The 115,343-nt window shown below is 40.1% G+C and carries 87 protein-coding genes and 1 other RNA gene (2 of these 88 only partly in view); 47 read left to right on the top strand and 41 right to left on the bottom strand.

Going from position 1 to position 115,343, the window contains the following annotated elements; genetic code table 11:
- The 3 genes in view from pfkA to gap are tightly spaced (at most 6 nt apart) and all read left to right on the top strand, a layout consistent with a single transcriptional unit that may run on beyond the window.
- A protein-coding gene (pfkA, locus tag ACYVJ6_RS10010; RefSeq protein WP_460693919.1) for a 6-phosphofructokinase crosses the window boundary here: on the top strand, positions 1-800 show its 3' portion. It extends 187 nt beyond the left edge of the window; the window shows 800 of its 987 coding nt (coding positions 188-987); its start codon lies beyond the left edge, outside the window; it ends in the stop codon at positions 798-800.
- Positions 801-1,649 (top strand): hypothetical protein, encoded by an 849-nt coding sequence (locus ACYVJ6_RS10005; RefSeq protein WP_460693918.1) that lies wholly within the window; start codon positions 801-803, stop codon positions 1,647-1,649.
- A gap of 6 nt (positions 1,650-1,655) precedes the next feature.
- Complete coding sequence (gene gap / locus ACYVJ6_RS10000) at positions 1,656-2,651, top strand: type I glyceraldehyde-3-phosphate dehydrogenase (protein ID WP_460693917.1); 996 nt, start codon at positions 1,656-1,658, stop codon at positions 2,649-2,651.
- 254 nt (positions 2,652-2,905) lie between these two features.
- Here gap and ACYVJ6_RS09995 read toward each other — a convergent pair whose 3' ends face one another.
- Complete coding sequence (locus ACYVJ6_RS09995; protein ID WP_460693916.1) at positions 2,906-4,318, bottom strand: phosphohexomutase domain-containing protein; 1,413 nt, start codon at positions 4,316-4,318, stop codon at positions 2,906-2,908.
- A gap of 89 nt (positions 4,319-4,407) precedes the next feature.
- Between ACYVJ6_RS09995 and ACYVJ6_RS09990 the strand changes: the two genes are divergently transcribed.
- The 5 genes from ACYVJ6_RS09990 to araA all read left to right on the top strand — a co-directional run bounded on the left by ACYVJ6_RS09990 (position 4,408) and on the right by araA (position 11,171).
- A complete protein-coding gene (locus ACYVJ6_RS09990; RefSeq protein ID WP_460693915.1) occupies positions 4,408-5,718 on the top strand; it encodes an aspartate kinase in 1,311 nt (436 codons plus the stop codon).
- A gap of 159 nt (positions 5,719-5,877) precedes the next feature.
- Positions 5,878-7,029, top strand: a complete 1,152-nt coding sequence (gene lysA, locus ACYVJ6_RS09985) for a diaminopimelate decarboxylase (RefSeq protein ID WP_460693914.1) — start codon at positions 5,878-5,880, stop codon at positions 7,027-7,029.
- 227 nt (positions 7,030-7,256) lie between these two features.
- Positions 7,257-8,906 (top strand): ribulokinase, encoded by a 1,650-nt coding sequence (locus ACYVJ6_RS09980; protein ID WP_460693913.1) that lies wholly within the window; start codon positions 7,257-7,259, stop codon positions 8,904-8,906.
- The gene (locus tag ACYVJ6_RS09975) at positions 8,906-9,604 is read left to right on the top strand and encodes an L-ribulose-5-phosphate 4-epimerase (protein ID WP_460693912.1); all 699 of its coding nucleotides are present in this window, start codon (positions 8,906-8,908) and stop codon (positions 9,602-9,604) included. The genes ACYVJ6_RS09980 and ACYVJ6_RS09975 overlap by 1 nt, the downstream gene beginning before the upstream one ends.
- 76 nt (positions 9,605-9,680) lie before the next feature.
- Positions 9,681-11,171, top strand: coding sequence for an L-arabinose isomerase (gene araA / locus ACYVJ6_RS09970; RefSeq protein WP_460693911.1), 1,491 nt, complete (start codon positions 9,681-9,683; stop codon positions 11,169-11,171).
- Positions 11,172-11,365: 194 nt separating this feature from the next.
- Here the strand turns inward: araA and ACYVJ6_RS09965 are convergent, their stop codons facing one another.
- Positions 11,366-12,019, bottom strand: a complete 654-nt coding sequence (locus ACYVJ6_RS09965; protein ID WP_460693910.1) for an HAD family hydrolase — start codon at positions 12,017-12,019, stop codon at positions 11,366-11,368.
- 246 nt (positions 12,020-12,265) lie between these two features.
- Here ACYVJ6_RS09965 and ACYVJ6_RS09960 point away from each other — a divergent pair, with 246 nt between their 5' ends.
- Positions 12,266-12,457: a cold-shock protein gene (locus ACYVJ6_RS09960; RefSeq protein WP_460693909.1), complete on the top strand. Its 192-nt coding sequence runs from the start codon at positions 12,266-12,268 to the stop codon at positions 12,455-12,457.
- Positions 12,458-12,582: 125 nt separating this feature from the next.
- Complete coding sequence (locus tag ACYVJ6_RS09955) at positions 12,583-12,936, top strand: YtxH domain-containing protein (RefSeq protein WP_460693908.1); 354 nt, start codon at positions 12,583-12,585, stop codon at positions 12,934-12,936.
- A 170-nt stretch (positions 12,937-13,106) separates the two neighbouring features.
- Here ACYVJ6_RS09955 and ACYVJ6_RS09950 read toward each other — a convergent pair whose 3' ends face one another.
- The 5 genes from ACYVJ6_RS09950 to ACYVJ6_RS09930 all read right to left on the bottom strand — a co-directional run bounded on the left by ACYVJ6_RS09950 (position 13,107) and on the right by ACYVJ6_RS09930 (position 19,087).
- Complete coding sequence (locus ACYVJ6_RS09950) at positions 13,107-13,598, bottom strand: DUF892 family protein (protein ID WP_460693907.1); 492 nt, start codon at positions 13,596-13,598, stop codon at positions 13,107-13,109.
- Positions 13,599-13,657: 59 nt separating this feature from the next.
- Positions 13,658-14,656: a glycosyltransferase family protein gene (locus tag ACYVJ6_RS09945; RefSeq protein ID WP_460693906.1), complete on the bottom strand. Its 999-nt coding sequence runs from the start codon at positions 14,654-14,656 to the stop codon at positions 13,658-13,660.
- A gap of 88 nt (positions 14,657-14,744) precedes the next feature.
- Positions 14,745-15,767: an LLM class flavin-dependent oxidoreductase gene (locus ACYVJ6_RS09940; protein WP_460693905.1), complete on the bottom strand. Its 1,023-nt coding sequence runs from the start codon at positions 15,765-15,767 to the stop codon at positions 14,745-14,747.
- A gap of 9 nt (positions 15,768-15,776) precedes the next feature.
- Positions 15,777-15,986 (bottom strand): hypothetical protein, encoded by a 210-nt coding sequence (locus tag ACYVJ6_RS09935; protein WP_460693904.1) that lies wholly within the window; start codon positions 15,984-15,986, stop codon positions 15,777-15,779.
- A gap of 131 nt (positions 15,987-16,117) precedes the next feature.
- Positions 16,118-19,087 carry a KAP family P-loop NTPase fold protein gene (locus ACYVJ6_RS09930; protein WP_460693903.1) on the bottom strand — a complete coding sequence of 990 codons (2,970 nt, stop codon included), beginning with the start codon at positions 19,085-19,087 and terminating at the stop codon, positions 16,118-16,120.
- Between the two features lie 582 nt (positions 19,088-19,669).
- Here ACYVJ6_RS09930 and ACYVJ6_RS09925 point away from each other — a divergent pair.
- Positions 19,670-20,557: a helix-turn-helix domain-containing protein gene (locus ACYVJ6_RS09925; RefSeq protein ID WP_460693902.1), complete on the top strand. Its 888-nt coding sequence runs from the start codon at positions 19,670-19,672 to the stop codon at positions 20,555-20,557.
- Between the two features lie 126 nt (positions 20,558-20,683).
- Positions 20,684-24,433, top strand: a complete 3,750-nt coding sequence (locus ACYVJ6_RS09920) for a beta-galactosidase small subunit-related protein (RefSeq protein ID WP_460693901.1) — start codon at positions 20,684-20,686, stop codon at positions 24,431-24,433.
- A gap of 272 nt (positions 24,434-24,705) precedes the next feature.
- On the opposite strand, the gene ACYVJ6_RS09915 is transcribed toward ACYVJ6_RS09920, so the two are convergent.
- Positions 24,706-26,508 (bottom strand): S9 family peptidase, encoded by a 1,803-nt coding sequence (locus ACYVJ6_RS09915; protein ID WP_460693900.1) that lies wholly within the window; start codon positions 26,506-26,508, stop codon positions 24,706-24,708.
- A gap of 107 nt (positions 26,509-26,615) precedes the next feature.
- Here ACYVJ6_RS09915 and ACYVJ6_RS09910 point away from each other — a divergent pair, with 107 nt between their 5' ends.
- Together ACYVJ6_RS09910 and ACYVJ6_RS09905 are read left to right on the top strand one after the other, a co-directional pair.
- On the top strand, positions 26,616-28,103 hold the full coding sequence (locus ACYVJ6_RS09910; RefSeq protein ID WP_460693899.1) for a sensor histidine kinase: 1,488 nt from the start codon (positions 26,616-26,618) through the stop codon (positions 28,101-28,103).
- Complete coding sequence (locus ACYVJ6_RS09905; RefSeq protein ID WP_460693898.1) at positions 28,100-28,789, top strand: response regulator transcription factor; 690 nt, start codon at positions 28,100-28,102, stop codon at positions 28,787-28,789. The genes ACYVJ6_RS09910 and ACYVJ6_RS09905 overlap by 4 nt, the downstream gene beginning before the upstream one ends.
- A 364-nt stretch (positions 28,790-29,153) precedes the next feature.
- Here ACYVJ6_RS09905 and ACYVJ6_RS09900 read toward each other — a convergent pair whose 3' ends face one another.
- From ACYVJ6_RS09900 to ACYVJ6_RS09880, 5 genes are all read right to left on the bottom strand, one after another.
- On the bottom strand, positions 29,154-30,443 hold the full coding sequence (locus tag ACYVJ6_RS09900; protein ID WP_460693897.1) for an SGNH/GDSL hydrolase family protein: 1,290 nt from the start codon (positions 30,441-30,443) through the stop codon (positions 29,154-29,156).
- 243 nt (positions 30,444-30,686) lie between these two features.
- Positions 30,687-31,361, bottom strand: coding sequence for a winged helix-turn-helix transcriptional regulator (locus ACYVJ6_RS09895; protein WP_460693896.1), 675 nt, complete (start codon positions 31,359-31,361; stop codon positions 30,687-30,689).
- A gap of 266 nt (positions 31,362-31,627) precedes the next feature.
- Positions 31,628-31,996, bottom strand: a transfer-messenger RNA (tmRNA) gene (gene ssrA, locus ACYVJ6_RS09890).
- A 43-nt stretch (positions 31,997-32,039) separates the two neighbouring features.
- Positions 32,040-33,272, bottom strand: a complete 1,233-nt coding sequence (locus ACYVJ6_RS09885; RefSeq protein ID WP_460693895.1) for a pyridoxal phosphate-dependent aminotransferase — start codon at positions 33,270-33,272, stop codon at positions 32,040-32,042.
- 136 nt (positions 33,273-33,408) lie between these two features.
- Positions 33,409-33,819, bottom strand: a complete 411-nt coding sequence (locus tag ACYVJ6_RS09880) for a DUF1573 domain-containing protein (protein ID WP_460693894.1) — start codon at positions 33,817-33,819, stop codon at positions 33,409-33,411.
- Positions 33,820-34,034: 215 nt separating this feature from the next.
- Between ACYVJ6_RS09880 and ACYVJ6_RS09875 the strand changes: the two genes are divergently transcribed.
- Both ACYVJ6_RS09875 and ACYVJ6_RS09870 read left to right on the top strand, forming a co-directional pair.
- Positions 34,035-36,467, top strand: a complete 2,433-nt coding sequence (locus tag ACYVJ6_RS09875) for an alpha-ketoacid dehydrogenase subunit alpha/beta (protein ID WP_460693893.1) — start codon at positions 34,035-34,037, stop codon at positions 36,465-36,467.
- Positions 36,468-36,479: 12 nt separating this feature from the next.
- Positions 36,480-37,244, top strand: a complete 765-nt coding sequence (locus tag ACYVJ6_RS09870) for a hypothetical protein (protein ID WP_460693892.1) — start codon at positions 36,480-36,482, stop codon at positions 37,242-37,244.
- Between the two features lie 49 nt (positions 37,245-37,293).
- Here ACYVJ6_RS09870 and murA read toward each other — a convergent pair whose 3' ends face one another.
- Positions 37,294-38,598, bottom strand: coding sequence for a UDP-N-acetylglucosamine 1-carboxyvinyltransferase (gene murA / locus ACYVJ6_RS09865; protein WP_460694624.1), 1,305 nt, complete (start codon positions 38,596-38,598; stop codon positions 37,294-37,296).
- A gap of 119 nt (positions 38,599-38,717) precedes the next feature.
- Positions 38,718-39,431 carry a DUF4290 domain-containing protein gene (locus ACYVJ6_RS09860; protein WP_460693891.1) on the bottom strand — a complete coding sequence of 238 codons (714 nt, stop codon included), beginning with the start codon at positions 39,429-39,431 and terminating at the stop codon, positions 38,718-38,720.
- Between the two features lie 258 nt (positions 39,432-39,689).
- Here ACYVJ6_RS09860 and ACYVJ6_RS09855 point away from each other — a divergent pair, with 258 nt between their 5' ends.
- Entirely contained in the window at positions 39,690-40,745 is a 1,056-nt protein-coding gene (locus ACYVJ6_RS09855) for a mandelate racemase/muconate lactonizing enzyme family protein (RefSeq protein WP_460693890.1), read from the top strand.
- A 71-nt stretch (positions 40,746-40,816) separates the two neighbouring features.
- Here ACYVJ6_RS09855 and ACYVJ6_RS09850 read toward each other — a convergent pair whose 3' ends face one another.
- Positions 40,817-42,190 carry a dipeptidase gene (locus ACYVJ6_RS09850; RefSeq protein WP_460693889.1) on the bottom strand — a complete coding sequence of 458 codons (1,374 nt, stop codon included), beginning with the start codon at positions 42,188-42,190 and terminating at the stop codon, positions 40,817-40,819.
- Between the two features lie 139 nt (positions 42,191-42,329).
- Here ACYVJ6_RS09850 and ACYVJ6_RS09845 point away from each other — a divergent pair, with 139 nt between their 5' ends.
- On the top strand, positions 42,330-42,854 hold the full coding sequence (locus ACYVJ6_RS09845; RefSeq protein ID WP_460693888.1) for an ATP-binding protein: 525 nt from the start codon (positions 42,330-42,332) through the stop codon (positions 42,852-42,854).
- Here the strand turns inward: ACYVJ6_RS09845 and ACYVJ6_RS09840 are convergent, their stop codons facing one another.
- The 3 genes from ACYVJ6_RS09840 to ACYVJ6_RS09830 form a co-directional block, all read right to left on the bottom strand.
- Positions 42,855-43,139 (bottom strand): hypothetical protein, encoded by a 285-nt coding sequence (locus ACYVJ6_RS09840; protein WP_460693887.1) that lies wholly within the window; start codon positions 43,137-43,139, stop codon positions 42,855-42,857. It lies immediately after the preceding gene.
- Positions 43,140-43,337: 198 nt separating this feature from the next.
- Entirely contained in the window at positions 43,338-43,697 is a 360-nt protein-coding gene (locus ACYVJ6_RS09835) for a helix-turn-helix domain-containing protein (protein WP_460693886.1), read from the bottom strand.
- 149 nt (positions 43,698-43,846) lie between these two features.
- Positions 43,847-46,117, bottom strand: a complete 2,271-nt coding sequence (locus tag ACYVJ6_RS09830; protein WP_460693885.1) for an ATP-dependent helicase — start codon at positions 46,115-46,117, stop codon at positions 43,847-43,849.
- 192 nt (positions 46,118-46,309) lie between these two features.
- Between ACYVJ6_RS09830 and ACYVJ6_RS09825 the strand changes: the two genes are divergently transcribed.
- A complete protein-coding gene (locus ACYVJ6_RS09825) occupies positions 46,310-47,743 on the top strand; it encodes a L,D-transpeptidase scaffold domain-containing protein (RefSeq protein WP_460693884.1) in 1,434 nt (477 codons plus the stop codon).
- A gap of 12 nt (positions 47,744-47,755) precedes the next feature.
- On the opposite strand, the gene ACYVJ6_RS09820 is transcribed toward ACYVJ6_RS09825, so the two are convergent.
- Positions 47,756-48,208 (bottom strand): pyridoxamine 5'-phosphate oxidase family protein, encoded by a 453-nt coding sequence (locus tag ACYVJ6_RS09820; RefSeq protein ID WP_460693883.1) that lies wholly within the window; start codon positions 48,206-48,208, stop codon positions 47,756-47,758.
- A 296-nt stretch (positions 48,209-48,504) separates the two neighbouring features.
- On the opposite strand from ACYVJ6_RS09820, the gene ACYVJ6_RS09815 reads away from it, so the two are divergent.
- The 9 genes from ACYVJ6_RS09815 to ACYVJ6_RS09775 all read left to right on the top strand — a co-directional run bounded on the left by ACYVJ6_RS09815 (position 48,505) and on the right by ACYVJ6_RS09775 (position 62,948).
- Positions 48,505-49,953, top strand: a complete 1,449-nt coding sequence (locus ACYVJ6_RS09815) for an MBL fold metallo-hydrolase RNA specificity domain-containing protein (protein WP_460693882.1) — start codon at positions 48,505-48,507, stop codon at positions 49,951-49,953.
- A gap of 80 nt (positions 49,954-50,033) precedes the next feature.
- Positions 50,034-50,975: a 1-phosphofructokinase family hexose kinase gene (locus ACYVJ6_RS09810; protein WP_460693881.1), complete on the top strand. Its 942-nt coding sequence runs from the start codon at positions 50,034-50,036 to the stop codon at positions 50,973-50,975.
- A 551-nt stretch (positions 50,976-51,526) separates the two neighbouring features.
- Positions 51,527-54,808 carry a SusC/RagA family TonB-linked outer membrane protein gene (locus ACYVJ6_RS09805; RefSeq protein WP_460693880.1) on the top strand — a complete coding sequence of 1,094 codons (3,282 nt, stop codon included), beginning with the start codon at positions 51,527-51,529 and terminating at the stop codon, positions 54,806-54,808.
- Between the two features lie 11 nt (positions 54,809-54,819).
- Positions 54,820-56,898, top strand: coding sequence for a RagB/SusD family nutrient uptake outer membrane protein (locus ACYVJ6_RS09800; protein ID WP_460693879.1), 2,079 nt, complete (start codon positions 54,820-54,822; stop codon positions 56,896-56,898).
- Positions 56,899-56,919: 21 nt separating this feature from the next.
- Positions 56,920-57,726 (top strand): DUF3823 domain-containing protein, encoded by an 807-nt coding sequence (locus ACYVJ6_RS09795; protein WP_460693878.1) that lies wholly within the window; start codon positions 56,920-56,922, stop codon positions 57,724-57,726.
- Positions 57,727-57,973: 247 nt separating this feature from the next.
- Entirely contained in the window at positions 57,974-60,379 is a 2,406-nt protein-coding gene (locus tag ACYVJ6_RS09790) for a glycoside hydrolase family 31 protein (RefSeq protein ID WP_460693877.1), read from the top strand.
- A gap of 26 nt (positions 60,380-60,405) precedes the next feature.
- The gene (locus tag ACYVJ6_RS09785) at positions 60,406-61,212 is read left to right on the top strand and encodes a 3-keto-disaccharide hydrolase (RefSeq protein ID WP_460693876.1); all 807 of its coding nucleotides are present in this window, start codon (positions 60,406-60,408) and stop codon (positions 61,210-61,212) included.
- Positions 61,213-61,318: 106 nt separating this feature from the next.
- A complete protein-coding gene (locus ACYVJ6_RS09780) occupies positions 61,319-62,083 on the top strand; it encodes an SDR family NAD(P)-dependent oxidoreductase (protein WP_460693875.1) in 765 nt (254 codons plus the stop codon).
- A gap of 16 nt (positions 62,084-62,099) precedes the next feature.
- A complete protein-coding gene (locus ACYVJ6_RS09775; RefSeq protein WP_460693874.1) occupies positions 62,100-62,948 on the top strand; it encodes a fumarylacetoacetate hydrolase family protein in 849 nt (282 codons plus the stop codon).
- A gap of 69 nt (positions 62,949-63,017) precedes the next feature.
- On the opposite strand, the gene ACYVJ6_RS09770 is transcribed toward ACYVJ6_RS09775, so the two are convergent.
- Both ACYVJ6_RS09770 and ACYVJ6_RS09765 read right to left on the bottom strand, forming a co-directional pair.
- Complete coding sequence (locus ACYVJ6_RS09770) at positions 63,018-63,845, bottom strand: alpha/beta hydrolase (RefSeq protein ID WP_460693873.1); 828 nt, start codon at positions 63,843-63,845, stop codon at positions 63,018-63,020.
- A gap of 68 nt (positions 63,846-63,913) precedes the next feature.
- Positions 63,914-64,267, bottom strand: a complete 354-nt coding sequence (locus ACYVJ6_RS09765) for a hypothetical protein (protein WP_460693872.1) — start codon at positions 64,265-64,267, stop codon at positions 63,914-63,916.
- Between the two features lie 132 nt (positions 64,268-64,399).
- Between ACYVJ6_RS09765 and ACYVJ6_RS09760 the strand changes: the two genes are divergently transcribed.
- Both ACYVJ6_RS09760 and ACYVJ6_RS09755 read left to right on the top strand, forming a co-directional pair.
- Positions 64,400-65,716, top strand: coding sequence for a paraquat-inducible protein A (locus ACYVJ6_RS09760; protein WP_460693871.1), 1,317 nt, complete (start codon positions 64,400-64,402; stop codon positions 65,714-65,716).
- Complete coding sequence (locus tag ACYVJ6_RS09755; RefSeq protein ID WP_460693870.1) at positions 65,703-67,010, top strand: paraquat-inducible protein A; 1,308 nt, start codon at positions 65,703-65,705, stop codon at positions 67,008-67,010. The genes ACYVJ6_RS09760 and ACYVJ6_RS09755 overlap by 14 nt, the downstream gene beginning before the upstream one ends.
- A 71-nt stretch (positions 67,011-67,081) precedes the next feature.
- Here ACYVJ6_RS09755 and ACYVJ6_RS09750 read toward each other — a convergent pair whose 3' ends face one another.
- Positions 67,082-68,599: a choice-of-anchor I family protein gene (locus ACYVJ6_RS09750; RefSeq protein ID WP_460693869.1), complete on the bottom strand. Its 1,518-nt coding sequence runs from the start codon at positions 68,597-68,599 to the stop codon at positions 67,082-67,084.
- A gap of 414 nt (positions 68,600-69,013) precedes the next feature.
- Between ACYVJ6_RS09750 and ACYVJ6_RS09745 the strand changes: the two genes are divergently transcribed.
- Together ACYVJ6_RS09745 and ACYVJ6_RS09740 are read left to right on the top strand one after the other, a co-directional pair.
- Positions 69,014-69,196, top strand: coding sequence for a hypothetical protein (locus ACYVJ6_RS09745; protein ID WP_460693868.1), 183 nt, complete (start codon positions 69,014-69,016; stop codon positions 69,194-69,196).
- Between the two features lie 102 nt (positions 69,197-69,298).
- Entirely contained in the window at positions 69,299-69,814 is a 516-nt protein-coding gene (locus tag ACYVJ6_RS09740) for a DinB family protein (RefSeq protein ID WP_460693867.1), read from the top strand.
- Here ACYVJ6_RS09740 and ACYVJ6_RS09735 read toward each other — a convergent pair.
- The 9 genes from ACYVJ6_RS09735 to ACYVJ6_RS09695 all read right to left on the bottom strand — a co-directional run bounded on the left by ACYVJ6_RS09735 (position 69,808) and on the right by ACYVJ6_RS09695 (position 79,230).
- Positions 69,808-70,395, bottom strand: a complete 588-nt coding sequence (locus tag ACYVJ6_RS09735) for a C40 family peptidase (protein ID WP_460693866.1) — start codon at positions 70,393-70,395, stop codon at positions 69,808-69,810. The two genes, ACYVJ6_RS09740 and ACYVJ6_RS09735, sit on opposite strands and share 7 nt — an antisense overlap.
- 44 nt (positions 70,396-70,439) lie before the next feature.
- Positions 70,440-71,216, bottom strand: coding sequence for a DUF418 domain-containing protein (locus ACYVJ6_RS09730; protein ID WP_460694623.1), 777 nt, complete (start codon positions 71,214-71,216; stop codon positions 70,440-70,442).
- A gap of 490 nt (positions 71,217-71,706) precedes the next feature.
- A complete protein-coding gene (locus ACYVJ6_RS09725; RefSeq protein WP_460693865.1) occupies positions 71,707-72,141 on the bottom strand; it encodes a hypothetical protein in 435 nt (144 codons plus the stop codon).
- 50 nt (positions 72,142-72,191) lie between these two features.
- Positions 72,192-72,638, bottom strand: coding sequence for a hypothetical protein (locus ACYVJ6_RS09720; protein WP_460693864.1), 447 nt, complete (start codon positions 72,636-72,638; stop codon positions 72,192-72,194).
- On the bottom strand, positions 72,635-73,249 hold the full coding sequence (locus ACYVJ6_RS09715) for an RNA polymerase sigma factor (RefSeq protein ID WP_460693863.1): 615 nt from the start codon (positions 73,247-73,249) through the stop codon (positions 72,635-72,637). Before ACYVJ6_RS09715 ends, ACYVJ6_RS09720 begins: the two co-directional genes overlap by 4 nt.
- A 141-nt stretch (positions 73,250-73,390) precedes the next feature.
- Positions 73,391-74,590: a PQQ-dependent sugar dehydrogenase gene (locus tag ACYVJ6_RS09710; protein WP_460693862.1), complete on the bottom strand. Its 1,200-nt coding sequence runs from the start codon at positions 74,588-74,590 to the stop codon at positions 73,391-73,393.
- A gap of 121 nt (positions 74,591-74,711) precedes the next feature.
- Complete coding sequence (locus ACYVJ6_RS09705) at positions 74,712-77,174, bottom strand: glycoside hydrolase family 95 protein (protein WP_460693861.1); 2,463 nt, start codon at positions 77,172-77,174, stop codon at positions 74,712-74,714.
- A 122-nt stretch (positions 77,175-77,296) separates the two neighbouring features.
- Positions 77,297-78,193, bottom strand: a complete 897-nt coding sequence (locus ACYVJ6_RS09700) for a poly(ethylene terephthalate) hydrolase family protein (RefSeq protein WP_460693860.1) — start codon at positions 78,191-78,193, stop codon at positions 77,297-77,299.
- 29 nt (positions 78,194-78,222) lie between these two features.
- Positions 78,223-79,230 carry an SMP-30/gluconolactonase/LRE family protein gene (locus ACYVJ6_RS09695; protein ID WP_460693859.1) on the bottom strand — a complete coding sequence of 336 codons (1,008 nt, stop codon included), beginning with the start codon at positions 79,228-79,230 and terminating at the stop codon, positions 78,223-78,225.
- Between the two features lie 482 nt (positions 79,231-79,712).
- On the opposite strand from ACYVJ6_RS09695, the gene ACYVJ6_RS09690 reads away from it, so the two are divergent.
- The 6 genes from ACYVJ6_RS09690 (at position 79,713) to ACYVJ6_RS09665 (ending at position 89,389) form a co-directional block, all read left to right on the top strand.
- A complete protein-coding gene (locus tag ACYVJ6_RS09690) occupies positions 79,713-82,061 on the top strand; it encodes an outer membrane protein assembly factor BamB family protein (RefSeq protein WP_460693858.1) in 2,349 nt (782 codons plus the stop codon).
- 32 nt (positions 82,062-82,093) lie between these two features.
- The gene (locus tag ACYVJ6_RS09685; protein WP_460693857.1) at positions 82,094-84,049 is read left to right on the top strand and encodes an FG-GAP-like repeat-containing protein; all 1,956 of its coding nucleotides are present in this window, start codon (positions 82,094-82,096) and stop codon (positions 84,047-84,049) included.
- A 178-nt stretch (positions 84,050-84,227) separates the two neighbouring features.
- Positions 84,228-85,565: an MFS transporter gene (locus ACYVJ6_RS09680; protein ID WP_460693856.1), complete on the top strand. Its 1,338-nt coding sequence runs from the start codon at positions 84,228-84,230 to the stop codon at positions 85,563-85,565.
- A 75-nt stretch (positions 85,566-85,640) separates the two neighbouring features.
- Entirely contained in the window at positions 85,641-85,982 is a 342-nt protein-coding gene (locus ACYVJ6_RS09675; protein WP_460693855.1) for a hypothetical protein, read from the top strand.
- 70 nt (positions 85,983-86,052) lie between these two features.
- Positions 86,053-86,928, top strand: a complete 876-nt coding sequence (locus tag ACYVJ6_RS09670; RefSeq protein WP_460693854.1) for a YitT family protein — start codon at positions 86,053-86,055, stop codon at positions 86,926-86,928.
- 97 nt (positions 86,929-87,025) lie between these two features.
- The gene (locus ACYVJ6_RS09665) at positions 87,026-89,389 is read left to right on the top strand and encodes a hybrid sensor histidine kinase/response regulator (RefSeq protein ID WP_460693853.1); all 2,364 of its coding nucleotides are present in this window, start codon (positions 87,026-87,028) and stop codon (positions 89,387-89,389) included.
- 41 nt (positions 89,390-89,430) lie between these two features.
- Here the strand turns inward: ACYVJ6_RS09665 and ACYVJ6_RS09660 are convergent, their stop codons facing one another.
- Positions 89,431-89,814, bottom strand: a complete 384-nt coding sequence (locus ACYVJ6_RS09660; protein WP_460693852.1) for a hypothetical protein — start codon at positions 89,812-89,814, stop codon at positions 89,431-89,433.
- 105 nt (positions 89,815-89,919) lie between these two features.
- Between ACYVJ6_RS09660 and ACYVJ6_RS09655 the strand changes: the two genes are divergently transcribed.
- The 7 genes from ACYVJ6_RS09655 (at position 89,920) to ACYVJ6_RS09625 (ending at position 100,721) form a co-directional block, all read left to right on the top strand.
- Positions 89,920-90,576: a sigma-70 family RNA polymerase sigma factor gene (locus ACYVJ6_RS09655; protein WP_460693851.1), complete on the top strand. Its 657-nt coding sequence runs from the start codon at positions 89,920-89,922 to the stop codon at positions 90,574-90,576.
- 178 nt (positions 90,577-90,754) lie between these two features.
- Positions 90,755-92,656, top strand: a complete 1,902-nt coding sequence (gene acs / locus ACYVJ6_RS09650) for an acetate--CoA ligase (protein ID WP_460693850.1) — start codon at positions 90,755-90,757, stop codon at positions 92,654-92,656.
- A gap of 138 nt (positions 92,657-92,794) precedes the next feature.
- Entirely contained in the window at positions 92,795-93,370 is a 576-nt protein-coding gene (locus tag ACYVJ6_RS09645; RefSeq protein WP_460693849.1) for an acetate uptake transporter, read from the top strand.
- Positions 93,371-93,465: 95 nt separating this feature from the next.
- Positions 93,466-94,056, top strand: coding sequence for an RNA polymerase sigma factor (locus tag ACYVJ6_RS09640; protein ID WP_460693848.1), 591 nt, complete (start codon positions 93,466-93,468; stop codon positions 94,054-94,056).
- A 94-nt stretch (positions 94,057-94,150) separates the two neighbouring features.
- The gene (locus ACYVJ6_RS09635; RefSeq protein WP_460693847.1) at positions 94,151-95,140 is read left to right on the top strand and encodes a FecR family protein; all 990 of its coding nucleotides are present in this window, start codon (positions 94,151-94,153) and stop codon (positions 95,138-95,140) included.
- A 204-nt stretch (positions 95,141-95,344) separates the two neighbouring features.
- Positions 95,345-98,872 (top strand): TonB-dependent receptor, encoded by a 3,528-nt coding sequence (locus ACYVJ6_RS09630; RefSeq protein WP_460693846.1) that lies wholly within the window; start codon positions 95,345-95,347, stop codon positions 98,870-98,872.
- Positions 98,873-98,897: 25 nt separating this feature from the next.
- Entirely contained in the window at positions 98,898-100,721 is a 1,824-nt protein-coding gene (locus tag ACYVJ6_RS09625) for a RagB/SusD family nutrient uptake outer membrane protein (RefSeq protein WP_460693845.1), read from the top strand.
- Positions 100,722-100,814: 93 nt separating this feature from the next.
- On the opposite strand, the gene ACYVJ6_RS09620 is transcribed toward ACYVJ6_RS09625, so the two are convergent.
- From ACYVJ6_RS09620 to lepA, 5 genes are all read right to left on the bottom strand, one after another.
- Entirely contained in the window at positions 100,815-103,181 is a 2,367-nt protein-coding gene (locus ACYVJ6_RS09620; protein ID WP_460693844.1) for a beta-L-arabinofuranosidase domain-containing protein, read from the bottom strand.
- 10 nt (positions 103,182-103,191) lie between these two features.
- Positions 103,192-104,541 (bottom strand): glycoside hydrolase family 27 protein, encoded by a 1,350-nt coding sequence (locus tag ACYVJ6_RS09615; protein ID WP_460693843.1) that lies wholly within the window; start codon positions 104,539-104,541, stop codon positions 103,192-103,194.
- 111 nt (positions 104,542-104,652) lie between these two features.
- Positions 104,653-106,752: an alpha-L-arabinofuranosidase C-terminal domain-containing protein gene (locus tag ACYVJ6_RS09610; protein WP_460693842.1), complete on the bottom strand. Its 2,100-nt coding sequence runs from the start codon at positions 106,750-106,752 to the stop codon at positions 104,653-104,655.
- 243 nt (positions 106,753-106,995) lie between these two features.
- Positions 106,996-107,877: a bifunctional 5,10-methylenetetrahydrofolate dehydrogenase/5,10-methenyltetrahydrofolate cyclohydrolase gene (locus ACYVJ6_RS09605; protein WP_460693841.1), complete on the bottom strand. Its 882-nt coding sequence runs from the start codon at positions 107,875-107,877 to the stop codon at positions 106,996-106,998.
- Between the two features lie 124 nt (positions 107,878-108,001).
- Complete coding sequence (gene lepA, locus ACYVJ6_RS09600; protein ID WP_460693840.1) at positions 108,002-109,789, bottom strand: translation elongation factor 4; 1,788 nt, start codon at positions 109,787-109,789, stop codon at positions 108,002-108,004.
- 135 nt (positions 109,790-109,924) lie between these two features.
- Here lepA and ACYVJ6_RS09595 point away from each other — a divergent pair, with 135 nt between their 5' ends.
- A complete protein-coding gene (locus tag ACYVJ6_RS09595; protein WP_460693839.1) occupies positions 109,925-110,476 on the top strand; it encodes a cupin domain-containing protein in 552 nt (183 codons plus the stop codon).
- Between the two features lie 18 nt (positions 110,477-110,494).
- Here the strand turns inward: ACYVJ6_RS09595 and ACYVJ6_RS09590 are convergent, their stop codons facing one another.
- The 3 genes from ACYVJ6_RS09590 to ACYVJ6_RS09580 form a co-directional block, all read right to left on the bottom strand.
- Positions 110,495-111,778, bottom strand: a complete 1,284-nt coding sequence (locus ACYVJ6_RS09590) for a DNA polymerase Y family protein (protein WP_460693838.1) — start codon at positions 111,776-111,778, stop codon at positions 110,495-110,497.
- A gap of 183 nt (positions 111,779-111,961) precedes the next feature.
- The gene (locus tag ACYVJ6_RS09585) at positions 111,962-112,480 is read right to left on the bottom strand and encodes a DinB family protein (RefSeq protein WP_460693837.1); all 519 of its coding nucleotides are present in this window, start codon (positions 112,478-112,480) and stop codon (positions 111,962-111,964) included.
- A 130-nt stretch (positions 112,481-112,610) separates the two neighbouring features.
- The gene (locus ACYVJ6_RS09580) at positions 112,611-113,987 is read right to left on the bottom strand and encodes a sigma-54-dependent transcriptional regulator (RefSeq protein WP_460693836.1); all 1,377 of its coding nucleotides are present in this window, start codon (positions 113,985-113,987) and stop codon (positions 112,611-112,613) included.
- A 197-nt stretch (positions 113,988-114,184) separates the two neighbouring features.
- Between ACYVJ6_RS09580 and ACYVJ6_RS09575 the strand changes: the two genes are divergently transcribed.
- Positions 114,185-115,343 carry the 5' portion of a TonB-dependent receptor gene (locus ACYVJ6_RS09575; RefSeq protein WP_460693835.1) on the top strand. It continues 1,007 nt past the right edge of the window, so the window shows 1,159 of its 2,166 coding nt (coding positions 1-1,159); it begins with the start codon at positions 114,185-114,187; the stop codon falls past the right edge of the window.

Below are 115,343 nucleotides of genomic sequence, written 5' to 3'. Positions count from 1 at the left end.
TACTTAATTTAGGGGGAACCATATTAAAAACGGCACGTTGCCTGGAATTTCATACTGATGAGGGCATGGAAACTGCCTATAAAAATATAAAAGCGCATGGAATTGATGCATTAGTAGTAATAGGGGGAGACGGTACGTTTACAGGTGCCTTACGTTTCTCGCAAAAGTATCCGGATATCCGTATTATGGGGATCCCCGGTACTATTGATAACGACCTTTACGGATCAACCTATACCTTAGGATTTGACACGGCTACTAATACCGTTATAGAAGCTATTGACAAAATACGTGATACGGCCGACTCGCACGACCGTTTGTTTTTTATAGAAGTTATGGGCCGCGATTCGGGAGCGATTGCTTTGCGCGCCGGAATTTCATGCGGCGCCGAAGCCATACTGCTTCCCGAAAAATCAACTGCTATTGATGATCTGATCGCAAATTTAAAAAGTGGTCAATCCAACAAAAAATCATCAAGTATTGTAATTGTTGCCGAAGGCGATAAAAGCGGTAGTATTTATGACCTTGCGAAGGTAGTTGAAAAGGAAGTTAAAGGATACGATGTTAAAGTTACCATATTGGGCCACCTGCAAAGAGGAGGTAGCCCAAGTAGTTTTGACCGTATTTTGGGCAGCAGGTTGGGTTATGCCGCGGTTAATGCATTAATAGCCGGGCACACTCAAAAGATGGTAGGTTTAAAAGCTAACTATATTAAAATAACCACTTTAGAAGAAGCACTTAACCAGCACGAGTTTAAGCTGGAAGAAGACCTTTTACAAATGGTTGATATATTATCTATATAAATGATTGCAGTAATATATAGCGGTTCAAATCATGCAGACTGGCGCTTAGCTGATAAAGGAAAAACAATTGCTTCTTTTAAAACAGCAGGCATCAATCCGTATTTTGATGACGAGAAACATATATTACAATTGCTGCATAAAAATATTAACCTTATTCATCACGCCGAAGCGATTAAGCGTATTTATTTTTTCGGGGCAGGCTCTTCCTCTGATCAGCTAAAGGAAGCCGTTTACAATGCGTTTTCCTCGTTTTTTAAATTTGCAAAGGTTACTGTGGCGCATGATATTGAAGGGGCGGCTATTGCCTGCTGTAAAGGCGAACCCGGCATAATAGCTATTTGTGGTAGCGGGTCAAACGCGGCATGGTTTGATGGTAAAAAGGTAAAGCCTAATAATTACGGCTTGGGTTATATATTGGGTGATGAGGGTTCAGGTAACTGGCTGGGTAAACAGGTGATAAAATGTTTTATGAACGAAACGCTTCCTGAATCCATTCGCAAAAAATTTACCAAACGTTATGAAGCCGACCGCACAAATTTATTGGAGAAAGTTTATCGCCAAAAACAACCGGCTTTATTTTTAAGCTCATTTACCGACTTTTTTATAGAGAACCAGGAAGACCCATATCTTAAAAACGTCATAAAAAGCGGTTTCAATAAACTTATTGCCACATACTTGTTACCTTTGCACCGGCAATACCCGCAGGCGCCTTTGCATTTTGTAGGTTCGGTAGCTTTTACCTTTCAGGACTATCTACGTGAGGCCGCGGCAGATGTGGAATTAGAAATAAATCATATTATTAAAGAACCTATAAATAACTTATTAACGTACTATTCAAATAAAAATTAGAAAATCATGAAAATAGGAATTAACGGTTTCGGCCGTATTGGCCGTTTGGCTTTTAGGGCTGCAATCGATAGACCAGGTGTAGAAATAGTTGGTATTAATGACCTTGTTGAGCCTGATTATATGGCTTATATGTTAAAATACGATTCAACTCATGGCCAGTTTAAAGGTACTATAGCCGTTGAAGGCGGACATTTAGTAGTTAATGGTAAAACTATCCGCGTAACTGCCGAGAAAGACCCGGCTAACTTAAAATGGAACGAAGTAGGTGCTGAAGTTATCATTGAATCAACCGGTTTGTTTTTAACTATCGAAAGCGCTCAAAAGCATATTGATGCGGGTGCCAAAAAAGTAGTAATGTCGGCTCCGGCAAAAGATGATACCCCTACGTTTGTAATGGGTGTTAACCATAAAGAATTAAAAGCTGATCAAACTATTGTATCCAACGCTTCATGTACCACTAACTGTTTAGCACCTATTGCTAAAGTATTGGATGATAAATTTGGTATCGAAGAAGGTTTGATGAGTACAATACACGCGGTAACCGCTACCCAAAAAACAGTTGACGGCCCATCGGCTAAAGACTGGAGAGGTGGCCGCGGTGCTTACCAAAACATCATCCCTTCATCAACAGGTGCTGCTAAAGCGGTAGGTTTAGTATTGCCTCAGTTAAAAGGTAAATTAACCGGTATGTCTTTCCGTGTTCCGGTTGCTGACGTATCAGTTGTTGATTTAACTGTACGCTTAAAAAATCCTGCTACTTATGAGGATATAAAAGCAGCCATGAAAGAAGCATCAGAAGGTGAGTTAAAAGGTATTTTGGGTTATACCGAAGACGAAGTTGTATCTGAAGATTTTAAAGGTGATGCACGCACATCAATATTTGATGCCAAAGCAGGTATCGCTTTAAACAACAACTTTGTTAAAGTAGTATCATGGTATGATAACGAGTGGGGTTACTCAAACAAACTGATTGACTTGGTACAGGAAATAGGTAAATTATAATCCTGTTAATAAATAAAAAATCCCGGTGAATTTCACCGGGATTTTTTTTGTTATAAACTACCGTCATTGCGAGGAACGATCCCCAATTAAATTGGGGACTGCACTTGCAAATCAAAACCGTAGTATTCATTATTTAACGGCATTTATCTGCCTGATTGTCCTTTGTAGAGATTGCTTCGTTCCTCGCAATGACGCTTGGAAATGGAAAAGGCTTACCAACGGGTAAGCCTTTTAATATTATAAAGGGATCAAACCTATCCTAATAACACAGCCTTCACCTTATCCAATATTTTAAAGGAATCGGCAGAGGTTGGTGCCTCGGCATACACCCGCAACACAGGCTCGGTGCCTGATGGGCGTATCATTACCCAGCTTTCATCTTCAAAGAAGAATTTAAAGCCGTCTTTATCATCCATGTTAACAACCTTTAAATCGCCAAAGCTGCTGTATTTGCCTTCTTTGCAGTTGCTGATGATGGTTTGCTTTAAATCTTCGGTTACATGTAAATCGTAACGCTCAACGGCAAATTTACCTACCAGGTCATAAATTTCTTGTACCAGGTCGCTTAAACTGCGGCCGGTTTTGGCCATAAACTCCCAGATAATTAAACCTATCCAAATACCATCACGTTCAGGGATGTGGCCCTTAGCCGCAATACCGCCTGACTCTTCGCCACCCACTAAAAACGGTTTGCCCGAGTTTACGATCAGGTCGCAAATGTATTTGAAACCTATTTTGGTAACGGTGTTATTTAAGCCGTATATATCACACAGTTTTTGAATTTTGCTGGTGCATGAGAAGGTAGAATAAACTTCGCCATCTTCTTTTTTAACTTTATACATATAGTGTATAAGTAATAAAAGTAGATGGTGTGAATCTACAAACGTTCCCTTCTCGTCATATAAACCAATACGGTCAGCATCGCCGTCAGTTACTAAACCCGATGCAATTTCGCCTTCAGAAATTTTAATGATATCCTCAAATTCCTGCAGGTTACGCTGTATAGGCTCAGGTGCCTGGCCGTCAAAACCAGGGTTAGCATCGCAATGTAAAAAGGTAATATCCGGAAATAAGCGGCGCATTACATTTTGGCCCGCGCCATACATAGCGTCGTAAGCCCAGCCTAAACCACTGGTACGTATAGCATTCAGGTCGAAGTTATTCTCCACATGTGCCACATACATATCTTCCAGGTTCACAAATTCTATCAGTCCGTCTTTTTGATAATCGGCAATAGATTTTAGTTCCAGTTCAATAGTATCGGGTATAGCTTTTTCAACCAGATCAATATCATCCGGTGTAGCCGGGCCGCCGTAGCTGGCTTTAATTTTATAACCATTGTAGTTTGGCGGGTTATGGCTTGCGGTAATAATTATTCCTGCCGAAGCATTTTTACGCACTGTACCTAATGATATCATAGGGGTTGACACAAATGTATCTTCGGCGCGAAATACCTTAACACCCTGTGAAGCAAGCACTGCCGCTGTGGTATCAGCAAACAAAGGCCCGGCAAAGCGCGGATCGCAGCCTACTACAGCCGTAGGGTTTTCAAAATTGTCTTTAAGCCATATGGCGGTAGCATAGGCAACGCGTTTTACGTTCGCAACAGTAAAGTCATCTGCGATAATAGCTCTCCAGCCATCTGTACCGAATTTTATTTTAGTCATTGTAGATATTTAGTGGTTAAAAATCTTAATTTTAGCGCCTTAAAATTGATACAAGGATATCAATCATTTGTGGTAAACAAAAACAAAAAATGAAAGTTTTAAAATTTGGCGGAACATCTGTAGGAAGCCCCGCCCGTATGAAAAATTTGCTGGACATTGTTGATGCGTCAGAAAGGCAAATTGTAGTGTTGTCGGCCGTATCGGGTACAACCAATAGTTTAGTGGAAATAGGCCAGGCTTATGCAGCCGGAGATAAAAATAAGGCGGCAGAATTAATAACCGCTTTAAAGGATAAGTACGAAGTTTTTATAAAAGAACTGCTTGAAAAGCCGGAGTTTTACAAGCAGGGTAAAGAAGTTATAGATTATCATTTTAGTTTGTTAAGTAACCTGGCTAATGATTTGTTTACTTCGGTAGAAGAAAAGATCATTTTGGCACAAGGTGAATTATTGTCAACCACCTTATACCATGTTTATTTAAAAGAGATAGGCGTACCATCGGTATTGTTGCCTGCGTTGGAGTTTATGAAAATAGACGAGGATAACGAACCTGTTGTTGATCATATCACCACGCACTTAACACCGTTATTGGAGGCTCATCCTGATAATAATTTATTTATAACCCAGGGATATATTTGCCGCAATGCCTTTGGCGAAATTGACAACCTGCGCCGTGGCGGCAGCGATTACACCGCGTCATTAATTGGTGCCGGTATCAGTAGCGAAGAGGTGCAAATATGGACCGATATTGACGGTATGCATAATAATGACCCGCGCATTGTACAAGGTACCAAGCCTATCGCGCAGCTATCATTTGATGAGGCTGCAGAGTTGGCGTACTTTGGTGCCAAAATATTACACCCGCAAAGTGTTTTCCCGGCACAACGTTATAAAATACCTGTTCGGCTGTTAAATACGATGGATCCGCAGGCTAAAGGAACTTTGATCACCAATGATAGCGAGAAAGATAAAATCAAATCTATTGCGGCTAAGGATGGTATCACAGCTATCAAAATAAACTCGAGCCGCATGCTGTTGGCTTATGGTTTTTTACGCCGTGTGTTTGAAGTGTTTGAGCGTTATAAAACTTCTATAGATATGATCACCACCTCAGAGGTAGCTGTATCTTTAACTATAGATGATACCACCTATCTGAATGAAATTTTAGAAGAATTAAAAGCCTTTGGTGCAGTAGAGGTAGACCGCGACCAAACGATTATTTGTGTAGTAGGCGATTTCTCTGCCGAAAAGCAAGGCTACGGCTCACGCGTATTGGAAACTTTAAAAGAGATACCGGTTAGGATGATATCATACGGAGGCAGCAAGCACAACTTATCTGTCCTGGTTAAATCCGAGCACAAAGTTGAGGCTTTACGTAGCTTACATAAAGGGCTTTTTTAATAAGATAACAATAAAAAACAGAACGTCATTGCGAGGAACGAAGCAATCTCTACATAGGACATTCAAGCAGATAGATGCTGCTTCAAAACGTGATTGTGGATTTGATTTGCATGTGCAGGGATTGCTTCGTTCCTCGCAATGACGGGTAAAAAAAATATAATGTTCAACACCGATACTATTACCCGTTTCCAATCATTAGAAACACCATTTTATTATTATGATATGGATGTGCTGCGCAATACTTTGGAGGCTTGCCGCGCAGCATCAGCCAAATATGGTTTTCATGTGCACTATGCCATGAAGGCTAATTTTAACCCCGAAGTGTTAAAGGCCGTGCAGTCAGTTGGTTTTGGTGCCGATTGTGTGAGCGGTAACGAAGTAAAAGCGGCTATTGAGTATGGCTTTGGCAGCAAGAATATAGTTTTTGCCGGAGTAGGTAAATCAGATAAAGAAATTAATGCCGCCTTAGACGCGGATATTTTTTGTTTTAATGTAGAGTCGGTACAGGAGCTTGAAATTATAAACGATCTGGCGAAAGCCAAAAACAAAAAAGCTAACGTAGCTATCCGTATCAACCCCAATGTTGATGCGCATACACATCACTTTATTACTACAGGATTAGACGAAAATAAATTTGGTATCAATACCTGGCAACTGGATGATGTGGTTACTACTTTGCGTAATTGCACCAATTTGCAATTTTTAGGCATACATTTTCATATCGGCTCACAAATTACTGATATGGAAGTTTACCGCAGCCTTTGTATACGTGTTAACGAGATACAGGAATGGTTTGAGGATCATAACTTCACCGTTAAGGTATTAAATGTTGGCGGCGGTTTGGGTATTGACTACCATAACCCTGATACCAACATTGCCGATTTTGAAGCTTATTTTAAAGTATTTAAAGATTTTTTAAATGTAAAAGCCGGGCAGGAGGTGCATTTTGAACTGGGGCGTGCCCTGGTTGGCCAAAGCGCGTCATTAATATCGCGGGTGTTGTATGTAAAAAATGGCCAGAAAAAGAACTTTTTGGTGTTAGACGCAGGTATGACCGAGTTAATACGCCCAATGCTTTATCAAGCTTATCACGTAATTGAGAATATAACTCAAAACTCAAAACCCGTAACTCATAACTACGACATTGTTGGCCCGATATGCGAAAGCACAGATTGTTTCCAAAAAGATGTGGAGTTTCCGCAATCATACCGTGGCGACCTGATAGCCGTGCGCAGTGCCGGTGCTTATGGCGAAGTTATGGCATCGGGCTATAACCTGCGCGATAGGGTAGAGAGTGTGTATTCGGAGTAATAAAATAAGTGCGTTGTCATGCTGAGCCCCGTCGAAGCATATGTGCGAGGGCCTTTCCCCACATCCTTCGACGAAGCTCAGGATGACACCCTTTGGTTAACTTATACTTTTAATAATATATTTTCCAAATTATTCTAAATTGCATAAGTTTGTTAAGGATTAAATGTCTATTTAACATTTAATTTCTTATTCAGATGTTTCTACAATTTAGCCAATTATAAATATTCATGAGTGATGATCAATTAGTGATAGGTGTTGATTATGGCACCGATTCCGTACGTTCAATTCTGGTAAACGCTAAAACCGGTAAGGAATTAGCTTCTTCTATTTTCCCTTATCCACGCTGGGCTAAAGGGTTATACTGCAATGCGGCTCAAAACCAATTCAGGCAGCACCCTTTAGATTATGTAGAAGGCTTGGAGCATACCATTAAAAGCTGTATCAAACAAGCCGGTGGCGATGCTATCGCTAAAAATGTAAAAGCCATAGCGGTAGACACTACAGGCTCGACCCCGGTTGCGGTAAACGCGCAGGGAGTTCCATTAGCATTAACCCCGGGTTATGAAGAGAACCCGGATGCTATGTTTGTTTTATGGAAAGATCATACCTCGGTAAAAGAGGCTGCCGAAATAAACGAGCACGCTACAAAATTTGATACCAATTATCTGCAATATGTAGGTGGTATTTATTCGTCTGAATGGTTTTGGGCAAAGTTATTACGTACCTTACGCGTTAATGAGCCTATCCGCAAAGATGTATATTCATGGGTGGAACATTGCGACTGGATTCCGTTTTTATTAACCGGCGGTACCGATGTTAAAGAAATGAAACGCGGCCGTTGCTCTGCGGGCCATAAAGGTTTATGGGCGGCAGAATATGGCGGCTTACCTCCTGATGAATTTTTCAGCTCGCTTGATCCGTTGTTGAAAGGATACACCGTGCGTTTATATAAAGATACTTATACCTCAGATGAATCAGCCGGAACGTTGAGTTCGGAATGGGCGTCACGTTTAGGTTTACAAACTGATGTGGTTATTGGCGTAGGTGCATTTGATGCGCACATGGGTGCTGTTGGTGGCCAAATTGAGCCTTACCATTTAAGCAAGGTGATGGGTACCTCAACTTGCGATATATTGGTTGCTCCTAATAAAGATATGGATGGCAAACTGGTTGCAGGTATCTGCGGACAGGTAGATGGGTCAGTAATACCGGGTATGGCCGGATTGGAGGCAGGCCAATCTGCTTTTGGTGATTCATACGCCTGGTTTAAAAACCTGATCGCATGGCCGCTACAATTTGTTGAGAACGAAGAAGAAAAGAAACGCATTGAAAACAGAATAATAGTTGAGCTAAGCAAAAAAGCTGCGGAGCTTCCATTAGACGAGAATGCAGAATTATCTGTTGATTGGTTAAACGGTCGCCGTACGCCTGATGCTAATCAACTATTAAAAAGTGCCGTAACCGGTTTAAGTTTAGGTAGCGATGCACCGCGTGTTTTCCGTGCAATAGCCGAGAGTACCTGTTTTGGTGCAAAAGCTATTGTTGAGCGTTTTAATAACGAAGGTGTACCGGTTAAGGGAATTATTGGTATTGGTGGTGTGGCTAAAAAATCGGCTTACATTATGCAAATGATGGCTGATGTGTTGCAAATGCCTATCCGTATACACCAGTTTGAGCATACCTGTGCTTTAGGCGCGGCCATGTTTGCGGCAACCGCGGCAGGTATCTATCCAAAGGTAGAAGATGCGATGGCAGCAATGGGTGGTGGTTTTGATGCCACTTATACCCCTGACCCAAGTCGTATTGGTTTATACGAGAAACGTTATAAAAAATATAAGGACCTGGCTGGTTTTATCGAATATCAAACTGCTAAGTAATGAGTAAATATCAGCATATAAAAGAACAGGCATACATTGCCAACATGCAGCTGCCTAAGTTAAACCTGGTAGTTTTTACCTTCGGTAACGTAAGCGCAGCCGACAGGAGTGAAGGCGTATTTGCTATTAAGCCAAGCGGCGTACCTTACGAGGATCTGTCCGCAGATAAAATGGTAATTGTAGATTTTGATGGTAAAACGGTTGAGGGTACTTTGCGTCCATCATCAGATACTAAAACCCACGCTGTTTTATACAAGCATTGTGAAGGAATAGGTGGCGTTTGCCATACACATTCAACCTATGCAACAGCCTGGGCACAATCGCACCGTGATATACCTATTTATGGTACTACCCATGCGGATCATAATACCGTTGATATACCATGCGCCCCACCTATGAGCGACGAAATGATACAAGGGGATTACGAGTATCAAACCGGTTTCCAGATATTGAATTGCCTGCGCGAAAGAGGTCTAAGCTATAGCGATATCGAAATGATATTAATTGGCAACCACGCACCATTTACCTGGGGTAAAAATGCCGATAAAGCGGTTTATAACAGCGCGGTGTTAGAGTCTGTTGCGCAAATGGCTTTGTTAACCGAGCAGATAAGTCCAAAGGTAGGGCGCTTAAAAGATGCCTTGATCAAAAAGCATTTTGAACGTAAACACGGGCCGGATTCTTATTATGGGCAGTAGTCATTGGTCAATAGTCATTAGTCATTATGCCATTGGGTCATTAAGTCATTAAAATAATCATCAATAATTAACATATATGTTAGATCTTAAAAAATTGGAAGTTTGGTTTGTAACCGGCAGCCAGCACTTATACGGCGAAGAAACTTTAAAGCAAGTTGCAGTACATTCGCAGCAAATTGCCAAATCATTAAATGATGCGGCTCAAATACCGGTACAGGTTATTTTTAAACCTACCGTAAAATCAAGCGAAGAAATTCAGGCTACTTTATTGGAAGCCAACAACACTAAAAACTGTATCGGTGTTATTGCCTGGATGCACACTTTCTCGCCAGCCAAAATGTGGATAGGCGGATTGAAAATATTGCAAAAACCTTTATTGCACTTACACACCCAGTTTAACCGCGATATCCCTTGGGCCGATATTGATATGGACTTTATGAACCTTAACCAAAGTGCCCATGGCGACAGGGAGTTTGGTTTTATGGTATCGCGTATGCGTATCAACCGCAAGGTAGTTGTAGGTCACTGGCAGGATGCTGCCGTGTTGGAGCAAATAAACGGCTGGGCACGTGTTGCTGCCGGTTGGTTTGACTGGCAAGGTGCTAAGTTCGTTCGCTTTGGCGATAATATGCGCTATGTAGCTGTTACGGATGGTGATAAAGTAGAGGCCGAAATGAAATTTGGTTTCTCGGTAAACACCCATGGTATTGGCGATCTGGTAAAAGTTATTAATGCCATTAGCGATGCCGAAGTTGACCGTTTAACCGCCGAGTACGAAGCTAAATATGCGGTTGTAGAAAGCCTGCGTAAAGGTGGTAGCCAATACAATTCGTTACGTGAGGCTGCTAAAATTGAATTAGGTCTTGAGGCTTTCTTGAAAGACGGAAACTTTAAAGGCTTTACGGATACGTTTGAAGACTTACATGGTATGGTACAATTACCGGGTATATCTGCACAGCGTTTAATGGGTAAAGGTTACGGTTTTGCAGGCGAGGGTGACTGGAAAACAGCCGCACTGGTACGTGCCATGAAAGTTATGGGTAGCGGCCTAAAAGGAGGTAACGCCTTTATGGAAGATTACACTTACCACTTCGACCCAAGCAACCCGATGGTATTAGGATCGCATATGTTAGAGATATGCGAGTCGATTGCTAACGGACAGCCTAAATGCGAGATACATCCATTAGGTATTGGCGGCAAAGCCGACCCGGTACGTTTGGTATTTAACGTGGCTGGCGGTCCGGCATTGAACGCTTCATTAATTGATATGGGTAACCGTTTCAGGTTATTGGTAAATACTGTCGACGCTGTAGAGCCTCAGCATGACCTGCCTAAATTGCCTGTTGCGCGTGTATTATGGAAACCACATCCTGACATGAACACCGGTTGTGCCGCGTGGATATTAGCCGGAGGCGCGCACCATACCTGCTATAGCCAAAATTTATCTGCCGTTAACATGGAAGATTTTGCCGATATAGCCGGAATTGAGTATGTGCTAATTGATCAAGACACCAAGCTTCGCCAACTTAAAAACGAGTTGAGGTGGAGCGAGGTTTATTATAGGTAAGAAGTGTTCGCTTTTATAATGCTAAAAAAAGGCTTGCCGTCGGCAAGCCTTTTTTATTTTTAACCGTCATTGCGAGGAACGAAGCAATCTCTGCACTTGCAAATCAAAACCGTAATGTTCGTTACTAAACAACATCTATCTGCCTGACTGTCCTTTGTAGAGATTGCTTCGTTCCTCGCAATGACGCTTTATTATTATCCTACCAAACCCTCAAAAAACTCACCCTTAAAATCATCACTAAAGTGTATCACATTAGTAAGGGCAGTAAATTCATGCTGCTGGTGGGTAGTAGTTAATACTACGCATTGCATCCCGGCGTTGGCAGCAGCTTCGGCACCTTTGGGTACATCCTCAAATACCAGGCAATCGGCAGGCGTGATATTTAGTTGTTCAGCTACTTTTAAATAAGTTTCGGGATGTGGTTTGCTTAGCTCTACATCATCCGCGCTTACAATAGCTTTAAAATAATGCCTTATGTTCAAATTATCCAGCACAAAATCAATATTAAAAGGTATAGCCGCCGAGCCAATGGCCATAGGTATGCCTTGTTGATAAGCCTTTTCTAAAAGATCATTTAACCCCGGTAAAAGTTGTAGTTGCGATAAATAAGCCTCCTGGTAGCGTTTTTCTTTCTCCAGCGATAAAGTATTCATCTCATCCAAAGTAAATCGTTTCGGGCCAAACATTCGTACCAATACCTCGGGGTTTTTGCCATACATCTGCTGCTTTACTTCGTCCCAGGTAAAAGTGCCGCCCAGTTCGTCATTTAATAAATTCATCCAGGCTTTGGTATGGTACTCCATGTCGTTGATCATGGTACCGTTAAGGTCGAAAATAAAGGCTTTCATCTGTATTAAATTATAAGCGGCAAACTTAAAATTAACTGGGGTAAAAACACAGGCAACCATCAATAAAAAATTAGCGTATATGTATATACTTGGTTAGAATATGTCCTCGACAGACATTTTTTGGTAAGCCCTTAACATGATGTTAAGGGCTTTTGTATTCAATACTGTATTAAAAGTCATTATTTGATAAATCATGCAGTGGCTCAATATATTATGCTTACCTTGCGCCTTTTAATAAATAAAATAATGAAACAAGGAACAGTAAAATTTTTTAATGAATCAAAAGGGTTCGGATTTATCACACCAGGTGCTGGTGGTCAGGACGTATTTGTTCATTCATCAGGTCTGATTGATGAGATCCGTGAAAACGACAACGTTGAGTTTGAAGTTGAGAACGGCAGAAAAGGCCTAAATGCGGTAAATGTAAAGGTTATATAAGTATATATAAGTCATTTAAAACGTTTAAAAGCGTCCCGATACAATCGGGACGCTTTTTTTATGAATAATAATTATGCTTGGCACTGTTGTTGTGTTAATTATACAACTACAAAAAGAAAAACATTATGAAAGATCAATCAAAAATTATAGCAGCCCTTTTAGTGGGTGCGGCAGCAGGCGCGGCATTAGGATTATTATTGGCCCCAAACAAAGGTGAAGATTTAAGGGGTGATATTGCCGATTATGTAAATGACCTGGTATCATCAGCTAAAAATAAGGCACAAAACACGGCCGATAGTGTAAAGGAATATGGCAGCAATGTTATTAACCAGGCAAAATCAAAATTTAATGGTGAGGCCGATAGGGTAAACAACTTTAGCGACGAAGTGCGCGATACGGCTAACGATGGTGTCAATACCGCGAAATCAAAAGTTAAGGAAACCGCAAGTGACCTGAATCAATCTATACAACAAGCTTAATTTTTATACTATTATATATAAAAACCTACTTTTCGTAGGTTTTTTTTGTAACAATATAAAAATAGGTTGCTGGTTTAAAATAAATTATAGTAATTTTACTGTAGGTTATTTTAATAGGGGTATTAAATAGCTATAATTAGCCATCCGATTTTTCGGATGGCTTTTATTTTTTAATCGATATATTCTTTACTGACCAAAACAAACAACTGGTCATCATCTACCGATTCATCAAAGCATTCAGTTAATAGCTGCTCCACTTTTTTATTATTCAATGTAGGTGCTGTCATCTTCATCAGGCGGTAAGCAGTTATATTGATATGTTCCAATATCTGTACATATAGTATAATATCCATATCATTTATGATGGCCGATTCGCCGGATGTTTTTAAACAAAACTCATCCTTAATTAATGTTTTTAGCGGGTTATTACTTTCGTTGGCAGGCTTTTCATTGATCAGGCCATATATGTCGCTCATGCGGTTTATCTGGTTGATCACATCCTGGTGCATTTCCTTTAGGGCCAGCTTTAAGGCTTTAGATGATGCCGATTCAATCAATGGGCTCATTTTTTGGCTTAAAAGCAGTTTGCCAAAATACATGCGGTTTAGGTTGTGTGCAAAGGCTTGGCGAAGTTCGGTGGGGTTTAATTTTTTTGTAGCCATGTTATCATAAGTAATTACCTTACATAACATCAAAAAAGCAGTTAAGTTCTATAGTTTTATCAGTGCGGCATCAGTTTCAGATCCTCAAAAACTAGAGCTAATATTTGTTGGGTATTATCCGGGTAATCAACCTTAATGGGTTGGCCTTTAATTAACCATTCCCATATCGTATCGTTATGTTTAGGCTTTAAACTTTTTATAACCGGTACGCCCATTTGTTTTAGTGCAGCGGCATTTAACTGCTGTTCGTACTGGTTTTTCATGGGGATAACCAGTAGCTTCTTTTTCATGAACAACGCTTCGGCAGGGGTTTCAAATCCGCCACCGCAAAGCACACCCGCACTTTGTGCCATGCTTTTTATAAAAGTTTCGTTATTGATGGGTTGAATAGTAATGTTTTTATGTTTGGTAGTTTTTTTGTTGTGTTTGGAGAAAACATCCCACTGTATATCCTTAAATTCAGACAGGCGCTTTATTAAACGTTTATCATCATAAGCAGGCAGGTAAACCGTGTAGTGCCCTTTGTTGGTAATTACCTGTTCGCGTACCTGCTGGCGTATTACCGGGGTAAACATCCTGTCGCCAAAGGCGTTAAAATGAAAGCCATAATTGGCCGTAACCGGGGCGTAGTGTTTGAGTATCAGTTTACCAATAGCATCGGTTTCATCTGGCTTGGGGGCCATTTCATGTAACACTGCCGCCTGGTGGCTTAACCCAATGCAGGGTTTGTTTTTCATATAACATGCCCAGGCAGACACCGGTTCAAAATCGTTGATCACTACATCATAATCCTCAACCGGAAGATCGTTGATCTCTTTCAGGAATTTACGGAAACGCGATTTTAAAAACGATTTCCACAGGTCAACACCGCCCGATTTGCCAAACACAAAACCAAAGCCATGCAGGTTATATTTAACCGGGAAAGGCAATTTCAGGTCGCCTTGGGTGCCGCTTATCAGTACATCAACCTTACCCATTTTTTGCAACAGGGGCACAATATCCATCGACCGGCTCAGGTGGCCGTTACCGGTGCCTTGTATAGCGTATAGTATTTTCATCTATTCAATTAAATACCCAAAAGTAAGGTTGAGGTATTAACTGAATGTTACGCTAAAGTTAGCAGTTGCTACAGTGGTTAATATTGCCTTATCGCCAGCCTAACGCGGGGGCAATATGCCGTAATATAGCTTCTAATATGTGTGCATTATAATCAACGCCCAAAGTATTGGGGATGGTTAGCAATATGGTATCTGCCTCTTGCAGGGCCTCGTCCTGCGCTAACTCTTTTACCAATTGATCCGGTTCGGCGGCGTAGCTTTTGCCAAAAACGGCGCGTTTTTCGGGCTCGATATAACCAAAACTATCGCTTGATTTACCTTGCTGCCCAAAGTACATCCTGTCCTGGTCATTAACCAAGGCAAATATCGAGCGGCTGACAGATACCCGCGCCTCGCGCTGATGCCCCGCCTTTTTCCAGGCATCTTTATATAGCCTTATCTGTTCGGCTTGTTGTATGTGGAACGGTTTGCCGCTTTCGTCAAATTTTAGGGTGGAGCTTTGCAGGTGCATGCCTTGCTCGGCGGCCCAAACAGCCGTAGCGTTTGATGCCGCTCCCCACCATATACGCTCGCGCAAACCTTCCGAATGTGGCTCTAACCGTAACAAACCCGGCGGATTGGGGAACATTGGGTTGGGGTTAGGCTCGGCAAAACCTTCGCCGTCCAGTCGTTTTAAAAATTCCAACGCTTTCTTTCGGCCCATGTCGGCATCCGTTTCTCCTTGCTCCGGTGCGTAGCCAAATTGGCGCCAGCCCTCTATCACCTGCTCGGGCGACCCACGGCTGATGCCCAGTTGCAAGCGCCCGCCGGCTATCAGGTCGGCAGCGCCGGCATCTTCAACCATGTATAGCGGGTTTTCGTAACGCATATCAATTACCCCGGTACCTATCTCAATTTTACTGGTTTTGGCACCAATGGCAGCCAATAACGGAAAAGGCGATGCCAACTGCCGCGCAAAATGATGCACCCGGTAGTACGCGCCATCAATACCCAATTCTTCAGCCGCTACGGCCAGGTCAATAGATTGTAAAAGCGTATCGCCCGCTGTACGGGTTTGATAAGCCGGATGATCGGCCCAATGCCCAAATGATAGAAAGCCTATTTTCTTCATAACCCAAAGTTAAGCATCAATAGTACAAGCTACTATCATCGTATTGTATAATTTGTATGTTGTAACATTTATTTGGGCGTTGCCTGCGGCTCGCGCTATCCGCTCATACTGCGCAGGCCTTAGCCACGAGGGCGGGTATCCGCTGCTATCGCTAACGCGGCTTAGCAGTTGAGATTTGTTTATAGCTGCCATGTACGAGTTCGAATCTCGTTCGGGCATTATTTTTCGTCGTTGCTGGCGCAAGTATGCAGCGAACGGAAGAGGGCCGGGTACTTGTGACTTGCTTATATAGTTAAGGCACAAGAACTCCACGCAATGGCATACCCTGCATTCTTGCGCCAGCTTGGGGATTAATCTTTTACCTCATTTAAATGTTTAAGAACTTTTTCAGTTTCCTTTTTAAATCCCATATCTGCTATTTTATTTGTTTGGATATAAGAAGCCAAATCAGATGCATCACCTTTTCCGATATTTGATATAGCTGTAATCAATTGTAAGGTTTGTTCAGTATGTTCTTGGTCAATTAAATTCGATTTTATTGTATTTATTAAACCTTTGATATGTTTTTTATTACCGTTCTGAGCAATCGTGTTCAAAAGTTCAAAATTGGTTTTGTAACGACTGATGTTCGCTTTATCTGTCATCAAATCAAAAGCGGCACTCTGAATAGGTATGGATAATTTTTTAAACTCTTCTACTGGGCTTTCTATTAAAAGATCGGCAATAATTTTCTGCCCCCGTTTATGATTTAAGTGAGCAAGTAAAAGATCGTCATTGGATGGATCAGCTTTAACTTTTTCGAGTATACGAGAAAGATGAACTTTAATTTCTTCATCTGTATAATCATTTCCGTCTTGCTCACGGTACAGTGCATTAAGAAGTATATTGTTCGTATTAGCTGAAACTTCGACAAACCCATTAATTAACTGCTTCAACGGAACAATGGTCAGGTCGGGATAAGATGTAATCATTGTAAATAGGTCGGCTTTAATAATGTTTTCACTAGCGACACTGACCAATTGCGTGATCCAAGTAACTGTATCGTGAGATCCATATGTGGCACGATAACTTTCAATTAAATATGAGGCAGTTGTTTGATGGTTTTCCGCGGACATTTGCTGTAAATACTGTCGGACGGTTCCATTAGGTAGACGCGTTAAACCAAATAAAGATGTATTTATACTAGCAAGGGTACTGATGAGAATGTCATCGGAACTTATGTTCTTTGAAGTTTTTAAAATATTACCAAGAACCTGAATTAGTAATTCATTGCCATTAACGTTATTGTTTAATGCACGCGATGCTTCAACAGTGATGGGTCTGAGTAATTGATTTTGTTCGGGCAATTTATCAGCGAGAAATAACCATCGGCTTATATTTTCTTGATCATTCCAGAATTCCACAGCCGTATTGATAAGATAAGTTCCTATAATCGACTCTGTGTATAATGTTTCCAATTTTTTGCTATCTATTGTTCGGTCAAGTTTGTCTTCAAGTTTAGTATTGTTTAAATATTTCGGAAATCCTTTTGCAGCAATATTAAGCTGATTTTCATTAGCGTTCTGATAATAATCGCGGTAAAGCTCAAACAATGGACTATCATAAAACTTATCATCTTCCTGTTCAAAATTGGAAAAGTATTTAATTATTGCATCATTCATAAATGACACTCCTTTTTTAAGGGCGTAATTGCTGAATTTAACCAAGTTTAAAGTGCTTTTTGCATTGCCGATATGGGTATTGATATTTTTCCTTATTTCGCTTTCTAAACGCCCAAAATAACTATTGTCTATATCTTGTAAATTGGTCAGAACAAGATATATATGATCAAGTGTATCTGGAACTTCAGTTTTGAACAATTTGCTTTTGACGGATTTTTTAAGGTGGAATAGAAAAAAATCTATTACTCGAGTTTTGGAATAACCTGCATTTTCTAAAACCTCATCGAAATCACCAAAATCAGCGAGTTTTACCTTGGTAAGAATTGTATCCGGTAGTACGTCATAATTATCACTATTGATTAGTATTTTTTGCAGTTCGTCATAAGTAATATCTCTCGTGCTTATATAAGTAGACTCAAGAAATGACGCATAACCATCTGTGTCCGTTTCTTTTAAAGCTTGGTAATCATCGCTAAAGTAGAGATCAGGACTTTCACAAAGCATCATGTAGTGCTTATGCCATTCTTCCCGTATAATTAGAAATTTACAAATTGCAATTTCATTTTTTTCAACAAAGCTTTTACCATATTTATCTGCTAACAGAGTAACTTCTATTTGTAAATTATTATAAAATTGAATTATCCTTCTTGGATTAGATGCATACTCCTTTGCGATAATGTTAACAGTGTCGGGTTTAAATCCTAACCTATTTTCTTCGTTAATATTTGCTGCAAAATCAAATATTTCGGTGACTTTATAAGGTTTGATTCGAACCGTAACATTAAAATACTTTCTAAGAAATTCTTCACTTTCTTTCGAACCTTCTGCCTGTCCTTGAAAGATATGTTTTTTTAATGCGTTGTCATCTACTGGAATCAAAAAAACAACATCTAATCTCGTATCTATAAAGTTTTTAGTGTTAGTCAAAAGCTCATATGCTGTTTCGCGATGACATCTGTCAATGTTATCAATAACAATAATTAATTTGTCAATATCTCCGTCTTCTTTACCTGTTATATAATTTGATATTTTTTCTAAGCCGGTAGATTTTTTTAAAGCTTTACTGACAATCTCATTGAAGCATTCTTCGAATTGTTCAGGAGCAAAAAGATAGGGTTCCTGGGTCGTTATTTTATATTCATTAAATGCTTTTGAAAAAACATTGGCTAAAAAGCCAAGTATTGACAAAATTATTGCAAGTGTAATAGTTTCTGTAGGGTGGGGTGAGATAATTGAATATGCCAATAGGCACATTAAAAGCGCCACTGTTATTAATGTCAAAAAAGGTAAATTGAACTTTCTTTTAATATCAACCTCTGTATTTTTGTTAATATAAAAGGAAGACATTTTAGACGTTTGATCTAATCCTAAAGCATTTTGAACTTTTAATAAAAACATTCGACGAAAGGAATCGTTTGCATATTTCCAAGCATCATAAACGACAAATTTTACTCGCAATTTTTTAGAGTCTTTTAAGTCGGTTGTTAGCGTTTTAATTATTGAAGATTTTCCAGAGCCCCACTCACCAAACAAACCAATGGTCATTGGTGTATTTGAAGGAGCATTTAAAATAAGTTCTTTTAGTGACTTCGCATAAGATCTTGTATTTAATAAATCTTTTTGGTTAAGATCTAATTCTTTGTCTATCAATATATTCATTAAGTGTATCGAGGTTTAGCTAAATAATAAGCTAATATACTATTTCATATTAAGAAATAATCCTATTTCATATGCCTCCGACTTCCGCCCTTGTTGGTGTTACCCCTGTTGGTCCGGATTTATAATCCTGGACCACACTTTATAGCGGATTTAAAATCCGCCCAAGCTGGCGCAAGAATGCAGCAAGGGAAAGTGCAAGGAGTTTTTGTGCCTTATTAAACTACCTGGGGTTTTTTAAACTATCCAGGTCTTTTTAATTATCCGGTCACAAGTACCCTCCATAGGAGTCCTACGGACTAACCCGCCAGCTTAACGCTGCATACTTGCGCCAGCAACCGGGAAAAACGAAACGGTTGCGTTAGGGATAGCAGTCCCCACAGCTGTGGGGAGCCATAGCGCCTAAGGCCTGTGCAGTATGAGCGGATAGCCTGGGCCGCCTCTATCGGTGGCAACGCCCAAAGTACACACCCCAAAAGTATTTTAGTCAATAAAAGTCTGTTATTGTATATTGCGTATAAATCCTTTACATTAAATTTGAAAAGGTAGAACCGATATTGATAAAATGATAATAGCATTTGCCCCATGTTAGTGCGCAGAGTTTTAAGGCATAGCTTCTCGCTTTTAAACGTGGACTATGTAAAACTAAATAGTAAATGGAATTATCGGGGCGTTATCAGTCCCTATCATCGCATATATTATATAGACGATGGCGAAGGAGAGTTGTCTGATTCGGAAAAGAAATTCAAATTAGAGGCGGGGTATTTGTACATCATACCAAGTTACACCTTATGTGATCTGGTATGTACCAATTTTTTAAGCCAGTACTTTGTGCAGTTTTTTGAAGAGTCATTGGAGGGAGAGTCCTTGTTCCCCGCAAACCCATCTATATTAAAAGTGAAGGCCAATGAGGTTGATGTGATCAATTTTAGGCGATTGATCGAGATAAACCCCGGCAGGGGGATCAATCGCTCTGACAACCCCCAGGTATATGAAAAGCACATTTATTATAATGAGTATCAGCAGTTAAATAATCAGCAAAGTTTATCTGTTTTTTTGGAAACGCAGGGAATTTTATTGCAGTTTCTATCGCGCTTTACCTTACCTGAAATATTTAAACAAAAGGGCCAACAGTTTATTCCCGAGAAAATTTTGGATGCCATGCGGTTTGTACAAGCTAACCTGCATTTACCTTTAACGGTTACCTCATTAGCCGAAAGGGCCAATCAAAATGCCGAATACTTTTCGAGGACGTTTGAGGCCCATACCGGCACCCGCCCACTGGCCTATATTACCGAAAAAAGAGTGGAGCGTGCCCAGCATATGATAGGCGCAAGCAGGCTTGCTTATGAATCGATAGCTGAGTTGACCGGTTTTAAAAGTTTATCCAACTTTTCAAGAACATTTAAAAGAGTTACCGGGCTTTCGCCAAGCGCTTACAAACATCGTATAAACAGTTCATACTCCGATTAAACAACCAATAGTCGGGTTTAGCGCAAAAAATAGTCTGTTTCTGTCAAATTTTTGGTTTAATGAAAGTCTAATTTTGAATAAGACAAACCTCAACGTCTTAAAACCAATTATTATAAAGATCCTAAAATGAAAAAGTTATTTTACCTGTTTATGCTGGTGAGTTTTGCAGCGTCGGCACAGCAACCGAAATTTGCTAACGTTTATTCGTTCATTGAAAATATAAACGTATTTGAAACGAACCAGATAGAAGGCCACACGGTTAGTATTCCCTTCAGATCGGTTAGTGAAGCATTAAACGCTCAGCAATCGAAGTCAGCTAACGTGCTTTCGTTGAATGGAAAGTGGAAGTTCCATTTTGCCAATACGCCCGAAGGTACACCCAATAACTTTTTTGCATCAAATTTTAATGATCAGGCATGGGCTCAAATTACCGTTCCCTCCAACTGGGAAATGCAGGGTTTTGGCGATCCTTTTTTCCGCAATGTTGCACACCCGTTTCGTTCCAATCCGCCCTTCGTCCCCCGCGAATACAACCCGACCGGCTCGTATAGAAAAACATTTACCTTACCGGCGAATTGGAAAGGCAAACGCGTTTTTTTGCGCATGGAGAAAACCGCTTCGGCATCGTTTGTGTGGATAAACGGACAGGAAGTGGGCTACAACGAAGGTGCGCAGGAGCCTGCTGAATACGATGTTACCCCTTTCCTTAAACCGGGAAAAAATACCATTGCCGTAAACGTAATGAAATATTCAGATGGTGTGTACCTGGAAAGTCAGGACTATTGGCGCCTGGCCGGTATTTTTGACGATGTTTGGTTGTACGCAAAATCAGACGTGCATCTCTTCGACTGGCATGCCACTACCGATCTGGACAAAAACTATGAGAACGCAAAACTGGATTTGCAGATCACAGTAAATAACCAATCAAAAACCGATAAAAAGAACTACAGGGTTCGGGCTTCACTGTTTAATGCAGACAATGTGTTGGTTAAGAATTTCACCTCTGACGCGGTTCAAATAACTGCTGATAATAAGCAAACGGTTAATATTTCATCAGATATATTAAATCCTAAAAAGTGGACCGCCGAAACGCCTAATCTTTACCGCTTAACCATGGAGTTAATAAACAATGAAGGAAAAACCGAAGAAGTAATTACCGGGCGTATAGGTTTTAAAGAAACCGAGATCCGCAACCAGGTTTTCTACCTCAATGGCAAGGCCATAAAACTTAACGGCATCAATACGCACATGCAACACCCCACTATGGGGCATACCATGGACGAAGCCACCATCAGGAAAGATTTTGAGCTGTTTAAGCAATTCAATATCAATTGTGTACGCATATCACACTATCCCCCTGTATCACGCTATTTAGAATTAGCAGACGAATATGGATTTTACATCATCGATGAAACCGGAGATGAAGCTCATGCAACTGAATATTTGTCCAACAGGCCCGAGTGGGAGCCCATGTATCGTGAACGTGTTAGGAGAATGGTGCTTCGCGATCGTAATCATGCCAGCATTTTGTTTTGGAGTGCCGGAAATGAAAGTGGCGAAGGGAAAAATATTTGTGCCGTGATTGATGAAGGACGGAAATACGATGCTACACGATATTGGATGTATGGCGGAAACGCTTTTGCGCAGTCTTGCGAAGAGATCATCGGCCCGCGTTACCCAACACCTTTTGAACTCAAAAATAGGGTAGGGATGGTTCCTGAAAGTGTTGATCCGCGACCATCCTTTATGGACGAATACCTTTCGGTGGCCGGAAATGGCGGTGGCGGACTGGATGAATATTGGGATGTGATTTACCGGTATCCACGCATCATGGGCGGTGCGATCTGGGATTTCGTGAGTCCGGGATTGCTCGAGCCGGTTCGCAAATTGACAGATTCTTCACCAAACAATGTAGCTACGCACATCATGGGGCGTGCCAAGCTGGTGGAGGGGCACGATGGAAAAGGCATTGACCTGAATGGCCACGATCAGTGGGTGGAAGTTTACCAGGATAAAAATGTGGAGATCTCGGGCGATGAATTAACCGCTTCCTTTTGGATCTTTCCACGCGATCTGATGAAAATGGGCGGCACCATGCTCACCAAAGGAAACAATCAATTTGGTTTGCAGCAAGTTGGCGAAAATTCGATCGAGTTTTATATCTACACATCCAGAAAAACAACTGTACGTGGTGAATTACCCAAAGACTGGACACAAAAATGGCATCACGTAGCGGGTATCTATAACGGGAAGTCGATAGCCATTTATATCGACAACAAAAAGATAGCTGAAGCGCCTGCAACCGGAAAGATCAGTAATTTTCCTTTTCCTATTAATGTGGGCAAAAACGTAGAGACACAGGGGCAGCATACCACAGCTTATTTGTGCGATGCCATTATTGATCAGGTGGGGATTTTCCCAAAAGCGATTGAAATAAATGACCTATTTGCAGCAAAACCCGACTTGAAAAATAGCGCGGCTTTGTGGCTGGATTTTGAACAGGAACAAAACAAAGGCAACTTTTTCAGCTACGGCATTGGCGCGCGTACCTATGGAAGTATTTGGCCCGATCGGGTGCCGGAGCCTGAGATGTGGCAAATAAAAAAATCGGCTCAACCTATTTCTGTAAAGTGGAGCGATGCCGAAAAAATGGAAGTAGAAGTGCACAACCGAAACTTTTTTACCAATACCAATGCCTTGGAAGCGCGTTGGAACCTGGAGGAAAACGGCATAACCATAGCTTCCGGAAAATTGGAGGTAGATGTAGCACCGCAAGCAACAAAAACCTACGTTCTTCCTATCGCAAAGCCTCAGCTCAAAGCCGGTGCAACCTATTTGGCAACAGTTAGTTTTCATACCAAAGAAGCTACCGTATGGGCACCCAAGGGTTTTGAACAGTGTTGGGATCAATTGGAAATGCCATGGGTTGTTACTGCCGATAAAAAACCGGTACAGCAGCAAACCAATCCTTTAAAAGTGACAGATAATGCGCAACATTTGATCGTATCCGGCGTAAATTTTGATTATACCTTTAATAAAGCCGACGGACAATTGCAGTCCATGAAATATATGGGTACCGAATTGCTAAAACAGGGAGCGCAGCTTAATGTTTGGCGTGCCCCGCTGGCTAACGAACAGGACGACTGGACCTATACCGGGGTTAGGGCCGATGGCTATGGCAAGATGGTTGCCACTTCATGGTATACCATTGGTTTGGATAAAATGAAGCCAAAATTGGAAACATTTGGGGTTGAAAATAAGAATGGCAATGTAATTGTCAGTATTCATCAATTGGCACCTTTGGGAAATTCAAGCACTGCAGGCTTCGACAATGAAATGGTCTATACCATCGCGCCCGACGGTGAAATCACTTTACAGCACACTATTGATCCTAATGGAAAAATGCCCACTACGCTGCCACGCATCGGTACCAAATGGGTTTTTAATGACCAAATGCAAAATGTAGAATGGTTTGGACGCGGGCCGCAGGAGAATTACCCCGACCGTAAAACCGGCTACCGGATGGGGCTTTATAAATCGACAGTTGATGCCATGTTTGTACCGTATTTGATACCCCAGGATAATGGCTTGCGCACCGACAACCGCTATGTGCGGCTGACCAATGCCGAAGGAATAGGAATGGAGTTTTCATCAACCGAACCATTCAATTTCAATTGCTATAACTACAGTACCGAAAATTTGTCAAAGGCAAAATACACTTATGACCTGGTCAAAGCGGATGGTGTCACCTTCAATTTCGACTACCAAACTACCGGGGTAGGATGCACGGCAATAGGGGTGCTTGATAAATATCAAACCATTCCTCAAGCCATACTGTTCACCAGTACCATAAAACCATTTAAAATTAATCAATAAATAACCCAACTGAATTACCAAAAACACCCCTATCACAAGCATCCCGCTTGTGGTAATATAACAACAAGGCCCGGCAATTTGCAGGGCTTTGTTGTTTATGGGATATGGGCGTTACCTGCGGCCCGCGCTGTACGCTCATACGCCTGCAGGCCTTAGGCGCTATGGCCGGTATCCGCTTCCATCGCTAACGCGGGTAGGGTAATTCAAGTTGCTGGACACGCGTGCGCCAGCGAGGGGTGACGAACTGTGGTAATCCGACCATAGGCTGACTTTTAATAGTTATTCAAAAAGTCATCAACCTCCTTTTGAAATACCTTTCTGTTTTTGGGGTCTTGTATAAGATGTCCTTCGTTATCAAATAATATCAAGCGGGTATTCTTTTGATTTTTAATGGCCAGTTCATGAAATGCTACGGCATTTATATCATATATGATCTGTGTATCTTTTTTTCCGGCAAATATTAATATAGGTTTTTTTAGATCAGCGATATTCTCTAATGGTGAATATGCACGATACTTATCGGAAAATTGCTCCGGGCTGCCTCCCATTCCACCTGGAAGTCCCGTCATGCTTTTCAACGCTGCCTGTTTTATCCAGTCTGCCGCGCCATTAATTGCTATCCCCCCTCTGAATAGATCAGAATGTGTGAGGTAATAAAAAACCATTGTTGCGCCATGACTGTGGCCTATAACCCAAAGATGACCCATGTCGACATTTAGTTCTTGCTTTACCTGATCTATAAATAGATGTGTATCTTCTAATTGTATTTTTCCATATTCATCCTTTTGTGTCTCGGAGCTAATCCCTCGCGTATTGGGAAAGATAACGATATATCCTTTTTTTAGGTAGTTAAAAACCACCTCATTTAAAAAATAATCCAGTGTGGGATATGCATTTGTATAACTCCCATATGGCACTAACAGAACCGGGTGCGGCTTGCCTGTTTTGTTATAATTGGATGGAAAATAAATATACGCGGATGACGATTTGCCACCTCCGTTTTGATACGTTTTGATCAGATATTTGTATTTAGCAAGGGGATTTACAGTAGCCATGATTTTTATTAATGTCCCGTTTGCCGAACTCAGATCCTTTTTCCAGATGGCTTTTGGCTCGGTGGGTGACTCTTTTAGATATAAGAGTTGAGAGTTGCTGCCATCTGCTTGCATGGTAAGCAGTATCTCGTTATTAGTAAGAAGCAATGTTTTAATACCTGTGCTCAGATCCAATAAGCCTGTTTTCTTATTTCCCCCTTCTGTAAAAGTGTAAAGTATAGCATTGTTGTTATAAAAGCTTACCGGAGTTTCATTACCGGCAAGTGATAAATTAAGCTGCTGCAAGGTATCTGCCCCTTGGTTCAAACGAAATAATTTAGATAGTCCGCCATCAGCAGTTGCCAGTATTAAATTATCGTTTGGAGACCAGGAAAAGCCGTTAAAAAAAGTGTCTTTAAATGGGATTGATGAGGCTACCCTAACTTGATTATCTGCAAGGTATAGTATAGATTGCGGCTTATCATTGATAGCCTTATCGGTAGCGTATATTAGGTGACGCCCATTATGGCTTACGCTTACATTGCCTACGTCGGATGTATCATTAGTCAGTTGTGAAATTTTACCGCTATTTAAATCGATTTTAAAAAGTTGCTGAAAACCTTGCTCTTGTCCCCTTATATTAGAAGCAAAATAATATTGTTGCTGTGGACTAATACTTGCCTGACGTACTTTATAAAATCTGAACAAATTTAATGAATCGCGCAGGGTGGTATTTAATATTTTAGAAGTGTGCGACGGTATATTATAACTATACAAATCACTATATCGATCTGCCCTTTTCTCATAGATAAGCTGGGTATTATCGGGCGACCAGTTCAGTAGCCGCTGGTTTGGATTTGCCCGAAGCCCTTTGTCCACAAATATTGGTTTCGAATCAGATTTAAGTCCCGATATAAAAAGTGAATCGCCGCTTTTTATATAGGCAACCCAGTCTTTACTAATTTTAATATCACTAATAGTTTGTGCAGAAACGCCAAGACATATCACCAGATACATGGTTAGCAGCAGTAGTTTTTTCATATCCAAACGTACCAGTGATAAATGAGTTGTAGCGTTAATCAATGTGAAACTTCGTTAATTAGTGTTAACGTTTAATGCTTTAAGTGCGATGATTTGTACTTTGCATCATGAACAATAAAATCAGGCTTGTAGTTGCACTTATGACTTTATGCGTGGTTACGTTGATAGGGTTGCAATGCTATTGGAGCTACCAGTCATACCAGAATGCCGAGCGTGTTTTTAAAAGCGATGTTAATGACGCACTTGCAAATGCTGTAAACCATACTATGGATGTCCATCGTCAAAAATTAGCAAAACAGTATCGGGCATGGCTTAGTGATACTAACCTGGTTAAAATAGGCATCCGATACATGGATAATTATAAGATAAATCAGTTCACCTTACAGGATAAACATCCTATAGAAAAGCGTGCGCCCTTCACTGTAAGCTATTCCAGATCTTCTAAGCGTGAAAAAATAACACCACAGTCCAGGCTATTGTTCATAAACAAATTGATGAACTACCAAATACAGGATGATCTTAAGACAGGATCTGTGTATTATTATACACCGCGCCTTGGTCGTTTAATGGATAGCGCCCTAATAAAAGAAAAAATAGGTTTAAAAGAGCTGCAAATAAGCTACGCTGAAGAACTGGCTAAACGTGATATTAAAGAACCTTTTCAATTAGCATCGTCTAAAGTTTCTTTAAAGCCCACTCAACTGCCTAAAGTAACTGCTGATGAATATACAACCCGGCAGCTCCTGTATGGATTTAGAGATCAGAAAAATGTTAGTGCCACATTTATAGATCTCTCAAGTATATTACTATCAAAGATAAAAGGGGTACTAATTACTTTATTGCTTTTAATTGTAGTTACTATAGCCTGTTTTGTTTACACCGTTAAAACCATCCTCTCACAAAAAAAACTTGCTCAATTAAAGGACGACTTTGTAAACAATATGACCCACGAGCTAAAAACCCCGGTATCTACCATCAGCATTGCGGCAGAAGCCATACAGAATTTTGATATTGGAAAAAAAGCGTCCGGCGAATATTTAGAAATTATACGTTACCAGGCATCCGCGCTCACCAATTTTATCGATCAAATTTTGCAAAGCATGTTAAATTACCAGTCAGGGCTTTTGCTGGAACGTAATCTTGTTAACGTTAATTCAGTCATCGAAAAAAGCATCCAGCAATGTCGTCCATTGCTGGGATCTAAAAAGGGTAGTATGAGTCTTAATTTGCCAACCAGGGATATAAATATTGAGGGTGACGCAATTCATATAGGAAATGTATTATCCAACCTAATAGACAACGCTATAAAATATGGAGGTGACCCTCCTACTATAACAATAGAAACTAAAACAAACAACCATTTAGTAAGTATTTTGGTATCTAACCAGGGAGATATTATCCCTATTGAATATCAAAACAAAATTTTTGAACGCTTCTTTCGAATCCCGGCAGGGGATACACATAATGTAAAAGGCTATGGACTTGGCCTTAGCTATGCCCGTGATATTATACAGCAACATAACGGAACCCTTATCTTGGATAGTAGCCAGGAGAAAACCACATTTCAAATTAATTTACCACTTTTTAAAGCATGAGGTTACCCAACATTCTTTTACTTGAAGATGAACTTCAGCTTGCAAAGATCATAACCGAAACTTTGGTTAGCAGGGGTTTTATTGTTAAGCATGAGAGTAATGGCAGGCTTGGTCTTGAAGCGGTATACAAGGATAATTTTGATATATGTATTGTAGATGTGATGATGCCATTTATGGACGGCTTTACTTTCGTGAAAGAACTGCGGAAAACTGACCCTCAAATTCCTGTGCTATTTCTTACCGCACGGTCACAGGATAAGGACCTTGCAGAAGGATATAGTAGTGGTGGGAATGATTATCTTAAAAAGCCTTTTAGTTTGGAAGAGTTGATTTTGAGAGTAAATGAATTACTCAAAAGAAATAAAACAAATGCCATACATAGTCGTAATCCTGTACAATTCGCTTCTTTCCAATTGTTTCCCCAGCGCCAGGTATTAGTAGGTAGTGATCATAAAATTGTTAAGCTGTCACATCTGGAATGCGAGCTTTTATTGTTGTTATTGTTGCATAAAAACAACTTACTGGATAGGAGATCGGCACTTATGAAACTTTGGGGAGATGACAACCCACATAATGGCCGTACAATGGATGTATACATTACCAAGCTAAGAAAGCATCTTCAATCTGATGCTACTATACAAATTATTAATGTTAGAGGACTTGGTTATAAACTTATTACGGATTAATTGGTAACTGCTCAATTCCCTGTTAGTCCGGATTTATAATCCCGGACTATTGTATGTGCGGATTTACAATCCGCTTATCGCCCCAATAAATATAACTCATTGTGGAATGGGATCATAGATCCCTTATCATTGAGTCCGGGATTGCAAATCCGGACTAACGAGCTAAAAAAGTTTCCCTCTCGATCCCGATAGCTATCGGGAGGGAATTATGAGCACACGCGAAACGCCAGCAAAAGGCGAATCGGGTATGTGCGATTCCCTCCCAATGGGAGGGTGTAGGGAGGGGTTTAGCAATTGTGTGTTGTCTAATTACCTCCCGCTGCCGCAAACTTCCGCTTGTGGAAAAAATTATCTGCCACCCGGCTTACTTAAATAACGAAAGGTTCACCATTCCGCCCATCACCTGGTACCCCAGTTCGCTTGGATGCAGGTAATCGCCCGATTGGTTGGCCGGTAATATCATCGCCTCATCTTCCGGGCTCCTGATGGCTTTGTCAAAATCAATAACGGCGTCAAAATGCCCGCTGGTGCGTATCCATTTATTCACTGCGTTACGTGCCGCGTCGCGGTAACTTGCATAATAAAATGATTTTTTGACAGGAGTAATAGTTGCGCCATAAACCTTTATACCCTTTGCATGTGCTTTGGCAATCATTTTATCATAGGCGGCAATCAGGTTATTGGCAACTTCGGCAGCCTTGGTACTGTCCCTGGTGGCGCCCAGATCATTGATACCCTCAAATATAACCAGCCAACGAACGCCGGCCTGCTGCATTACCTCGCGGTCAAACCTATCCAAACCTGATGGGCCACCAAAACCCGATGAAAGCACGCAATTGCCCCCTATACCCATATTAAGTACGCCTACCTGTTTGGTAGCGTTATTTTTTAGCAAAGCCATTTCTAAAATATCCGGCCACCTATCCTGCTTGTCGGTGCCCGATCCATTCCCGTCGGTAATTGAATCGCCAAAAACAACTACTGTAGCTGCCGATTTTGGTGCTTCCACGTCAATACCTTTAATGGTATACCAATGTCGGGTTTTCACAGCATCCTTAAAATCAGCGTTCGGCGCCGTATTTTGGCCGGCAAGCAGGTACGAAGTGGTAAATGACCCGGGATGACCGGTCATAATTGCCGGTGTTTCTCCGTATGAAATGGTAATGGCAACCTCCATTCTTGGTTTCAGATCAAACGCAACCGGGTCTGAAGCAATTTCGGCGCCGGGCTCCATGGCAACCTCTTGTTTGCCATTAAATTTTAATGTTTTAACGGTTGATTGATCAATTGCGCCGCCGCCTGTTGATACAGCTATTTGTACCCCCTTCATGGTAACCGGGGTTTTGCCAAATTGGTTAGAGAACTTTAACCGCAGGCTTTTGCCACCTATAGATACACATACTACCTGCCGCAATGTGTTATTGCTAAGGCCGGGTGCAGGAGGCAGATTCCTTCCTTCGGCCGACTGGAGGCCGGTACCCCATGTACCTACCCAATTAGTATCGGCCAATGCCGTGCCGGGACGATCTGAAAAGCCCGATATAGTAACTGTACACAACAATAAGCACAGCAGAGGTATTATTTTAAACGGACCGCCAACAGAAAACAGTTCTTTTAAAAATATAGTACCCGGATTTAGTTGTTTATTATTCATAGCAGATGTTTTTTACTGCAATATAAGGCATAAGTCCGCAAAATTGAAATTTGTTTAGTTTTACCCATATGGCGTAAAACGTATATAGTTGCCTGATAACACCAACAACGGCCTGGTGCGCAGGAAGTATTGCGTTAGCGATAGAAACGGATACCGGCCATGGTGGCTAATGCCTGTGCAGTATGAGTGGATAGCGCGGGTCCCCATCCCCACAGCTGTGGGGATGGGAACAACGCCCAAACCTTAACCTTTAATAATCCCTTCTATCTGGTTCAGTTGCTCGGCAGTTAGGCGGGCCAGGTTTTCCTGGCTCAAAATGGTATTATTAATTTGTATGTAGTTGTGTTGGGTGCCGGGCAGGTTAGTAGCACTGCTATGGAGGGTGTTTTGGGGTGGCGTGGTTTTGGCGCCAATAACTTCAAAATATAACCGGGCGGCGCGTACATCGCCATTGAGGGCCAGCTTATACACGTTGGCCAACAGGTGCGGGGCCATAAAGGTAAACTGTTGGGCCTGCTGTATAAACTCGGGTTGCTTTTTGTACTCCTTTAAATGTTTGGAAACGGTTTGGCGGCTTAAACCGGTGTGCTCGGCAATTTCGGTTTGGGTAGGCATAAAACCCAGCACGCGCATGTTTTGGGCAATGGCTTCGCTAATGGCCAGGTGGTTGTTTTCCCAAATATCGCTTTTGCTTTCGGGCGCTATAATTTGGTCCACTTTGGCTAAAAATTCGTCGTACGGGGCACCTTCCAGTTGCTGCATTGTTTGGGTAAGGTTTTGGTCCAGGTAATCGCGTTCGGACGGGGTGAGGTCGGCAATGTCGTACATGGTTATTTGTTGCTGTTTAAGCAGGTTGTCAATTTTTTGTTTTGCCTGTTTGGTTAATCGGGCGGGTTTGTATAGGGCAGGGGTTTTCATTGGGTGGTAATTTAGGGCAATTACAAATATAAAGAAATTTCTTTAAAATAAAGAATTTATTGTAAAAATCATGGTTTACACTTTTTGGGGTGTATTTTTATTAATTAATTGTTAATCAATATTTTATAAAAATAAAAGTTAAAAATGTGTTAAGTTGTGTAAACCATGATTTTCAAGAAATTTTTGCTCTGGTGCTCACGTTAGGTGGACCCGGAATTCTATACAAATGCAAAAGCCCACTCGCGATAGCGGGCAGGCTTTTGTATTTGTGGACCCGGAGGGATTCGAACCCTCGTCCAAACATGGTATAAGGTAAGCTTTCTACATGCTTATCTGCTGTTTAATTGTAGGGAAGGGGAAGGTCAGCCGCTTACCTGTACCGTCTTCCTTAGGTGTTTTATTTCGCTAGCTATGCACACCGTTAAGCTAACTAGTTTCGTTTTTCGATGCCCCGGTTGCCGATCCAACAAAACGGAAAACCGGCGGGACAAAAGCTAGTTAATTCTAAATTAAGCAGCTAAGGCGTAGTTATTTTCGCCATTTGTGATTTTGAGTGTTCTGATTAGAGCGCTAATTCACCCAACGCGCTGCATGCTTACCTACTTATCTCCATCCTGTCAATTCCGGTCGAGCCCAAGTAGTTTGTAGAACAACAAATATACTAATTATTAGTTTGGCTTAAAGCACGCTACCCTCCGCCAAATGCGATTTTACAATTGTACGACCCGGATATACCTTTAACGCTTCCGCCAAACATACCATCGCTTTTTCAAGGTCGGCATTGTTTAATACATAAGCCAAGCGTACCTGGTTTTTGCCTGCGCTTGGTGTGCTGTAAAAGCCCGTTGCCGGCGCCATCATTACCGTTTGGTTTTGATAGCTAAAATCTTCCAATATCCAACGGCAAAACTTATCCGAATCATCAATAGGCAGCTGTGCCATTACATAAAAAGCTCCGCCCGGGTTAGGGCAGTAAACACCTTCCATGTTGTTTAATGCGGTAACTATCGTATTTCTGCGGGCAGTATATTCAGCTTTAACATGATAAAAATATTCGTCAGGTGTATCAATAGCAGCCTCTCCTGCTATTTGTTCAACCATACCGGGAGCCAATCTTGCCTGCGCAAATTTGATAGCTGTTTCCCAAAACCTGCGGTTTTTGGTAATGATGCAACCCAAACGTGCGCCGCAGGCGCTGTAACGCTTACTAACGGTGTCAATGATGATCACATTTTCTTCCAACCCATCCAAATGCATGGGCGATACAAACGGCTGGTCGCCATAACAAAATTCGCGGTAGGCTTCGTCGGCAAAAAGGTATAGGTCGTGCTTTAAAACCAATGCTTTCAATGCTTCCATTTCTTCGCGCGAATACAAGTAACCTGTAGGGTTATTGGGGCTGCAAATAAATATGGCGCGGGTTCTGTCCGTTATGTTTTTCTCAAACTCGCTAATAGGAGGTAAGGCAAAACCATTTTCTATGTACGACATAATGGGCCTTACAATAACATCATTCTGACTGGCAAAACCGTTGTAATTGGCATAGTATGGTTCAGGCACAATAACCTCATCGCCGGCGTCAAGACAGGTCATAAAAGTTATTGATATAGCTTCTGATCCGCCTGCGGTAACAATAATATCATCAGTAGTAATATTATATCCGGCTTTGTTATAATACTTGGCTAATTGCTTACGATAAGATAGCGTACCTTCTGACGCTGTATAGGCCCAAACTTTAAAATCTATATTTTTAATTGCCTGGATCATCCCCACAGGGGTTTCAATATCAGGCTGACCGATATTTAAGTGATAAACTGTTTTACCTTCTGATTTAGCTTTATCGGCAAAAGGAGTTAATTTACGGATAGGAGAAGCTGGCATTCGCTGCCCCTTTTTGGATATACTTGGCATGGTGTAAAATTAATAAAAAGATGGTATTTGTAATTGTAAATATGCATAAACAGAAAAAGGCCCGAACTATCGGGCCTTTTTCTGTTTATGACCCTTCCTCACCAGTGTAGAGAGTTAAGGGTTTGTGCTTAAAACTCTATCTGGTACTTGGTGCTGCCGCAGCCGCTGCTTCCACAACTTCGCCTTTAATGGTTAAATATTTTTGCGGAGTTTTAGCGTTTGAGGTAACCACAATTGCTTTGTTAAATGGCGCTGCAACTGCCGCATTGTAAGTTATTTTAATAACACCTTTTTCGCCTTTTTTAACCGGTGCTTTTGTATAGTCGGCAATGGTACAGCCGCAAGTTGGTTGTACGTTGGTTAAAATAAGGGGTTCAACACCAATGTTTGTATACACAAACTCGGTAGTAACCGGTTTGCCTTGTGGTATTTTGCCAAAATCGTGTGTTTCTTCAACAAATTTAAATTCGGCTTTTTGATTATCTTGTGCCGAAGCTGTAAAGGCAAAGCCTAAAACTACAGCGCATATTAACATTAATTTTTTCATATCAGTTGTTTGATTAATACAAATATAAAAGGTTTAGCGTAAAATCAATTATATCTTAATTGTTTTTAAATTATAATTTGTACCGGTTGTATCAATGTATACGCATATAGCTGATAAAAGTTGTTGTAGCTCCCTTATTTATGATGAATGTTTTTGGTGCTACTATGCAATTAAAAAGTAGATTTTTATAATTTTACAACTTAAACGTGTTTACTATGTCCGAAACTGCAATTCATGGTGTGGGTAAATTTGATGTCGCCGAACTCAGTTTTGATGACTTTAAAAATATTGTGATCAATGATTACCGCATAGCTGTGGAAAGCAGGCAGGCCAGTTTAATTGGCCGCAGGGAAGTGCTTACCGGCAAAGCTAAGTTTGGTATTTTTGGTGATGGAAAGGAGGTGGCCCAGTTAGCCATGGCTAAAGCTTTTAACAAAGGTGATTGGCGCGCAGGCTATTACCGTGATCAAACTTTTATGTTTGCAACGGGCATGAGCAACCTTAAAGAATTTTTTGCCCAACTATATGCTACGCCCGATGTTGAGAAAGAACCTGCATCGGCCGGCAGGCAAATGAACTGTCATTATGCAACCCGGTTTGTTAATGCCGATGGCAGTTGGATAAACCAGGCCGAGAGTAAGAACTGTTCGGCAGATATTTCAACTACCGGCGGTCACATGCCCCGTTTGTTGGGGTTGGCTTACGCATCAAAATTATACAGGCAGAACCCCGAGTTAAGGGATATGTCTAACTTCTCTATAAATGGTAACGAAGTAGCTTTTGGCAGTATTGGTAATGGTTCCACATCCGAAGGTTTATTTTTTGAGACTTTTAATGCTGCCGGTGTATTGCAAGTGCCTATGGCTATATCTATATGGGATGATGCTTACGCTATTTCGGTACCGGCCAACTTGCAAACTACCAAAGAAGATATATCTGAAGTACTTAAAGGCTTCCAGCGTGAACATGGTACCAATGGGTACGAAATATTTAAAGTACGTGGATGGGATTACGTAGCGCTTTGCGAAACTTATAAACGTGCTATTGGCGTTTGCAGACATGAGCATGTACCCGTGTTGATTCATGTTACTGAAATGACACAGCCACAAGGGCACTCTTCTTCAGGCTCGCATGAGCGTTATAAAAGCAAAGAACGTTTAGCCTGGGAAAACGAATATGATTGCCTGGTGCAAATGCGTAAATGGATGGTAGAAACCGCAATAGCTACCGATGAAGAATTAACCGAACTGGAAGAAGCTGCGAAAAAACACGTACGCAAATGCCAGCGTGCAGCTTGGGATGAGATGAATAATCCTATCGCAGCAGAATTAAATGAAGCGGTAGAGATGATAGAACACCTGGCCCAGCAATCGCACTTTAAGGATGGTTTGCTGGAGATATCAGAGTCATTGCGCTTATGCATTGATCCCGGGCGTAAGGATGTTATATCAGCTATACGCAAAGCACTAAGGTTAACCGTAACTGAAAATAGTGACGCAAGAAAAGTATTGGCTGATTGGTTAAATGAGCAATACACCATAAACGCTGACCGCTATAATTCAAGGTTATTTTCAGAAACACCAAACTCACCATTAAAGGTTGAAGTTATTGAGGCCAGGTATAGCGATGATACGCACTTAATTGATGGCCGTGAAGTATTGAATGCTTGCTTTGAGGCCAATTTTGAGCGCGATAAAACTATTGTTGCTTTTGGTGAAGATGTAGGCGCCATTGGTGATGTTAACCAGGGTTTTTCTGGCCTGCAAAATAAGTTTGGCGATCTGCGCATTACTGATACAGGTATTCGCGAAGCATCAATAATTGGGCAGGGTATGGGCCTGGCCATGCGTGGTTTGAGGCCCATTGCCGAGATACAATACATGGATTACCTGTTATATGGTATGAACGTAATAAGTGATGATCTGGCTTGTTTGAGTTATCGTACTTATGGCGGTCAAAAAGCACCGGTTATTATACGCACACGTGGACACCGCTTAGAGGGTATATGGCATTCAGGTTCGCCACTTGGGGTTATTTTAAGTGCTATGCGTGGCTTACATATTTGCGTACCGCGAGATATGACACAAGCCGCAGGCATGTACAATACACTATTACGTGGTGATGAACCGGCATTGGTTATTGAGTGTCTTAATGGTTATCGATTAAAAGAAAAACTGCCAACTAATGTGGGAGAGTTTACCGTGCCGTTAGGTAAAGCCGAAATTTTACGGTCTGGTACGGATATTACCGTGGTATCTTACGGTTCAACCCTGCGTATTGTAATGGAAGCTGCACATGAATTGGAAAAGTCAGGTATCAGCGTTGAAGTTATTGATCCGCAAACCCTGTTCCCATTTGATACCGATAATGTATGCGGTAATTCTTTGAAGAAAACTAATAAGCTTTTGGTAGTTGATGAAGATCTTCCCGGAGCTGCGTCAGCCTATATACTACAAAAAATTATTGAAGGACAACGGGGTTATTATTCATTAGATTGCCCGCCTAAAACACTTTCTGCTAAAGACCACCGCCCGCCTTATGGTACCGATGGCGATTATTTTAGTAAGCCGTCAATGGATGATGTGATTGAAAAGGTTTACAACATCATGAGCGAGAGCAATCCGACTAAATATCCGCCTATTTATTAACTGTAAAATGCCATGAAGCGGTTTTTAACAGTTTGTATTTTAACTATTTACTGGGTAATTGCCTATGGGCAAAATCCAGTTGTGACCACAAAAAAAATTATAACCACCAAAAAGGTTGCCGTTACCAATGATGGTACCATGGGTTTGGATACTACCATTTTGGCTATAGATGAAAAGGGTAATAAATTGCATTTTTATCAGTATATAAAATTGTTGCAGTCGGGCCAATACGATGATATAATACCAATTGACCGAAATGGTCAATTACTTACTGAATATCGCCTGAAAAAAAGGGATCCTATCAGAGACCTGGAAATATATGAAATGGCTAAAAAGCAAATAGCCAGTAAAAGCGCTGTGTTGCAAGAGGGTAGTAAGCTAACAATTGCCCCATTGGCACATTTAATAAAACCCGAAGAATTTGAGGGTAAAGCAATAGTGTTAGTGTTTTTTACTGCAGAATGTGACCAGTGTAACAGGGGTTTAGCAGGTATGGATAGTTTTTTTAAAGAGGTTTATGACCCTGAAAAAATGATCATTGTGGCTATAAACTATCGTGATAAGGATAAAACCTACGAGCAACTTAAATTAACCCCATTGCCAAATGCAAGGATCATATATGACGCGTATAAAATTATTAAAGAGGCTTATTGGATAAACGCTTCCAATGCTTTTGTAGTAACAGACAAAAACCACGTTATCCAGTTTACTGCGGAAGGCAGCGGTGGCATTATAAACACCGTGTTTAGAAGCAAGGTAAAAGCAGTTCTAAATTAATAAATATTGTTCGACATCTTAAATGGTATGATGTCGAACAATATGTTAACTATATCCTTTTTATATCTGCACCTAAAGCGCGCAGCCTATCGTCAATGTGCTGATAACCGCGCTCAATTTGCTCAATGTTATAAATAGTTGATTTACCTTGTGCTGACAAGGCGGCTATAAGTAATGATACTCCAGCACGTATATCCGGCGATGTCATAGATATACCACGTAATGGCTTTTGTTTATCTAAACCAATAACTGTGGCACGGTGCGGATCGCATAAAATGATCTGTGCGCCCATGTCCAATAATTTGTCAACAAAGAATAATCGGCTCTCAAACATTTTTTGATGTATCAGCACTGTTCCTTTGGCTTGTGTAGCAACAACCAGTACAATGCTTAACAGATCGGGAGTAAACCCCGGCCATGGCGCATCTGCTACGGTAAGGGTTGAGCCATCAATAAAAGTATCTATCTCGTAATGATCTTGTGCAGGGATAAAAATATCATCGCCGCGTAGTTCCAGTTTAATACCAAGCCGTTTAAATACGTCAGGTATCATGCCCAGCTCTTTATATTGTACATCCTTAATAGTGATCTCTGACCCTGTCATAGCTGCTAAGCCAATGAACGATCCTATCTCTATCATATCAGGCAGCATACGGTGTTCTGTACCGCCTAATTGTGTTACACCTTCAATAGTTAAAAGATTTGAGCCAATGCCGCTAATTTTAGCACCCATGCGATTAAGCATTTTGCACAACTGCTGCAAATAAGGCTCGCAGGCCGCATTGTATATAGTGGTAGTACCTTTGGCTAATACTGCCGCCATCACTATGTTGGCTGTACCTGTTACCGAAGCTTCGTCCAGTAAAATATAAGTACCCTGCAGGTTAGATGCATCTACATTAAAAAAGCCATCCTCGGGGTTGTAATTAAATTTAGCTCCTAATTTTTCAAAACCTAAAAAGTGAGTGTCCAAACGCCTGCGGCCAATTTTATCACCACCTGGTTTGGGTATGGATGCTTTACCAAAGCGCGCCAATAACGGCCCAACTATCATGATAGAGCCACGCAGGCCGCCACCTTTTGCTTTAAAAGCATCCGACTGGAAGAAGTTTTGGTCAATATTTTTGGCTTCAAAAGTGTAAGTGTCCGGAGTTAAACGTTCAACACGCACACCCATGTCGCCTAATAATTCTATCAGTTTATTTACGTCAACAATATCAGGAATATTGCTGATGGTGATTTTTTGATCTGTTAATAGCACTGCAGATAGTATCTGTAATGCTTCATTTTTTGCACCCTGCGGGGTTATTTCGCCTTTCAGAGGTTTGCCCCCCTGTATTTCAAATGCGTTAATCATATGTAGTTTGTAGGTAGTTCATGGTTGATGGTTCATAGATCATGGACTTAGCTAAATTATAAAAAATTTCAGCTCAAAATAATACCATCAACTATCAACCATGAACCATTGGCTAATTAATATTTTTTACCGCCGCCATTATTACGGCCACGATTGTTTTGATTGTTGTTGTTACGTGGATTATTACTACGGCCACCACCGCCACCACCACCACCACCACGGTTGTTATTGCTGCGGCCGCCGCGGTTATTGTTGTTGGTTTGCGGCGCAGGGCGATATTCAACCCTGTTCAAATTAATACTCTCATCAACCTGTAATTCGCCTCTCGACATGGCAACCAGGTCGGCTAAAATGCTTTCGTCGGCAACTGAATCTTTGTTCCATTGCACATAAGCCATTTTCATGAAATTGGCTATTGATTGTACCATGTACTTTTTACGCTCAGGGTCCTCAATGCTTTTTGCCTTTTCTATCATCAACTCAATGGTTTTACCATAGTGCTTATAGCGGATACGCTGGTGTGGATATCTTAACGGTTCGGGCTTTAAATGGATAGCCTCGGGTAATGGTTTGGGATAAGGCGAATCCACATCCAACTCGTAATTGGATATGATGTGCAGGTGGTCCCAAAGCTTGTGCTTAAAATCGGCCACATCTCGTAAGTGGGGGTTTAAAAATCCCATCAATTCTATTACTACCGCGGCGTAGCGGTTACGTTCATCTTTTGTAGGCAGTGCAACAATGTACTTAACCATATTTTGCACATTGCGGCCATATTCGCTAAGGAGTAATTTGCTCCTGGTTGAGTTATAATCAAATTCTTGGGGCATAGTTAGCCGTATTTAAAAGTTAAATAATTTTATGAAGTTTAAAATTAGCTCAGATCTTATCGCCTTTGATAAAAACAGGCGTAGCGGCTAAAGTTGAATTTACCGGAAGTAGTGATGCAAATATACAGCAATTGTATTAATGTACAAATAGTTAATATTTTGAGGGCATTAGTCGTAAATTAGTTGCCTAAGCATTTTAAGTTGACAAACGTGCCCTTATTGATTACCTATATCGATATCTACCGCTTTAGCATAGCCATGCAGCCCTTTACTATAGCCACCGGTACGATGGATTATGCCCAAAATGTTTTTATTAGGGTGTATACTAATGCCGGATTTTATGGTGTGGGCGAATGCTCTGCTTTCCCGATGATAGTAGGCGAAACGCAGGATACCTGCCTGGTAATGGCTAAAGAGTTTGCCAAATTATGGAAAGGGAAAAATGCGCTGGATATACCCGCCCGTTTGCAACAGTTGCATGATTTTACTGCCGGTAATACCACCATTAAAAGCGCTTTTGATATGGCTTTGTATGATATTGCCGCTAAAAATGCCGGTTTGCCTTTGTATAAATTTTTAGGGGGTAAGAAAAGAAAGGTTGAAACTGATATTACCATTGGTATCGGCACACAATCAACTATGGCCGAAAAAGCAATCGACTTGAAAAAAACAGGAGCCACGATATTAAAAGTAAAGTTGGGTAAAAACGCGGCAGATGACGTAGAACGCATTAAACAAATACGCAATGCTGTAGGCGATAAACTAAAAATACGTATTGATGCCAACCAGGGGTGGAGTTTTGATGACGCGGTTAATGTATTACAGGCTATTGGTAAGTATAGTATTGAATTTTGTGAGCAACCCATGCGCACCTGGTATGATGATCAGTTACCTGAACTGATGCACGTGTCCCCCGTAAAAATAATGGCTGATGAAAGCGTGTATAACCATCATTATGCCCGTAAGCTGATCAATAGTGGCTCATGTCATTATATTAATATCAAGCTATCCAAATCTGGTGGGTTGTATGAGGCTATGAAGATTCATGATATTGCGGCTCAGCATCATACCCCCTGTATGATGGGAGGGATGTTGGAAAGCCGCATAGCACTAAGCGCCAAACTGCATTTGGTTTACAGTTGCTCCAATATTAAATTTTATGATTTAGATACTTGTATGATAGGCCACCAGGAAGACCCGGCAGTTGGTGGTGTTAAGTACGATGGTTACTTTTTAGATATTGATGATGCACCGGGAATAGGTGCTGACGCCGATGACAAGTTTTTAGAAAAGTGCGAACGGTTTACTGTATGAAAGATTGAAGAATAGAGATTAAAGATTAGTTGTACCGGCGTCACTAATCTTTAATCTTCAATATCTAATCTTTACTTTTCACTCAACTCCGTAAAATACTTGTGGAACAACGGTATGGTTTCTATGCCTTTATAATAGTTAAATATATCATACTTCTCATTTGGAGAGTGCAGGGCATCGCTATCCAACCCAAAGCCCATCAATACGGTTTTAATATTTAATTCGGCCTCAAACAAGGCTACAATAGGTATACTGCCGCCACCACGGGTAGGTATAGGTGCTTTGCCAAAAGATTCGGTTATAGCTTTTTGTGCTGCACGATAGGCAATGCTATCCGTTGGAGTAACTACCGGCTCGCCGCCATGATGCGGAGTAACCTTTACTTTTACATACGGTGGGGCTATCTTTAAAAAATGATCGGTAAATAATTGCGTTATTTTAGTTGATGTTTGGTTAGGCACCAAACGCATAGATATTTTAGCGTTGGCTTTTGATGGTAACACGGTTTTGGCGCCTTCGCCAATATAACCGCCCCAAATTCCGTTAACTTCTAAGGTAGGGCGTGTGCCTGTACGCTCAATAGTGGTATAACCTTTTTCGCCCCATACTTCGGCAATGTCCAGGTCCTTTTTGTATTCATCCTCATTATAGGGCGCGGCATTTAATTCAGCACGTTCTTCTTTGGTTAATTCAATTACATCATCATAAAAACCGGGGATAGCTATGCGGTTATTCTCGTCATGTAATGAGGCAATCATTTTGGCTAATATAGTTGCCGGGTTGGCTACTGCACCCCCATAAACGCCCGAATGTAGGTCGCGGTTTGGTCCGGTAACTTCTACTTCCAGGTATGATAAACCGCGTAAGCCTGTCTCTAACGATGGGTTTTCCATGCTGATCATGGATGTATCAGATATCAGCACCACATCAGCCTTCAAGCGCTCTTTATTTGCTTTTACAAATATGCCCAGGTTGGATGAACCTACCTCTTCCTCGCCTTCAATCATGAATTTAATATTGCAGGGTAGGGTATTAGTTTGCATCATCAGCTCAAAAGCTTTTACGTGCATATAAAACTGTCCCTTATCGTCACAGGCTCCGCGCGCATAAATTTTACCATCACGTATAGTTGGTTCAAAAGGCGGGGTTTTCCAAAGCTCTAACGGGTCAGGCGGTTGAACATCGTAATGTCCGTACACTAGCACAGTAGGCTTAGCAGGATCAATTAATTTCTCGCCATAAACAATAGGGTAGCCCGCGGTTGGGCAAACTTCTACATTATCGGCACCTGCGTCGCGTAGTTTCTTTGCTACATAGTCTGCAGTTTTTAGTACTTCGGGCTTATATTTTACGTCTGCACTTACCGAGGGGAAACGTAGTAATTCAAATAATTCGTCCAGTAAGCGTTGCTTGTTTTGATCTATAAACTGCTTAATATGCTGCATAATGTTAAATTTTAGCAAATATAGTTATAACCACATGGTTTGACTGTTATCAAACTGACGATATTGATAGATTTGTATTTAACCCTCTGAATATTCAGGTAATATTATTAATTTCAACAAATCAATTTTATACTGACTAATGAAAAGTGTTTACGCTTTTTTTCTATCGTTCATATTTTCAATATTATTTTTTAGCAGCCAGGTATTTGCACACGAGCCGCTTTTTTCTCCGGGTAATGATTTTCATTCGCGGGCAAGGTTTTGGTCAATAATTATTGTAGCAGTTTTATTGGTAACTATTATTGCGTTATTGGTGTACAACATAAAACGTTCTGCATCTTCAAACCGAAAATTGTTGGAGTTGAATAATGAAATAACGCATCAGAAGGATAACCTTAACCTTATAAATCAACACCTGGAAGAAATAATTAATGATCGGACTAAGGACCTAAAAGAAAAAAATAGGCAGTTATCCGAGTATTCATCCTACCTTTCTCATCAAATAAGAGGGCCAATAGCCACACTAAAAGGATTAATCAACCTGGAGAAGGAAAGTCTTATAGATCAAACCGAATGCATAGATATGATGCACAAATGTGTATCAGAAATTGATGAGAAAATTATTGAAATGAGCAGTATGCTCAATAATACTCAGAAATACTAATTACGGCCAGTTTGGGTGTATTTGTGCTTCTAACAAACCTAAATAAACACAGTACCAGGAAATCATATGTAACACCAATAACTTACGGTGTTTTTTATATCCTTGCGTTTCAAAGGCAAGCTTTTTATTACCCGCGGTTACAAAAAATTGCACCTCTTTTTTATTAGGGGTATAGGGTGACTTTAACAGATCAAAAGCCTTAACCTTTAATTTGTTTTTTATATCGTGAATAATGCCAGCAGTAGGGGCATCATTTTTTGTTATAGATATCAGGTAATTTGACATATACATATTTTTTGGAATATGTATATGTCAAATTTAAATCCAAAGTTTTATTAGACAGATTGTTTTATTAAAGAGATTGTTTTTTGTCTATAGGTTTAATTAATTAACCATGATAGATGCAGATGTCACTTTAGCTAAAACTGGCTAATTATTTTTGACCAATTGAATACAATAAGTGTCTTATTTATTGAACGCCGTTTAATTAGATTTATTCCTCAATTCTTCATAAAGTAAAATTACTTTACGTTGCAGGTTAGCGATCTCCGCTTCGCGGTCTGCCAGCTTTTTTTGGATGATACTTAGATTTGAAGGTTGGATTTCCTCTTCTTCCATATCTAAGGATAATAATTGCGCTACTTCTATCTCGTAGATATTAGCAATTTGCTCCAATCTTGATAGATTGATATCGGTAACGCCTGTTTCAATTTTTGAAAAAGCTGGGATGGAGATACCGAGGCGGGTGGCTACATCTTCCTGGCTCCATCCATGCTGGTGGCGAAATGTTCTGATGTTTTTACCAATAGTTTTGTTGGTTTTCTTTTTAAATAATTCGGTCATGTTTTTAACAATTAATTAAGGGTATAAACATTTGTTCAAACCTTATGCCATAACTATGTATACCTAAACTATTTTAATAGGTTATTTTGCTAAGTAAAATAATACCCTTTACGTGGAGAATTCTCTACGTTATGATTAAACAGTATTAATCAGGAGTTTATTATATTTAACTTGGCAAATTTAAGTAACAATTGTTTTTGACCGATCTCTTTGAAGAAAATAGTGGCTTTAATATCAGGTTTGTTACCCTCTAAACTTATCACTTTACCAAAGCCAAAACGCTCATGCTCCACCTCCATCCCAACTTGTAAATTGGATGTATCAGATGGTTTAAAGTTTGGCGATGGTACATGTGCCTTTGCTAATATGGAAGTGGTTTTAACGGGTGGTTTAGGTTTAGAGAAAGTATCCTCACGCTTACCCCAGGCATTACGTTCATCGTCAAAAGATAATTTGCCGCTATTAACAGGTTTTGCGGTAAAATCCAATTCCAGATATTGTGCATCTATCTCATCTAAAAATCGGCTTGGCTCACAGCTAATTAAGGTGCCAAACTTAAAGCGCGAGGTAGAATAGCTTAAGGTAAGTTTATTTTCGGCACGGGTAATCGCTACATAAAACAAACGACGCTCTTCTTCAAGGTCGGTACGCGAGTTAAGTGCCATTTGCGAAGGGAATAAATTTTCTTCTAAACCTACCACATGCACCTGCGGAAATTCCAACCCTTTAGAGGAGTGTATGGTCATTAAGGACACCGTATCAGCATCCTTATCTTTGTCGTTATCATCATTGGTTAGCAAGGCAATATCCTGCATAAAAACATCAAGCCCTTTTTCTTCCAGGTCCTCACGCTCCGAAAATTCTTTTATACCGTTTAGTAACTCTTGAATATTTTCGTACCGGTTTAATCCCTCAACAGATTTATCCTCGTACAAATCCTTTAACAAGCCCGAATGTTGCGCTATATACAAGGCAGCCTCATAAGCTGTTTGCGTTTTGGTAAGCACCTGGAAACTTTGTATCATCATCGCAAAGCTACCTACCGATGCCGAGATACGTCCGTCCAAATATTTAGCCGGATTTATAATTACTTCCCACGGAGTTATTTGGTGCTGATCTGCACTAACAATGATCTTATCTACGGTAGTATCTCCAATACCACGGCGGGGGTAATTGATAATACGTTTTAGTGCTTCTTCATCATTAGGGTTAAAAGTTAACCTGAAATAGGCTATCAGGTCCTTGATCTCTTTACGCTGATAGAAGGAAAGGCCGCCATAAATTTTGTAAGGTGTACCCAATTTACGCAAGGCTTCCTCCATTGAGCGGGATTGTGCGTTGGTACGATAAAGAATAGCAAAATCATGCCACTTTAAACCTTTGGTGGTACGCTCGTGCATAATGGCTTCGGCAACCAGCTTACCTTCCTCATTATCACTAAAAGCACGCATCACCTTTATTTTATCACCGGTCTCTTTTTCAGAAAAAACATTCTTTTTAAGCTGTTCTTTATTATTTGCGATGATGCTGTTAGCTACGTTTACAATGTTTTGGGTCGATCGGTAATTTTGCTCCAGCTTAAATACCTTCAGGTCCGGGTAATCTTTTTCAAAATTCAGGATATTTTGAATGTTGGCACCACGAAAGGCATAGATACTTTGCGCATCATCACCCACCACGCAAATATTCTCATTAACTGCCGCCAGTTTTTTTACTATCAGGTACTGCGAAAAGTTGGTATCCTGGTACTCATCAACCATCAGGTATTTAAACTTGTGCTGGTATTTGTTAAGCACTTCCGGGTAGGTTTTAAGCAGCTCGTTGGTTTTAAACAACAGGTCATCAAAATCCATTGCCCCGGCGCGATAGCAACGCTGCACATAAGTCTGATAGATATTTCCTAACTGTCCGCGTCCGGTTGAAAAATCATCGGCTTGCAACTGGTCGTTATTCTGATATTCTTGCCAGGAGATCAGGTTGTTCTTAGCCGCCGAAATGCGGTTCAAAACAAAGTTTACACTGTACAATTTATCATCCAGGTTCATTTCTTTTAAAATGGCCCTTAGTACGCTTTTACTATCGTCGGTATCGTAAATGGTAAAGTTGTTGGGATAGCCAATTTTATCAGCCTCTACACGCAACAATTTGGCAAATACCGAGTGGAAGGTACCCATCCAAATATTCTTGGCTTCAGGGCCAACTAAATGGGTTATACGCTCGCGCATTTCGCGGGCGGCTTTATTGGTAAATGTTAAAACCAGTATATTAAACGAATCAACACCGTTACGTATCAAATGCGCCACACGGTAGGTAATAACCCGTGTTTTGCCCGATCCGGCACCTGCAATGATCATTACCGGGCCGTTAATTTGTTGTACTGCCGCCTTTTGTTCAGGGTTTAATCCCTCTAAATAATCCAAATCTTTTTCCTCTTTTCTTGAACGACGAAATTAAGAAACGATTTCGGTTTTTTCGCTTGTAACAAAGGGGGAATTATCAATTGATGTCCACAAATATCTAAAATGTATAATGTTTATCATCAAAGTATAACATGACGGCTATCATTATTTATACTATAAAGAAAGCTCAACTTTATATCATAAATATATGACATGAAAAGCTCGATCAGTTTTGATTATAAATCAGTTTTACTAATAGCCATAACTGTGTTTTTGCTGGTTAGCGCTATCGGAATGGCCATGGGGCAATCACCCGACAGCCTTATCTCTATTGAAATGCAACGCCAGCTTAATAATAATGAGTTAAAACTGTATTATCCTAAAACAGTAAAACGTTTGTATCAGCAAAAGCAGTTCAACCCCATTTGGATCAAACCACAAGGTGGCGAAGGGGAGGCATGGCAGGCCATGTTATTAATTGATTGTGTCAAACAATTTGGCCTTTCGCATGCTGATTACCATCCTAAAGAATTGTTATATGACCAATTACGTGATATACTGGAAACCCCAAATAAAGTGAATATTGCTAAGCAGGCCCAATTTGAAATTATACTTACTGATGCTATAATAACTTTTATTAATCATCTGCATTATGGTAAACTCAATCCATATTTTACTACTGCCCAAATTGATGCGGGTAATGTAAATGGTTTTAAACCTGAAAATGCCTTAATGAATGCTTTAGGACAAAATGATCTTATGACCGAGATTTCAAAGGTACAACCAAGATCAACGGAGTATATGGATTTGCAATATCATATGCGCTTATTAACCGGTTTATACCAGGGAGATTGTTATGAGATACCTGAAGCCGACATAAGGCAAATGGCTATCAATATGGAACGTTTACGCTGGGCTAATATTGAAGGTAATGATTACATCCATATTAACATTCCTTCTTATACATTGATGTTTCACCAGCCTGATACTACTTACCAGTTTAAAATTATTGTTGGTAAGCCCGGTAACCCTACACCCACTTTAGCAAGTGAAATTAAATATTTTACTACTGCACCAGAGTGGAACGTACCGACAAATATATTCAAGAAAGAACTGTTGCCAAAAGCTATACGTAACCCTAATTATTTAGAGGATAATAATATTTCAATCTATAATAAAAAGGGAGAATACGTAACAGCCACTATAGCCAGCCTTAGTCAGATCAGTAAAGCCCCGGCTGGTTATTATGCCAGGCAATCATCCGGCTGCGATAACGCGTTAGGCCAGGTAGTTTTTCGGTTTGACAATCCTTTTAACGTATATCTGCATGATACTCCTGAACAGCAATTATTTAATAAAAAGGACAGGGCCTTTAGCCATGGCTGTATACGGGTTGAGCAGGCTCTTAAACTGGCTGATCTGATATTAGCTAATGATGGCGCAGCCGGTAAAATAAAAGCTATGCATCAAGCGGCAGCGGCCTATAAGAAGCAATCATTTACCTTAAAAAAAGCATTGCCTATAAAAATAACCTATTTAACTTGTATGGTAGACGAGGGTGTGCTCATCAAATTTAAAGATGTTTATGAGTTAGATAAAAGTTTGGAGATGGCTTTATATGGGGTAGAATTATCATCTAAAAAGTAAATTATAATAGAATTAGGTATTTTCAAACCGTCCGGTTTTTTTAGTTACAGCTATTTTATACACAATAAGTTCAACAGAGATGCCAATATCACTCTCATTTGCTGTAATTCCGTGCGATGGATGATCGGTAGGGTTATTTGCTAAAGGCATAATACGATGAATAATGCCCTGCATAGCCTGTTGCTTTTCATCCACGTCAGTTAATTCTTCAAACCGGCCCCAAACAATAGCGCTTTTCCATTTAAATACATCTTGTATCTCATCTACTTCAAAACATACTTCCGGGTTTTTACGCATCATGTCTACTTTCTGCCCCTCAGTAGCATGGCTATAAATGTATTTACCGTCATAAACATAATTTATGGGTACTATATAGGTAATACCATCGGCATGGCAGGCCAACCTTCCTATAACCTGTTGCTTTAACAGGTCATCAATTTGCGTTTCATTTAATTTCCCTAACATCTTTTCTATTTTTATTTTAAAACTACCCTTTGGTTTAAGTAAAAAAAATGACTTGCATCAGCAATTACCATTGCAGTTGTCACCTTTAAGGTTCAATGGTAAATTTATGCTTTTTTACGTTGCCAAAAAAGAGTACTTACCTGACAAAGGGTATTTAAGTATAGTGTTTATCATCAAAATATATCATGATGGCTATCATTATTTATAGAATAAGGAACTCCCAACTTTACACTATAAATAAATAGCATGAAAAAGTTCGATACTGAATTTATTCCCTAAATCAAACCATATATTGTATGTATAATTACGATCTATTTAAAACTGACAGCCAGGCTGTTTATTTACAGTCATTAGGTGCTGCAGAAACAGTAACCGGGTCAAAACATTTGCTAAAAACCCCCGGGTTAAATGTATTAATTGATTGCGGGTTATTCCAGGGACTTAAATCCTTGCGAGAAAAAAACTGGGCCCCGTTTCCGGTAGATCCGTCTACAATTGACGCGATGATACTTACTCATGCGCATCTGGATCATTGCGGGTATATTCCCCTATTAATAAAGAACGGCTATCGTGGTAAAATATATATGAGCAAACCAACCCGCGATTTAGCCGAGTTGATATTAAGAGATAGTGCAAAGCTACAGGAAGAGGATGCTTATAAGGCAAATAAGCGTGGTTATACCAAACACCATCCTGCTAATCCATTATATGATACTACTGATGTGGAAGTAGCGTTAACTTATTTTGAACAAATAGAAACAGGAAAAACATATAGTCTTAATGATCATGTTCAATTTCAATTTTATCCCGCAGGACACATTCCAGGCGCATGTTCTGTTGAGATTAAATGCTACAATAAGACAATAGTTTTTTCGGGAGATATTGGTCGCTACAAATCTGATATGCTTCCTGTTCCCATACATTCTGCAAATGCCGATGTTGTTATTATGGAGTCAACTTATGGGGATCGTTTGCATGAAAATAATAATATAGACGAGGAACTGTCATTTATAATTAAGGATACCATTTTTAATAAAGGAAACCTACTTATACCCTGTTTTGCTGTGGGCAGGGCACAGGAGGTAATGCATTTGTTATATAAACTTAAATTAGATAAACGTATACCGGCCGAGGTGCCTGTTTTTTTGGATAGTCCCATGGCCGCTTCTGCCAGTAAAGTATTAATAAGGCATCCTGATTGGATAACCATAAGTAAAGAGGAAGTGGTTCAGATGTTTAATGGTATAAAAATAAATCAGGAGTACCATGGAACAGAAAAAATACTTAACCGAAAAGAGAGTAAAATTATTTTGGCGGCAAGCGGTATGCTTACCGGGGGCAGAGTTTTAGAGTATTTGAAACATTATGTTACTGACTCAAGGAATACTATATTGATCATTGGGTTTCAGGCAGAAGGAACGCGGGGTAGAACATTGTTGAACAGGGCCAGCGAAATAAAAATTCACGGCAAATATTATCCAATAAAAGCTAATGTAAAAGAATTGGGTGGGCTATCGGCACATGCAGATCAGGCCGAACTTATTATGTGGTTAAGGGCATTTAAAACAATCCCTCAGCAAATATTCCTGGTACATGGCGAACCTTGTGCACAAGATGCGTTAAGAGTTAAAATTAAGGATGAATTAAAGGTAGATGTAATAATACCTAAGCAAAGTCAAATACACTTGCTTTTTCACATAAATGATCAACCTGTACACGCCGACCAATTTAAAGCTTATAACTAAATTATTTAATCAGCATTAAACCTGCGATAAGAAAATACTTTTTAAAAAAATTTAATATTAAAAAACATAACCTTGATAATATGGTGCCAATTGTAACTATCACTTTTAACCCGGCTCTTGATGAAAGTTTATCGGTAGCGGAATTTGTACCAGATAAAAAATTAAAATGCTCGCAACCCGTATGTGAGCCGGGTGGTGGTGGCATCAATGTGGCAAGGGCTATTATAAAATTGGGTGGCGAAGCACTGGCTGTTTATTTGGCAGGGGGAGATAATGGAAAAAAAATACAACGGCTGCTTACTGATGAGTTAGTTAAATCGGTGGTGATTGAGACAGCTGAAAGTACAAGAGTAAACCTGGTGATTGCAGATATAGCCAACAAGAACCAATATCTTTTAGATATGCCGGGGAGTATAGTTAGTGAAAATGAAGTGCAGGCATGCTTGAATGTAATAAATGGAGTACCGGAAGTGAAATATATGGTAGCCAGTGGAAGTTTACCGCCCGGAGTACCAACTGATGTTTTTGCAAAAGTTGCATCAATAGCGCAACAAAAAGGTGCCCTGCTTATTGTAGATACTTCTGGCGAAGCTTTGAAGAAAGCAGTAGAGGCAGGTGTTTACCTAATTAAACCAAATTTGCGAGAGTTAGCCGCACTTGTTGGGAAAACGGAGCTGGACATTGAGGCTGTACCGGGTGCTGCACGCCAGGTGATAAATAGTGGCAATTGCTCGGTGGTTGTAGTGTCGATGGGCGCGCATGGGGCATATTTAATAACCAAAGAAATGGCTTTGAAAATAACACCACCCCAGCTAACTGTAAAAAGCACCGTTGGTGCCGGCGATAGTATGGTAGCTGGTATTGTTTTGAGTTTAGCCAACAATAAAAGTTTAACCGAGGCGGTAAAATATGGTGTAGCTTGTGGTTCAGCAGCAACTGTTAATTATGGCACTCAATTATGTTCAAAAGCGGATGCAGATTTTATATACGGAAACATGGTTTTAAAGCCAGGTAAGTTTTAGGAATATTAAATGTGATATACAGTAGTATTAGCAGGATTTTAACAAATGATCTTTGTGGTATATTTATCCGCCATAGTATTTATATAGCATTATTTTTACTAAAGCTACATTCCAACTACACATATTCAACGTTAACATGCTCTAAAGCACTTTTTTTATACGTTATAATGTATCAAATTTGTTACGTTATTTTTTTAGTCATAAAAAGCAACAAGTTTCTTATAAATATCTAAAATTTTAGTTATATTATTAATTATCTGATTATCAATAAAATAAATCGATTATAATATCTTCAACAGCACAATGTGTAAAATTTACACATTGATAATTTTTACTGTAACAATTTCTTGTAATTATAAAGTGATTGTCTAAATTGCTGTGATTTTTAGTCGGAGTAACCGATTGCAAACCATTTTATAACCAAATTTTAACCTAATATTTTAATTATTTATGCCCGATTCATCGTGAACTATCAATGGTTTTGCCATTGTAAAAACCGCCTATGGGCGAGCACTCATTAAATTAATCATTTATAAACCAAATTTCAAATTATGATTCTTTTTACTTTTAAGAATGTATTATCTCTCATCAAACCGCTTGGGAAAAGTATTCCTAAAGCTGTTATGTTATTGGGAGCAATTACCCTGCTTTGCAGCAGTATTGCATACGCGCAAGGCCAAACACGCCGGGTAACGGGTATAGTTACCGACTTAAGTACAGGTGAAACCTTAATTGGTGCCACTGTAGCAGTTAAAGGCAGTACTGCCGTTACACAAGTTGACGTAGCCGGTAAATTTGCAGTTGATGTACCGGCCAATGCAGTTTTAGTAGTAAGATATGTAGGCTACACTGACCTGGAAGTGCCGGTAGAAGGCAAAACAACGCTTGACATTAAATTGGCAAAAGTAACCAGAGACTTAGATGAAGTTGTAGTTACCGGTTTTGGTTTAACCACCAAGAAAGCAACACTTGCCGGTGCAGTTACACAACTTAGCGGCGATGATTTGTCACAATCAAGGGCAACCTCAACTACAGGCGCATTGGCAGGTAAAATTGCCGGTGTAAACTTTAGGCAAAATACCGGCCAGCCGGGAGCGAGTCCAGTAATTCGTATTCGTAACTTTGGTGGCACTGGTAATAATGGCAATAACCCGGGTGATCAGCCTCTTATTGTTATTGACGGTAGCAGACGTGATATGGATGCTTTTAACGGTCTTGACTTCAATGATGTTGAATCAATAAACGTTTTAAAAGACGGTTCGGCTGCTATTTACGGTTTCGGTGGAGAAAACGGTGTAATAGTTGTGCAAACTAAAAAAGGTAAACGAGGCCAAAAGCCAACTTTAAGTTTTGATAGCTATTATGGTTCGCAAACTTATGCTAACTTTAATAAGCCTGGCGATGTAAAAAGCTACATAAGAGGTATAGTACAAACCGAAACTTACGGTGATGGTAAACAAAGTAGTCCCAGAACAGTAACCCCGGAAATCTATCAAAAAGTTATGAATGGCGAACCGGGTTATGAAGGGTTTGACTGGTATAAATATATATACAAAAGCGCGCCACAAGCCCAGGCTAAAATTTCTGTTTCAGGTGGTACAGAAAACTCGGACTATTATATTGCTGCGACCACGTTAAATCAAGGTGTAGCCTTGCGCGACTTTGGTGATGGTTTTAAACGCCAAAATATACAAGCTAATTTTAATGCCAATATTAGCAAGCGTATTAGATTTGGTATGCAAATGAATGGATACTGGTCAAAGCAATCAAATACCAATGTTGAAGGCGGTGATTTTGACTGGCAGGCCGAAGCCCCATATCGTAATTTACCGATACTACCTGGACCAGGGGCGACGGCGTATGCTAATCCGGTAGCGGGGCCTTATGTTAATGGTAACCCTTTATACCCTCAAGGTACATCTCCTTCCGGTCAGCAATACAGCTATGGTTTGGTAGGCCCTGAGTTATCAGGAGTAGAATCAACCACCAGGAGAAATGTTTCAATAACGGGTACGTTGGAAATAGACATTTTACCCGGCTTAAAGGGGCGTATGTTGGCCAATTACTCATTCCTGGGTACTCAGTTCGATTCGCGCCGTATGGCACCAACGTTGTATCTTTTTGATCAAGGTTTAGGTCTTATTGTGCCAGATCCCTCATTTACACAACAACGTAATAATGAGCACACTTTTACCAATAGAGACAACACTAATCTACAATTTCAGTTAGAGTATAAAAAATCTATTGGCAAGCACAATTTCCAGTTAAACCTGACAGAAGAGAGCGCACTTTTTTATTCGCCATCTGTAAGGGTAACGGGTATACCTCCGGCTAATAATATCCCTTATATACCAAATAATGGTCTTACATTCCTTACCGGTTTCCAAGATGACATTAGTAATTATTACCCAAGTCAGGGCTATCAGCTAAGGTTAAATTATGACTTTGCAGGTAAATACATTGTTGAGGCCTTTGGACGTTACGATGGCTCATCTAACTATAGACCAGCTGACAGATGGGGATTTTTCCCCGGTGGGGCAGTAGCTTACCGTATATCTCAGGAAGATTTCTGGAAAAAAAGCTCGGTTCTAAGCATATTTAACGATTTTAAGATCAAGGCATCATACGGTATCACAGGTTTCAACATCGGAAGTCCGTCACAAAACTATTTAACAGGTTATGATTATGGTAATGGCGCGGCAGTATTAAACGGTAGTATAGTTGCCGGGGCACAGGTTTTAAACCCTCCTTCTCAGGCACTAAGCTGGGGACGTACCTATACAAGTAACGTTGGTATCAATATGACTTTGTTAAATAGTCGTTTAAGTGTCGAGTTGAACTATTTTAACCGTACTCGTACAGGTATACCGGCAAACAGAGGGTTAACCCTACCTGACCTGGTAGGTTTTCAGCCGGGTAATGAAAACATTAATACCGACAAAGACCGCGGTGTTGATGGCGACATCGCATGGCGCGACCATATTGGTGAGTTTAACTATGGCTTTAATGCTAACTTTAGCTATGGCAGAAGTATAACCGGTTTCCGTTACAATCAGGTATTTTCAAGTGACTATGACAGATTTCGCAATAACCCTGTAGACCGTTTACAAGGCGGAAACTTTCAATTCACAACTGATGGACAATTTCAATCATGGGAGCAAATACAGAACCACGGTGTAGACCAGGACGGTAAAGGTAACACAACTATGAAGCCGGGCGATTTTATAATCAAAGATGTAAATGGTGATGGTTTTATAAATGCTACTGACCAAACCAGGGAGACCTATCAAATAAACGGTGGTTTGCCACCATTAAATTTTGGCTTTGGGGTTACTGCAAACTATAAAGGTGTTGACTTAAGGATTGATTTTACAGGTGGTTCAATGTATACGTTTGAACAAATATCTTCTGGTTTTAGCAATGCTAATTCAGCCTATATGCGCGAGTGGGTACCAAACCGAAACACATCACAGTATTTATTTGATAATTCAAGCTATTATTCTGACATATTTGACAGAAACAGCCCTATTATAGTTGGTAAATACCCATTGCTTTTACAAACAAATCCTGCCATTGGTTCAAACTTCAGCCACAGTGGATGGCAAACCAACGTAACCTATGTTAGGGTACGTAACTTACAAATAGGTTATACTATACCATATTCTGTTATTAAACCTTTAGGTTTAACTAACTTTAGGGTGTATGTAGCTGCACAAAACTTGTACACATTCTCAAACATGCCGAATCATATTGATCCAGAGCTTGTTAATGGTAACGGTGGTGGATTGCCTAGTCCGAGAGTTTTAACAGCAGGCGTTCAAGTTAAATTCTAAAATATACGAACATGAAAAGAAAATTTTTATACAGTCTGTTTACAATCCTTTTAATAAACATTGTGTTTATTGGGTGTAAAAGAGACCTAACGGTTATTCCGAACGACGTAATAGAAGAAGAAGCTGTTTATACCGATAAGAACCTGATTAACGCAACGTTGGCGCGCTTTTATCAGGCAATTAACAACGGTACTAATTCTAATCCTAATTTTACAACTGCCGGAGGTGCTGCCTGGGGCGCATCTAACGCTACTGATGATAGTTTTCAACAGGATCCTGATGATGCACTTAATAACAGGAATGGAGCCTCTACATCACAAGTTCTCTTCAACAAAGACAGGTACAGGGCATTTGATTATTTCCTGATACGCAGGTTAAACATATTTATACAAGGCCTGCGGACTGCTGAATCAAAAGCGAGTATGTCTGCGTTTGAAAATGCATCTTTTGAAGGACAAGCTATTTTTTTACGTGCCTGGACATTTTTCCACATGGTAAAAACTTTAGGTGGTATGACCATTGTAGGTGACGAGGTGTTTGAATTTGCCGGCGGTACAGATGCTACGCCACTGCAATTGCCACGCAACTCAGAAGCCGAGTGTTATGATTATATCATAGCACAGTGCCAACTTGCTGCTACAAAGTTAACAAGTAGCGGAGTTGCAACTATTCCTGCGGGCCAAAATATCAACCATGCATTGGCTGACAGATGGGCAGCCAAAATGCTTGAAGCGCGTGCCGCTTTAACTGCGGCTTCAATTGCCAAATTTAATACCCCTGGCGATCCGCTTCTTAATAAAACGGATAAATTTGGCCATCAAACTCACGGTATCCCTGCAAATAAAGCTGATGGTTATTACGCTACCGCTTTCAACGCTGCCAAAGACGTTATTGATAATGGTCCTTTCTCATTAATGACAGGTGCTACTCTTGATGCAGCACAACAGGCATACCATAAGGCGATAGATGTAAAAGATGGTAATACCGAAGTAATATGGACAACAGATCGTCAATCGCCTAACGTAAATACCCAATGGACAAGGAATATTGCCCCTGTAACCCATTCAGATGCCCAATGGGGTAATCAATTGGGTTTAACTGCTGAATTGGTTGAATCGTTTGAGGATAGGGCTACAGTTGGCCAAGGTCCACAAGGTATAAAAACCAGAACCGGTAATGGAGATCAAGTGCTTCAAAATGGCCCGGTAACTGGTCCGGCACTTGCTGCCACTCAAGCAATCATGTATGACATAGACCCGTCTCTACCAGGTTATAATGCAGCTAATAATCCATTTATGAAAAAGGATGCCCGTTTATGGGGAACAGCTATATGGCCTCAAGCTCTATTTAAAGGTACCCCGGTTGATTTACGCGCGGGTGAGTGGCGTGGTGAGTATAATAACGATGGTACGCTTAAAGTTTATGTAAATGCACCTCCGCCAAAAGCAAACGTTACCCCTCCAAGTTCTTTAACCAGTATAAACGGACCGGCTGAGAATGCCAGTACCATTGTTAACAAAACAGGTTTTATCCCTCGCAAATGGCTTGATGAAGACCCAGGTGCTGGGCTGCCACCAGGCTATAGCGATATGTGGGTAATACATTTCCGTTTGGCAGAAGCGTATGCTATATGCGCTGAAGCAGCTTTATTAAGTAATCCACTGGGCGGCGCAGCTGTAGGTGTTAATTATATTAATGTTTTAAGAAGACGCGGATTACTTAATGACCTTACAGCGGGTCAATTTGACTTTGATCAGTTGAGGAGGGAACTTCGCGTTGAATTTAATATGGAAGATCACCGTCTTTGGGATATGAACAGATGGAGACTGGCAGATACCTATTGGGATGGTCCAACCAATTCACAAGGTTTGAAATATCCTAATGGTACGTCGTATCCATACCAATTATTTGGTTATACTGTAAATCTTGGCCCTGGTAACCCTAACAACGGCAAATATGTATTTGAAAGAAAAAGGGCTTACAGGAAAAGATCTAATCCCAATTTCTTTGAAAGAAAAAGCTACTATATGACCATGAGTACCAATTGGTTAACTTGGAATCCAAACTGGGAAAGAAATCCTGGCGATTAATTAAATCATAAAAAATATATTATGAAACAGAAAAATAAAATATCACTTTTAATAATATTGCTGGCTGCTGCAAGTGTGCTTATTCAATCATGCGGTAAAGATAACCTTAAGTACCCTTCATCAACGTTAAAAGGTCGATTTACTTACCAGGGCCAACCGGTTCCATTAATGTATAACAACCTTGATGCTTTTGACCAAGCCAATAACGGTAATACTTGGATTTTCCAGCAAACAAAGGGACCTCAAAATGTATATGGTGTGGGCAATATTAGAGTTTATGCCAAGCATGATGGTAGCTTTAGCAGTAAATTTTTTGATGGCGAATATCTGGGTAGAACGCAAGTTAAAAACCCATTTGAAGTTCTTAACGACTATCCTGTTACAGTGAGCGGAGATACTGATCTTGGCAATATCGAGGTGGTACCCTATTGGTGGATGAGTAACCTGACAACTACGTACACTGGTGGCGTTTTGACAGCTACGTTTAACCTTAACAGAGTATCTACGGCAGGTAGCACAAGAAACTTACAGTTTGTAGCTATATATCTTAGTCCAACTAATACTCCAGATCAGTTGTCAGCTAATTCTGGTGCTGCAATTATCTTTAATGCCGGTACAAATTCCGGAGGTAACGTAGTTCCTGCTGCTGCAAGTAATGGCGGTGCTGTTACTATTAAAGTTGATTTGAATACACTTACCACTCTGCAAAAGCAACAGTTGAAAGCTTTTGGTGGTAACACTACTGCATGGGCTTCGATAGCTGTTAAAACTAATGCAGTAAATGATGCGTTGACTTCAGATGCGATTAAATTGCAACTGCCATTTTAATAATTATTACACAGTTAAATTTAAAGAGCCGGGCATACGCCCGGCTCTTTTTTTATGTTAAAATGTAGTTTGTTATTCAGTTTATAGCAGTTAATTAATAAATTTACATCTTAAACGTGGTAGTATATTTTAATTTATTGTAGTATCAAAATTAAAGTGTGATACAATACTATCGGCTTTTGACAAAAAACAATAGGTTCAGATATATATATTTGACATACGAAACACCTAAATTAAACCAACCATAATGTTAAAATTAATTTTAAAAGCAGGAATGTTTGTTGCTCTTATTTGCCCGGTAATTTGTATTGCGCAAACTTTTGAGCCAACAGCTTTAGGCGCTAAAGCCGTTATTAATAATCAAGCAGTAGAGGTGCAGTTTTATAGCCCTGATATTGTTAGGGTAATTAAAACACCTGCAGGCCAGGCTTTAAATATGCAAAGCCTATCAGTTATAAAAAAACCGGAGCAAATTCAGCCGCGCGTGAGTAAGGTTGGTAATTCACTTAATTTACTAAGTTCAAAACTTAAGGTAAGCCTCGATCTTAAAACCGGGGCGCTTTTATATACAACCAATAATGGTAAAGTCCTTTTAAAAGAAAAACCGGAGGGTGCTTCATTTAAGCCGTTTGATGATGCAGGGAATAAAACCCTTACCGTATCGCAGTCATTTATATTAGATGATGAGGAGCCTATATACGGGCTTGGGCAGCACCAGCGCGGTAATTTAAATCAGCGCAACCAGGTATATAAAAATATGATACAGGGTAATACCGAAGATGTTGTTCCTTTTTTTCAATCAATAAAGGGCTATGGTGTTTTTTGGGATAACTATTCGCCAACTACTTTTAGTGATACGCCGGGCGAAACACTGTTTAGTTCTGACGTAGGTGAAGGTATAGATTATTATTTTATGAGTGGGGGTAGTGCCGATAATGTTATTGCACGTATGCGCGAGTTAACAGGCCAGGCACCTATGTTCCCTTTATGGACCTTTGGTTTTTGGCAAAGTAAAGAGCGTTATAAAAGCCAGGATGAATTGGTTAGTGTTGTAAAGAAATATCGTGACCTTAAAGTTCCGTTGGATGGTATTATACAAGATTGGCAATATTGGGGCAATAACTACTTATGGAATTCCATGGAGTTTTTAAATGTTGATTACAGTAATCCAAAAAAAATGGTAAATGATGTGCATCAGTTAAATGCACATATGATCATTTCTATTTGGTCATCATTTGGGCCACAAACCAAGCCCTACCGCGATATGAAGGCCAAAAATATGCTGATTGATATTAATACCTGGCCCGAGTCTGGCTCGGAGCTTTGGCCACCAAAAAGAGATTATCCTTCCGGGGTAAGGCCGTATGATGTTTACAACCCCGAGGCACGTGATATTTATTGGAATTACTTAAATAAGGGTATATTTTCAGTGGGAGTAGATGGATGGTGGATGGACTCGACAGAACCTGACCATTTAAGCGCTAAACCAACTGACCTTGATTTAAAAACTTACATGGGCTCGTTCAGAAAAGTGCGTAATGCCTACCCTTTATTAGGTGTTGGGGGAGTGTATGACCATCAGCGTGCAACAACTTCTGATAAAAGAGTATTTATTTTAACCCGTTCGGCATTTGCGGGCCAGCAGCGATATGGCGCTCAAACATGGTCGGGCGATATTACATCTTCATGGGAGACGTTAGCAAAGCAAATTCCAACCGGACTTAATTTTTCATTAAGCGCACTGCCTTATTGGAATGCTGATATCGGTGGGTTTTTCCTTACAAGATATCCAAAAAAATTAGACGATCCCGATTATAGGGAATTGTATGCACGCTGGATGGAGTTTGGTGCATTTACCCCAATGATGCGTTCGCACGGTGCCGATGCCCCAAGAGAGATATACCAGTTTGGAAAAAAAGGCGATAAAGTTTATGATGCTGCAGAGAAGTTTATCAATGTACGTTACAGACTTTTACCTTACATCTACTCGGCATCATGGGACATAACAGCCCATCAATCAAGTATGATGCGTGCGCTGTATATGGATTTTGCTGCTGATAAAAAAGTATGGGACATGACTGATGAATACATGTTTGGCAAATCTATTTTAGTAAATCCGGTAACAAAATCCATGTATAATAAATCTCAGGGCAATAATACAAATGTGGAAGATTTCAGTACAATAAAATCTCAGGAAACTTATTTACCAGCGGGCACCTCATGGTACGACTTTTGGACCGGCGAGAAGCTGGCAGGCGGCAACAAAGTATCCAGGCAAACCCCTTTAGACATAATTCCGTTGTATATTAAAGCAGGTGCTGTTATTCCTATGGGCCCATTTGTGCAATATTCATCCGAAAAAAATTGGGATAATTTAGAGATACGAGTGTATCCCGGTGCCGATGGAGATTTTACTTTGTATGAAGATGAAAACGATAATTACAATTATGAAAAAGGTAACTACAGCGAGATTACTTTTCATTGGGATGATAAGAAGCGTACATTAAATATTTTAGACAGAAAGGGTACATTTAAAGGAATGTTAGATAAACGTAACTTTAACATTGTTGTTGCCCCTGCCGGGATAGAGAGTAATGCAGGCAACTTTAAAAGCGTTACTTACACCGGGATAAAAACATCCATTAAACTATAATTTACAAATTTATTGTATATAATATTATGAAAATAGCTTTAGTATGCTCAACCGCAATATTGTTTATTGCTATTGAAGCCAATGCACAAATGATTGTTGATCCCAGCAAACCCCTAACCAATAAGCCTGAGGAAACAGAAGTGTATGCGCCACAAGCGCCCCTGCCAAAGGTTGTTAGGTCTGGTAAATCATTTGATGTGCCGCCTTCGGATGCCATAATATTATTTGACGGAAAAAATATGGATGAGTGGGTATTAAGCAGAGGGAAAGCACCTGCCAAATGGACCTTATCAGATGGGGTAATGACCGTCAACAAAGCAGCAGGCGATCTCGAAACCAAAAAAACTTTTACCAATTACCAGTTACACATAGAGTATAGGATACCTGAAAATATAACCGGCGAGGGGCAATCTCGCGGAAATAGCGGCATATTTTTAGCTGCTACCAACGGTAAAGCGGGCGGTTACGAGATACAGGTATTAGACGGGTACAATAACGAAAATAAAACCTATGTAAACGGTATGGTTGGCAGTATTTATAAAGAAGCCATTCCGTTGGCTAACCCTGCCCGTAAAGCCGGTGAGTGGAACGTTTATGATATTGTTTGGACGGCCCCAACATTTAATGCTGATGGTACGGTTAAAACAAAAGCCCGCGTAACGGCTTTTTTAAATGGCGTATTAGTGCAAAATAATTTTGAAGTGCAGGGCGAAACCAATTACATTGGCAAGCATGAATATATTAAACACGGCCCGTCTCCAATAAAACTGCAAGCTCATGGCGATAAAAGCGAACCTATAAGTTTCCGTAATATTTGGCTGAGAGAGTTGTAACCAGGTAAACCAAGGCATTTCAGAACAAATATTGGTTAACTTTGGTTCCTTGAGCCTAGCTCATGTTACTATTTAGTAAACCGATATATAATAAAATAAGGGCCAAATGTTTTTGTTACAAAATAAAAAGGTAGTAATAACCGGTGCGGGAAGTGGTATAGGCAAAGCAATGGCCGTATTGTTTGCAAGCAAAGGAGCAGAAGTACATATTATTGACCTTAACCGAGAACTGGCTGACGCAACCGTTGCAGAAATTATTAGTAATAATAATAAAGCTGTAGCCCATCAATGCGATGTGTCCAATCACCAGGCCGTAATTGATACATTTAAAAAAATTGGCGCGGTAAATATTTTAATAAATAACGCGGGTATACCACACATAGGCAAAGCTGATACTACAACAGAAGCTGATTTTGACAAGGTGATGGGAGTAATTGTAAAGGGAGCTTATAATTGTACTTTTGCCGCCATCCCCCGGCTTCGTGAAAGTGGAGGTGGTGTAATATTAAACATATCTTCTGTCGCGGCTTTGGTGGGTATAGCTGAAAGATTTGTGTACAGTACCGCTAAAGGTGCCATAAGGTCAATGACTATGAGTGTTGCTAAAGATTATATCAATGAGAATATTCGATGTAATTCTATATCCCCGGCACGCGTACATACACCTTTTGTAGATGGATTTTTGCAAAAAAACTATCCGGATAATATAGAAGAGATGTTTGCAAAACTTTCAAAAACACAACCTATAGGCCGCATGGCCACATCCGAAGAGGTGGCTACACTGGCATTGTATCTTTGCAGCGATGAAGCATCGTTTATAACGGGAGTTGATTACCCTATTGATGGCGGATTTACTACCCTTAACAATTAATAAAGCATAACTATATATGAAACTAATACGATTTGGAGAAACCGGGCAGGAAAAACCGGGAGTAATAATAAATGATACCTGGTTTGATGTATCGCACCTGGTAGATGATTATAACGAGGTGTTTTTTGGCGGCAATGGCATTGAAAAATTAAAGAGCGATGTACAAAAAGGTGGGTTAACCGAAGTAAATAAAAGTACGCGTCTGGGCTCGCCGTTAACAAGACCATCAAAAATTATTTGTGTGGGACTAAATTACAAGGATCATGCACATGAAACCGGTGCAACCATACCTACCGAGCCTATACTGTTTTTTAAAGCCACATCGGCCATTGTAGGGCCTAACGATGATCTGATCATCCCAAAAAATGCTAAAAAAGCCGATTGGGAAGTGGAGCTTGCTATTGTGATAGGCAAAAAGGCAAGTTATGTTTCTGAAGATGATGCTTTGAGCCATATTGCAGGTTATGTTTTACATAATGATTATAGCGAACGTGAGTTTCAGCTAGAACGCAACGGGCAGTGGGTAAAAGGTAAAAGCTGCGATACATTTGCACCTATAGGTCCTTTTATTGCTACGCCTGATGAAATTGCTGATGTACATAATTTGAGGCTATGGTTAACCCTAAACGGCAAAACTATGCAGGATGGTAATACCAGTAATTTGATATTTAACGTGCCTTACATGGTAAGCTATATAAGCCAGTTTATGACTTTATTACCCGGAGATGTTATCACAACAGGCACGCCTGCAGGGGTAGGGTTGGGCCAAAAACCGGAGCCTTTTTACTTAAAAGAAGGTGATGTTGTTGAATTAGGCATTGAAGGCCTTGGCAGTAGCAAGCAACACGTTAAGTCGTATAGATAATAAAAATATGAAGCCCTGATAAATTACTTATCAGAGCTTCATAAAAATACTTTGAGTTATCAGTATGCCTTATTTAGCTGGCGAATTATTCTTCTTGAAATAATTGCTAAAATATAACATCTGGTAGCCTACAGAATTTGTCCAATATTGCCAGTTGTGTGCACCCGGGCGAACAATAAAATCATGAGGTATTTTTCGCTCCAGTAATTTATCATGAAGCTCGGTATTTACTTTGTAAAAGAAATCCTCGGTGCCACAATCAAAAATTATTGATAATGAATTGGGTTTAAGTAAATCCAGTTGGTTGGTAACAGTATATTTATCCCAGGTGTCGGGGTTATCTTTTAAACTGCCTAAGCGTTTAGCCATATCCCAGTTATTAGGAAAAGGCCTTATATCAACGCCTCCGCTCATACTTCCTGCCGCACCGAATAAATCTTGATGACGTATGCCTAAGTATAAACCGCCATGTCCGCCCATACTAAGGCCGGTTATGGCCCTGCCAGTACGGTTTTTAATGGTTTTATAATTTTTATCAATATAAGTAATCAGCTCTTTGGTTATATAAGTTTCGTATTTGTAGGTAGGATCAACAGGGCTATCCCAATACCAGCTGGTAAAGCCACCATCGGCACATACAATCATTACATTATATTGATCAGCATAATCGGGCACACCGGTAGTTTTTTTTATCCAATCGGTATAATTGCCGGTTGCCCCATGCAATAGATACACTACCGGATATTGACTGCCCCTGGCATAGTTATCGGGTGTAACAACAATAGCTTTAATCTTCTTCTTCATGGCATCGCTATAGGTTTCAACCGTGTCAACCTTGGCAGCTTTGGCATTAATTGCAAAAAATATTAAGCACAGTAATAATATATTTCTCTTCACTTATTGGTAATTATATAGGTTTGATATAATTAACCCCAACTTATCATAGCCGGGGTTATAATTTTCTTTTATTGAGCGCGGGTAAGCTTTAAGTGCGTTTTTTGGCCTTGAAATTCAGAGGTTATCACCGTCGAATCGCCATAAAATTTGCCTACTTGCGCCATTGCGGTTCCGTTGACATCCAGCGAAAAAGTAAAATCGCTCCCTTTAATTTTTCCGTTAGATATAGGTAAATCGCCCTGATCGGTAGTACAAGCACCGGTTAAGGTTTCACCATCAACTTTAAATGTGTAGGTTAATGGAAGTTCAAAATCGCCAAATTTTAAAACGCCTTTCCATTTTCCGTTAAGATCAGCAAATGCGGCAAGGCAAACTACAAAGCTGCAAACAAGCAGTGCAAGTATTGAGAATTTCTTTTTCATGATTTTTGATTTTTTAGGTTATTAAAGTTAGAGTTTTTTGCCTTAAAAACTAAATAATCTAAAAATAAGCAAACAGTTAAATATTTAATATGTTATTAATGCCTAATCAGGCTATATCTTTATTAAAAAACCTTGACCGAAAAACACAGATCCAACCCGTTCTCACTTGCTAAAGCATTATTGATTACAGGGCTTGCTTTATTACTTGTTGCCGAAGGCTTTTTTGGCTATCGCCTGCATGAATTATCAGCGCAGCAAGAAAGCGTAAAATTTGATTATTCAAATGCCAATAGTATTTCTTTTGGTTTGCTTTCTGTTGATCAATGGCGCGATGATGTAGCTAACATAGTGAATAAGCAAGTGCGTAACCTCAAATTTACCCCACGGCAAAAAAGATTGATGCAGGTAGAGGTAGAACAGATACTGTATGCTCTGGTGGATAAGGCGGAAGCCATGGTTGATAAAAAGCCAAAGAGCTTAGGTGGTAAAATAAAAAAGCTTGCGGTTAAAACCTTTGTTAAAACAGATAAGATACGTGCCCAGGTGCCCAAATTTGCACGTGAAATAATTGCCAAGGCAGACAACCCTAACCAAAAAGCTAAATTGAGCAATTTGGCCATGAATAAGTTTAAGGAGTTGGAAGGAACGGAAAGTGCCGACAGTACTTCAAAAGCCAAACAGGCTATGTTTAGTGGATTGTACCGCAAATATGGTGTCAATTCTATCGAGAGCTTAAACATTAAATTAAATAAAACTTTAAAACAGTTACCGGTAGAAATGTATAAGTACTGTTTTGGAATGCTGGGCTGCATTTTGGTAGTGCTTACATTATGGTGGGTGCTGCGTAAAAGGGTAGATCTGCATGGAACGTTATTTATATTGTCGTTGCTTTTTGCTTTTATATTACTGGCGGTAGGTTTAAGTGCCTCAATGATAGAGGTGGATTGCCGTATTAAAACATTGGATTTTACATTACTGGGCGAGCATGTGCTATTTAAAGATCAGGTACTTTTTTATGAAAGTAAAAGTATATTGGGCGTTGTCAAGGTACTGATAGAGCAAACTGCAATAGATTCGATAGGGGTGGGCATCTTAATATTATGTTTCAGTATTCTGTTCCCGGTATTAAAATTATCCTCAACAGGTATTCACTTGCTAAGCAGGCGAAGCATTGCCGAAAATAAGTATATCAAATATTTTGCTTTTCAATCGGGCAAATGGAGCATGGCCGATGTAATTGTAATAGCCATATTGATGACCTACATAGGGCTAAATGGGTTATTGGATAGCCAGTTGGCTTTTTTAAACATTAAAAGCCAGGAACTCACTATTATTACTACCAACAATACGGCTTTACAGCCCGGTTATATCATATTTATAAGCTTTGTGCTATATGGATTAACATTATCTACCATCCTTAAATATATTACGCCTAATGATGCCAGCTAAAATGAAATACACGGTTTCAAACATCGTATTGCTTACCGGGCTTAGCATTTTATTTGCCGGGGCGGTATATAGCGGTTATCGCCTGCAACAGGCGTCGGCCGAGCGGGTACAGGTTAAGGAAGACTATAGCTTATTCAACAGTATTACTTTTGGCTTGTTTTCCGTAGATATATGGCGCGATAAAATATCGCGGGTAATTAATAGTCAAATTGACGACTATCATATCACCCCTCAACAAAAAAAGGATATAAGAACAGCGGTAGAGGGCGAATTACATAACCTGATAAGCGAGACAGTAAAAGAGATCAACAAACCGCAAAAAAGCATTGGTGGTAAGTTAAAAAAACTGGCATTTAACATCATAGTTGATTCGGCTGAAATACAGGAACAGGTAAAGCCATTTGCCAATACTATTGTTGCAAAAATAAGCAGCCCCAAAAGCGAAGAAAGGTTAAAAGATATTGCGGGCAGTAAAATTAATCAGTTGGTAAACCAGACCTATGATAGTACCCTTGTAGCCGGTTATGCGGTTAATAAATATGTTTATGGTAAGTACAAAGTAACCAACCCTAATGCTTTTAATAAAGCTACAGAGCATAGGCTAACCGAGCTAAAAAGCGAGTTGTTCAAGTATGTTTACATCATGCTGGGATGTGTTCTGGCTGCGTTAGCCTTATGGTGGTTTATGCGTAAACATGTGGAGTTGCAAACCGCTTTGTTTGTATTTTCGTTGCTTTTTGCCCTGATCTTGTTGGTTGTTGGCAGCCTGGTGCCCATAATTGAGGTTGATGCGCGTATGACATCGCTTGACCTGCAATTACTGGGCGAACACATCAAATTTGATAACCAGGTGATGTTTTATCAAAGTAAAAGCATAGTAGGGGTTGTGGGGGCACTTATAGGGCAGGGCAAACCCGATACTATAGTGGTAGGGGGATTGATTATGATTTTTGTACTGGTTTTGCCGTTGCTTAGGTTGGCAGCAAAAGGTATATATGTTTTAAGCACTAAAAAAATTGCCAGGCATCCGGTGATACGTTACCTCACTTTTGAGCTAAGTAAATGGGATATGGCCGATGTAATGATAGTGGGTATACTCATGACTTATATAGGGTTAAACGGCATTTTAAAGAGCCAGCTTTCCGGCCTAAACATCACTACCGATTCGTTAAGCGTAATAACAGATAATGGTACATCATTACAGCCCGGCTATTTTATTTTTGCCGGATATGTTATTTTCTCCATAGTGCTCTCTGTTATATTGAAGCGGGTGTCTCCTCATGATAAATTTTAAATCAATTATTAGCAAAGCAACAAAAGCGATGGATTTTGGCCCACCGCTTTATTGTTTTAAATAGGTAATTATTATAAGGTTTTAGGCGTATACACTTTTACAACCCCATCGTTCTCGCTACTAACCACAAGCAAGCTTTTTTTGGTAGGGCTGTTTTTAGCAGGTATTATCAATACACCTTCGGGGGCATCACCGCATTTAACCAACTGTAAAAACACAGGCTTTGTCGGGTCAGTGATATCATAAATAGCTACTGCATCGGCGCGCTCCATGCCTACAAAGGCTACTTTTTTATTACCAATCTTACCAATCGTAATTCCTTCCGGCTCTACAGATTTATCATCGCTGCGGCCATCGTCATAAACACCGGCTGCAATAGCTTTAACATCCAACTCGTTTTTGCTGTCAAAAGCCTGCGCACCGGTATTACCGTTCCACACGCTAAATGAACGTGCGCCAAATGAGTATAACGCATCGTAATCGCCATCATTATCGGTATCGCCTAAGGTTTTGGTAACATTTAACCGGCCTAAGTAGGCATCGCCTTTAAGGGTATTGCCATCAGGGAAAGCTGTTGGGTCCAATTTCAGATCCTTAACACGTGCAGCTTCAACAAATCCAGAGTATTCGCGGGCATCGCCCTCATTGGCAGTAAACAAATATGGAGTGCCATTATGTTCGCTCACAGCAATGCCATCGGGCATGTAAATACCTTTAACATTCCATTTTTCAAGCGGTGTCCCGGTGTTCTTGTCGCTTGGGTCTATTTCGTTTCCTGCCAAGTTGTAATCTTTAAAACCTAGCGGAAAAATATCAGTAATGGTTTTTGTGGCGATGTTAATTTTAGCAATGCCATTATTTTCCTGCAAGGTTACCCAGGCTGTTTTTGAATCGTCAGATACGGTGATATATTCAGGCTCAATATCTTTTGCAAAGTTTAATCCCGGGCCAAATATGCGGAAATCTTTGGCAACAAGCGCGGCTTTTTGTCCTTCAAAACCCGCAAAATCAAGCGTAGTAACAGCATAGTTTTCGGTTACTGATATAATAGATACGCTACCAACCGGGTCATTAGTATAGGTGTCATTTGGCTCGCCTTCATTGGCGGTAAGTATATATTTGCCATCATTTGTGTAGGTGATCATATCCGGCAATGCACCAACAGTAACCACTTTTACTTCGCTGTAGTCGTCAGTTTTAAAAACTGCAACCTTTCCGTTAGCTTGTTTATCTAACGATTCAATAGCCGCGGCCAGTTTACCATCATAAACCGCAACGCTGTTTACAGCACCGCCGTAAGGAGCCATACTAATAGATTTTATAACCTTCATAGCGGTCGGATCGCTAAAATCGATCACATCAATTTTGTTAACTGTGCTATTGTTAACTACAAACAGCCTTTTAGTGGCCGGGTCATAGGCAGAAATTTCGGCAGCCCCGGCATCACCAATATCAATGGAACCTATTTCGGCAAAAGTAGCCGGGTCTTCGTTAACAAAAAACTCAGGCTCGGGAATAGGGTCAGTAATGCTTTTTTTGCAGCCAAATAATCCTATGGCCAGCATCAAAATAAGTAAATAATGTTTCATATAGTAATGTAGGGTATGTATGCCGCAAAACTATATGTGATATGTTAAGGCAATTAGCTATTGTAATTAAGTGTTTGTAAATAAATATCGCTTTTGATGTGGTATTTTTAAAGTTAAATTAACATTTATACTAAAAATAAATACACTACGTTTTCATATAAATGCTCATCAATCAGGTAGCGTTATTCAAAAAATATTGTAATGGGTTCAACACTATATAGTGCTATAATAAAGGCTTATGCAACACTTTTGCAGGCATTATTGGCGCGTTGTACCCCTGTTCCTGTTCGTATCAACTCAACTTACGATTTACATAAAAGTAGTAAAGACTTCATTAAGTAATCCCCGGCCATACGTTGGTTGGGGACCAGTTTAACAATTAACCGTTTAGCTGTCTTAATTAAACTTTACATCATGAAAAATCTACGCTTCCCAACCCGGATGGGTTATCTCTCGATATTTCTTTTTTTATTAAACGTTTTTTCAATAGTTATTGGCTTTTTTACTGATAATGGCTGGTTTATACTGTTGGGTATATTATTGTCATCCATTCAGTATTATATGTATGGTACTATTGACAGGGGGCAGACAGAATAATTAAGGTTGGGTGTTTGGCCTTTTCCCACCAGGGGGGAAAATTGAGGCTTATTTTATCAACTATTTATGGCGACAAATGTTATAATTAAAAATATTAATGCCATGAACGATAAGATATTAGCGCAACAATTTGCCCGCGAACTGGAGGCCGAAGTGCCATCAACCAAAAAATGTTTAGAACGTATACCAATTGAACTTTTTGGCTGGAAACCACATGAAAGATCAATGGAAATGGGGGATTTGACCTTACTGGTAGCCGAAATTCCGTTATGGATAGCCCACATCGCCCAAGACTCTGAAATAGACCTCGGCACCTTTAAACACATCGAGGCTAAAACGACCCAAGACGTTTTAAACCATTTTGAAGAGAATATGAACCGGGCCAAGGCAGCTTTAGAAGCTATGGGCGAAGGCTCGATGGACGAAGCATTTGAATTAAAAGCCAACGGACAGATTTTATATAAGTCAAAAAAGAAAGATGAAATATCATCTGCACTTAATCACTGGGTGCATCATCGCGGACAGCTTACAGTATATATGCGCTTGAATGATATTGCCGTACCGTCAATTTATGGTCCATCTGCAGATGACAAAAATTTTACTGCGCCTGGTCAATAACCTTGCTCGTTTTGCGGGAAAATACGTATGGTTTTCATATATCTGCCCATATAGTAAGTATTTAGTGGGGTAGTAGTAACCCCATAGGCCTTGCCCGATGTGGAATGGATAAACCGGGGCGGCCCTGTAGGTTGTGCTATAATGATTCCCATGTGGCCAACGGTTCTTTCGGTGCTATCAGTTCCGGTAAAAAGTATTAAGTCACCGGTTTTTGCATCTTGCAGACTGATTTCGTGATCAACATTAGTAAAATCAACCGACCTCCGCGGCACTATAATGCCGAAGTGATTAAACACGTAAGTAATAAAGCCAGAGCAGTCAAACCCTTCTTTAGGGTTGGTTGAGCCATATTTATACGGGATGCCTGTAAGTGAGGTGGCATAAGTGATCAATTCTGCCGGAGTAGTTTTGCCGGTTATAATGCGTTCTATGGTCTTTCCGTCATTGGTGTATCCGGGTGTAGTGTTGTTAATGGCCACCACGGATATGTTATTAGATAGTGATTCGAATTTCTTTTCGGGCGAGTTACATGCCGCAGCAATAACTAACAAAGCCATACAATACCCGCCATTAAGTTTCATAAGGTTAGTACAGTAAAATGACGGTATTGTTTAGATTAGCTAACTTATATATTCTGGTTTTTTTTTATAATTATTTTATTGCCGTAGGTTAACCTTCTCCATAGCCACTCTACCGGTCCATAATTATATTTTGATAACCACCATATGCTATAATAAATTTGGCATATGTATATGCCAATCGCTATCAATACATATCCATAAAAAGGTAGCTTTTGTGCAAGGCTAAAACCAAATCCCGAAAAAAGTAGTAACCCAATTAAATTTTGCATTAAATAATTTGTTAGGGTCATCCTCCCTATTGTTTGCAGCGAATAGAAAAAGGTTTTTAATTTTTTGCAAACATATAGCCAGCATATGGCTGAAGCGATAAATATCATTATAAAGGTTTCAAACAAATATTGAATGTTGTAATATTTAAAAAGGAGTAAGCCCAAATTATCATGATTAAAGTAAATAACTCCCGAAATAAATGACATCAACAATCCAATCCAAAAGGATTTTTTAATGTATTTTTTGTTTTGAGTTAAATTGTCAAAAAACTTGACTTTTTGTAAATACTGACCCAAGAAAAAACAGGCCAGCACCACTAAATTTAGCCCGAACAATTTATTTAAGGCAAAAAAATCTTTAAAGCTTTCTTTTAGGCCATATGTAAATACGTTTATAATATTATGGCTTTGGAAAAGCTGCAAAGGGGTTGTTTCTGAAGGATTATTTGTGCCACTTAAAAAAACAATGCTGGCCGGGAAAATCAAAAAGGTTAACAGTGATAAGTATAAGGCACTTTTTGCAGAAACATTATGAAACAGTAAGAGCACCATGCCAATTAAGGCGTAATCTTTTAATATATCGCCATAATACAAGCAGCTGTTTAGTAACCCAATTATTAATAACCAAAACATTTTTTTACTAAAAAAAGGCAAAGGTTTTATTCCTTTTATTTTAATACTGTTTATTAAAACTGCAAATCCGTAACCAAAAACCACATTTAATAAAATCCGACTTTTGTTAGTGAAAAATATGGTTATTATCATTTTTGAAATTTTACTAACCACATCATTTGATGGAATTTTGTTAGTAGAACCCAAATAATAAAACAGGAAATAATTAACCAATACAACTCCCAGTAAAGCCCAACCACGAAGGATATCAATAATTTCAACTCGTTGATTTTTTTGAATAGGGGTAATAGCTGATGTACTCATGATGATTAGATTGTTGATTTTAATGTTTAGAGATATGAAAATTTTGACAAAGCTTCGCCGACCCTATAATTTTATAGGATTGTGGAAGTTTAAATAGTTAGCTGGTTTACTTTTGGGTACGCTTTATATAAAAGTAGTAAGCCAAAAAGCTAAGCGATAAGCTAAATATTAATATTACTGCCGAGTGGATATCATATGGTTGGAAAAAGCTGGTAATTGTTATACCAATACCTAAACCTGTTAAAATAAAAACCGATTTAATGGTTTGATTTTTAGTGTCACTTTGGTCATGTTGAAGTAGCAGTTTGATCATATCTTCAGATACACCTTTATCAATCATTTTATATTTAAGCCGGTGGTTTAGTATCCCTTTTATAATATTTATTAAAAAAATGGATATGATATATACAGCGAGGATGGAGGCCGGAATATCAATTAGCTGTCTTGATATTTGTTTTCCATCATGTAATTTATAAACATCCTCTGCATTACCAATAAATGATATCAGCATTAAAATAGATAGGGTTGTTATTTTTTTCATTTTTTATATTTATTTAATTAGACAGTGTTAGAGCATTTAGGTTGCAATGATCAATATGAATCTAACAGGTCCATTTTTTTTTGATAATTTTTAAACAGATCAATATATTGGAGTAACATCACTATTGTAGTTATAAGGCAGGCTGTTACAATTACTGAGGCCGCTGTGCCGGATAAAATATTGGTAATAGATGTACTAAACTGGTAAAAAATTATTCCAAAAGCCACCATACCTATAAACACCAGTAAATAAATAACTGAAATTGACAAAGAGAATTTGGGTGTTTGTTTTAATTGGGGTAAAACCAATTTAGCTACGTCAAATTCAAACATGGATGGTTCCTGTGTATTAATTTTTTCAAATAGCATTTTGTATTGCTTGGCTTTTTGTTGGCAATAGGCACATTGTTCAATATGTGTTACTATTGCTGCGGTGCATTCACTGTCTTGTAAGGCATAATTTTGAATGTCGGTATCGCTTAAATGTTTCACTATCATAAATCTTGTTTATTATAAGTAAGCAATAAATTATCTCTCAATTCTTTCCTGGCTCTAAATAAGTAACTTTTAATAGTTCCTTCGGGCAGCGACGTTATTTCTCCAATTTCTAAATAACTTAACTCCTCATTATGATACAGGGTTATTAATGTTTTATATATCGGCGAAAGTTTGTCTATTTCTTTTTTTAAAATCTCACTGGTTTGTTGTTTAAATAACTGATTTTCTAATTCGTTTTTACTCAAGTCTATATTTTGATTGCCAATAATTTCCAAAGCATTGTCATCAAAATCCTTGTCAGAATTAGTGTTATCAAGCAATACAAGTTTTTTCTTTTCGAGGTATTGTAAACAGGTATTGTAAGTAATTTGTCCTATCCAGGTAGATAATTTTGATTGAAATTTAAAAGTTTCTAATTTTTGAAACATTTTCAGGTAAACATCCTGCGCTATATCTTTTCTATCTCCTGTGTTTGCTATCATCTTAAAAATAATTTGAGCTACCAGCCTTTCGGTATTTTTAATAACCGTTTTAAAAGCATTAGTATCCCCATGCAATATCCTTTCAATCAGGATGTCATCCGGTATATTATTTTCATGTTTTAAATTCACTACTTCAATGAGACTGGTGAGTGATAATAAAGTTGCAATAAATATAAAATACTTTGTAATGTGTTGATTGTTAAGGATTACATTGAAAACAAAAGCGCCCCGAATTATTATTCGAGGCGCTTTAAATATCTGGTTAGTATATTATTGCTTAGCTATCCTATACAACTTACCGCCATCAGTTCCGGCGTAAATGGCACCGTCTTTACCGGTTGTAATGCAGCGCCAGCGTTCGCCTTTATCAGCTAATAAACGCTCTTCGCCAACTACCTTATTGTTGTTAATTACCAAACGTGTAATGTAAGTTCCGCTTAGTCCGCCAACAAATAGGTTGTTTTTCCATTCCGCAATATTACCGGTATAAAACATCATACAACCCGGCGATACCACAGGGTCCCAATAATAAACCGGTTGTATAGTGCCTTCTTTCTGCTGTATGCCATCATAAACCTTTTGTCCGCTATACTCAATGCCATAAGTAACAAATGGCCAGCCATAGTTACCGCCCGGTTTTATCAAATTAACCTCGTCGCCACCGCGTGGGCCAAACTCGGCTTCCCACAGGTCGCCGGTAGCCGGGTGCAACGCAAAGCCATCGGGGTTACGGAAACCAAGAGCATATATCTCAGGCTTAGCATTAGCTTTACCAATAAATGGGTTGCCCGCAACAGGCTTACCTTCTTTAGTGATATGAATGATCTTACCAACGGTAGCGTCCAGATCCTGAGCCTTAACGCGTATATCATTGGCCTGGCGGTCGCCAATACTTACAAAAATATTGCCTTGTTTATCAAACAATAAACGCGAGCCAAACTGTCCTGCGCCTTTGTAGCGAGGTGTGGCTTCGTATATCACTTTTACATCCTCCAACTTGGTTTCATCTGCTGATAGTTTGCCTTTGGCTACAGCCAAAGTAGCTCCATCACCAGGCTGGGCGTAGGTCCAGTACACCATGCGGTTTGTAGCAAAGGCAGGATCGATATTTACATCCAATAAACCGCCCTGGTTAGCAAATTGCACTTCCGGGAAACCGGTTATCACCTTATCAATTTTACCTGCTGTGGTTATTATTTGCATATTGCCCGGTTTGCCACTTATTAGTAAACGGCCATCAGGCAAAACGCAGATACCCCATGGGCCATTTAGTTCGGTGTTGATTACCGTAGCTGTGTAAGGTGTTGTTGTTTTAACACTGCCAATACGGGTTTGGCCTGCAAAAGCAGGTTTGTAATTAGTATTAGCAGGTCTGGTTTCAACAGGTGCCCCCGTTTGTGCAGTACAAGCTATTGAAGTTGATATTAGCATAGCCCCTAATATTAAGGGCTTATAAAATTTTGAGTTCATAAAAATTGATTTTAGGAAATGTAATGCAAGTTATCAATATGTAACCAACAAGTAAAGAATCAGTTTGTAAAATTACTGTTTTGTAATGTGTTTTTATTATTGAGTAGCCATTGAACGCTTTCTATTTTGCTTTTTTAAAATCAGCTGTAATCTTAATACGTCCATCTTTTTTAATATTTAAAGGGAGCAATTTACCATTGTAATGTAAATTGCATCGTTTCCCATTCTTTGATAGCACTTCAGCTTCCAACAACTTTCCGTTTTTCCATTTCATTGATATTTCAAATCCACCACGTGCACATATGCCGGATACTGTACCTTCTTGCCAGTTATCAGGTAGTGCAGGTAGTAAATATATATTTTCATCGTCTGATTGTAATAGCATTTCCACAACTCCGGCGGCTCCGCCAAAATTTCCATCTATTTGAAAAGGAGGGTGTGCATCTAATAAATTAGGATAAGTCCCGCCACCGCCGGTATAATTAATGTTTTTTGCACCGTCAGGTTCAACATAGTTAAGCAGTTCTCTGAACATTTTATAAGCATGGTTACCATCATTAAGCCTTGCCCAAAGATTAATGCGCCAGCCTTTTGACCAACCTGTAGTATTGTCGCCCCTTGTATCCAATGTTTTCCTGGCTGCCTGGGCAAGTTGGGGTGTTGATAAAGGTGTTATTTGGCGGGCCGGATATAAGCCATATAAATGAGTTTGATGGCGGTGTTTCGGGTCGACATCTTTCCAGTCATGATACCATTCCTGTAGGTTGCCTTCTTTTCCTACCTGGTACGGGTACAGTTTATCAAGTGCCTTTTTTATACTATCTCTAAAGGTTACATCTATATTAAGTACCTCAGATGCCTTAATAGTTTGTGTAAAACATTCCCTTATCATGGCCAGGTCGGCAGTTGCTCCATAAAGCGTAGATCCCTTATAGCCATCAGGTGCGATGTAAGAGTTTTCAGGAGATGTTGATGGCGAAGTGACCAAATATCCCTGTTTATCTTTTACCAGCCAGTCCAGGCAAAACATAGATGCTCCTTTCATCAAAGGGTAGGCATAGTCTTTTAAGAAAGGTTTATTTCCTGTATAGATATAATGATCCCAAAGATGGGTAACAACCCAGGTGCCACTCATGTTCCAGTTGGCCCAGTTAGGCTCACCTTTTCCAAAATCGCCCACCGGGTTACTCATGGCCCAAATATCTGAATTATGTGCCACTGCCCATCCCCGGGTAATTCCGTAAAATTTTTGCGCAGTGGTTTCTCCGGTTTTTGCCAGGTTACCTATAAATGTAAGAAAAGGCATATGCATTTCTGAAAGATTAGCAGATTCGGCCATCCAATAATTTTCTTCGGCATTAATATTCATGGTATAATTTGAACTCCATGGCGGCCTGATATAAGGGTTCCATATTCCCTGTAAATTCGCCGGAACACCCGTAGTTCTTGAACTTGATATTAGTAAATACCGCCCATATTGAAAATACAGTGCTTCCAGATTTTTATCATCAGTTCCTTTGGTGTAAGCCTTTAAACGCTCGTCTGTAGGTAGGTCAGGTACAGGTTTTGTATCAAGGCTAAGTTTTACCCTGTTAAAAAAGGATTGGTAATCTTTTAAATGCCTTGCTTTTAACACCGGATAAGTCTTCTTTTGGACATCATACAACTGTTGATTTGCTATAGCTTTATTATTTAAACCGTTTTTAGCCGGATCTTTATCAAAGCCATTAAAACTGGTAGCGGTTGAAACAAATAGTATCACCTCATCAGCATTACTCACGGTAACTGTACTATCCGACATAGCTACCTGTCCGCCTTTGTTTTGCACCTTAAAATAAGCCGAAAATCTTGTCCCGCGGTTTTCGTCAAATCTGATCGGTTGAGCTTCTCTCCAATAATCAGGGGCAACATGATAAGGGGCATAGCCATCAATCTGTAGCGTATTATTTTTTACAGATGATGAATATTTTAGTAAGCTTTTAAATGAAACTGTAAAGTTTAGTGCATTTTTTTTGTTAGCCGATAATTTGATCACCATAGCTTTATCCGGATGGGATACAAAGTATTCGCGGGTATAATGAACACTATTCAGATCATAGCTAACCGTTGCCGTAGCTGTGCTGATATCTAATTCGCGGCGATAATTTTGATAATTGCCCTGTTGCTTAAACGTAATATTCATGGTACCCAAAGGCGCGAACGACTCGGAAAATTTACCCTGTATATTTTTATTCAATTTATCCGCCAGCCGATAATTTTCATTGTTTAACGCTTCGCGAATTTCAGGTATATACTTAGAAACGTCAGGTAATGCATTCAAGTCAACCGGTTCGCCTGACCAAAGCGTAGCATCATTAAGATAAATCTGGTCATTTACAACTCCGCCAAATACAGTAGCACCGGTTTTACCATTACCCACTACTAAAGCTTCTTCAAAATGCACCGCAGGCTTATTATACCATAAAGTGTTTTGCTGCTGAGCCATAGCGGGATGGTGGGCAAACAGGAAGTAAGCTAACAGTAGGCATCCCCAATATTTTGATATCGATTTATTGGCCGGTCCGTATAAAAGTTTTATGTACACAAAAAATGGTTTTAGTGATAATATATTTTAATTAGCTAAAATCTTAATCTATCAAAGATCCCTAAAGAATAAAGGCGGCATATTATGCCGCCTTTATTAAAGCTGTAATATCAATCGGATCATTACATTTTCTTTTTCTCAAACACCCAGTTAGAGTTTTTAGATATACCCGGAGGGTTGCCGGTAAAAAATTTACCAGCTTCAGCATCACCTTTTAACTGCCATTTGTACCATTGGGTAGCCAGTTTAGCAAACTCGCCGCCATGTGGTTTGCCATAAGTACCGCCGTGGCCTACATCCATATTGGCAACAAAAACAGGTACATGGTTAATATTCTTATAATCATCCATGCCATTTGCATAAGCAATGTCTTTTTCGCCGCCTAATACGTAAAGGGTAGGGGTATGTAATTTTTTCAAGTGGTCTTTAGATAAATTAGGCATGCCCCCCATAGCAGTACCGGGGTTAACAAAAATACCGCTGTTATAAATAACCGCTGTAGTAACCCGTGGGTCCGGCGCCGTCTCTAACGTTTGCAAGCCACCGCATGACATACCGCTAACCGCGATTTTGTTAACATCAATTTTTTGATATAAGGGGCTGTTTTTGTCGTTGTTTTGAGTTATTGCCCAGTTAATAGCATCTGTCATCATTGACGATTTTGATGTTCCACGAACTTGTTCGCCTTCCATTGGCAGTGGTCCAATAGCCACTACTAAAAACCCGTACGATGATACTTCAGATAAAAAATTAACATGCTCCCATGGTGATGGACTACAAGCACCATTACCCCAGGCTATAATTGGCAATTTATTATTAGCGCCAAATTTACTCAAGTCCTGCGGACGGAAAACGGTGTGCGTAGGCAATGAGCTTTCTTGCAATGCAATAGCTTTATATGGGCCTGTACCACCGTCTTCAATAACTCGTGAAGTTGGTCTTGCCGTGGCAGTGGTTTGTGCCTGCACAGTTACCGATGCAGTAACAAAGCAAAGCGCTATTAAAAATAATTTCTTCATGATTTTTATGATTGGTTTTGTTTGATTACTTATCTCAATTTGATCCTTAAAACCCTGCTGTTATTGGTTACATAAATGGTTTTCTCATCGGCAGAGAATGATAGGTTTGATGCCAGGTCATCAATAACAATTCTGCCCAACAGTTTGCCATCTTTATTTAGTACCCAAACACCTTCGGGGCCGGTGGCCCACACATTACCTGCCTTATCTATTTTTAAACCATCCGGCGAGCCTAACGGCCCCTTTGCTTCGACTTTAGCTGTGAAAAATATTTTTTTATTGGTAAACAGGCCGTTTTTATCCAGGTCATAAGTATACCAAACCGGGTTTTCAGGATTTGAATTAGCTATAATAATTTTCTTTTCGCCCGGGAAAATTCCTATCCCATTCGGGTTGGTAATTTCGGTAGTAAGCAATGTTACTTTACCATTTGATATACGATAAACACCTTGATATTTCTCTTCCTTCAATGGATCGGTTACACCTTTTTCTAACCCATAAAAAGGGTCGGTAAAATAAATATCGCCATTGCTCATAAAAGCAAGGTCGTTAGGACTATCAAATTTTTTGCCGTTATAGTTCGAAGCTATAGGTATATACTTTGCCTGCGGTTTATCCAATGGGGCATCCATAATGCTTACCACGCGGTCTCCATCCTGGCAAAGTACCAATTGGCCATTTAAATTTAATCCTAATCCGTTCGAGCCCATTTCGCCGCCACGTGGTATGGTACCGGTGTATCCTGAAGGTTTTAAGTAAACCTCTTTACCTTTTGCTTCGGTCCATTTGTAAACCGTGTTATTTCTAACTTCAGAGAATAGGAGCATTTTCTGGCTTTCTACCCATACCGGGCCTTCGCTCCACATAATGCCGGTTGCTATTACATCGGCTTTGGCATCATTACTTACCAGTTTGTTAAATGCAGGGTCGGCTGCTTCTACTTTAATTAAAGATTTATCGATTTGTGCACAGCTTGAAGCAACTCCCGCTATCAGTAAAGCAATTACCGTGTTTAAGGGTTTAAATGGTGTTAACATAGTGATATAATATCGGTTATAATTTGGTTTTTAATTATAGCTAAGTTAGTTAATTGCTACAAATAGCCTAACCAATTTTTTATAAATGTTACCCTTGATGGTGCTGGGGTTAATTTGATAAATGCTACGCTTTAGGACAAAAGATATAAAATCTACATTTACTATGTGTTTTTGTTACATGAAATGTTACTATAGTATCAATTGTTGTGAATTGATTATAAAATTTTTATAACTCGAATAAAGTATATTTGATACAAGATATGGCAGATATGATTATATGAGCCAGCTTTATAAACCAATTTTAAGTTTTTTATTGCAGACAACCCGATAAGTATTGGGCGATCAAAGTAAGTTACTTTACCAATATATCTATAGGCCACAAGGCTATAAGTATTTTAGTATTGTTTGTTGATTTTGTGGAATATCACCCCGTAAACCACAATGATCAAATTTTAGTGTAAACCAATTATCAATATTTATATATGATCTTTAAAAAAAGCCGGAAAGCACCGGCAAAAGTCTGGATGTTTATAGGAACCGCCTTTGTTGTGCTTGCAGCCATTACTATTGGCTGTAATATGGCGCGTAATGCTATGGTTGAAAGTAACCAAAATCCTTTGGAGCCATACCAAACATGGACACAATATGGAGGTGGTGCCGACCAGTCAAAATACACCGAACTTAACCAGATCACCAAAAAGAATGTTAGCCAGCTACAGGTAGCCTGGAATTATCCTACAATGGATAACATAGAGTATACTTTCAATCCGATAGTTGTTGATACGATCATGTATCTATTGGCAAAAAACAACTCGCTGGTGGCTGTAAACGCCGCCACCGGTAAAGAATTATGGATACATGCCGGTTTAAATGGCATTACACGTAAGGGGGTTAATTACTGGGAAAGCAAAGACAGAAAAGACCGGCGTATTATCTTCTCATTAAGTAATACCCTACAGGAAATTGATGCTTTGACAGGAAAGTCAATTTTAAGCTTTGGCGATCAGGGTTATATATCGTTGAAAAACGATTTGGGCCGCGACCCGGAGAGCATTAGTCGTGGCGCATCACCAACACCGGGGCAGGTTTTTGAAGATCTGATCATATTGGGGTCTGCACCGGGCGAAGGGTTGTTTTCGGCTCCCGGTCATTTGCGGGCTTATAATGTAATTACAGGTAAACTGGCCTGGGTGTTTCATACTATACCACAGCCGGGTGAATACGGATATGAGACATGGCCCAAAGATGCTTATAAATATGTGGGAGCGGTGAACACTTGGGGAGAGATATCAATTGATGCAAAACGTGGCATAGCTTATTTCCCTTTAGGTTCGCCAACTTATGATTATTACGGTGCCGACAGAACCGGCCAAAACTTATTCGGTAATTGTTTGGTGGCCTTAGATGCCCGTACAGGTAAACGGTTGTGGCATTTTCAAACAGTACATCATGATATTTGGGATTACGACCTTACGTCAGCACCGCAATTAATTACGGTTAAACATAATGGAAAAGACATAGATGCCGTTGCCATTGCCACTAAACAGGGTTTTTTGTTTGCTTTTGATAGAGTGACCGGCGAGCCTTTATGGCCAATTGAAGAACGCCCTGTGCCAAAGAGTAATATGCCGGGCGAAAATTCATGGCCTACGCAACCATTCCCAACCGTATTACAACCCTTTGCGCGCCAACGGGTAACGGTTGATGACTTAAACCCATATTGGACGAAAGCTAAAACAGATTCGATGAAGAAAATGGTTGCAGCAGCAAAATCGGGCTTGTTTGAACCGCTGAGTGATAAATATAATGTTATAGCTATGCCCGGTGCCACAGGTGGGGCCAACTGGGGTAATACGGCTTCAAACCCTAAAAAAGGTATGATGTACGTTTTATCAAAAGACCATGCTTCTATCTACCGTTTAACTAAAGTTGAAAGGCCGACTGCGGCCCCGCTATCAGCAGCAGCTACTTCGGCAGCTCAGGTATTGTATGCACAAAGTTGTCAAAGCTGTCATGGTGTTAATCGTGAGGGATCTGTTGGACCTGCGCTAACAAATATTGGAAGCCGTTTAAATGCCGATGCTTTTAAATTATTGGTTAGCACCGGTAAAGGTCAAATGCCGGCTTTCGCGCATATTGATGATGCCAGTATGACTTCTTTATACCGTTTTTTGGGTGGGGTAGTTAGTGGTGGTGGATTTGGCGGAGGGCCAGGGGCAGGCGGACGAGGAGGAGCGGGCGGCCCGGCCAGAGCAACTCCTGCAGTTACCGGCCCGGTAGTTGCTACAGGCGGCGCCCCGGCTGCACAGGAATTTAATAGCCAGCGTGCCACTAAGGCGATGCGTGAATATCCGGAGGGAGTTCAACGTTTTGATGAGTACACTACTCCGTATGGTCTGGCCAATGCCGATCTGTTAAGCCCTCCCTGGACAAGTATTACTGCATATGACTTAAATACGGGTAAAATTAAATGGAAAAAAGCTTTAGGACAGGATGTACGCATACCGTTAATCCCGGGCCAGGAAAACATGGGTGTGCCCGAAGGCTCACAACGTAAATCAATGATCGTAACATCAACGGGAATAGTTTTCGTTACCTCAAAAGGAGGGTTTTTGTATGCCTATGATGCCGAAAATGGCAATTTGCTATGGACCTATACTTTACCCAAAGATACTGATGGTTTGTTAACTACTTACCAGGTAAAAGGCAAGCAGTATCTTGTTGTATTAGCTACTCGTAACTACACCAATGAAAGTGTTAATCATTCAAAAGATCTGGGGGCATTACCACAGGGATATATTGTATTAGCCATACCCAACAAAAAGAAATAATTAATTTGCCAATAAATCTAAATCATAAAACTATGAAACGTTTTTTATCAGCCATCCTGTTAGTTGGCTTCGCGACTTTCTCTTACGGACAGGAAATTTCGGGTGAATATAATGGCAGAAACCTGTCGCTTATACCCGACTATGTTTACAAAGGGGCATCGCTTTCCGGATGGCATAATTTAGGCAATGCCGATTGGAGGGCCAATAATGGTATTATCACTGTCAAAGCAAATGGCGCGGCAAGTTACCTGGTATCTGATAAGCGCTTTCAGGATATCCATTTACGCTCATTATTTAAGGCCGATGCTGGTGCCGAAGTGGGCTTTTTGTTCCGTTTAGAAAAAACAAGCGATGGTATGAAGGGTTACCTGGCATCCATAAAAGGTGCTGAGTTTAGCTTATCCAAAGTTACGCTTGATGCACAAGGCAAAGAAACAAAACGAGAGGCCTTGCCAAATGCCGGTGGTATAATACGGCAGGCACCTGCACCAAATCCAAACGCGCCAGCACCCGAAAGAGGGTCGGGAGGAGCGCCACGCGGAATTGGTGGCACTGCTAATTTAAATTTACCCTATACACGTCCGGTTACAACACCGGTGGCCGGCCAATGGAACCAGTTTGATGGCATCGTCGATTTGAATATGTTGCGTGGCTACATTAATGATAGTGGCGAAAACACTAAAGGGCTTGATTCGGATACAGGGTTTGGTTCGATAGCATTAATGGTTAATGGTACCGGCGAGGTACAGTTTAACGAGTTGAGTTATGAAGATGCAGGTATCAAAAAAATGCCTAAAGAACAAATAGGGACAGGCTTTAAGATACAGCAGATACAAGACATGTATTATTCATGGGCCGCCGGATCAGGCGACTTTAACCACGATGGTATTACTGATATTGTTGCGGGCCCTTACATTTATTATGGTCCTAATTATACTACTTACCGCGAGATTCAATTTGCATCATCAGTAAGCCCTTCAAAAAACTTTACAGAGTTTAACTGTCAATATGGTTATGATTTTAACGGCGACGGCTGGGACGACGTTTTGAGCGGTCCAAGTAACGGCGCCTTGTTTGTAAATCCTAAAGGCGAATCGCGCCGTTGGGATAGGTACCAGGTTGTAAGAGGTATAACTTCTGAAGTTACTGTGTTTAAAGATGTAGATGGAGACGGTAAGCCCGAGTTGGTTTACGGAGCCGGTGGGCAGGTTTGTTACGCCAAACCCGACCCTACGGACATTACCAAACCGTGGATACAGCGCCCGATATCTGAGCGTGGTACTGCAAATGCACATGGCATTGGTGTAGGTGATATTAATGGCGATGGTTTAATGGATATTTTAAATGTTAATGGTTGGTGGGAACATCCTAAAAATGATGATGGTAAAGTGTTGTGGGTTTATCATCCGGAGGCATTTGGACGTATGGCACACCGTAGTAATAATTATGGGGGTGCTGCTATGGGTGTATATGACGTAAACGGCGATAAACTAAATGATGTTGTAACCACGCTAAATGCGCATGGTTTTGGTTTAGCATGGTTTGAGCAAAAACGAGATAAGGCAGGCAAAATATCATTTGTAAGGCACATGATAATGGATGACTATGGTACCGCCGATAAAAATGCAGGTGGGGTAACATTCTCTGAAGCGCATGGTGCTGCTTTTGCTGACATGGATGGTGATGGTATCCCTGATTTTATTACCGGAAAACGTTATTGGGCACACTTAGATACTTTCCTTGACCCTGATCCATACGGGGCACCGGTAGTTTACGTGTATAAAACCGTGCGTGACCCTAAAGCACCGGGTGGAGCTAAATTTGTACCCGAGTTGGTACATAATCGGTCTGGCGTAGGATCTGATGTATTGGCAACGGATCTTAATAAAGATGGAGCGGTTGATGTTGTTACAGCAACTGACAGGGGAGTGTTTATATTTTGGAACACACCAAAAGGTAAAACACCTGCTGCCGCGAAAAAAAAGTAAATTGAGTTGATCAAATCATAAAAAGAGGCCGTAATTGGCCTCTTTTTATTTACTTAATACTATTGATGTTTAAATATTATAGTTAATTTTCTTGCAGAATAGCATTGGTAATAGTAAGTTGCAACCGATTACAATGGTGATATACCCTATCACCCAACCTCATATTAAAACCTATTAAATGCAGCCTACAATCAATCCGCAAAGCGAAAGCATTTCAACTAAAATAGGAAACTACAGATGGACAATTTGTGGTTTGTTATTTTGGGCTACTACCATTAATTACCTTGACCGCCAGGTAATATCATTGCTAAAACCTACCCTTACTGATGAATTTAACTGGGATTATGGCGATTATGCTAATATTGAAATTGCATTTAAAATTGCTTATGCGTTGGGTATGGCCGGTGTAGGCAGGGTTATTGATAAATTAGGGACTAAAATTGGCTACGGTATTTTTGCCGGGTTATGGAGCTTGTCTGCCGTATTGCATGGTGCAGTAACCAGCACCCTGGGCTTTATTTTTGCCCGTTCATTTTTGGGTATTACAGAGGCGGGTAACTTCCCTGCGGCGGTAAAAACTACAGCCGAGTGGTTCCCTAAAAAGGAACGCGCATTTGCAACGGGTATCTTTAATTCGGGTGCAAATATAGGTGCTGTAATAGCGCCTTTGTCCGTTCCGTTTATAGCTAAGGCTTATGGCTGGCAGTGGGCATTTATTATTACAGGTGCCATTGGTTTTTTATGGGTAATTGCATGGTTCTTAATGTATGAAAAGCCTGAAAAACACACCAAATTATCTTCAGCCGAATTTGATTATATCCACAGCGATAAAGACGAAGCTGCGCCGGTTGATGGACAGGTAGCTGCGCCATCTGTACCATGGCTTAAATTACTATCTTACCGCCAGGCATGGGGTTTTATATTAGGTAAGTTTATAACCGACCCTGTATGGTGGTTTTATTTATTTTGGTTGCCCGATTTTTTAAATAAACAATATGCGCTAACAACTACTCAACTGGCTATTCCTGTTGCGGTTGTTTATATTCTATCAAGTGTAGGTAGTATAGGTGGCGGTTGGTTACCCTTGTTCTTCATAAAAAACAACTGGACGGTTTACAAAGCGCGTAAAACAGCCATGTTAATATATGCCTTATTAGTTATTCCCATAGTATTTGCCCAACAGTTAGGCAGTATCAATATGTGGCTTGCTGTTTTTGTAATCGGCCTGGCAGCCGCGGCACATCAAGCATGGAGCGCCAATATATTTACTACTGTATCAGATGTTTTTCCTAAAAAGGCTGTTGCATCGGTAACCGGTATAGGCGGCATGGCCGGTGGCATAGGCGGTATATTGTTATCAGTATTAGTTCAAAAGCAAATGTTTGTTTATTATGAAAAAATAAACCAATTAGAGACCGCCTATTTTATCATGTTTTTAATTTGTGCTTTGGCATATATAACCGCCTGGTTAGTTATGTTTTACTTAACCAAATCAAAAAGACCTATAGAGTTATAATTTATATATAATAACAGCATCAGCAAGATATATCCCTGATGCTGTTATTAATATGATACCTTTGCCATACATAGTATGGAAGATAGAAAATATTTGCTGACCTGGAAACGATACCTCCCGGTTATTCGTTTGCACCTTAAAAAAAGCGTTGCCGAAGATCAAAGTTTTAAATTGAATATCACTGATTTTGAATCGGCGGGCGATAGGGGTAAATCAGGCTATACCTTTAACCTGGTGATGGATAACGGTAAGGTAACCAATAACATTAGCAGCTCGGCAGTAGCCCGCGATTTGTATGAGGCGCTCCGGTCTGACGAAACCATTAAGGCAATGCTGCTGGATAAAAGCATCAAAATAAGTGTAGGTAAAAGCTTTTTATTGACAATAAAAAATACGCCCATTTCTGCCTATAAATAACATTTCTTAGTAATTTCTGCACAATAATATTCTAATTGGGCATAGTTTTGCTATATTTCAGGCAGTAACTATGAAAAGAAGAAGGATTCAGTTCCGTAAAGAACTTACCAAATTAGTAATGATCGCAGCCGGTATTCTGAGTGCCGCTTTAGGTTTAAAAAGTTTTTTAATCCCCAATCACTTTATTGACGGTGGTGCAACCGGTATAACACTATTAATAAGTTCAATAACAGGTTGGCCCGTGTCTGTATTGCTTATAGTGATCAACATTCCTTTTATATGGTTGGGTTATAAGCGTGTTGATAAGATATTTGCACTTAAAACATTGGTTGCCATATTGGTACTGGCGGCAGTATTGTTTTTTACCACTTTCCCCTTGGTAACGCACGACAAGGTATTAACCGCTGTATTTGGTGGTTTCTTTTTGGGCCTGGGTATTGGTTTCGCCATGCGTGGCGGATGTGTTATTGACGGTACCGAACTATTGGCCGTATATATCAATCCGCGTTCATTTTTATCTATTGGCCAGATTATATTGGTTATTAACATAGTAATATTTGGAATAGCAGCGTTTTTTATTAGTGTCGAATCGGCATTGTATTCCATATTAACCTATCTGTCGGCATCGCAAACCATTAACTATATCATTCAGGGTTTTGATGAGTACACCGCTGTAACTATTATTTCACCCAAAAGCGATCTTATAAAAAATGTTATCATGCGCCACTTGCATAGAGGGGTTACCGTTTACAAAGGTGAGCGTGGTTTTGGTAAAACCAATATTGATAATAAGGATATAGATATATTGTTTACTATTATTACTCGTTTAGATGTGCAAAGGCTGGTAAGCCGGGTTCAACAGATAGACCCTACGGCATTTATTATTACCAATTCGGTATCTGAAGTGCGAGGTGGGTTGGTAAAGCGGCAGCCATTAGAGCATTAACATTCATTTCTAAAATCTATAAATAGAAGTATAGCCTGAATTTAGTGTTGATTACTTTATATTTGCAGCACTAAACAATATTATCCATGCGCAATTAATGAAGGTCAAAAGTTATATATACATTGTAGGTTTTTTGCTGCTATATTGTTTAACAACTTATGCCGCTACAAATGCGCCTTTGGCCGCTAACGGGGTAATTGATCTGCGCCAGCATAATTTTGAACAAAAAGTTAACTTGGATGGCCAGTGGCTATTCTACTGGAAGCAGTTGCTTAACCCCGGTGACCGATCAGATAAAGGGGTGCCAATTACATTTCCTTCTTTGTGGAACGGTCATGAATTAAACGGCGAAAAACTCCCTTCTTTTGGTTATGCCACGTATAAATTAACTGTACTATTGCCAAAATCAAGAGGGGTATTACGCCTATCAATGCCCGATGTTTATTCATCTTACCGATTATATGTAAATGATAAAATAGTGGCGCAAAATGGTAAAGTAACCACCAGCCCCAAAGGTTACCAGGCACATTGGCAGTACATGGTATTTGATATACACCCGGGTATAGATACCCTGCATTTAGTTTTGCAGATCTCAAATTTTATACATAGTAAAGCCGGGATAAAAAAGCCATTAATTTTGGGTGATAAAGAAGTTGTAAAGCTAGACAGGCAACGCGACGAGGCTATAGATTTGCTTTTAACAGGTTGCTTGTTTATGGGTGGTCTTTTCTTTTTGGGTTTATACATATTTGGCAACCGCGATAACGCCATCCTGCTTTTTTCATTATACTGTATCATATTCAGTTACAGGCTTATTGGCGTTGATAACTATGTGCTGCATACTTTAGTACCCGATATTAGCTTTTTGCTGGCTATGCGGTTAGAGTATATAACCCTTTTTATCGGTATTGGCTTGTTTGGCCTGTATACCCGTTACCTGTACCCCGAAGACATCAATAAGGTACTGTTAAATATTATCATTACTATATGTATTGCATTTTCTTTGATTACGTTATTTTTTGCACCGGTAATCTTTTCGCAATTAATTAACCCGTTTTTAATTGTGATGGTTTTTTGCCTGGTGTATATTCCTTATATCTATTATATATCCTATCGTAAAAAGCGCCCCGGAGCAATATATGCCCTGGTTAGTTCCGTGTCGTTAATGTTTGTATTTGCAATATCCTTATTACATTATTGGGGCCTTATACCGCAATTGCAAATACTGACATTTTTGGGTTATGTAAGCTTTTTCTTTTTGCAATCGTTGGTATTATCACACCGTGTATCATTTGTATTGAGAAGCGCGCGCGAACAGGCCGAGCAGGGCCTTACAGCCAAAAGCGAATTTTTGAGTACCATGAGCCATGAGATACGTACACCACTTAACTCGGTGATAGGTATGAGTTACCTGCTTTTAAAAAATAACCCGCGCCCTGATCAGGTAGAGCAGTTAGATGTAATGATATTTTCGGCCAATAATTTATTAAATATTGTAAACGACATTTTGGATTTCAACAAAATGGAGGCCGGCAAAATTACTTTTGAACATATTGAAACAGATATCGCTTTTATTGCAGGTAACGTAGTTAATAGCCTAAAAAATTATGCGCAGGATAAAGGTATTGACCTGCAGTTGGATATTGATAGCGAATTAAAGAATAAAGTAATAGGCGACCCAACTCGTATATCGCAAATAATAACCAACCTGGCGCATAATGCTATTAAATTTACACCCAGCGGTTTTGTAAGGGTAATTATCCAGGTAAAAAACCAAACACCAAGAAGCATTACACTTGATGTTAAAGTAAAAGATACGGGCATAGGTATATCAAAAGCCAAGCAAGCTTTAATTTTTGAACGGTTTACCCAAGCCGATTCATCAACCTCACGGGGTTTTGGCGGCACTGGGTTAGGGTTAGCTATTTGTAAACGGATATTGGAACTGCAAGGCTCAACATTGCATTTGGAGAGTGAAGTAGGCATGGGATCAACCTTTTACTTTACACAAACTTTTGAAAAAGGTCCTGTTATTATAGAAAAGCAAAATATAGATAAAAGTGTGCCATTAAAAGAAGGCAAGCCATTTACGGATATATCGATTTTATTGGTTGAAGACAATGCTATGAACGTAATGGTGGCCCAAACATTTTTAAAACGTTGGGGTGCAAATATTGACGTAGCTGAAAATGGATTGGATGCGGTAAATAAATTGGATGTTACTAAACATAAGCTGGTGTTAATGGATCTGCACATGCCGGTGATGGACGGTTACGAAGCATCGCGCAAAATACGGGCAAAGGGCATTACTATACCAATTATTGCGCTTACAGCAACTATACCTGCCGAAGTTGAGTACGATATCAGGCAGGCCGGTATGAACGACATTGTAGCAAAGCCATTTTTGCCTGACGAATTATACAGAAAGGTATTGCACTATGTTACAGAAAATGCTGATTAGTAAAAAAGCCATCCCGATATAAGATCGGAATGGTTTTTTAGTTATATGGCGGTTTTCTTTATAGCCTGTGATACTTGCGCAAGTGAGTAAGCGCCAATAGCCATAGCTATATCACGCACGGCAACATCGAGGTATTTGCCACTTGCAAGCAAACTTAGGGCAATTAACACTAACCAGGCAGATACTAAATAACCCGCTCTTGCAGGATTGATCAACACTAGTATACCCGCAACAATTTCTATTGCACCTACGATCAACATAAAAGCATGCGAACTAAAAGGTAAAATGCCAGCAAGTGAGGGATGCAAATACTGCGACCAATCAGTTAACAGGTTGGTGAATTTGTCGGCCCCGGCAGCAATGGGGATAAGTCCATACGTGTATTTAAGTAACGTTTGAACTTGGGTGATTTTTTTTTCGTCCATAATTATGATTAAATTTATTGTTAGAGAGGAGTCGGATTTAAAGGGTTACAAAAATTGTAACCCTTTTATCATAGCAATACTCTATTGTATATAATGTTTATTTAAATGAGTTCAAGATTTGTAATTACCGATAATTTAAGCGACGAGGATATTGTTGAACGTGTTGTTGCCGGCGATATTCACTTATACGAAGTATTAATAAGGAGGTTAAACGTACGTATGTTTCGCATTTGCATGTCTTTTATAGGTGATGACATGGAGGCGGAAGATATTATGCAAAACACATATATAAATGCTTATCGTGACTTAGCAAAGTTTAACAACAAAGCTAAATTTAGCACATGGATAACAAGGATATTAATTAATGAATGTATACTGCGAAAAAGGAAATTAATAAGGCAACAACAAATACTTTCAGGCAAAGAAAACATGGAACGAGATATGCATACACCATTAAAAAGTTTAATTAACAAAGAATTAAAGGGGCTGCTAGAATCGGCCATAACTTCGCTTCCTGAAAAATATCGTACAGTATTTGTTATGCGTGAGGTTGAAGAAATGAGTACACAAGAAACTATGGATATATTGGACATTGAAGAATCTAATGTAAAAATCAGGCTAATGCGCGCTAAAATTATTTTGCGTTCGCAATTAAATGATTATTATAAATCCGCAGATTTATTTGATTTTCATTTAACACGTTGCGATAAGGTTGCAAATTATGTAATGCAACAGATAATTAATTATTATCCTACAGCATAGATATTGAAGTATATAATATACATACTAAAGCGCTGAATTAACATCAGCGCTTTTTTATTTGTAAAAATCAATTGTTTATACAATATTTAACCACCAATTATAAAACAGACATATAATAGTATAGTGGCATATTTATGTGTACACTTACAAATAGCTTTTCAATAAAGAATATCCATCAATGAAAATAACATCTATTGAACAGTACCATAAAGTGTACAAGGAAAGTGTAGAACAACCAGAGAATTTTTGGGCAGGTGTTGCAGAAAATTTTGTGTGGAAGAAAAAATGGGATAAGGTATTAGAATGGAATTTTACAGAACCGAAGGTTAAATGGTTTAAGGGTGCTAAGTTAAATATAACCGAAAGTTGTTTAGATCGTCACCTGGACACTATTGGCGATACACCTGCCATTATTTGGGAACCTAATGACCCTAACGAGCATCACCGGATATTAACTTACCGCCAATTACATGCTAAAGTTTGCCAGTTTGCAAACGTGCTTAAAAACAATGGCGCTAAAAAAGGCGACCGTATTTGTATATACATGCCAATGGTGCCCGAGTTAGCCATTGCCGTATTGGCTTGCGCCAGGATAGGGGCTATACACTCTGTGGTATTTGGTGGCTTTTCGGCTCAATCAATTGCTGATAGGATACAGGATGCGCAATGTAATATTGTGATAACTGCTGATGGTAGTTTTCGTGGAACAAAAGAAGTACCACTAAAATCTATAATTGATGATGCGCTGGTACAAAGCCCATCAGTAAAGCGTGTAATTGTACTTACGCGTACCCGTACACCTATAGCCATGTTTAAGGGTCGCGATGTTTGGTGGGAAGACGAAGTAAAAAAGGTTGAAACCCAGGGAAATCCGGACTGCCCCGCTGAAGAAATGGACGCCGAGGATATGCTATTTATCTTGTATACATCAGGCTCAACCGGCAAACCTAAAGGTGTGGTACATACCTGCGGCGGATATATGGTTTATACCGGCTATACATTTGCAACTGCTTTTCAATATAATCAGGGTGAAATATATTTCTGTACAGCGGATATTGGCTGGATCACGGGCCATTCGTACATCGCTTACGGGCCGTTAACACAAGGGGCAACTTCGGTAATGTTTGAGGGTATACCAACTTATCCAAGCCCTGGCCGTTTATGGGAAATTGTAGAGAAATTTAAAGTTAACATTCTTTATACCGCGCCTACCGCTATACGCTCATTAATGAGTTTTGGCGATGAGGTATTACAAAAAAAGGATCTAAGCTCATTAACTAAATTGGGTTCGGTTGGCGAGCCAATAAACGAGGAAGCATGGCATTGGTTTGATGAAAAGATAGGCCATGGCAATTGCCCAATTGTTGATACCTGGTGGCAAACAGAAACCGGTGGGTTTATGATATCGCCCATAGCTAACGTAACCCCACTTAAACCAGGATATGCTACTTTGCCTTTACCGGGTGTGCAGCCAGTTTTGGTTGATGAAAATGGAAACGAAATTGAAGGTAACGGTGTAAGCGGTAATCTATGTATACGTTTCCCATGGCCGGGGATGCTGCGTACTACTTATGGTGATCATGAGCGTTGCCGTACTACCTACTTTGCAACTTATCCAAACATGTATTTTACCGGTGATGGTTGCTTGCGCGATGAAGATGGATACTACCGCATAACCGGCAGGGTAGATGATGTGCTGAACGTATCGGGCCACCGTATTGGTACTGCCGAGGTTGAAAATGCTATTAATATGCATAGCAGTGTAGTTGAATCGGCGGTAGTAGGTTATCCGCATGATATAAAAGGGCAGGGCGTTTATGCCTTTGTGGTATGCCCTAATAAACATGGTGATGATGAATTAACCCGTAAGGATATTATGATGACCGTAGCGCGTATAATTGGCGCTATTGCCAAGCCCGATAAAATACAGTTTGTAACCGGCTTGCCTAAAACACGTTCGGGTAAAATTATGCGCCGTATATTAAGGAAAATTGCTGAGGGCGATACCAGTAACCTGGGCGATACCTCAACTTTACTTGATCCGGCTGTTGTTGATGAGATTAAAGAAGGGGCTTTATAAAGGAAAATTATGAGTCGAAAATCAAGAGACAAGAATTAAGATGGGAAGACAGGATATAAATATCCTGATTCTTGGTTCTTGCATCTGGATGCTATAAATAAACAACTAATTATAAACCATAACCTAACAAACAAAATTATGAGCGAAACTACTAAGGATAACTTAGCGAATCCTGCACCACTGGGGCTATGCGCCTTTGGTATGACAACTGTTTTATTAAATTTTCACAACGCCGGTTTTTTTGAAATTAACTCCATGATATTAGGCATGGGTTTGTTTTATGGTGGATTGGCACAAGTAATTGCCGGAATAATTGAAGCCGGGAAGAATAATACTTTTGGTTTAACAGCATTTACCTCTTACGGTTTTTTCTGGCTATCATTAGTAGCACTAATTGTAATGCCTAAACTGGGTTGGGTAGCTGCCACCCCGCCAAATGCATTTGCCGCTTATTTAGCTGTATGGGGTGTGTTTACTTTCCTGTTGTTTTTTGGCACGTTAAGGCTTAACCGCGCGTTGCAATTCGTTTTCTTATCTCTAACCATCCTGTTTGCTTTATTGGCTATTACCAAAGCAACCGGTAATGAAGATATTGAGCATATTGCAGGTTATGTAGGTATTATCTGTGGTTCTTCAGCAATTTACACAGGAATTGCCAATGTATTAAATGAAGTTTATGGAAAAACCGTGTTGCCTATCGGTGCTTTAAAATAATATTTTAATAATATTTTAATAGGTATTGTTTTTTTTGGCATATCTTTATATCTGTCAAAGAGAAACCAAGATTATAACCTGACAAAAAACTATTCATGACCAAATTGAACTCGCCCTATTTAATGGATGATAATTTGTTGCTGCAACAAATTAGCGAGGGCAGTGAAACTGCTTTTGATTTGCTTTATGAAAAATATTGGTCTGTAGCTTATAATGCGGCCTATAAGCGCTTAAAGGATCAGGATCAGGCAAAAGATGTAATACAGGAAATTTTTATACATGTATGGGTTAAAAGGGAAACATTGGTTATAAACAATTTTCCGGCCTATCTAAATATTGCTGTTCGTAACAGGGTATTTAAAGTGTTAGCGAAGCAATCCCATGACCATCCATTTTTTGAAGTGTTAGATAATCTGCCTGCAACTTATCTGCAGGCAGATTATAATTTAATATGGAAAGAGTTCTTCAAGTCATACGAAGCTCTTTTAAATTCATTGCCACAGCAGCGAAAAACTATTTTTCGTATGCGTTTTCATGAAGATAGATCAACCGCTGATATTGCCGATCAGTTAGGCATCTCCAAAAAAACAGTGCAAAACCAGTTAAGCCTGGCCTTTGATCAGTTAAAATTATCTCTGATCCACCTTCTTACACTTGCCATTATATTCTATACGGACAAGTTTTAAAAAAAAGTTTCATCCAGGTCGGGAATATCTTCAATTTGAAGGTCATATATATAACCAATTATGACTTTCACCCAGTCTGTTATTTTTTTCAAAAATGCATAAACGCTATTTTATAAAATTAGTGCGTAAACACATTAAAGGAAACGCTACGCCCGAAGAGGAGCAGCTTTTATTTAGTTATTACAATCTATTTGAGTTTGAGCCCGATGTAATTGAATTATTCGATGGCGAAAAGCAACAGATAAAGGATCAGATAAGCACAGGTATTAAACAAGGAATTGAATTACGCACCCGTACTAAAACAGCCCGTATATTAAAAATTAAATATATAAGCGCTGCGGCGGCTGCTGTTATTGCAGGGTTTTTACTAACCTATACTATATTTTTAGCGCAACCTCAACAGCAAATTGCCAAGGTAGTTATTATGAAGAAAAGCGATAATCGTTTAATTCATTTACCGGATGGAAGTATAGCCATAGTGATGAAAGGTAGTAAATTAACTTACCCTTCATCTTTTGATGGGCTTAAAAAGCGTGAAGTTTATTTAGAGGGAGAAGCCTATTTTGATATTAAACATAATGATAAAAAAGCCTTTATAGTACATACAGGAAAACTTCAAACTACCGTACTGGGAACCGCATTTAATGTTAAAGCATTAAACACAGACAAATTTATAGTAGTTACCGTTACGCGCGGAAAGGTTAGCGTTGGTGATAAGGACAAGGTTTTTGGAACTATAACGCCTAATCAACAAATTGTATTTAATAAGGTTCGGGCTAATTCACAAGTAAAGAAGGTTGCTGCTGCTGAATTTACTTGCTGGCAAGGACAAGACCTTGTGTTAGACGATGTTACTATGGAAGAAGCTTCAATAGTATTGAAAGAGCGTTATAAAGTAGAAATACAATGCATAGACCCTAAACTGCAAATTAACCGTTTTACAACAGAATTTCAGTATAACGAAAGTTTGGAGCATGTATTAAAAATTCTGAGCCAGTATAATAATACTACTTATAGCTATGATAAAGAAAATAATATCGTAACTATTGGAAATAAGCAAATCAATAATTCACTTAATAACTAAACATGACAGAAACTTACTTAGCGAAATTCCAAATCACTTTTGGCGAAGAGAAGTTCAAGACTTCGCCATAAAAAAACCTCTGAATCATTCCCAGGGAATGAATTCAGAGGCCGTTATTGACCGACTGCAATCGAGCAATAACATGGTTTTAAATTATGCCCCATAAGAAATGGGGATTTAGATCACTTAAAACAAATCAAAATTATGAAAATTTCTGTAAATTCTGCAGAAGCACGGTATTGTTACATTCCGTTAAAATTTGGAAGAATTTTCCAAAACTCATTAACTGGCAAGATTATGCGAATATGTATAGTATCTATTATAGTACTAACCACATCTCTTCAGTTGCTTTCGGCAAATCCGGTAAAGAGTCAAAGTATAGAGCAAACAAAAGTTAAGATGGAACTTAAAAACAGCTCGCTTTTGGATGCAATAAAAAAAATAGAGGCGCAAAGCAATTACCGCTTTATTTATTCTAATAAAGATGTAAGGGGCATAAAAAACCTAACCTATGCTTCTTCAGAGCAGTCAATCGCCAATGTTTTAAAAGCATTGCTATCTAATACGTCGCTTAGCTTTAGACAAATTGATAATAAAATATCTATCACAGCCTTGCCTGCAAATGCAACAGCGGCCAATGGTAAGGAATTAACAATAGAAAATTTTATTGATAAGACCATAACAGGTAACGTTACTGATGAGGCCGGACAACCATTAATTGGTGTTAGTGTTTCTATTAAAGGTACCACCACTGGTGTAACCACTAATGAAAGAGGTGATTTCAGAATTAGCGTACCTGATAATGTAAATACTTTGGTGTTTAGCTATATAGGTTTTGAACAACAGGAAGTTAATCTTGCCGGAAGGACAAGCATTAGTGTTAAATTAACCCCAGATTCTCAATCATTAAACGAAGTTATAGTTGTAGGTTACGGTACACAAAAGAAAGGATCAGTAACAGGTGCTATAAGCAGCGTTAAAGGCGAAGAATTATTACAGGCACCGGTACCTAACATTAGTAACTCCATTTTAGGTAGGGTAAGCGGTGTTGTAGGTCGTCAATCAAACGGTGGCCGTCCTGGCAGTTTTGGTAATACTCAATTTTCAGTTCGTGGTGTTAATACCCAGGGTAATAACGCGCCGTTAATTGTTGTTGACAACGTTATACGCGACAACATTAACCAGATTGACCCTAATGCGATTGAAACTGTAACTGTATTAAAAGATGCGGCTGCCACTGCTCCTTACGGTTTAGGTGGTGCAAACGGTGTAATTTTAATTACTACCAAACAAGGTAAAACAGGTGCGCCAGCTATTTCTTTAAATTCTTTTTACGGTATTCAAAATAGTACTTACCTGCCTAATGTTTTAAGTGCAGAGGATTATATGCGTTTGGTTAACGAGGCGTTTTATAATGTACCTTCTAATGTCGGAAAACCACCCATACACTCTGACGATAAGATCAATAACTGGGATGCAAACAGCAAAGCAGATCCTGATCGTTATCCACGTAACAACCCTACAGACATTATTAAAAAGAATGTCCCTATGCAAAGTCACAATGTACAGGTACGTGGTGGTACTGATAGGATAAAGTACTATACTAACCTGGGTTTCTTTTATCAGGATGGAGCTTTCCCACAAATTAATTATACCCGTTATACTTATAATATGAATTTGGAAGCTAAGGTTACCAATACTACAACCTTCCAAATATCGATAAACGGTTCAAGCGAAATAGATCGTGGCCTTGACCCTGGTCATCAGCCAACTAACTTATTGCGTTCTACTTACAAGTATATTCCAACAGATCCTTATAAATTCAGCAATGGTTTATGGGGTGCATCTAATGGTTTAAGTCCGTATGCTACGCTACAGTCTGGAGGTTATACCAGAAGCAATTTTGACCAACAATTAATGACTGCAAGCTTAACCCAAAAATTGCCTATAAAAGGTTTAAGTATTAAAGGTGTTGTGAGTTATGATCCGCAAACTCAGTATCAAAAAATGTATCATAAACCTTTTTACTACTATACTGTAAATTATAATACTACGCCTTATACGTATGGCAAGGCCGCTTCAACATCAGAGGGCTTAGTGGCTTATACATACCTGGATGAACGTTTTAACAGAAGCAAAAACTTTACCTACCAGGGATATTTAAACTATAATGGCAGTTTTGGTAAACACGAAATAACAGGTTTAGTAGTGGCCGAAGCAAGGAACAACAAAAACAATAACTTTAGCGCCCGCATTAACAACTACGCGTTAGATATTGATGAGTTACAATTTGGTAGTTCAAATAAAAATGACTACACAATCGGAGGTAACTCAGGCACTGGTAGCCAGATAGGATATGTTTATCGTGTTAGTGATACCTACGATAATAAGTATACCATTGAGGCTACCGGTCGTTATGACGGACACTTTGGATTTGCACCCGGCAAACGTTATGCGTATTTCCCTGCTTTTTCTGCAAGTTGGATAATGAGTAATGAAAACTTCATGAAGAAAATAACCTGGGTAAACTCATTAAAATTAAGAGGATCATGGGGCCAAACCGGTAACCTTGTACCTGGTGGAAACTTCCAGTGGCAAGATTCGTATGGTTTAAATAATAATAATTATGCTTTCGGTAGTGGTACACTTGTACAGGGTTCATTCCCAAATAACCAGGCAAACGCATTGCTTACCTGGGAGGTTGCTACAAAAACAGATTTAGGTATAGATGCGAGCTTATTTAACGGCAAACTGAATTTTGAAGTTGGCGTTTATAAGCAAAGGCGATCAAACATGCTTGTTGATCCTTTAACGGTCGTTTCAAGAGAATACGGTATTGGTTTATCACGCGTTAACGGTGGCGATATGGAGTCATCAGGTATTGAGATCACTGCAGGCACACAACATAGGTTTAGCAATGGTTTGCAGTTAACTTTAAATGGTAACTTTACCTATGCCAATAACAAATTGTTACAAGTTTATGAAAGTGCTGCTACGTTCGATAACCCTAATCGTCGTAGAACAGGCCGTCAAAATGGTGCTCAATTTGGTTACAAATCTTTGGGATTATTCCACTTATCTGATGATAAAAATGGCGACGGTGTAATAGACGCTGCTGATGGTTACAACATAACCACTACATGGGGTACTATACGACCGGGTAACGTTAGATATGAGGATATTTCAGGACCAAATGGCGTACCAGATGGTAAAATAGATATCAATGACGAAACCTTTATTGGTTATAATCCTCAACCATTAATTACTTACGGCTTTACATTAGGAGCCAACTGGAAAGGATTTGATGCAAGTTTCTTCTTCCAGGGCGCAGCAAAAACATCAATTGGAGTGCAAAATTTCTTGACTGTTCCATTTAGCAATAATAGCAGTAACACAGGTTATGAGTTTTACAACAATCGTTGGACGCCGCAAAATGACTTGAACGCTAAATATCCGCGTACATCGGCAGCGCCTTACACCAATGATACACAGAACTCTACTTTCTGGTTAAGAGATGCCAGCTACTTAAGGTTAAGAACAGCTACTTTAGGTTATACTATTCCTTCATCAGTAGTTAGGGCTTTAAAAATAAAATCGGTTAGGTTATACGTTACGGGTCAAAATCTGCTAACCTTCAGTTCAATGAAGTTTACTGATCCTGAGCTAAGCAATCAAGACACTGCATGGCCTATACAGAAAACCTGGACATTTGGTTTAAATGCAACTTTTTAATGGATGTTATTTAATTAAAAAAGAAATGAGAAGTACAAGATTTTTAGTAAAAGTGGCCTTAGTTGCCGCACTTACAACAACATTTTCATGTAAGAAATATCTTAATGAAAATATCAATAAGTCAACCATAGGTGATGATGTGCAATGGAACTCAGAAACCAATGCAGACATCTTTCTGAATAGCATGTATGGACAATTAACGGCAATGCATAATACGCCTGATTATCTGGACAATTTTACAGATGATAATGATGGCGGTATTTACTGGCGCTCATGGCAGTGGAGACAAGGTATTGTTGACCCAACTACAGCCGGTGGTGTGCCGCAAGCCGATTTTCAGGGTGGAAGTGCGTTTAACAATGCTCATTATGCTGCATGGGATCAGACCTATCATCGTATAAGAAGATGTAACCTTTTTATAGAAAAAGTTACTGAAAATAAGGGCAATGCTTTTAGCGCTGCGTGGGCTGCTAAACGTTTAGACGAGGTTAAGTTTTTAAGAGCATACTGGTATGCCATGTTATGGCAGCACGTTGGTGGTTTGCCAATTATTACCAAAACCCTTAACAATCAGGATGGATCTGAAATATTCTACCCGCGTAGTACTTTTGAAGAAACCTTTAATTTTATTGTTAACGAATTGGATGCTATTATAACTAATAACAAATTAGCTGTTAAATACAACAATGGCAATGCTGATGCGGGCCGCGCAACTTTAGGTGCAGCAATGATGGTTAAGGGATGGGTACAGCTTTATGCTGCAAGCCCGCTGTTTAACTCAGCAGGAGGTTATGTACTGCCTGATCCGGGTAACTTTGTACATTTTGCTACTCCAAGCACTGCACGTTGGGCAGCCGCTGCCGCTACCTTTAAAAAGTTTATGGATACCTATACACAATATAGCTTGTTTCCAAAAATGAGCGAATTTTGGTATGTAGCTAATGAGTATAACTCTGAGGTAATTTGGGACAGGCAACAAGTTTCAGGTGCCGGTGGCCCTAATAACCAGATGCAAAACAACGTTGACCAATATGGCGGCCCGGTTTGGATCTTGGGTGTATATCACACTTGGGGTAACTATAACCCAACTCAGGAACTGGTAAATACTTACAGAATGGCAAACGGTAAACGTATAACTGATCCAACATCAGGTTATGACCCGCAACATCCTTATGTTGGTCGTGAGCAACGTTTTTATGACTTTATAGTATTTGACGGTGCTACATACAAACAAGACTGGATGCCTACTGCAGATGTTATCTATACTCGTATTGATAAGGTTAAACCTTCTAAAAACGAGATAGATTTTGGATCAACCGATAATACCAACACCGGATATTTCTTTAAAAAGAAATTAAACAACCTGGCACCTGAAGGTGGTAACCAAAGTGGTCAAAACTACGTATACTATCGTTTTGCAGAAGTTTTATTAGGGTATGCTGAAGCTCAAAATGAAGCTGTTGGCCCTGATGCAAGTGTTTATAAAGCGTTAAACCTGGTAAGAAACCGCCCTTCTACCAACATTGGCGATGCACCTGCAGGTATGACTCAGGCCGAAATGCGCCAGGAGATCAGAGAACAGCGTCGTATAGAGTTTGCTTTCGAGGCAAAGCGTTTTTATGACATTATGCGTTGGAAAACAGCTAAAGATGTACTGAGCGTTGATTTACACGCAATGAAAATCACCAATACAGTACCTGCTGACAATAGTGGAGTTTGGAAATATGAGGAAATTGTACTTGGAGGTCGTAACTACAAATTTACTGACAAAATGTACATGAACCCTGTACCGCAATCTGTAATAGATGTGAATCCAAAACTAAAAGGCCAACAAAATCCAGGCTATTAATTATAAAAGGTAAGGTTAAATAAATGGTTAAATGAGGAAGGGGCCCCAATTGGGGCCCTTTTTTTATGCTTATAGTATAGGTGCAAATATGAATTATTTCTTCATCAGCCTTACTTCATAAATATCTCCTGTTGTTGATCCGTCAGCAGCTAAAAATTTAACCTTTAATGTACCATTCGATGATCTTAATAGGTCTTCTGTAATAGGATAATCAACAGTATAGAAGTCATTACCCTTACTGCCATCAAGGGCTACTTTGGCTAATGGTTTGTCATTGATCAATATGGAGAACTGTTTGTTTCTGTCTCTCCCAAAATAGGTAACTCGTAAAGCCGACGCCTCTTTATTTTTATCAATTAAATTATAGCTAAACCAGCCTTTAGCATTACGGTAATGCATAGTACGGTTAAGTCCTGTTGTTGAGTTGTCGCTTTCAATAAAGTGGTCAGATTCCGGCTGTTGTTCGCCAGCCATTACCAGGTCTACTGTCATTGCTCTTAACTTAGCTGCAGCGGCTTCACTTTCGGCAAGTTTTTGTTGTATAGGGATAATGCTTTGAGGTGTTTCCTTCTCCCAGTATATCACATACCTTGAATCATGCAATTTGTAAAACGGAATAAGTTTTAGCGAATTATATTTAGCCGGGTAAACCAACCCTGAAACACTATAGGTTAGTGGTTGGCCGGCAATTGGTTTTATTAAAGAGGCATCATCAGTAGTATTACTACTTACAAACATAGGCATTTCCTGTAAAGGATATTGTTTGCCCGGTGCAACATGCCCCATCCGGCTATCATCAGCCATTAACCTGGTTAAATCATTTTCGTTAAGTTTTGCAGCTAAAACTATCGGCCCGTGTACTACAGCCTCAAAGTTTGAACCATCCGGTAGTAACTCCATCTTAGTTTGCATAGGCAATTGTATAGTTATCACATCGCCTTTTTTCCATGCCTTTTTTATCGCGACATAAGTTGAAGGTTGTGCCGATGTTTTAAACTCATTTCCATTTACTAAAATTTTAAAGCCACCCGGTTTTACCCATGATGGATACCTCACGTTTATAGCGAAAGTGCTTCCGACCTTAACTTCGTTAATGGTTAAATTGGTTTTTTCTTCTTCAGGGAAAGTTGTTTGTTGGGTAATTGTTACACCTTTTTGTTTCCAGTTTAATTTTGATGGAATAAACAAGTTTACATACAGGTCATTTTTATCATGCGCGTAAATTAATTCGCCATATTTGGCATGATTCTCTATACCTGTACCTACACAGCACCACATAGCCTCCTGCGGTTGCGAATACACCCGGTAATGGCCCGGGCGCATAGGGGTAAAGTAAACAAAACCACCATTACCCGGATGCTGTGATGATAGTATATGGTTATACAATGCCCGTTCGTAATAATCCATATAGCTAACCTTCGGGTCGGATAAGAACAACGCGGTGGTTAGCTTAAGCATATTGTTAGTATTACAAGTCTCAGGTCCCTCAACGCTATTGATCATCGAAGAGAAATTATTTATGGGATTAAAGTGCTCGCTTACACTATTACCACCAATGGCCACTGTGCGGTGTTCTACTACATTATCCCAAAAGTTCTCAGCGGCTTTTTCATAGTTTTTATCATCATTTAAATCAGCTATGCGTTTAAAACCAATAATTTTGGGTATTTGTGTATTGGCATGCAGCCCGGTCAATTTATCCTCTCCGGCTTCCAATGGCTTTAAAACTGCCTCATGCGAAAAAGCGTAAGCTGCGGTTAAGTATTTCTTATCACCGGTTAGTGCATAAACATCAGCCAGTGTTTCATTTATGCCGCCATGCTCTGTTTGCAGCATTTGCTGAATTTGCTGGCCGGTCAGCTTTTTTGACATATCAACAAACCAATCGCCAAACTTAATAAACATGGCTTTTGCGGTTTGGTTGCCTGTGTATAAGTAAGCATCACGCAGCCCTGCAAAAGTTTTATGGATATTATAAAATGGCACCCATTTTTTCTTGATAGCGTCAACATCACCTTTGTTCACGGCTGCCCACAATTCCTTGCTCCCGGGTACACCGCCTACATAACCATCACCATTAGCATCCTGACATTTTTTAAGCTCATCAATCATATAATTTAAGCGTGTCAGTGCTTCCTTGTTTCCGTTTGATGCATACATTAATGCCAGGGCGGTTAAATAATGCCCGCCAATGTGTCCGTCAAGCCCGGTGTTTTCCCAATTGCCATAGCTTTCGGCCTTTGGTTTTAAACCGGCCTCGCGCAGGTAGGGTGCCAATAACCGGTCAGGTTTCATCTCCATTATATAATGCAAATCGGTAGTCTCGGCACTTTTAAATATGCCGGGTAGTAATGTTACATCCTGAAGTTTAAATTCCTGTAGTTTGGCATTGGTTGTTACCTGTGCAGTAGCAGATAATGCTGTAATTAATAGTATGCCTGCGAAAGATTGTTTGATCATTGGTTTTAATTTATTTAGCCGAAATTCTGTATAGCCCCGCTCCATGTTTATTTATATTTTTTGTAAGTGTTCCTGTAACTGTTCCAATATCTGCTTTTTTCCATAAGTCGCGTACTTTGTGAGTGCCATTTAACCCAAGGTCCTTTAATGATACACTGATTGGTTTGTCGCCAGCTTCATCACCTATATTAAATAATGCCACATATTTATCACCGGTTTTAGGGTCATCAGCTACCCAGCATGCAGCATTTATATTTCTAAACAATTGTTTATTGTTTGCGCTGCTATTAAGTATAGCTAATACCTCGTTATTAGTTAATAACGATAAAGTAAAGGCATCATTATCCGGCAAATTACCACCAAACATTAATGGCGAACGAAACATGCACCATAAAGTCATTAAAGTATATTGCTCATCCTTAGTAAATGCACTCATCCGCGGGTCTCCACGCTCGGCCCTAATACCTATATGGCCAAGTGGTAACATATCTCCATCCGGCCAGCCGCCGGCAATGCGGTAAGGGTTCCAACGCTCAAAAACATTAAAGTGATCCTTTAGCATTGGCCAGTTATCCCAAAAATCATCAACCGTGCGCCACATATTGGCATGTTGCTGCACGTGTGGTGCCGATGCGATAGGGGTTTCGCCGGGTGATGTGCTTAAAACAATCTTCCGGCCGCAGCCGTCAATTGCTTTACGTATCATTTCTACCTCGCCGGTATGATACGGGCGCGAAAGATCATCTATCTTAATAAAATCTATACCCCAGGCTGCATATAGTTTAAATAGCGAGTTATAGTATTCCTGTGCACCCTCACGACCGGCCACAACGGTATACATATCCTTTAACCATTTGCATTGTAACTCGGTGCTGTAAATATCTTTAGCGGTGGCTTTGCTGCCCATAATAGGCAAATTGCGCTTTACCGCTTCAACAGGTACGCCACGCATGATATGAATGCCGAATTTTAAACCCTTGCCATGTATATAATCAGCTAATGGTTTAAACCCTTTGCCGCCTGCGGCAGATGGAAAGCGGTTAACAGCAGGTTGAAAACGGCCATATTCGTCCAATACATAATCAGGATTAGTTTGATTATAACCATGTGCTTTATCATTACCCACATACCACCTGATATCAACAACCACATATTCCCAGCCCGATTTTTTTAGGTTTTTTGCCATATAGTCGGCATTGGCTTTTACTTCGCTTTCAACTACTGTTGGCCCAAAGCAATCCCAGCTGTTCCATCCCATAGGCGGGGTAGCGGCCCATTGATGAAAATCTTTGGTTTGGCCGTAAGCAGCACCAAGCAGTAGGGTAGTTGCAAATAATAAAAATGTTCTTTTAAAATTCATATACTTAGGTTTAAACAGGTTATTGGTTATTCAAATTTAGTTAAAAAATTAACCCTGTTCTATTTATATAGAAACAGGGTTATCAATCATAAATTTAAAGAATTGCTTATTTTACTTTAACTGCGTTTGCAGCTGTATCACGCTTATAGAATATGGTTCAAATTCACGTGTAAACGTTTTGGCTATTCCTTTTATTTTGGATGTAACCGGTACTATATGTTCCGGGTCATCAATGGTATTTGTATCTTCAGGCTTGTCGCCTTTTAGTACAACCAATGTAGCCTCAGGCGATAATTTGGTAACGCCTTTTAAATCGATAGTAATCGACTGGGCTTTTGCTTCAGTATTAACCACCTTTAAATAAACAACACCTGTTTTGCTATCTTTTGTTGTTACAAAATAAATAGACGGAACAGGTTTAGGAAGCGTATTTGCTGTACTATCTCTGCGTGTAGCGGGCCTGGTATGCATAGGTAAATTTTGAGCAGCAGTATTAACTACATTATCACCTAAATAGTTGCTGAACATTTTTTGAGCGTAATAGGCAGGCGAACCATAGCTGGTAAGACCATTATAGCCTATCATGTTCCAATTCCATTGCCATCCCCTGGGGTTTGTATTCACGTTAGTAAATGCCGGCGCATAGCATGACATTACTACCAGGTCAGAGTTTCTTTCCATCCCGGTCATCCATACCGCATCGCCTAATGCTGAGTTTAAGTTAGTAGTTGGAGAACCTTCTTGTGTTGCCCACTCGCCAACAAATATTTTGGGGCCTTTACGGCTATAGGTATCGTATTTGTCTGCCATGTACTGCATATCCCAATTTTTACGGTAGTAGTGCTCGTCCAATACATCCACCTGGCTTGAGGTTACTTTTTGGGTTGGATACTGTGCATCGGCAATGGTCGAAATAATTTGCAGTTTAGGATATTTTGCTTTTATGGCATTGCGAAATTGCGTAAACCTGCCATCATAACTTCCGGTGCGATCAAACCAATCTTCATTGCCTACCTCAACATAAGTTAATTTAAAAGGCGCAGGATGGCCATTTTCTGCACGTTTTTTACCCCAATAGGTATTTACGCTTCCGGTTACATATTCAATTTCGTCTAATGCATCATCAACATATGTCTTTAATAATGGCCCTGCATCAACATGGTCATTACGTAATGAATATCCTGCATAAACAGCCAATACAGGCTCCATATGCGCGTCTTCGCACCACTCTAAAAACTCAAGTAACCCTAAACCGTCAGATGCGCGGTAACCCCATGATCCATTATGGCCGGGACGGTCTTCCAACTGTCCTAAAGTAGTCTTCCACGGGAACATATCATTTAAGTAGGGCCCCTCTAAATAGTTACCTCCGGGAAAACGTAAAAACTTAGGTTTCATATCAACCATCAGTTTCATCATGTCAGGTCTGTTACCGTTTGGCCTGTTGTTGTAAGTGGGTGGAAACAACGATACCAGGTTAAAATAATATATACCCGGTCGGGTGGTTGAAATTACAAAACGTGCATCGGGCACGGCTTTAAAGTCGGCGCCGGTAGTTAGTTTTAATGAATATTTTTTCCAGAAAATGCTTTTCTCAAGGTTTATAGTGCCTGAGGCATACACAGTTTTGCCGTCTTTGCTTTCAATGCTTACACTGATAGGTCCTGCAGCTTCGTCAGGAATAACCGGGCCGGTTGGCGCCGGGGCAGGACGATTGCCACCACCACCGCCACCGCGTACAGGTGTACCGCCGCCTTTGATGTAAAAAGAAGCACGGTAAGTAGTTTGTGGTTTAACAGGTATTCCCCAGTAACCTTCATTACTAACACCAGCGCGTGTTCCGGGTTTTTCAACAGTTAGTCTTAAACAGGTAGTAAGCGAGCCGTTAATGGCATTGCGTTGCTCGTCAGCAGGTATATTGGATGGGTTGGCCGCTATCAATTTAATGTCTGCTTTAGCATCACCGTCCTTTACAACGCTCCATGCATCGGGGGCATTTGGGTTATCTTTAAATATCCGGTTCTTGATCAACTCGGCATATAAGCCACCGTCATAAGAGTGGTTAATCTCTTCGGTCATTAAACCATAAAGCATTGGGCTTACTTTAACACCGGGTTTGGTTAAGTCAAGTGTTAATTTTGTTTGCGCGTGTAGGTTAGTAGCTGCAAAAAGCCCCAATAGTACCGCAGGTAAGAATGTTAATTTGTTCATTTTAAGTTAATTGGTGGTGTGTATTAATGTAAGGTTGACATTAATGTAAGGCTAATGTAAGAGTAAAAATCTGTATATAATAAAATATTATGATATCAAATTTGTTATAAACGAATCAAAAAGTAGTTGAACGGTCTGGTTGGCCAACCAACCCGGCTATTAACGCCTTGTCCCGCTCCGCGAAATTTTAGCGCATAGAAAAACGCGTCATCTGCCCCGGGGGGTATCCCTGGCGGAAGATTATTATGGATAAACTTCTTTCTTAGCCGAAGCCAACGTGTTTTTTAATAACCCAATAATAGTCATTAAGCCTACACCACCGGGTACCGGGGTTATCCACGAAGCTTTTGGAGCAACATTGTCAAAATCCACATCGCCATACAACTTAAAGCCCGATTTGGTGGTGGTTGATGTTTCGCGGTTCATGCCCACGTCAATAACAACAACGCCATCTTTTACCATATCAGCCGTAATAAAATTCTTTTTGCCTATGGCTACGATCAGGATATCAGCATCAAGCGTGAATTTTTTAATATCAGGTGTGCGGCTATGGCAAATGGTTACGGTACAGTTGCCCGGCTGGGTATTGCGCGCCATTAATATGCTCATAGGCGAACCTACAATGTTACTGCGGCCAACTACTACGCAATGCTTGCCAGCAGTATCAATACCGTATTCTTTCAGCATCAATGTAATGCCATAAGGTGTTGCGGGAATAAATGAAGGCAAATTACGCTGCATACGGCCCAAATTAACGGGGTGAAAGCCATCCACGTCCTTGCGGTGATCAATACGCTCGGTTACTTTTTCAGGGTCTATATGTTTGGGAAGAGGAAGCTGAACGATGATGCCGTCAATATCCGCGTCAGCATTTAATTCTTCTACCTTTTTTAATAATTCTTTTTCGCTAACGGTATCTTCATAACGTACCAAAGTTGACTGAAAGCCTACCTTTTCGCAGTTTTTGATCTTGCTGGCTACATAGGTCTCGCTGCCGCCATCATGGCCAACCAATACGGCTACCAAATGCGGTTTGCGCCCGGTTTTTGCCAGATAAGCCGCTGCCTGGTCGGCTATTTCTCCCTTAAGTTTTTCTGATACGTATTTTCCGTCGAGTAATTGCATATATCCTACATCAAATTGTCATTTCGACGAGGTACGAGGAGAAATCTATACATATGCAACCCTGCTTGTGTATAGATTTCTCACTACGTTCGAAATGACACAATATTTATATAATCGGTTTTACTTAATCCAATTTCAACACCGCCATAAACGCACTTTGTGGTATCTCTACATTACCAACCTGACGCATGCGTTTTTTACCGGCCTTTTGTTTCTCCAATAATTTACGCTTACGCGATATATCACCACCATAACATTTGGCGGTAACATCTTTACGCATAGCTTTCACCGTTTCGCGGGCTATAATTTTAGCACCTATTGATGCCTGAATAATAATTTCAAACTGCTGGCGCGGTAAAAGCTCTTTCAGCTTCTCGCAAATCTTTTTACCAAAATCATACGAGTTACCGCGGAAGATCAATGATGACAAAGCATCCACCGGCTCTGCGTTTAGTTTGATATCCAAACGCACCAGGTCACTCGGGCGGTAGCCTATCTGGTGATAATCAAATGAGGCATAGCCTTTGGATATGGTTTTCAATTTATCATAAAAATCAAAAACGATCTCGCCCATTGGCATCTCGAACACAAGTTCCACACGGTCGGATGTCAAATACGATTGATTTTTAATAAACCCACGTTTCTGTATACACAACGACATTACCGGCCCCACAAATTCAGATTTGGTAATAATGGTCGCTTTAATATAGGGCTCCTCCACCCGGTCAATTTTACTTGGGTCGGGCAGATCGGATGGATTGTTTACGGTGATCTCTTCGCCGCGGGTAGAATAAGCCAGGTATGATACGTTGGGTACGGTAGTAATTACCGTCATGTTAAATTCACGTTCCAAACGCTCCTGGATGATCTCCATGTGCAGCATCCCCAGGAAACCGCAACGGAAACCAAAGCCCAATGCGGCTGATGATTCCGGTTCAAAAACCAGCGACGCATCATTTAACTGCAGTTTCGCCATCGATTCGCGCAACTCTTCGTAATCTTCAGTATCTACCGGGTAAATGCCCGCGAAAACCATCGGTTTAACTTCCTCAAAACCTTGTATGCCGGTTTCGCAAGGGCGGTTAATGGTGGTAATGGTATCACCCACCTTCACCTCGCGCGATTCTTTGATACCCGATATGATATAACCCACATCACCGGTTTTGATCACGTCCTTAGGCAGTTGTTTTAATTTTAGCGTACCAACTTCCTCCGCAATGTATTGCTTTTCGGTAGCGAAGAATTTTACTTTATCGCCTTTGCGTATCTCGCCGTTTACTACTTTAAAGTAAGCTACAATACCACGGAAGGAATTATAAACCGAGTCGAATATCAAAGCCTGTAATGGTGCTTCCGGGTCGCCAACTGGGGCGGGTACGCGTTCAACGATGGCGCGTAGTATATCATGTACGCCCATACCGGTTTTGCCCGACGCGGCTAAAATTTCTTCACGCTTGCAGCCTATTAGCTCTACAATCTGGTCCTTTACTTCCTCGGGCATAGCGCCGGGCAGGTCCATTTTGTTCAATACCGGGATGATCTCCAGGTCATTTTCTAAAGCTAAATACAGGTTTGATATGGTTTGCGCCTGTATTCCCTGCGCCGCGTCTACAATTAGTAATGCACCCTCGCAGGCGGCTATGGAACGCGATACCTCGTACGAGAAATCTACGTGTCCCGGCGTGTCGATCAGGTTCAATACATATTTCTGGCCATCCAGCTCATAATCCATTTGTATGGCATGGCTTTTTATGGTGATACCGCGCTCGCGTTCAAGGTCCATATCGTCAAGCAATTGGGCCTGGCTTTCGCGCTGGGTAATGGTATTGGTATATTCTAACAACCTATCGGCAAGGGTACTTTTACCGTGGTCAATATGTGCTATAATACAAAAATTACGTATGTGCTTCATTTAGCGCAAAAGTAGGTTTTTTAGGTGATATTTTTTAGTGCTGAAATATGCTTTAGCCCGGTGTGTTTTTGAATTATTATTAAAAACCACTCAAAATCAATATTCGTATATTAGTTATCTATAAACCAGTGCATTATGTCATCACAATTAAGAAAAATTTATAATCCGATACAGAAGGACACCGTAATTTTTTTAAAAACAGCTGCCGAAACTAATGGTGAATATACATTGGTTGAAGTTGAACTGGCCGATGGTGGAGGAGTGGGCCTGCACTACCATAAAACTTACAGTGAAAAGTTTGATTGTTTGGAAGGAGTGGTACAGGTAGGATTAGGTAAAAAAATCTACACACTGCACCCGGGAGATTCTGCCACCGCGGAACCAAATATTAATCATTTATTCAGGAACAGAAGCGGCGCGCCCTGTAAGTTTACAGTTGAATTAAGACCCGCCAGTGTTGGTTTTGAGCAATCCTTGCAGATAGGATATGGCTTAGCAACGGATGGTTTATGTAAAAAAAATGGCTTCCCCAAAAATAAACTGGCGCTTGCCTGGTTATTTGATATCAGCGAAAGTAACCTGCCCGGCTGGATGAGTATTTTTGAATTTATATTACGTAAACAGGCAAAAAAGGCCAGGGACAAAGGGATTGACAAAGCGCTTACCGAACAGTATGTGCGATTTTAACAAAGGCAAAATACACCGTTACCCCATCGCCTTATAATCCAGATCCGTCAGATCCTTTACCGAACCAAAGCCTATTACATCTTGGATCACTTTTCCATCGGTCATTTCAACGGCGCGTATCAATTTGTCCGACCCAAATTTGTCTTTGATCTCGTGCATGGTTTTAAAGGCGGTTTCCTTGCGGTCCATATCCTCAAATAAACTGTACAGCATATTGCCGTTATTTACAAAGTTGGTAACGCCCACGCGCATACTGTTTATGCGGGTGTTTAAAATAGGAGGGGTTTGGGTTAGTTTTTCAAACTTATCCATGCGGATGCGTATCATCTGCATCAGGCTGATGGCATCCTGCACCGGGGTAGTGATGGTAAAAGCATCATCCCAGCGGGTACCATCCTCATACATAGCCGTAAACGCAACCGACTTACAATAAAATTTATGGCTAACCATCCGTTTTTCCAGCGTTAGGCATAGCGTCATAAACAGTTGTTCAATGTAACTGATGTGCTGCCTTTTTTCTGCGGATATCTGGCGCATGGCCTGCATACCCTTATAATCTTGAGCCGCAATATTGGTTTCAATAAAGTTGAGGCGGTAATGCCAGTAAATACCTTCTATCCCCTTAAAAATAGATTTTAATTTATCCGGCCCGGCATAGCGCATTTCTAAAGGTGTTTTTATCCCGGCACGCTCCAAACGGTAACTCATATTGCCCCCAATACCCGGCATATCGCCCAGTTTTAGCGGGCGCAATATCTCGTCAATATTTTGCGGCGTTATCAATAACAAACCGCCCACCTTTTTACCACGTACCGACCCCAGTTTGGCCAAAAAAGCATTGGGTGCTATCCCTACCGAGCACGTTAGCCAGTCGCCTACTTTTTCTAAAATATCGCGTTTAATGTTTTTGGCAACGGTAACCGGGTCAAGATGAGGGTAGTTGGTAAGGTTAATGATAGCCTCGTCAATACTCTTAGCAACCACATCCTTGCTATAAGTTTGTAAAACGCCAATTATTTTGGTGTGGTACTCCCGGTAACGGTTAGGATTGCTTTCTACCGGCACCAGGTCGGGGCAAATGGCCATGGCATCATTTAATCGTAGGCCGGCTTTTAAGCCGCGTTCTTTGGCCTCTTTTGAAAGCGATATAACACACCCATACTTGCCGGTATACACACATACCCCCACGGGCCTGTTACGCAGCCAGTAATTAACCTGCTGCTCGCAACGGGCAAAGTAACTGTCCATATCTACAAACAGTACCCTCGATTCGGTTTTTACTTCAACAGAGTTTTGATTCACAAAACAAATTTGCTAATAATTTTAGCAAATTGCAATGTTTGTGAAGAATAAAAGGGAGTATAGATTAAAAAAAATGTCATTTCGAACGTAGAGAGAAATCTATACATATGCTACGTAGGCTGTGTATGGATTTCTCCTCGTACCTCGTTCGAAATGACAATTAGGGTAAGGTATGTTTGTATATTAAAACAACATTTCCTGCGGTGGCTTAACGCCTTTTAAACGCAGGTATGGTGTAGTTTGTCCGCGGTGGTGTGTTTGGTGCTCAAACGCTTTAAACAGTATCATACCTTTGGTCATTTGCATATTGGCAAAGGTCGTCGTTTCCTGCATTTGGGCAGGGGTCATCGCTTCAATAGCGCTTATGACATAATCATAGCTATCCATAACCACTTTGGTAGTAGCTTCTTTAGTTTGGGGGACCGTTTTTTCGGCATTAGCTGCTATTGGATTAGCTTTACCTGTAGCCGTAGGAATAAAAAAGCCGGCGGCATCTACAATATGCAGCATTTGCCCGGCAAAAGTGCGTACACTGTCGGTAGGTTTAAAAGTATAACCGTCGGCAGGCATAGCATCTAAATAAGTTTTAGTATACGCCTTAGCGCGTTTCCACTCGGCTATTTGTTGTTCTTTGGTTAACTGTGCAAATGCGGTAGTGCAGGTAATTGCAAACAGGGCAATTAAAAAGGCGATTTTTTTCATGATCGTATGGGTTGTGTTTAGGTAAAGATAACACTTGTTTGTCATTTCGACGAAGGAGAAATCTATACACACGCAAATCCGAACATGTGTATAGATCTCTCACTACGTTCGAGATGACAATAGGAGGAAATTACTCCCCTCTCTTCAACCCGTACTTCTCTATCTTGCTGTACAAATGACTACGTTGTATATCAATATCGTCCGCGGTTTTTGATACGTTCCAGTTGTTTTTTTCCAGTTTGAATTTGATGTACTCGCGCTCGGCAAAATCTTTATAATCCTGGAAGTTTTTAAACTGGTTAAAATCCGTCTGCGGCGCCGCGTTTCCGGCAGCGGCGGTAGCAGGTGCAGATGGATTGGCAAATGCTTTCACATCTGCATCGGTAATGGTTTTATCGCTTAAAATAATTAAACGCTCCACCATGTTACGCAGCTCGCGGATGTTACCCGTCCACGGCAAGGCTTTAAGGGCCTCTAAAGCCGATTCTGATATTTTTTTAACCGGCATACCGTAATCGGTACAAATCTCCTCTAAAAAGCTTTGGGTAAGCAAGGCAATATCATCCTTACGCTCCGTCAGCGGTGGTACGTGTATCAGTATCACGCTTAGGCGGTGGTAAAGGTCCATACGGAAATTACCGGCCTCAATCTCTTTCAGCAGATCTTTATTGGTTGCCGCTACTACGCGCACATCTACCTCAATTTCCTTTTCGCCGCCAACACGGGTTATTTTATTTTCCTGCAGGGCACGTAATACTTTAGCCTGGGCAGATAGGCTCATGTCGCCGATCTCGTCCATAAACAAAGTACCGCCAGATGCCGACTCAAACTTGCCTATGCGCTGTTTGATAGCCGAAGTAAACGACCCCTTTTCGTGGCCAAATAACTCGCTCTCGATCAACTCCGACGGGATAGCCGCGCAGTTAACCTCAATTAGCGGGGCATTGGCGCGGTTTGATTTTTCGTGCAGCCATCTCGCCACCAACTCTTTACCGCTACCGTTGGCACCGGTTATCAGCACGCGTGCATCAGTAGGGGCCACGCGGTCAATAGTTTCTTGTATTTTATTAATAGCCTGCGACTCGCCCAATATAGGCCTAACCTTTGATACCTTGCGTTTTAACGTTTTGGTCTCCACCACCAAACTACCACGGTCAAGCGCGTTACGTACGGTGATCAGCAGGCGGTTCAGATCAGGTGGTTTGGATATAAAGTCAAAAGCACCTTTTTTACTGGCCTCCACAGCGGTCTCTACCGTGCCGTGGCCGGATATCATGATGAATGGCAGATCAGGTTTAATTTGCAGTGCTTCGGTTAGTACTTCCATACCATCCATGCGGTTCATTTTAATGTCGCATAGTACCAGGTCGTACTCGTTTTTGCTTATCATTTCCAGGCCGTCAATGCCGTTGTCTACATCTTCAACATCATAATCTTCATACTCCAAAATCTCGCGCAGGGTATTGCGTATGGCACGCTCGTCATCAATAATTAAAATTTTAGCCATTTTAAATTGTATAGGGTTAGTAAATGCTAATATATGATTTGTATTGAAAACTAAACACTTTTTTGGGGATGTTGTTTGGATGGAATTTTATTATTTTTTCAAAGGGTAAAAATCCCGCCATCACCCGTTCTTTAAAAAAATGCCAACCCCTGAGCTTTGTAAATAAATTTGTAGTAATATTGTTAAACCTTTTTAAGATGAAACGTATTTTCCTGTTGCTGCTACTTTTTTCTAATGTAGCGTTTGCCCAGCATGCTGTTAGTTTTTTAGTGCGCGATAGTTTAACAAAAACCGCGCTTAACCATGCCACCGTCACTTTAAAAAGTGCCAACCTGGCTAAAATAACAGATAGCCTGGGGAGAATAACATTTACCGACCTGCCATCCGGTAACCAAACCTTTTCCATAAGTATGGTGGGGTATGAGGCCCGTCAATTACAATTAACCTTACCGCTTACAAATCCCGGCGATCAGGTTATTTTGCTTGAGCCGGCCAGCGAGGAAATGGAAGAGATCGTTATTTCATCTACCCGGACAGATTCGCGCATAGAAGATCTGCCGATGAAGGTTGAAGTATTGGGTTTAGAGGAGATGGAAGAGGAAAATATGATCAAACCCGGTAATGTAATGAGTATACTGGGCGATCTTTCTGTTATTCATATTCAGCAAACATCAGCCACAACGGGTAATACCACTATCCGTATGCAGGGTTTGGATGGGCGCTATACCCAATTATTGCGCGATGGTTTGCCGCTTTATGATGGCTTCTCGGGTAACTTTGGTGTACTATCCATACCACCGCTTGATCTAAAGCAGGTAGAAATAATTAAGGGGTCATCGTCAACCTTATATGGCGGTGGTGCTATTGCGGGCCTTATTAATTTCATTTCGCGTACGCCTACTAAGGAAAGGAACCTTTCTTTTACCCTGAACCGCTCTGACCTGAAAGAGAGTAACGTTAATAGCTATTACGCCCAGCGCTTTGGAAAATTTGGCATCACCTTTACCGCCCAGCAAACCTGGCAAAGCGCGGTGGATGTGAATAAGGACGGATTTTCTGACGTGCCTAAAATTAACAGCCTGATACTGCACCCACGTTTGTTTTATTATATCAATGACCGGTCGCAGTTAGATGCCGGTTATTCTTTTACTTACGACAACAGAACGGGAGGGGATATGCAGGTTATCAATGGGCAACCCGATGCTATGCATAGTTACGTTGAAAAAAACAGATCAACCCGTAATACTTTTGATTTTCATTACCGTAATGACCTGAACAGCACCCAACGCCTAACCGCGAAGGGTAGCTTTAGTACTTACAATTTGACAAATTTTGACAATGGATTTAACTTTAAGG

Source organism: Mucilaginibacter puniceus (genome assembly GCF_054783175.1).
The sequence above is the reverse complement of the archived record's forward strand: the minus strand, read 5'-3'. Positions and strand labels throughout refer to the sequence as shown.

Coding starts and splice junctions, on each gene's coding strand:
- ACYVJ6_RS09975 (WP_460693912.1), top strand. CDS start 8,906: ATGAGTAAATATCAGCATATAAAAGAACAGGCATACATTGCCAACATG.
- ACYVJ6_RS09690 (WP_460693858.1), top strand. CDS start 79,713: ATGATCTTTAAAAAAAGCCGGAAAGCACCGGCAAAAGTCTGGATGTTT.
- ACYVJ6_RS09675 (WP_460693855.1), top strand. CDS start 85,641: ATGGAAGATAGAAAATATTTGCTGACCTGGAAACGATACCTCCCGGTT.
- ACYVJ6_RS09900 (WP_460693897.1), bottom strand. CDS start 30,443: ATGAATAATAAACAACTAAATCCGGGTACTATATTTTTAAAAGAACTG.
- gap (WP_460693917.1), top strand. CDS start 1,656: ATGAAAATAGGAATTAACGGTTTCGGCCGTATTGGCCGTTTGGCTTTT.
- ACYVJ6_RS09765 (WP_460693872.1), bottom strand. CDS start 64,267: ATGAAAAAGAAATTCTCAATACTTGCACTGCTTGTTTGCAGCTTTGTA.
- ACYVJ6_RS09850 (WP_460693889.1), bottom strand. CDS start 42,190: ATGCAGCATATTAAGCAGTTTATAGATCAAAACAAGCAACGCTTACTG.
- ACYVJ6_RS09700 (WP_460693860.1), bottom strand. CDS start 78,193: ATGAAGAAATTATTTTTAATAGCGCTTTGCTTTGTTACTGCATCGGTA.
- lepA (WP_460693840.1), bottom strand. CDS start 109,789: ATGAAGCACATACGTAATTTTTGTATTATAGCACATATTGACCACGGT.
- ACYVJ6_RS09735 (WP_460693866.1), bottom strand. CDS start 70,395: ATGAAACTTAATGGCGGGTATTGTATGGCTTTGTTAGTTATTGCTGCG.
- ACYVJ6_RS09935 (WP_460693904.1), bottom strand. CDS start 15,986: ATGCCCGAACGAGATTCGAACTCGTACATGGCAGCTATAAACAAATCT.
- ACYVJ6_RS09660 (WP_460693852.1), bottom strand. CDS start 89,814: ATGGACGAAAAAAAAATCACCCAAGTTCAAACGTTACTTAAATACACG.
- ACYVJ6_RS09685 (WP_460693857.1), top strand. CDS start 82,094: ATGAAACGTTTTTTATCAGCCATCCTGTTAGTTGGCTTCGCGACTTTC.
- ACYVJ6_RS09670 (WP_460693854.1), top strand. CDS start 86,053: ATGAAAAGAAGAAGGATTCAGTTCCGTAAAGAACTTACCAAATTAGTA.
- ACYVJ6_RS09930 (WP_460693903.1), bottom strand. CDS start 19,087: ATGAATATATTGATAGACAAAGAATTAGATCTTAACCAAAAAGATTTA.
- ACYVJ6_RS09810 (WP_460693881.1), top strand. CDS start 50,034: ATGGTGCCAATTGTAACTATCACTTTTAACCCGGCTCTTGATGAAAGT.
- ACYVJ6_RS09740 (WP_460693867.1), top strand. CDS start 69,299: ATGAACGATAAGATATTAGCGCAACAATTTGCCCGCGAACTGGAGGCC.
- ACYVJ6_RS09835 (WP_460693886.1), bottom strand. CDS start 43,697: ATGACCGAATTATTTAAAAAGAAAACCAACAAAACTATTGGTAAAAAC.
- ACYVJ6_RS09960 (WP_460693909.1), top strand. CDS start 12,266: ATGAAACAAGGAACAGTAAAATTTTTTAATGAATCAAAAGGGTTCGGA.
- ACYVJ6_RS09755 (WP_460693870.1), top strand. CDS start 65,703: ATGATGCCAGCTAAAATGAAATACACGGTTTCAAACATCGTATTGCTT.
- ACYVJ6_RS09725 (WP_460693865.1), bottom strand. CDS start 72,141: ATGAAAAAAATAACAACCCTATCTATTTTAATGCTGATATCATTTATT.
- ACYVJ6_RS09615 (WP_460693843.1), bottom strand. CDS start 104,541: ATGAATTTTAAAAGAACATTTTTATTATTTGCAACTACCCTACTGCTT.
- ACYVJ6_RS09805 (WP_460693880.1), top strand. CDS start 51,527: ATGATTCTTTTTACTTTTAAGAATGTATTATCTCTCATCAAACCGCTT.
- ACYVJ6_RS09640 (WP_460693848.1), top strand. CDS start 93,466: ATGACCAAATTGAACTCGCCCTATTTAATGGATGATAATTTGTTGCTG.
- ACYVJ6_RS09605 (WP_460693841.1), bottom strand. CDS start 107,877: ATGCAATTACTCGACGGAAAATACGTATCAGAAAAACTTAAGGGAGAA.
- ACYVJ6_RS09780 (WP_460693875.1), top strand. CDS start 61,319: ATGTTTTTGTTACAAAATAAAAAGGTAGTAATAACCGGTGCGGGAAGT.
- ACYVJ6_RS09720 (WP_460693864.1), bottom strand. CDS start 72,638: ATGATAGTGAAACATTTAAGCGATACCGACATTCAAAATTATGCCTTA.
- ACYVJ6_RS09995 (WP_460693916.1), bottom strand. CDS start 4,318: ATGACTAAAATAAAATTCGGTACAGATGGCTGGAGAGCTATTATCGCA.
- ACYVJ6_RS09955 (WP_460693908.1), top strand. CDS start 12,583: ATGAAAGATCAATCAAAAATTATAGCAGCCCTTTTAGTGGGTGCGGCA.
- ACYVJ6_RS09630 (WP_460693846.1), top strand. CDS start 95,345: ATGAAAATTTCTGTAAATTCTGCAGAAGCACGGTATTGTTACATTCCG.
- ACYVJ6_RS09870 (WP_460693892.1), top strand. CDS start 36,480: ATGAAGCGGTTTTTAACAGTTTGTATTTTAACTATTTACTGGGTAATT.
- ACYVJ6_RS09950 (WP_460693907.1), bottom strand. CDS start 13,598: ATGGCTACAAAAAAATTAAACCCCACCGAACTTCGCCAAGCCTTTGCA.
- ACYVJ6_RS09965 (WP_460693910.1), bottom strand. CDS start 12,019: ATGAAAGCCTTTATTTTCGACCTTAACGGTACCATGATCAACGACATG.
- ACYVJ6_RS09945 (WP_460693906.1), bottom strand. CDS start 14,656: ATGAAAATACTATACGCTATACAAGGCACCGGTAACGGCCACCTGAGC.
- ACYVJ6_RS09840 (WP_460693887.1), bottom strand. CDS start 43,139: ATGTCAAATTACCTGATATCTATAACAAAAAATGATGCCCCTACTGCT.
- ACYVJ6_RS09785 (WP_460693876.1), top strand. CDS start 60,406: ATGAAAATAGCTTTAGTATGCTCAACCGCAATATTGTTTATTGCTATT.
- ACYVJ6_RS09645 (WP_460693849.1), top strand. CDS start 92,795: ATGAGCGAAACTACTAAGGATAACTTAGCGAATCCTGCACCACTGGGG.
- ACYVJ6_RS09635 (WP_460693847.1), top strand. CDS start 94,151: ATGCATAAACGCTATTTTATAAAATTAGTGCGTAAACACATTAAAGGA.
- ACYVJ6_RS09795 (WP_460693878.1), top strand. CDS start 56,920: ATGAAACAGAAAAATAAAATATCACTTTTAATAATATTGCTGGCTGCT.
- ACYVJ6_RS09815 (WP_460693882.1), top strand. CDS start 48,505: ATGTATAATTACGATCTATTTAAAACTGACAGCCAGGCTGTTTATTTA.
- ACYVJ6_RS09825 (WP_460693884.1), top strand. CDS start 46,310: ATGAAAAGCTCGATCAGTTTTGATTATAAATCAGTTTTACTAATAGCC.
- ACYVJ6_RS09695 (WP_460693859.1), bottom strand. CDS start 79,230: ATGTTAACACCATTTAAACCCTTAAACACGGTAATTGCTTTACTGATA.
- ACYVJ6_RS09940 (WP_460693905.1), bottom strand. CDS start 15,767: ATGAAGAAAATAGGCTTTCTATCATTTGGGCATTGGGCCGATCATCCG.
- ACYVJ6_RS09885 (WP_460693895.1), bottom strand. CDS start 33,272: ATGCCAAGTATATCCAAAAAGGGGCAGCGAATGCCAGCTTCTCCTATC.
- ACYVJ6_RS09620 (WP_460693844.1), bottom strand. CDS start 103,181: ATGATCAAACAATCTTTCGCAGGCATACTATTAATTACAGCATTATCT.
- ACYVJ6_RS09980 (WP_460693913.1), top strand. CDS start 7,257: ATGAGTGATGATCAATTAGTGATAGGTGTTGATTATGGCACCGATTCC.
- ACYVJ6_RS09880 (WP_460693894.1), bottom strand. CDS start 33,819: ATGAAAAAATTAATGTTAATATGCGCTGTAGTTTTAGGCTTTGCCTTT.
- ACYVJ6_RS09855 (WP_460693890.1), top strand. CDS start 39,690: ATGCAGCCCTTTACTATAGCCACCGGTACGATGGATTATGCCCAAAAT.
- ACYVJ6_RS09800 (WP_460693879.1), top strand. CDS start 54,820: ATGAAAAGAAAATTTTTATACAGTCTGTTTACAATCCTTTTAATAAAC.
- ACYVJ6_RS09925 (WP_460693902.1), top strand. CDS start 19,670: ATGTTAGTGCGCAGAGTTTTAAGGCATAGCTTCTCGCTTTTAAACGTG.
- ACYVJ6_RS09915 (WP_460693900.1), bottom strand. CDS start 26,508: ATGAAAAAACTACTGCTGCTAACCATGTATCTGGTGATATGTCTTGGC.
- ACYVJ6_RS09595 (WP_460693839.1), top strand. CDS start 109,925: ATGTCATCACAATTAAGAAAAATTTATAATCCGATACAGAAGGACACC.
- ACYVJ6_RS09845 (WP_460693888.1), top strand. CDS start 42,330: ATGAAAAGTGTTTACGCTTTTTTTCTATCGTTCATATTTTCAATATTA.
- ACYVJ6_RS09655 (WP_460693851.1), top strand. CDS start 89,920: ATGAGTTCAAGATTTGTAATTACCGATAATTTAAGCGACGAGGATATT.
- ACYVJ6_RS09680 (WP_460693856.1), top strand. CDS start 84,228: ATGCAGCCTACAATCAATCCGCAAAGCGAAAGCATTTCAACTAAAATA.
- ACYVJ6_RS09585 (WP_460693837.1), bottom strand. CDS start 112,480: ATGAAAAAAATCGCCTTTTTAATTGCCCTGTTTGCAATTACCTGCACT.
- ACYVJ6_RS09920 (WP_460693901.1), top strand. CDS start 20,684: ATGAAAAAGTTATTTTACCTGTTTATGCTGGTGAGTTTTGCAGCGTCG.
- ACYVJ6_RS09990 (WP_460693915.1), top strand. CDS start 4,408: ATGAAAGTTTTAAAATTTGGCGGAACATCTGTAGGAAGCCCCGCCCGT.
- ACYVJ6_RS09710 (WP_460693862.1), bottom strand. CDS start 74,590: ATGAACTCAAAATTTTATAAGCCCTTAATATTAGGGGCTATGCTAATA.
- ACYVJ6_RS09905 (WP_460693898.1), top strand. CDS start 28,100: ATGAGGTTACCCAACATTCTTTTACTTGAAGATGAACTTCAGCTTGCA.
- ACYVJ6_RS09730 (WP_460694623.1), bottom strand. CDS start 71,216: ATGGTGCTCTTACTGTTTCATAATGTTTCTGCAAAAAGTGCCTTATAC.
- ACYVJ6_RS09895 (WP_460693896.1), bottom strand. CDS start 31,361: ATGAAAACCCCTGCCCTATACAAACCCGCCCGATTAACCAAACAGGCA.
- lysA (WP_460693914.1), top strand. CDS start 5,878: ATGTTCAACACCGATACTATTACCCGTTTCCAATCATTAGAAACACCA.
- ACYVJ6_RS09745 (WP_460693868.1), top strand. CDS start 69,014: ATGAAAAATCTACGCTTCCCAACCCGGATGGGTTATCTCTCGATATTT.
- ACYVJ6_RS10005 (WP_460693918.1), top strand. CDS start 801: ATGATTGCAGTAATATATAGCGGTTCAAATCATGCAGACTGGCGCTTA.
- ACYVJ6_RS09860 (WP_460693891.1), bottom strand. CDS start 39,431: ATGCCCCAAGAATTTGATTATAACTCAACCAGGAGCAAATTACTCCTT.
- ACYVJ6_RS09750 (WP_460693869.1), bottom strand. CDS start 68,599: ATGAAACATTATTTACTTATTTTGATGCTGGCCATAGGATTATTTGGC.
- araA (WP_460693911.1), top strand. CDS start 9,681: ATGTTAGATCTTAAAAAATTGGAAGTTTGGTTTGTAACCGGCAGCCAG.
- ACYVJ6_RS09910 (WP_460693899.1), top strand. CDS start 26,616: ATGAACAATAAAATCAGGCTTGTAGTTGCACTTATGACTTTATGCGTG.
- ACYVJ6_RS09820 (WP_460693883.1), bottom strand. CDS start 48,208: ATGTTAGGGAAATTAAATGAAACGCAAATTGATGACCTGTTAAAGCAA.
- ACYVJ6_RS09875 (WP_460693893.1), top strand. CDS start 34,035: ATGTCCGAAACTGCAATTCATGGTGTGGGTAAATTTGATGTCGCCGAA.
- ACYVJ6_RS09625 (WP_460693845.1), top strand. CDS start 98,898: ATGAGAAGTACAAGATTTTTAGTAAAAGTGGCCTTAGTTGCCGCACTT.
- ACYVJ6_RS09790 (WP_460693877.1), top strand. CDS start 57,974: ATGTTAAAATTAATTTTAAAAGCAGGAATGTTTGTTGCTCTTATTTGC.
- ACYVJ6_RS09610 (WP_460693842.1), bottom strand. CDS start 106,752: ATGAACAAATTAACATTCTTACCTGCGGTACTATTGGGGCTTTTTGCA.
- ACYVJ6_RS09580 (WP_460693836.1), bottom strand. CDS start 113,987: ATGGCTAAAATTTTAATTATTGATGACGAGCGTGCCATACGCAATACC.
- ACYVJ6_RS09665 (WP_460693853.1), top strand. CDS start 87,026: ATGAAGGTCAAAAGTTATATATACATTGTAGGTTTTTTGCTGCTATAT.
- acs (WP_460693850.1), top strand. CDS start 90,755: ATGAAAATAACATCTATTGAACAGTACCATAAAGTGTACAAGGAAAGT.
- ACYVJ6_RS09775 (WP_460693874.1), top strand. CDS start 62,100: ATGAAACTAATACGATTTGGAGAAACCGGGCAGGAAAAACCGGGAGTA.